The sequence below is a fragment of the Mesorhizobium sp. P2_E9 genome (assembly GCF_056403815.1).
The window spans coordinates 1-114,042 of the sequence record NZ_JBFUET010000002.1; the positions used below are offsets into that span (position 1 = coordinate 1).

General features: G+C 63.1%; 108 protein-coding genes and 1 pseudogene (1 of these 109 only partly in view). 69 read left to right on the forward strand and 40 right to left on the reverse strand.

From position 1 onward, the window contains the following. The 6 genes from AC1D05_RS03270 to AC1D05_RS03295 all read right to left on the reverse strand — a co-directional run. Positions 1–195: transposase (locus AC1D05_RS03270; RefSeq protein WP_477438159.1), on the reverse strand; the 195-nt coding region annotated here is incomplete at its 3' end. Between the two features lie 97 nt (positions 196–292). Then, positions 293–2,068, reverse strand: coding sequence for a tetratricopeptide repeat protein (locus AC1D05_RS03275; RefSeq protein WP_477438161.1), 1,776 nt, complete (start codon positions 2,066–2,068; stop codon positions 293–295). A 183-nt stretch (positions 2,069–2,251) separates the two neighbouring features. Beyond that, complete coding sequence (locus AC1D05_RS03280) at positions 2,252–2,689, reverse strand: DUF1284 domain-containing protein (protein ID WP_477438163.1); 438 nt, start codon at positions 2,687–2,689, stop codon at positions 2,252–2,254. Continuing rightward, complete coding sequence (locus AC1D05_RS03285; RefSeq protein WP_258584980.1) at positions 2,686–3,279, reverse strand: biotin transporter BioY; 594 nt, start codon at positions 3,277–3,279, stop codon at positions 2,686–2,688. The genes AC1D05_RS03280 and AC1D05_RS03285 overlap by 4 nt, the downstream gene beginning before the upstream one ends. Before the next feature lie 197 nt (positions 3,280–3,476). After that, complete coding sequence (locus AC1D05_RS03290; protein WP_477438165.1) at positions 3,477–4,145, reverse strand: GntR family transcriptional regulator; 669 nt, start codon at positions 4,143–4,145, stop codon at positions 3,477–3,479. Positions 4,146–4,230: 85 nt separating this feature from the next. Continuing rightward, on the reverse strand, positions 4,231–4,836 hold the full coding sequence (locus AC1D05_RS03295; RefSeq protein WP_477438167.1) for a TetR/AcrR family transcriptional regulator: 606 nt from the start codon (positions 4,834–4,836) through the stop codon (positions 4,231–4,233). Positions 4,837–4,936: 100 nt separating this feature from the next. On the opposite strand from AC1D05_RS03295, the gene AC1D05_RS03300 reads away from it, so the two are divergent. Then, positions 4,937–6,373: an MFS transporter gene (locus tag AC1D05_RS03300; RefSeq protein ID WP_477438169.1), complete on the forward strand. Its 1,437-nt coding sequence runs from the start codon at positions 4,937–4,939 to the stop codon at positions 6,371–6,373. A gap of 17 nt (positions 6,374–6,390) precedes the next feature. Here AC1D05_RS03300 and AC1D05_RS03305 read toward each other — a convergent pair whose 3' ends face one another. Next, a complete protein-coding gene (locus AC1D05_RS03305) occupies positions 6,391–7,407 on the reverse strand; it encodes a polyprenyl synthetase family protein (protein ID WP_019856937.1) in 1,017 nt (338 codons plus the stop codon). 202 nt (positions 7,408–7,609) lie between these two features. Here AC1D05_RS03305 and AC1D05_RS03310 point away from each other — a divergent pair, with 202 nt between their 5' ends. The 7 genes from AC1D05_RS03310 (at position 7,610) to AC1D05_RS03340 (ending at position 11,953) form a co-directional block, all read left to right on the forward strand. Then, positions 7,610–7,834: a putative signal transducing protein gene (locus AC1D05_RS03310; protein WP_027041409.1), complete on the forward strand. Its 225-nt coding sequence runs from the start codon at positions 7,610–7,612 to the stop codon at positions 7,832–7,834. Further along, entirely contained in the window at positions 7,834–8,634 is an 801-nt protein-coding gene (locus AC1D05_RS03315; protein ID WP_477438171.1) for a tRNA1(Val) (adenine(37)-N6)-methyltransferase, read from the forward strand. The genes AC1D05_RS03310 and AC1D05_RS03315 overlap by 1 nt, the downstream gene beginning before the upstream one ends. 79 nt (positions 8,635–8,713) lie before the next feature. Further along, the gene (locus tag AC1D05_RS03320) at positions 8,714–9,574 is read left to right on the forward strand and encodes a S49 family peptidase (RefSeq protein WP_477438173.1); all 861 of its coding nucleotides are present in this window, start codon (positions 8,714–8,716) and stop codon (positions 9,572–9,574) included. A gap of 140 nt (positions 9,575–9,714) precedes the next feature. Then, on the forward strand, positions 9,715–9,900 hold the full coding sequence (locus AC1D05_RS03325; protein WP_013896713.1) for a membrane protein: 186 nt from the start codon (positions 9,715–9,717) through the stop codon (positions 9,898–9,900). Positions 9,901–9,905: 5 nt separating this feature from the next. Then, positions 9,906–10,814 carry a 4-(cytidine 5'-diphospho)-2-C-methyl-D-erythritol kinase gene (locus AC1D05_RS03330; protein ID WP_477439091.1) on the forward strand — a complete coding sequence of 303 codons (909 nt, stop codon included), beginning with the start codon at positions 9,906–9,908 and terminating at the stop codon, positions 10,812–10,814. A gap of 1 nt (position 10,815) precedes the next feature. Further along, positions 10,816–11,370: a molybdenum cofactor biosynthesis protein B gene (gene moaB / locus AC1D05_RS03335; protein WP_477438175.1), complete on the forward strand. Its 555-nt coding sequence runs from the start codon at positions 10,816–10,818 to the stop codon at positions 11,368–11,370. Between the two features lie 142 nt (positions 11,371–11,512). Further along, positions 11,513–11,953 carry a GFA family protein gene (locus AC1D05_RS03340; protein WP_477438177.1) on the forward strand — a complete coding sequence of 147 codons (441 nt, stop codon included), beginning with the start codon at positions 11,513–11,515 and terminating at the stop codon, positions 11,951–11,953. 6 nt (positions 11,954–11,959) lie between these two features. Here AC1D05_RS03340 and AC1D05_RS03345 read toward each other — a convergent pair whose 3' ends face one another. Further along, positions 11,960–12,934 (reverse strand): hypothetical protein, encoded by a 975-nt coding sequence (locus AC1D05_RS03345; protein WP_477438178.1) that lies wholly within the window; start codon positions 12,932–12,934, stop codon positions 11,960–11,962. A 145-nt stretch (positions 12,935–13,079) separates the two neighbouring features. Then, on the reverse strand, positions 13,080–13,607 hold the full coding sequence (locus AC1D05_RS03350) for a glycosyltransferase (RefSeq protein ID WP_477438180.1): 528 nt from the start codon (positions 13,605–13,607) through the stop codon (positions 13,080–13,082). Between the two features lie 150 nt (positions 13,608–13,757). On the opposite strand from AC1D05_RS03350, the gene AC1D05_RS03355 reads away from it, so the two are divergent. Together AC1D05_RS03355 and AC1D05_RS03360 are read left to right on the forward strand one after the other, a co-directional pair. Continuing rightward, positions 13,758–14,912, forward strand: coding sequence for a PA0069 family radical SAM protein (locus AC1D05_RS03355; RefSeq protein WP_477439093.1), 1,155 nt, complete (start codon positions 13,758–13,760; stop codon positions 14,910–14,912). 146 nt (positions 14,913–15,058) lie between these two features. Beyond that, positions 15,059–15,754 carry a ribonuclease HII gene (locus AC1D05_RS03360; protein ID WP_477438182.1) on the forward strand — a complete coding sequence of 232 codons (696 nt, stop codon included), beginning with the start codon at positions 15,059–15,061 and terminating at the stop codon, positions 15,752–15,754. Between the two features lie 97 nt (positions 15,755–15,851). Here the strand turns inward: AC1D05_RS03360 and AC1D05_RS03365 are convergent, their stop codons facing one another. The 6 genes from AC1D05_RS03365 to AC1D05_RS03390 form a co-directional block, all read right to left on the reverse strand. Beyond that, positions 15,852–16,343, reverse strand: a complete 492-nt coding sequence (locus tag AC1D05_RS03365; RefSeq protein WP_477438184.1) for a F0F1 ATP synthase subunit B — start codon at positions 16,341–16,343, stop codon at positions 15,852–15,854. Positions 16,344–16,353: 10 nt separating this feature from the next. Further along, a complete protein-coding gene (locus AC1D05_RS03370) occupies positions 16,354–16,956 on the reverse strand; it encodes a F0F1 ATP synthase subunit B (protein ID WP_477438186.1) in 603 nt (200 codons plus the stop codon). A gap of 62 nt (positions 16,957–17,018) precedes the next feature. Continuing rightward, entirely contained in the window at positions 17,019–17,243 is a 225-nt protein-coding gene (locus AC1D05_RS03375) for a F0F1 ATP synthase subunit C (protein WP_013896722.1), read from the reverse strand. Positions 17,244–17,330: 87 nt separating this feature from the next. Next, positions 17,331–18,089, reverse strand: a complete 759-nt coding sequence (locus AC1D05_RS03380) for a F0F1 ATP synthase subunit A (protein ID WP_477438188.1) — start codon at positions 18,087–18,089, stop codon at positions 17,331–17,333. 56 nt (positions 18,090–18,145) lie between these two features. Beyond that, positions 18,146–18,553 (reverse strand): AtpZ/AtpI family protein, encoded by a 408-nt coding sequence (locus tag AC1D05_RS03385; protein WP_477219702.1) that lies wholly within the window; start codon positions 18,551–18,553, stop codon positions 18,146–18,148. A 255-nt stretch (positions 18,554–18,808) separates the two neighbouring features. Beyond that, positions 18,809–19,993: a cell wall hydrolase gene (locus AC1D05_RS03390; protein WP_477438190.1), complete on the reverse strand. Its 1,185-nt coding sequence runs from the start codon at positions 19,991–19,993 to the stop codon at positions 18,809–18,811. A 263-nt stretch (positions 19,994–20,256) separates the two neighbouring features. Here AC1D05_RS03390 and AC1D05_RS03395 point away from each other — a divergent pair, with 263 nt between their 5' ends. Continuing rightward, on the forward strand, positions 20,257–21,450 hold the full coding sequence (locus tag AC1D05_RS03395; protein ID WP_477438192.1) for an acyltransferase family protein: 1,194 nt from the start codon (positions 20,257–20,259) through the stop codon (positions 21,448–21,450). A gap of 5 nt (positions 21,451–21,455) precedes the next feature. On the opposite strand, the gene AC1D05_RS03400 is transcribed toward AC1D05_RS03395, so the two are convergent. Then, positions 21,456–22,763 (reverse strand): MFS transporter, encoded by a 1,308-nt coding sequence (locus AC1D05_RS03400; protein WP_477438194.1) that lies wholly within the window; start codon positions 22,761–22,763, stop codon positions 21,456–21,458. A gap of 120 nt (positions 22,764–22,883) precedes the next feature. Between AC1D05_RS03400 and AC1D05_RS03405 the strand changes: the two genes are divergently transcribed. Then, positions 22,884–23,804, forward strand: coding sequence for a LysR substrate-binding domain-containing protein (locus AC1D05_RS03405; protein WP_477438196.1), 921 nt, complete (start codon positions 22,884–22,886; stop codon positions 23,802–23,804). A 13-nt stretch (positions 23,805–23,817) separates the two neighbouring features. Here AC1D05_RS03405 and der read toward each other — a convergent pair whose 3' ends face one another. Continuing rightward, positions 23,818–25,257 (reverse strand): ribosome biogenesis GTPase Der, encoded by a 1,440-nt coding sequence (gene der, locus AC1D05_RS03410; RefSeq protein WP_477438198.1) that lies wholly within the window; start codon positions 25,255–25,257, stop codon positions 23,818–23,820. 63 nt (positions 25,258–25,320) lie between these two features. After that, positions 25,321–25,986: a tetratricopeptide repeat protein gene (locus AC1D05_RS03415; RefSeq protein WP_172231564.1), complete on the reverse strand. Its 666-nt coding sequence runs from the start codon at positions 25,984–25,986 to the stop codon at positions 25,321–25,323. A gap of 240 nt (positions 25,987–26,226) precedes the next feature. Here AC1D05_RS03415 and AC1D05_RS03420 point away from each other — a divergent pair, with 240 nt between their 5' ends. Continuing rightward, a complete protein-coding gene (locus AC1D05_RS03420; protein WP_477438200.1) occupies positions 26,227–27,234 on the forward strand; it encodes a polysaccharide deacetylase family protein in 1,008 nt (335 codons plus the stop codon). A gap of 35 nt (positions 27,235–27,269) precedes the next feature. On the opposite strand, the gene sbmA is transcribed toward AC1D05_RS03420, so the two are convergent. The 3 genes from sbmA to AC1D05_RS03435 all read right to left on the reverse strand — a co-directional run bounded on the left by sbmA (position 27,270) and on the right by AC1D05_RS03435 (position 30,155). After that, positions 27,270–28,529, reverse strand: coding sequence for a peptide antibiotic transporter SbmA (gene sbmA, locus AC1D05_RS03425; protein WP_477438202.1), 1,260 nt, complete (start codon positions 28,527–28,529; stop codon positions 27,270–27,272). Positions 28,530–28,643: 114 nt separating this feature from the next. Further along, a complete protein-coding gene (locus AC1D05_RS03430; RefSeq protein WP_477438204.1) occupies positions 28,644–29,801 on the reverse strand; it encodes a YbfB/YjiJ family MFS transporter in 1,158 nt (385 codons plus the stop codon). A 129-nt stretch (positions 29,802–29,930) separates the two neighbouring features. Continuing rightward, positions 29,931–30,155, reverse strand: a complete 225-nt coding sequence (locus AC1D05_RS03435; protein WP_477438206.1) for a hypothetical protein — start codon at positions 30,153–30,155, stop codon at positions 29,931–29,933. 96 nt (positions 30,156–30,251) lie between these two features. Here AC1D05_RS03435 and AC1D05_RS03440 point away from each other — a divergent pair, with 96 nt between their 5' ends. The 3 genes from AC1D05_RS03440 to AC1D05_RS03450 all read left to right on the forward strand — a co-directional run bounded on the left by AC1D05_RS03440 (position 30,252) and on the right by AC1D05_RS03450 (position 32,885). After that, a complete protein-coding gene (locus AC1D05_RS03440; protein ID WP_477438208.1) occupies positions 30,252–31,166 on the forward strand; it encodes a LysR substrate-binding domain-containing protein in 915 nt (304 codons plus the stop codon). Positions 31,167–31,248: 82 nt separating this feature from the next. Continuing rightward, a complete protein-coding gene (locus AC1D05_RS03445; protein ID WP_477438210.1) occupies positions 31,249–32,505 on the forward strand; it encodes an aminopeptidase in 1,257 nt (418 codons plus the stop codon). Positions 32,506–32,528: 23 nt separating this feature from the next. After that, the gene (locus tag AC1D05_RS03450) at positions 32,529–32,885 is read left to right on the forward strand and encodes a DUF488 domain-containing protein (protein ID WP_477438212.1); all 357 of its coding nucleotides are present in this window, start codon (positions 32,529–32,531) and stop codon (positions 32,883–32,885) included. Between the two features lie 100 nt (positions 32,886–32,985). Here AC1D05_RS03450 and AC1D05_RS03455 read toward each other — a convergent pair whose 3' ends face one another. Then, positions 32,986–33,333, reverse strand: coding sequence for an ArsC family reductase (locus tag AC1D05_RS03455; RefSeq protein WP_477438214.1), 348 nt, complete (start codon positions 33,331–33,333; stop codon positions 32,986–32,988). A gap of 166 nt (positions 33,334–33,499) precedes the next feature. Here AC1D05_RS03455 and AC1D05_RS03460 point away from each other — a divergent pair, with 166 nt between their 5' ends. Together AC1D05_RS03460 and AC1D05_RS03465 are read left to right on the forward strand one after the other, a co-directional pair. After that, positions 33,500–33,856: an ArsR/SmtB family transcription factor gene (locus AC1D05_RS03460; RefSeq protein WP_477438216.1), complete on the forward strand. Its 357-nt coding sequence runs from the start codon at positions 33,500–33,502 to the stop codon at positions 33,854–33,856. Then, positions 33,853–34,332, forward strand: coding sequence for an SRPBCC family protein (locus tag AC1D05_RS03465; protein WP_477438218.1), 480 nt, complete (start codon positions 33,853–33,855; stop codon positions 34,330–34,332). Before AC1D05_RS03460 ends, AC1D05_RS03465 begins: the two co-directional genes overlap by 4 nt. 95 nt (positions 34,333–34,427) lie before the next feature. Here AC1D05_RS03465 and AC1D05_RS03470 read toward each other — a convergent pair whose 3' ends face one another. From AC1D05_RS03470 to AC1D05_RS03505, 8 genes are all read right to left on the reverse strand, one after another. Further along, positions 34,428–34,781 carry a SnoaL-like domain-containing protein gene (locus AC1D05_RS03470; RefSeq protein ID WP_477438220.1) on the reverse strand — a complete coding sequence of 118 codons (354 nt, stop codon included), beginning with the start codon at positions 34,779–34,781 and terminating at the stop codon, positions 34,428–34,430. Positions 34,782–34,910: 129 nt separating this feature from the next. Continuing rightward, entirely contained in the window at positions 34,911–35,549 is a 639-nt protein-coding gene (locus AC1D05_RS03475) for a 2'-5' RNA ligase family protein (protein WP_477438222.1), read from the reverse strand. Between the two features lie 127 nt (positions 35,550–35,676). Further along, on the reverse strand, positions 35,677–36,762 hold the full coding sequence (locus tag AC1D05_RS03480) for an ABC transporter ATP-binding protein (protein WP_477438224.1): 1,086 nt from the start codon (positions 36,760–36,762) through the stop codon (positions 35,677–35,679). After that, positions 36,752–37,360, reverse strand: a complete 609-nt coding sequence (locus AC1D05_RS03485; RefSeq protein WP_477438226.1) for a cupin domain-containing protein — start codon at positions 37,358–37,360, stop codon at positions 36,752–36,754. The genes AC1D05_RS03480 and AC1D05_RS03485 overlap by 11 nt, the downstream gene beginning before the upstream one ends. A gap of 260 nt (positions 37,361–37,620) precedes the next feature. Continuing rightward, positions 37,621–38,688 carry an ABC transporter substrate-binding protein gene (locus AC1D05_RS03490; protein WP_477438228.1) on the reverse strand — a complete coding sequence of 356 codons (1,068 nt, stop codon included), beginning with the start codon at positions 38,686–38,688 and terminating at the stop codon, positions 37,621–37,623. Between the two features lie 25 nt (positions 38,689–38,713). Then, positions 38,714–39,535, reverse strand: coding sequence for an ABC transporter permease (locus tag AC1D05_RS03495; RefSeq protein ID WP_477438230.1), 822 nt, complete (start codon positions 39,533–39,535; stop codon positions 38,714–38,716). Further along, on the reverse strand, positions 39,532–40,419 hold the full coding sequence (locus tag AC1D05_RS03500; protein WP_477438232.1) for an ABC transporter permease: 888 nt from the start codon (positions 40,417–40,419) through the stop codon (positions 39,532–39,534). Before AC1D05_RS03500 ends, AC1D05_RS03495 begins: the two co-directional genes overlap by 4 nt. Positions 40,420–40,619: 200 nt before the next feature. Then, the gene (locus AC1D05_RS03505) at positions 40,620–41,525 is read right to left on the reverse strand and encodes an SMP-30/gluconolactonase/LRE family protein (protein WP_477438234.1); all 906 of its coding nucleotides are present in this window, start codon (positions 41,523–41,525) and stop codon (positions 40,620–40,622) included. Positions 41,526–41,631: 106 nt separating this feature from the next. On the opposite strand from AC1D05_RS03505, the gene AC1D05_RS03510 reads away from it, so the two are divergent. From AC1D05_RS03510 to AC1D05_RS03575, 14 genes are all read left to right on the forward strand, one after another. Then, positions 41,632–42,354: a FadR/GntR family transcriptional regulator gene (locus tag AC1D05_RS03510; RefSeq protein ID WP_477438236.1), complete on the forward strand. Its 723-nt coding sequence runs from the start codon at positions 41,632–41,634 to the stop codon at positions 42,352–42,354. Then, on the forward strand, positions 42,351–43,553 hold the full coding sequence (locus AC1D05_RS03515; RefSeq protein WP_477438238.1) for a mandelate racemase/muconate lactonizing enzyme family protein: 1,203 nt from the start codon (positions 42,351–42,353) through the stop codon (positions 43,551–43,553). Before AC1D05_RS03510 ends, AC1D05_RS03515 begins: the two co-directional genes overlap by 4 nt. Before the next feature lie 25 nt (positions 43,554–43,578). Continuing rightward, positions 43,579–44,556 (forward strand): substrate-binding domain-containing protein, encoded by a 978-nt coding sequence (locus tag AC1D05_RS03520; RefSeq protein WP_477438240.1) that lies wholly within the window; start codon positions 43,579–43,581, stop codon positions 44,554–44,556. Positions 44,557–44,632: 76 nt separating this feature from the next. Beyond that, positions 44,633–45,610 carry an ABC transporter permease gene (locus AC1D05_RS03525; protein WP_477438242.1) on the forward strand — a complete coding sequence of 326 codons (978 nt, stop codon included), beginning with the start codon at positions 44,633–44,635 and terminating at the stop codon, positions 45,608–45,610. A 3-nt stretch (positions 45,611–45,613) separates the two neighbouring features. Continuing rightward, positions 45,614–46,345, forward strand: coding sequence for an ATP-binding cassette domain-containing protein (locus AC1D05_RS03530; protein ID WP_477438244.1), 732 nt, complete (start codon positions 45,614–45,616; stop codon positions 46,343–46,345). A 15-nt stretch (positions 46,346–46,360) separates the two neighbouring features. Further along, positions 46,361–47,116: an SDR family oxidoreductase gene (locus AC1D05_RS03535; protein WP_477438246.1), complete on the forward strand. Its 756-nt coding sequence runs from the start codon at positions 46,361–46,363 to the stop codon at positions 47,114–47,116. Next, positions 47,103–48,002 (forward strand): aldose 1-epimerase, encoded by a 900-nt coding sequence (locus AC1D05_RS03540; protein ID WP_477438248.1) that lies wholly within the window; start codon positions 47,103–47,105, stop codon positions 48,000–48,002. Before AC1D05_RS03535 ends, AC1D05_RS03540 begins: the two co-directional genes overlap by 14 nt. 166 nt (positions 48,003–48,168) lie before the next feature. Beyond that, the gene (locus AC1D05_RS03545) at positions 48,169–49,326 is read left to right on the forward strand and encodes a fumarylacetoacetate hydrolase family protein (protein WP_477438250.1); all 1,158 of its coding nucleotides are present in this window, start codon (positions 48,169–48,171) and stop codon (positions 49,324–49,326) included. 103 nt (positions 49,327–49,429) lie between these two features. Then, positions 49,430–50,959 (forward strand): sugar ABC transporter ATP-binding protein, encoded by a 1,530-nt coding sequence (locus AC1D05_RS03550; RefSeq protein WP_477438252.1) that lies wholly within the window; start codon positions 49,430–49,432, stop codon positions 50,957–50,959. Then, positions 50,956–51,984 carry an ABC transporter permease gene (locus AC1D05_RS03555; protein ID WP_477438254.1) on the forward strand — a complete coding sequence of 343 codons (1,029 nt, stop codon included), beginning with the start codon at positions 50,956–50,958 and terminating at the stop codon, positions 51,982–51,984. The genes AC1D05_RS03550 and AC1D05_RS03555 overlap by 4 nt, the downstream gene beginning before the upstream one ends. 224 nt (positions 51,985–52,208) lie before the next feature. Then, a complete protein-coding gene (locus tag AC1D05_RS03560; protein ID WP_477438256.1) occupies positions 52,209–53,144 on the forward strand; it encodes a substrate-binding domain-containing protein in 936 nt (311 codons plus the stop codon). 118 nt (positions 53,145–53,262) lie between these two features. Further along, positions 53,263–54,249 carry an ABC transporter permease gene (locus AC1D05_RS03565; protein ID WP_477438258.1) on the forward strand — a complete coding sequence of 329 codons (987 nt, stop codon included), beginning with the start codon at positions 53,263–53,265 and terminating at the stop codon, positions 54,247–54,249. A gap of 3 nt (positions 54,250–54,252) precedes the next feature. Beyond that, positions 54,253–55,044, forward strand: coding sequence for an ATP-binding cassette domain-containing protein (locus AC1D05_RS03570; RefSeq protein ID WP_477438259.1), 792 nt, complete (start codon positions 54,253–54,255; stop codon positions 55,042–55,044). A 125-nt stretch (positions 55,045–55,169) separates the two neighbouring features. Then, positions 55,170–56,192, forward strand: a complete 1,023-nt coding sequence (locus tag AC1D05_RS03575) for a LacI family DNA-binding transcriptional regulator (RefSeq protein WP_477438261.1) — start codon at positions 55,170–55,172, stop codon at positions 56,190–56,192. A 334-nt stretch (positions 56,193–56,526) separates the two neighbouring features. Here the strand turns inward: AC1D05_RS03575 and AC1D05_RS03580 are convergent, their stop codons facing one another. Beyond that, entirely contained in the window at positions 56,527–57,117 is a 591-nt protein-coding gene (locus tag AC1D05_RS03580; protein ID WP_477438263.1) for a TetR/AcrR family transcriptional regulator, read from the reverse strand. A gap of 489 nt (positions 57,118–57,606) precedes the next feature. Here AC1D05_RS03580 and AC1D05_RS03585 point away from each other — a divergent pair, with 489 nt between their 5' ends. Further along, positions 57,607–60,786 carry an efflux RND transporter permease subunit gene (locus AC1D05_RS03585; protein WP_477438265.1) on the forward strand — a complete coding sequence of 1,060 codons (3,180 nt, stop codon included), beginning with the start codon at positions 57,607–57,609 and terminating at the stop codon, positions 60,784–60,786. A 15-nt stretch (positions 60,787–60,801) separates the two neighbouring features. Beyond that, positions 60,802–61,956 (forward strand): efflux RND transporter periplasmic adaptor subunit, encoded by a 1,155-nt coding sequence (locus tag AC1D05_RS03590; RefSeq protein WP_477438267.1) that lies wholly within the window; start codon positions 60,802–60,804, stop codon positions 61,954–61,956. Between the two features lie 64 nt (positions 61,957–62,020). On the opposite strand, the gene AC1D05_RS03595 is transcribed toward AC1D05_RS03590, so the two are convergent. Next, entirely contained in the window at positions 62,021–62,929 is a 909-nt protein-coding gene (locus AC1D05_RS03595; protein WP_477438269.1) for a LysR substrate-binding domain-containing protein, read from the reverse strand. A gap of 103 nt (positions 62,930–63,032) precedes the next feature. Here AC1D05_RS03595 and AC1D05_RS03600 point away from each other — a divergent pair, with 103 nt between their 5' ends. From AC1D05_RS03600 to AC1D05_RS03640, 9 genes are all read left to right on the forward strand, one after another. Beyond that, positions 63,033–63,821 (forward strand): HalD/BesD family halogenase, encoded by a 789-nt coding sequence (locus AC1D05_RS03600; RefSeq protein WP_477438271.1) that lies wholly within the window; start codon positions 63,033–63,035, stop codon positions 63,819–63,821. A 108-nt stretch (positions 63,822–63,929) separates the two neighbouring features. After that, on the forward strand, positions 63,930–64,622 hold the full coding sequence (locus AC1D05_RS03605) for a GntR family transcriptional regulator (RefSeq protein ID WP_477438273.1): 693 nt from the start codon (positions 63,930–63,932) through the stop codon (positions 64,620–64,622). Positions 64,623–64,658: 36 nt separating this feature from the next. Continuing rightward, positions 64,659–65,765: a mandelate racemase/muconate lactonizing enzyme family protein gene (locus AC1D05_RS03610; protein WP_477438275.1), complete on the forward strand. Its 1,107-nt coding sequence runs from the start codon at positions 64,659–64,661 to the stop codon at positions 65,763–65,765. A 1-nt stretch (position 65,766) separates the two neighbouring features. Beyond that, entirely contained in the window at positions 65,767–66,951 is a 1,185-nt protein-coding gene (locus AC1D05_RS03615; RefSeq protein WP_477438277.1) for a mandelate racemase/muconate lactonizing enzyme family protein, read from the forward strand. Between the two features lie 266 nt (positions 66,952–67,217). Then, the gene (locus AC1D05_RS03620) at positions 67,218–68,882 is read left to right on the forward strand and encodes an ABC transporter substrate-binding protein (protein WP_477438279.1); all 1,665 of its coding nucleotides are present in this window, start codon (positions 67,218–67,220) and stop codon (positions 68,880–68,882) included. Positions 68,883–69,024: 142 nt separating this feature from the next. Continuing rightward, on the forward strand, positions 69,025–71,385 hold the full coding sequence (locus tag AC1D05_RS03625; RefSeq protein ID WP_477438281.1) for a molybdopterin guanine dinucleotide-containing S/N-oxide reductase: 2,361 nt from the start codon (positions 69,025–69,027) through the stop codon (positions 71,383–71,385). A gap of 2 nt (positions 71,386–71,387) precedes the next feature. Beyond that, on the forward strand, positions 71,388–72,341 hold the full coding sequence (locus AC1D05_RS03630) for an ABC transporter permease (protein ID WP_477439095.1): 954 nt from the start codon (positions 71,388–71,390) through the stop codon (positions 72,339–72,341). Continuing rightward, entirely contained in the window at positions 72,338–73,216 is an 879-nt protein-coding gene (locus AC1D05_RS03635) for an ABC transporter permease (RefSeq protein ID WP_477438283.1), read from the forward strand. The genes AC1D05_RS03630 and AC1D05_RS03635 overlap by 4 nt, the downstream gene beginning before the upstream one ends. Further along, positions 73,209–75,266, forward strand: a complete 2,058-nt coding sequence (locus tag AC1D05_RS03640) for a dipeptide ABC transporter ATP-binding protein (protein ID WP_477438285.1) — start codon at positions 73,209–73,211, stop codon at positions 75,264–75,266. The genes AC1D05_RS03635 and AC1D05_RS03640 overlap by 8 nt, the downstream gene beginning before the upstream one ends. 111 nt (positions 75,267–75,377) lie before the next feature. Here AC1D05_RS03640 and AC1D05_RS03645 read toward each other — a convergent pair whose 3' ends face one another. Beyond that, a complete protein-coding gene (locus AC1D05_RS03645) occupies positions 75,378–76,289 on the reverse strand; it encodes a LysR family transcriptional regulator (protein ID WP_477438287.1) in 912 nt (303 codons plus the stop codon). Between the two features lie 115 nt (positions 76,290–76,404). On the opposite strand from AC1D05_RS03645, the pseudogene AC1D05_RS03650 reads away from it, so the two are divergent. The 9 genes and pseudogenes from AC1D05_RS03650 (at position 76,405) to AC1D05_RS03690 (ending at position 85,567) form a co-directional block, all read left to right on the forward strand. Then, positions 76,405–78,056: pseudogene (locus AC1D05_RS03650) on the forward strand (ABC transporter substrate-binding protein). Between the two features lie 247 nt (positions 78,057–78,303). Beyond that, on the forward strand, positions 78,304–79,101 hold the full coding sequence (locus tag AC1D05_RS03655; protein WP_477438289.1) for a DUF427 domain-containing protein: 798 nt from the start codon (positions 78,304–78,306) through the stop codon (positions 79,099–79,101). 97 nt (positions 79,102–79,198) lie between these two features. Then, positions 79,199–79,786 (forward strand): hypothetical protein, encoded by a 588-nt coding sequence (locus tag AC1D05_RS03660; protein ID WP_477438291.1) that lies wholly within the window; start codon positions 79,199–79,201, stop codon positions 79,784–79,786. Positions 79,787–79,845: 59 nt separating this feature from the next. After that, positions 79,846–80,610 (forward strand): SDR family oxidoreductase, encoded by a 765-nt coding sequence (locus AC1D05_RS03665; protein WP_477438293.1) that lies wholly within the window; start codon positions 79,846–79,848, stop codon positions 80,608–80,610. 238 nt (positions 80,611–80,848) lie between these two features. After that, on the forward strand, positions 80,849–81,025 hold the full coding sequence (locus AC1D05_RS03670) for a hypothetical protein (protein WP_477438295.1): 177 nt from the start codon (positions 80,849–80,851) through the stop codon (positions 81,023–81,025). A gap of 26 nt (positions 81,026–81,051) precedes the next feature. After that, positions 81,052–82,026, forward strand: a complete 975-nt coding sequence (locus AC1D05_RS03675; protein WP_477438297.1) for an ABC transporter substrate-binding protein — start codon at positions 81,052–81,054, stop codon at positions 82,024–82,026. 77 nt (positions 82,027–82,103) lie between these two features. Further along, positions 82,104–83,177 (forward strand): quaternary amine ABC transporter ATP-binding protein, encoded by a 1,074-nt coding sequence (locus AC1D05_RS03680; protein ID WP_477438299.1) that lies wholly within the window; start codon positions 82,104–82,106, stop codon positions 83,175–83,177. Then, positions 83,174–85,153, forward strand: coding sequence for an ABC transporter permease (locus AC1D05_RS03685; protein ID WP_477438301.1), 1,980 nt, complete (start codon positions 83,174–83,176; stop codon positions 85,151–85,153). The genes AC1D05_RS03680 and AC1D05_RS03685 overlap by 4 nt, the downstream gene beginning before the upstream one ends. A gap of 36 nt (positions 85,154–85,189) precedes the next feature. After that, a complete protein-coding gene (locus AC1D05_RS03690) occupies positions 85,190–85,567 on the forward strand; it encodes a GFA family protein (RefSeq protein WP_477438303.1) in 378 nt (125 codons plus the stop codon). Positions 85,568–85,595: 28 nt separating this feature from the next. On the opposite strand, the gene AC1D05_RS03695 is transcribed toward AC1D05_RS03690, so the two are convergent. Next, on the reverse strand, positions 85,596–86,954 hold the full coding sequence (locus tag AC1D05_RS03695) for an NAD(P)-binding domain-containing protein (RefSeq protein ID WP_477438305.1): 1,359 nt from the start codon (positions 86,952–86,954) through the stop codon (positions 85,596–85,598). A gap of 263 nt (positions 86,955–87,217) precedes the next feature. Between AC1D05_RS03695 and AC1D05_RS03700 the strand changes: the two genes are divergently transcribed. Continuing rightward, positions 87,218–87,931 carry a helix-turn-helix domain-containing protein gene (locus tag AC1D05_RS03700; protein ID WP_172231705.1) on the forward strand — a complete coding sequence of 238 codons (714 nt, stop codon included), beginning with the start codon at positions 87,218–87,220 and terminating at the stop codon, positions 87,929–87,931. Positions 87,932–88,144: 213 nt separating this feature from the next. On the opposite strand, the gene AC1D05_RS03705 is transcribed toward AC1D05_RS03700, so the two are convergent. Genes AC1D05_RS03705 through AC1D05_RS03720 form a run of 4 tightly spaced genes read right to left on the reverse strand, consistent with a single transcriptional unit; the run spans position 88,145 to position 91,928 of the window. Continuing rightward, positions 88,145–89,185 (reverse strand): heme-dependent oxidative N-demethylase family protein, encoded by a 1,041-nt coding sequence (locus tag AC1D05_RS03705; protein ID WP_477438307.1) that lies wholly within the window; start codon positions 89,183–89,185, stop codon positions 88,145–88,147. 9 nt (positions 89,186–89,194) lie between these two features. Then, the gene (locus AC1D05_RS03710) at positions 89,195–90,160 is read right to left on the reverse strand and encodes a PDR/VanB family oxidoreductase (protein WP_477438309.1); all 966 of its coding nucleotides are present in this window, start codon (positions 90,158–90,160) and stop codon (positions 89,195–89,197) included. Further along, positions 90,157–90,753 (reverse strand): dimethylamine monooxygenase subunit DmmA family protein, encoded by a 597-nt coding sequence (locus tag AC1D05_RS03715; protein ID WP_477438311.1) that lies wholly within the window; start codon positions 90,751–90,753, stop codon positions 90,157–90,159. The genes AC1D05_RS03710 and AC1D05_RS03715 overlap by 4 nt, the downstream gene beginning before the upstream one ends. A gap of 41 nt (positions 90,754–90,794) precedes the next feature. Further along, positions 90,795–91,928 carry an aminomethyl transferase family protein gene (locus tag AC1D05_RS03720; protein WP_477438313.1) on the reverse strand — a complete coding sequence of 378 codons (1,134 nt, stop codon included), beginning with the start codon at positions 91,926–91,928 and terminating at the stop codon, positions 90,795–90,797. A 287-nt stretch (positions 91,929–92,215) separates the two neighbouring features. Between AC1D05_RS03720 and AC1D05_RS03725 the strand changes: the two genes are divergently transcribed. The 16 genes from AC1D05_RS03725 (at position 92,216) to AC1D05_RS03800 (ending at position 109,754) form a co-directional block, all read left to right on the forward strand. Next, positions 92,216–92,503 carry a hypothetical protein gene (locus AC1D05_RS03725; protein ID WP_477438315.1) on the forward strand — a complete coding sequence of 96 codons (288 nt, stop codon included), beginning with the start codon at positions 92,216–92,218 and terminating at the stop codon, positions 92,501–92,503. A 12-nt stretch (positions 92,504–92,515) separates the two neighbouring features. After that, positions 92,516–92,893, forward strand: coding sequence for a hypothetical protein (locus AC1D05_RS03730; RefSeq protein ID WP_477438317.1), 378 nt, complete (start codon positions 92,516–92,518; stop codon positions 92,891–92,893). Positions 92,894–92,925: 32 nt separating this feature from the next. Continuing rightward, positions 92,926–93,087 carry a hypothetical protein gene (locus tag AC1D05_RS03735; RefSeq protein WP_095198794.1) on the forward strand — a complete coding sequence of 54 codons (162 nt, stop codon included), beginning with the start codon at positions 92,926–92,928 and terminating at the stop codon, positions 93,085–93,087. Between the two features lie 12 nt (positions 93,088–93,099). Further along, positions 93,100–94,506 (forward strand): APC family permease, encoded by a 1,407-nt coding sequence (locus AC1D05_RS03740; protein ID WP_477438319.1) that lies wholly within the window; start codon positions 93,100–93,102, stop codon positions 94,504–94,506. Positions 94,507–94,551: 45 nt separating this feature from the next. Beyond that, a complete protein-coding gene (locus tag AC1D05_RS03745; protein ID WP_477438321.1) occupies positions 94,552–95,241 on the forward strand; it encodes a hypothetical protein in 690 nt (229 codons plus the stop codon). Further along, positions 95,238–95,567 (forward strand): hypothetical protein, encoded by a 330-nt coding sequence (locus tag AC1D05_RS03750; protein WP_477438323.1) that lies wholly within the window; start codon positions 95,238–95,240, stop codon positions 95,565–95,567. Before AC1D05_RS03745 ends, AC1D05_RS03750 begins: the two co-directional genes overlap by 4 nt. A 103-nt stretch (positions 95,568–95,670) precedes the next feature. Next, positions 95,671–96,567: a class II glutamine amidotransferase gene (locus AC1D05_RS03755; RefSeq protein WP_477438325.1), complete on the forward strand. Its 897-nt coding sequence runs from the start codon at positions 95,671–95,673 to the stop codon at positions 96,565–96,567. A 4-nt stretch (positions 96,568–96,571) separates the two neighbouring features. Next, on the forward strand, positions 96,572–97,303 hold the full coding sequence (locus AC1D05_RS03760; RefSeq protein WP_477438327.1) for a GltB/FmdC/FwdC-like GXGXG domain-containing protein: 732 nt from the start codon (positions 96,572–96,574) through the stop codon (positions 97,301–97,303). A 6-nt stretch (positions 97,304–97,309) separates the two neighbouring features. Further along, positions 97,310–98,638, forward strand: a complete 1,329-nt coding sequence (locus AC1D05_RS03765) for an FMN-binding glutamate synthase family protein (RefSeq protein WP_027034102.1) — start codon at positions 97,310–97,312, stop codon at positions 98,636–98,638. Positions 98,639–98,672: 34 nt separating this feature from the next. Beyond that, the gene (glnT, locus tag AC1D05_RS03770; RefSeq protein WP_477438329.1) at positions 98,673–99,980 is read left to right on the forward strand and encodes a type III glutamate--ammonia ligase; all 1,308 of its coding nucleotides are present in this window, start codon (positions 98,673–98,675) and stop codon (positions 99,978–99,980) included. Between the two features lie 36 nt (positions 99,981–100,016). Next, the gene (locus AC1D05_RS03775; RefSeq protein WP_477438331.1) at positions 100,017–101,270 is read left to right on the forward strand and encodes a sarcosine oxidase subunit beta family protein; all 1,254 of its coding nucleotides are present in this window, start codon (positions 100,017–100,019) and stop codon (positions 101,268–101,270) included. A gap of 10 nt (positions 101,271–101,280) precedes the next feature. Beyond that, positions 101,281–101,556, forward strand: coding sequence for a sarcosine oxidase subunit delta (locus tag AC1D05_RS03780; RefSeq protein WP_477438333.1), 276 nt, complete (start codon positions 101,281–101,283; stop codon positions 101,554–101,556). After that, the gene (locus tag AC1D05_RS03785; protein WP_477438335.1) at positions 101,556–104,537 is read left to right on the forward strand and encodes a sarcosine oxidase subunit alpha; all 2,982 of its coding nucleotides are present in this window, start codon (positions 101,556–101,558) and stop codon (positions 104,535–104,537) included. Before AC1D05_RS03780 ends, AC1D05_RS03785 begins: the two co-directional genes overlap by 1 nt. Next, on the forward strand, positions 104,530–105,153 hold the full coding sequence (locus tag AC1D05_RS03790) for a sarcosine oxidase subunit gamma (protein WP_477438337.1): 624 nt from the start codon (positions 104,530–104,532) through the stop codon (positions 105,151–105,153). Before AC1D05_RS03785 ends, AC1D05_RS03790 begins: the two co-directional genes overlap by 8 nt. Positions 105,154–105,422: 269 nt before the next feature. After that, a complete protein-coding gene (locus tag AC1D05_RS03795) occupies positions 105,423–107,792 on the forward strand; it encodes a DUF1989 domain-containing protein (RefSeq protein WP_477438339.1) in 2,370 nt (789 codons plus the stop codon). Between the two features lie 252 nt (positions 107,793–108,044). Continuing rightward, on the forward strand, positions 108,045–109,754 hold the full coding sequence (locus AC1D05_RS03800) for an APC family permease (RefSeq protein ID WP_477438341.1): 1,710 nt from the start codon (positions 108,045–108,047) through the stop codon (positions 109,752–109,754). Between the two features lie 73 nt (positions 109,755–109,827). Here AC1D05_RS03800 and AC1D05_RS03805 read toward each other — a convergent pair whose 3' ends face one another. Together AC1D05_RS03805 and AC1D05_RS03810 are read right to left on the reverse strand one after the other, a co-directional pair. Next, positions 109,828–111,183 (reverse strand): LLM class flavin-dependent oxidoreductase, encoded by a 1,356-nt coding sequence (locus AC1D05_RS03805; RefSeq protein WP_477438343.1) that lies wholly within the window; start codon positions 111,181–111,183, stop codon positions 109,828–109,830. 190 nt (positions 111,184–111,373) lie between these two features. Beyond that, positions 111,374–114,042: the 3' portion of an efflux RND transporter permease subunit gene (locus tag AC1D05_RS03810; RefSeq protein ID WP_477438345.1), read on the reverse strand. 472 nt of this gene lie beyond the right edge of the window; only the last 2,669 of its 3,141 coding nucleotides appear in the window; the start codon falls outside the window, past its right edge; its stop codon occupies positions 111,374–111,376.

The following is a 114,042-nucleotide window of genomic DNA, read 5'->3' on the forward strand; positions in this document are numbered from 1 at the left end:
CAGAGCCTTGAACATCAAGGTCGGGTCGAGCGGCGGGCGGCCATTGTCGGGGCAATACAGCGGCGCGGTCAGATCGTGGATGAAGGAGAAATCGATCAAACGGTCGATCTTGCGCAACAGGTGATCAGCCGGAACCAACTGATCCAGCGTTACCATCTCGAGCGCGGTCTGTTCAGGGGCGGGTCGCTTCAACATGGCCCAGTGAATCAAAAACCCCCGGCAAATGCCAGGGGTTTGTCAGCAGTCTGACGGGGCTCCCAAAGAGCCCCGTTCGCATTTCAAAAAGCCGACTTCAGCCCTTCGGAGCAGGCACCGGCTCGGGCTTGACCTTGGGAGTTTCCTGCGCCGTGTTGGACTCGATCGGCGGCAGGCCCTTCATCAGCTTCTGCTGCAAGGTGGCCAGCACATCGGGATCCGGCTTCAGGTCGCGGGCCTGGTTCCACTGGAAGGTGGCTTCCAGCTTGCGGCCGACGCGCCAATAGGCGTCGCCGAGATGGTCGTTGAGAACCGGATCTTCCGGCTTGAGCGAGACGGCGCGTTCCATCTCGCGCACCGCGTCATCGAACCTGCCAAGGCGGAAATAGGCCCAACCCAGTGAATCGACGATGTAACCGTCGCTCGGCCTGAGATCGACGGCCTTCTGGATCATCGCCAGGCCTTCCTTCAGGTTCGTGTTCATGTCGACCCAGGAATAGCCGAGATAGTTCAGCACTTGCGGCTGGTCGGGCTGCAGCTCCAGCGCCCTGCGGAAATTCGGCTCGGCCTTCGGCCATTCCTTCAGCCGCTCATAGGCGATGCCGCGCTGGTAGAAGATGTTCCAGTTGGCCGCGGTCGGCGTCTTCAGCACCTCGACGGCCTTGTCGTAGAGATTGGCGGCCGAGCGGAAATCATCCTTCGAGGAATAGACCCCGCCGAGCGCCAGATAGGCACGCATGTCGTCCGGATGGGCCTCGACGAAGGCCTTCAGATGGGTGATCGCCTCGTCGTGGCGGTCGAGATCGGCAAGGTTGAGGCCAAGCTGCAGGTCCGAAAGCTCCTTCAGCGGCGAAGAATCAGGGATCCGCCGATAGAGCGCGATGGCGCCCTCGCCGTCCTTCAGCTGTTCGGCGACGGCGGCGAGCTGCACCAGAGCCGCGTCGCTGTCAGGCCGCAGGGCGAGCGCATATTGCAGGTAAAGGCGAACGAACGGCTCGCCGCCGCCACGGTTGAGCGCGGTGGCGAGATCGAGCAGGATTTCGGAAGCACCGTCGGCCGGGCCGGAAACGAAGGGCGCGATCTTGTCGCCCTTGGCGATCCTGTCGCGCAAAGCGACGATTTCCAGCTTGCCCGGCGAAAACGCCTCGGCCTGGTCGAGCACCGAGACCGCCTTGGCCTTGTCGCCCTTGCGGGCCAGGAACGAGGCATAGGCCTGCGCGTTGCGCATCCATGTCTCAGGCGCCGCACCGCCGGCAGTGGTGTCCTGCATCGTCGCGGCGTAGATCGCCTCGGCCTTTTCGGGCATGTTCGACGCATCCGCAATCAGCGCGCGGTGGAAGGATTTGAACAGGCCGAACCAGTCCGGCCCCTGCAGCTTGTCGATCGAAGCCATCGCATCGCTGGCCTGGCCGGAACCCTGTTCGGCCCAGCCGGACATGACGCCGGAGATCAGCCGGTCGAGATCGGATTCCAGCGACAGTTTGAGCCAGTATTGCGCCTTGGTGAAATCCTTCTTGTGAAAGGAATCGACCGCCAGCGCCAGGCGCGAGAAGCGCTCGACATCGGGCACTTCCTTGAGCTTGTCGGCATAGACGAGGGATTCATCGAAGCGGCCTTGCGCGATCAGCGACAGCATCAGGCTCTGCTGCAGGGCGGTGTCGCTCGGATTAAAGGCCAAAGCCTGCTTATAGTAAGCGATGGCGCTGTCGAGGTCATTGTCGCCTTCCGCGATCCGGGCAGCCAGATAGGCGCCCGAGAACGATGAGATCTTGACCGGTTCGGTGGATTGCTTGGCATAGGCCGGCAGAGCCGAAATCGCCATGCCCGTCACAATTGCCAGCCTTGTCAGCCAGCGCGCACGTCCTTGCTGCATCGTATCCCTTTCAGCCAGGCGCCATCTCCGCGTCAGCGGGATCGACGTAGACTCGATCTTTCCGGGCAAAGCATGGCCTTTTTGGGGTCGCGCTTCAATCCGCCTGAAATTCACAATCGGGTCAGCCGATTAACAAACCATGGCTGGAGGGGATTTTCGACTGAGGAAAAGCCGGCGTCAAGGTCAGCCGGGCACGACGGATCGCTGTATTTTCGTATCGGGAAAGCCGCCGGCCGCTATCGCGCTGCACAGTTCGTTCCATTCGCAGCCGTCGCAAGCCTTGCGTACGCCACGAACGGAAAACGCCAGCCGCATCCGCGCCAGGATTGCCGCATCGAGATCGAGGCGGACGCCGGCCTGGATCGACCGAGCCAGCAGATCCCCGACATCGCGTGCGGCAAGCCGGTCCCGTTCTATGACGCTCTCGTTGAGGCAATGCGGTTCCGGCTCGTCGAGCAACGGCGCGCAGACATTATCCGGGCCGGTGACGAGGAGGATGTCCTCGCCCCGACTCAGGCGCTCCGCGATCCCGTCATAGTTGGCGGTGAAGGCGGGGCTGTATCCCTTGCCCACATAGGTGAGCAGGCAAAGGAGGTGATGGGCGCGCAGCCTTATCGTCACGGATTGGCCGGCTTCGCCTTGCCGCCGCGAAGCGCCATCAATGTCGCCGCACCAAGCGCCGACTTCAGCAATCCGCCGACGATGAACGGCAGGAAGCCGAAGGTGATGGCCTTCTCAGTGCCGATCATGACGGCGAGCCATGCCGTGCCGAGCACCAGACAGGCAAGATTGCCGAGCAGCATGGCGGCGAAGGCAAGCAGCACCCTGTTGCCGTTCCAGCCGCGTTCGGCCAGCCAGCCAACCAGCGCGCCGGTGACCGGGAAGGCGAAGAGATAGCCGCCGGTTGGGCCGACGAAATGCGCTACGCCGGCAGCGCCGCCAGCCAGCACCGGAAAGCCGGCAGCACCCTCGACAAGCCACGCCGCGATGGTGACCGCGCCAAGCCGCCAGCCATAAAGCGCGCCAATCAACGTCACGGCGAAGGTCTGCATAGTCACGGGGACAGGCACCATCGGCACTTCGATGTAGGACGACAGCGCTAGGAACAGCGTGCCGAGCACGACGGCTCCAACCTGCCAGGCGAGCGAGCGATCCTGGAGCCGGAGCGGGCTGAAGGACGGCTTGCTGGATGTGAACGCGATGTCTGTCATGAGGTTTCCTTCGACTGATTTGAAATTATAGATAATTTCCGTTTTCGATCTATTATCGAATCCACATTTTCGCTGAGATAGCAAGCCTTCCCACGACAAAGACCGTCTGAGCTGCGTCGCGACGCGCTTCAGATCACTGTTTTATGCGTGTCGTGTTCCCAAAACTGGGGGGGGGGCCCACTTTTGGGCGATATGCATCAGCCCACGATCGCGAAGGCTTCGCGCGTCGCGCCAGACGCCGTCTTGACCGGCTTGCGGCCAATCCACTGGACATGCCGCCCCAGCGTCGCAGCGGCCGATTCGGTGTTTCCCTGCCGCAAGGCGGTCAGGATCGCACGATGGTCCTGGTCGGTGCGTGTCTCCCACTCCAAGCGCCATGCGGCGAAAAGGAAGCGGGCGCTGGCGGCATGCAGATCGTCGATGGTGGCGAGCAGGCGCGGCATGGCGCATGGCGCCAGGATCAGCCGATGAAAGACACGGTTGGCTTCCTCCCAGGATCTGACGTCACGGGATTTGTCGCCGGCCTTGGTCGCTTCCTCGGCGAGATCGAGAATGGCTGACGTCAGATGCGGCGCGGCGTGGCGCAGCGCCAGCACTTCAAGGGCGGCCCGCATCTCGGCGACTTCCTTGACCTCGCCGAGATCGAAGGCCGCGACGCGCACGCCGCGGCGGGGCTCGCTGACGGCCAGGCCTTGCGCCTCGAGGCGGCGGAAGGCCTCGCGCGCCGGAACATGGCTGGTGTGGAATTCCTCTGCGACATGATCCTGGCGCAGCCGGGCGCCAGGCTCGATCGCGCCCGAGATGATGCGGTCCGCCAGCACCTTGCTGATGCGCACCGCGATGGTGTCGTCCGTGCCCTTTGCCATGTTTTATAGATAATTTGCGGCAGGGCTGCTTGTCGAGACGGCGAGACCGGTATTCTCACAACTGGCTGGCGAACGGTGCCGAAATTCAGGGGCGCCCCGCCAGCCTTGCATCCAGCATCTGCATGGCGACCGTGATGAGATCGTGCAGGCGCCTGGTTGACACGCCGTCACGTGCCTGCACGGAAAGTCCGTGCATGAGCGTGGCGTAATAGTCGCCCAGCGCCACGGCATCCGTGTCCGGCTTCAGTTCGCCGTCCCGAACAGCCTCGTTCAGCCGCTCGACGATCGATACTGTGCGCGCCCGGCGGTGCTGTGCCAGCCATTCCTGGACGCGGTCATTTTCGACGGCGCAGTTGGTGGCGGCCGATACGACCATACAGCCCTGCGGCCGTCCCGGCTTGGTATAAGTTTCGACGGCCTCGCGCAGCATTCGCTCCATGGCGCGCCGGGCGGTCGGCTCTTCCGCCAGGGCTCGCGTGGCGAATCCGCCTTCATTGGCCTCATAGAGCCCGACCGCTTCCCGAAACAGATCTTCCTTCGAACCAAAGGCCGCATAGATGCGCGCCGAGGCGATGCCGAGCACCGAGACGAGATCGGCCATCGAGGTGCCTTCGTAACCGCGCGTCCAGAAGGCATCCTGTGCCTTCTCCAGCGCCTGATCGCGGTCGAACTCCCTTGGCCTGCCCGCCATCGCGAACTCCATTTTTTATCGATCAACAAATAATCCACTTGACTCCGGATTGCAAATTCTAATTCTTTGTCAATCGATAAAGAATCAATCGGAGACTGACATGAGTTCACTGGATCAAGGCGCGCCGCTGGATGTCGCGCCAACTCAAGCGGAGGCTGGCAGCAAACGCGGCGCCACGCTGGCGCTGCTGGCCTTCGCCCAACTCATCATCGCGCTCGACCTCAACATCGTGTTCGTGGCGCTGCCGGAGATCGGCTCCGGTCTCGGTTTTTCCGGCCAGACATTGCAATGGGTGGTGAGCGCCTACACGGTCTTCACCGGCGGCTTCCTGCTGTTTGGCGGCCGCGCCGCCGACCTCGTCGGCCAGCGCCGCATCTTCATCTTCGCGCTCTGGCTTTATGCGCTTTCATCGCTGCTTGGTGGCCTCGCCTGGTCGCCCGGGATCATCATCGCCGCGCGCGCCGTGCAAGGCATTGGTGCTGCCTTCCTGTTTCCGGCGACACTGTCGCTGATCAATCGCCTGTTCGCGGAGGGGCCGGAGCGCAACCGGGCACTCGCGGTCTGGGGCGGCGCCGGGGCAAGCGGCCTGACCCTCGGCTCGCTGGCGGGCGGGTTTTTGACCAGCGCTTTCGGCTGGCCGTCCGTCTTCTATGTCAATGTAGCGCTGGCCGGTGTCGCCATCGTTGCCGCCTTTGCCATCATCCCACGCGATCCGAAGCGGCACGAGCAGCGCAATTTCGACCTGCCCGGCGCGCTCACTGTCACAGCGGGCGCCACGCTGCTGGTCTTCACGCTGGTTCAGGGACCGGACTATGGCTGGACATCATCAACAATCCTCGCCACCGCCTTGCTGGCGGCATTCTTCCTGATCGTCTTCACCGTGATCGAGGCAAGGAGCGCCGACCCGCTGATGCCGCTGCGTCTGTTCCGCAACCGCAGCCTGGTCGCCGGCATGACGATCACCTTCCTCTACATGGGGACATTTGGAGCCCTGCCATATTTCCTGACCGTCCTGCTGCAGACCGTGCATGGCTTCACCGCGCTGGAGACCGGCCTCGCCTTCCTGGTGCCGTCGATCGCCATCGCCTCCGGCACTCAGCTCGGCGAACGGCTGGCGACACGTTTTTCGACACGCTCGACCCTGGTTGGCGGCATGATCATCGGGGCAATCGGCACAGGCTTGATGGTCCTTGGCGCGTCGGCCGAGAGCAGCTACGCCGCAATCGTTCCCGGCCTGATCATCTCCGGTGTCGGGCAAGGCATCGTCTGGACCGCGATGTGGATCGCGGCCGCTTCGGGCGTCGCGCATGACGAACAGGGCGTTGCCTCTGGCATGGCCTGCACAACGCTCAACATCGGTAACGCCATCGGCATGGCGACATTGATCGCGGTCGCCAACAGCCATATTGCGGCACTAACGGGCGATGCGCTGAAGAGCGCGATCTCCGACGGCATAGGGCTTGCCTTCTGGCTCGCGGCGGCAGGCATCCTGATCAGCCTGCTGGCCGCAATGGCCCTGCCGGCAAAAGCCAAATAGCTGGCGCTCCCCCCGGGTCAGTTCACCCGGCTGATGCAGAAATCGATGACGTCGATCAGCGCCGATTTCTGCGGCGTCTCTTCCAGCGGCGCCAGTGCGTCGCGGGCGATCTCGCCGAAATGGCGGGCGCGGCCGATCGTGTCGGCGATGGCGCCGTGGCGGGTCATCAGGCCGATCGCCTTTTCCAAGCCCGCATCATCGACGACATTGTCCTCGATGGCGCGCTTCCAGAAGGTGCGCTCGGCCTTGGTGCCGCGCCTGTAGGCGAGGATGACAGGCAAGGTCACCTTGCCCTCGCGGAAATCGTCGCCGACATTCTTGCCGAGGTCCTTGCTGGTACCGCCATAATCCAGCGCATCGTCGATGAGCTGGAAGGCAAGGCCGAGATTCATGCCGTAGGAGCGCAGCGCCGCGCGGTCATTGCGGGTCGCCTGGGCGATGACCGGGCCGACTTCAGCGGCAGCAGAAAACAGCGCGGCGGTCTTGGCCTTGATGACGGCGAAGTGCTCGTCCTCGGTGGTTTCGAGGTTCTTGGCGGCGGCAAGCTGCATGACCTCGCCCTCGGCGATGATCGAAGCGGCGCTGGACAGGATGTCGAGCGCTTCGAGCGAACCGACATCGACCATCATGCGGAAGGCCTGACCGAGTAGGAAGTCGCCGACCAGCACGCTTGCCTGGTTACCCCAGATCATGCGGGCGGTCTTCTTGCCGCGGCGCATGCCGCTCTCGTCGACGACATCGTCGTGGAGAAGCGTCGCTGTATGCATGAACTCGACGGAGGTGGCGAGCTTGACATGGCCTTCGCCGGCATAGCCGAACATCTGCGCGGCGGCGAGCGTCAGCATCGGCCTGAGCCGCTTGCCGCCGGACGAGATCAGATGGTTGGCGACCTCCGGGATCATCTCGACGTCGGAGCCGGCCTTGGACAGGATCAATTCGTTGACGCGACCCATATCGGCCGCCGTCAGATCGATGAGATCCTTGATGGAGGCGGGTTCCCGCTTCCCGTTTTCAATGTTGAGAACGACACCCACGACAATCACTCCCGTCTTGGTATAACGCGTGCGACGGCACCCTTAGTCCCGATACGGACTCTAGGGCGGCGGACACGGCCACGGCAAGTGGCGAATTGGCGCGGCGTTGGTGACAGCCTGTTAACCGAGCCGGAGGGAGCGAGGCGCTGCCCCGGAATCCCCGCCCGTTTACATCAATAGCGCAAACTGCGAGTTTCACACGATGATAGAACTTGTCCGCACCAACGATGCCGTGATCATCTCCTTTGTCGAATCGCTGATGCGCGACGCCGGCATCGCCTGCTTTGTCGCCGATCAGAATATGAGCATTCTCGAAGGGTCGATCGGTCTTTTGCAGAAGCGCGTCATGGTCGACGCTGACCAGGCCGATGCCGCGCGGCGTATCCTCAGGGATGCCGGCATCGCCAACGAAATCCGCACAAAATAATGTCGGCCGCGCCAGCCGCCCTCGCCTCGGACACACCGGCTCATACGGTCGATGCCTTCCATCGCGGCCGGTTCTGGCTCGTGCAGCCCAAGCATGGCGGCCATCGCGCCGGCATGGATGCGATGATGCTGGCGGCGTCCGTGCCTTCCGGCTTTGGCGGGCGCCTCGCCGATTTTGGCGCCGGAGCCGGCGCTGCCGGCCTGGCGGTGCTGTCGCGCTGTCCGGCTGCCCAGGCCGTGCTTGTGGAACGTGCGCCGGAAATGGCGGCCTTCGCATCGGCTACCCTTGCCCATCCCGGCAATGCCCATCTCAGCGATCGTGCCTCGGTGCTCGTCGCCGATGTCGCGGTGTCGGGCCAAGCCCGGGCTGCGGCCGGTCTCGCCGACAATGACTTCGACTACGTCATTATGAACCCACCCTTCAACGCTGCCCGGGACCGCGCCACGCCGGAGCGCCTGAGAAAGGAAGCCCATGTCATGGAGGACGGGCTGTTCGAAAGCTGGATCCGCAGTGCAGCGGCGGTGGTCAGGCCCCGCGGCGGGTTGGCCGTCATCGCACGGCCCGAACAGCTCGCCGCCATTCTCGACGCGATGTCAGGCCGTTTCGGAGATGCCGAGATGCTCGCCGTCCACCCTCGCCCTGACGCTGCGGCGATCCGCATCATCGTGCGGGCGGCACTCGGGGCGCGTGGAAAACTCGCCATCCGCCCGCCTCTGATGCTTCACGCGCGGTCGGGCAATGGCCCTGATGAACGCAGCGAAATGATCACCAACGGTCTCGCCTCGCTGTTTGGAGATTGAGCTATTCCTGGCCGCCGCATTGCCGTTGGCCGGGAAATCCCTACATGCCTGCAACCCATCGACCGGAGACCGCGCCCTCGTGAAACGCCTTTTCAACCGACTGCTGCCGAAATCCTGGCGCTCCACCGTCGTCGTCATTCCGGTCATCCGGCTGCACGGCACAATCATGTCGGGCGGCCAGTTCCGGCAGAATCTGTCGCTGGCCTCCACCGCCGGCCTGATCGAGAAGGCGTTTTCCTTCGACGCGCCGGCGGTCGCCGTCTCGATCAATTCGCCCGGCGGCTCGCCGGTGCAGTCGCGACTGATCTTCAAGCGCATCCGCGACCTGGCAATCGAAAAGAACAAGAAGGTGCTGGTCTTCGTCGAGGACGTCGCAGCCTCAGGCGGCTACATGATCGCGGTCGCCGGCGACGAGATTTTCGCCGATCCTTCGTCCATCGTCGGTTCCATTGGCGTTGTCTCGGCTTCGTTCGGCTTCCCGGAACTGATGAAGAAGATCGGGGTCGAGCGCCGTGTCCACACCGCCGGCCAGAACAAGGCTGTGCTCGATCCGTTCAAGCCCGAGAAGAAGGAGGACGTCGAGCGGCTGAAGGCTTTGCAACTCGAGGTGCACGACACCTTCATCGATCTCGTCAAGGAGCGGCGCGGCACGAAGCTGAAGGACGATCCGGACCTGTTCACCGGCCTGTTCTGGACCGGCAAAAAGGGTCTGGAGCTCGGCCTCGTCGATGCGCTCGGCGATATGCGCACGGTGCTGAAGACCCGGTTCGGGGCGAAAACCCAGCTGAGATTGGTCTCGGCGCCACGCGGTTTCCTCGGCCGCTTCGGCCTGTTCGGTTCCAGCAAGGGCTTTTCAGCGCCCGATATCGCGGCGGCTGCCGCCAGCGGCGTCATCGATGCGGCGGAAGAGCGCGCATTGTGGGCTCGCTTCGGGCTTTGAAAAACCGGCAAAACCGTCTAGCATGAGTGGTTGTAGTCCTATGCGTGCCGTTTTCCCAAAACCGAACACAGTTTTGGGCGACATGCATTAACCGACCCTACCGGCCGCCTTCGCCGGCCCAGCGTGGGAGGAGTTTTGGCATGCCGCAGATCATTTTCTTCACCGTCGTTGGCGTCGCCGCCTATTTCGGCTACCGCACCTTCGTGCGCGAAGCCGAGCGCGTGACGGCCAAGGTGCGGCGCACCGAAAAGCAGGCGGCCAACGGCGCGATGGGAACGCTGGTCAAGGATCCGAAGACCGGCGAATACCGGCTGGCCAAGGACTGAGCATCATTTCGCTTACATCAGTTGCGGCGGACACCGACGCCGGTGCGCGGACTTGGCACGCGCATGCCAAGATCAATCTGGCGCTCCATGTCACCGGCCGGCGGCCTGACGGCTATCACCTGATCGAAAGCCTGGCGGTGTTCACGCGTTTTGGCGACCGGGTCGAGATCGCTCTCGCCGACGACGATGAGTTTGCCGTGTCCGGCCGTTATGCGCCGGCGGTTCCCATAGACGCCAGCAATCTGGTGCTCAAGGCGCGCGATGCCTTGCGAAGGGAGGCCGGCCCTGAGCGAGCCCCGCCCGTCTTCATAAAACTCGAGAAAAACCTGCCGGTGGCCTCCGGCGTCGGCGGCGGGTCGAGCGATGCGGCGGCCGTGCTGCGCGGACTGGCGCAGACCTGGGGCCTGGACATGGACGATGCCGGGCTGGCGCGGATCGGTCTCTCGCTTGGCGCCGATGTGCCGATGTGCCTGGCGGCAAAGCCGCTGGTGGCGCGCGGTATTGGTGACGAATTGTCGATGGTGCCGGATTTTTCGGCGCTGGGACTGGTGCTGGTCAATCCCGGAACGCCGGTCTCGACGGCTGAAGTGTTCGCGGCACTTTCCCGTCGCGACAATGAGCCCCTGCCGCCGCTGCCGCGCCGCATCGATTTTCACAGCCTGCGCAACTGGCTGGAGATCACCCGCAACGATCTCGAATCGGCAGCCCTTGTGATGCAGCCGGCCATAGGCAGGGCGCTGTCATGGCTTGATAAGGCCGGATCGGGATTTTCACGCATGTCCGGATCGGGCGCGACATGTTTCGGCCTGTTCGAGACTGGCAATGTCGCCAAGCGCGCGGCAGCCGAGATCCGCGGTCGCCAGCCCGACTGGTTCGTCGCCGCGACGCGCAGCACGTCATCGGAGGCTGAGTGAAATGGCCAGACTTGACGAGAGCCGTTCGTTCATTCCGGTGCGCATCGCGGTGCTGACCGTATCCGACACGCGCAGCCTTGCCGATGACAAATCCGGCCAGACGCTGGCTGACCGCATCACCGAGGCCGGCCACATCCTGGCCGCCCGCGACATCGTCACCGATGACCGCGACAGGATCCGCGATACGGTGCTGGCGTGGTCGCGGGACAAAGATATCGATGTTGTCATCACCACCGGCGGCACCGGCTTCACCGGGCGTGACGTGACGCCGGAGGCGCTGGAGCCGATCTTCGAAAAGCGCATGGACGGCTTTTCGGAAGTGTTCCACCGCATCTCCTACGACAAGATCGGCACGTCGACGATCCAGAGCCGGGCGACCGGCGGCGTCGTCAACGCCACCTTCGTGTTCGTGCTGCCGGGCTCGCCCGGCGCCTGCAAGGACGCCTGGGACGGCATCCTCAAGGCGCAGCTCGATTACCGCCATATGCCCTGCAATTTCGTCGAGATCATGCCGCGCCTGGACGAGCATCTGCGGCGCGGAACGTCGAATCCGTAAGAGCCGAGGCAAAGCCCCGGTTTCATGCCGCGTTTGCCAGGTGGAACGGCACCGGCGCCTTCCAAACGCCATTCCAAACCGGATGCCGGAGCAAGTACCTTCTCGTGGAAGGGCAATAGCCGATCCCGACAAGGAAGATGCGATGACCGAGCATACCGGCGGATGCCATTGCGGCAACATACGCCTTCGATTTTCAACCGAGTTCGATCCCTCGCAAATCGAAATCCGTGCCTGCCAATGCGCGTTCTGTGTCAAACACGGCTCGCGCGCCGTCGCCGATCCGGACGGCAGGCTGATCATTTTGGTGAAGGACGCCGAGCGATTGCGGAAATACCGGTTCGGGCTGAGGACGGCCGACTATCTGATCTGCGGGGAATGCGGCGTCTATGTCGCTGCAATCGCCGGAGACGATGTAATCGCCGGAGAGGACGATGCGAGGGCAATCGTCACCATCAACGCGCTGGATGAGCAAAGGGCGTTCAAGCGTGAACCGATCCCTGTCGACTTCGACAGGGAAAGCAGAGAGCAACGCCAGGCCAGGCGCCGCCTTCGCTGGATGCCGGTCGAGATGCGTTTCGACTGATCTCGCTCAGCGGATGACCGGCTCGCCGTGAAAGCGCCGGCGCGAGGGGCGCGAAACACCGAAGCCGACTTCCATCATCAGCCGCGGCGTGCGCGCCGGCACGGTGCCCATGTGGAACCCGAACGGGTCCTCGACGAAGCCGAGGCCAGCCTCTCCAGTCAGCGTCACCGGGCTCTGCTCGCCATAGACGTCCAGCACCTCCTGGGCGGGATGACCGACCAGCAGGGTGAGCTGATGCTTTATGGCGCGCCTGTTATGGCTGCCCCTGACATAGACATGCGGACCTGTGTCGGCGTCGACAGGCTTGAGGTAGAAGAAGAACTTCAGCATGCGCCAGTCGTCGAGGTCGAAATGATACTTGCCGAGCGAGGCGAGGTTCTTGTCGGCGTCCGAGGCCTCGCCGGTCGGAAAGCTCCACCAGACGCGTGTCGTGATCAGTTTCGCCTGGCCGCCGAGGTAGTGCGCGGCGACGTCGAGAAGCAGCGGATCGCGCTGTATGGCGAGTGCCGCCGGACAGTCGAGGATGCGCTCGAAATAATGCCCGCTGAGCAGCGAGCGGCCCAGGCGTTTCTCGGCCTGCGCATGGTCGCCCGGCATGAACTCCAGACGGCGGTCGAAATTGCCGAAGCAAGGCGTACGTCCCGCGAAATCCGCGATCTCCTGATGAATTTCCGAAGGCAGGACCAGGCCTGAAAACAGGCCGTCGGAACGCAGCGCATCGACCACCGCCGCCCGCTCGACATCGGTAAACATCGTATCCCCGGCATCGGCGGCCAAACGGGCGCGTTTTGCACCGAGCCAGTGCATGCGGCGCCCAGGCATGGTGCGCGCCAGCATGAACATCGGCAGCCAGGCAGGGTTTTCGCGAAGGTCCGTGAGATAGGTCGGAATGCGCACGGCAATGCGCCGCAGCAGGCTGCCATTGCGCGCAATGGCCTCGAGACTGGCAGCACCGGATTTGTCAGGGGTTGAAAGGTTCATCGGGTCCTCTTCTATGAGCGTGACACCCGATGCCGCATCGGTGTTCACCACTCGCATGACCCAAACCCATTCACCCGCTTCAGAGGAAGGCTAACCCCACGTCAGATTTTGTGCAATGCACAATGGACAGAGCAGTTGCAAAAAATCACTTCGGTGCGCGGTGCTGCTGCTTCGGCGGCGCCACCCAGATCTCGGCGTCGAGCCTCTTTGTCGCCAGGCCACGCGCCAGCGCCTCGGCGCTGCCGGCGCTCTTCGACAAGGACGCGGCTTGCCGTTTGCTGATCACCAGCCCATCGGCGAGCGCACGATTTCCTGAAAAGACCCGAGCTAGGAACGGCGTGCGGCTGCCGCGCGCCCGAGAGAATCGCGCCGCCATGGTTTGCCTGCCCGTGTGGACGACGACCGCTTCAATCCAGCCTTCCACCAGCCGCGCGCCCGGCTCCAGCAGCAGCAGCCAGTCACCCTTGGCCTGCCTTATGCCGGCGGCGATACCGCCGCTTGCCACATAGTGGCAGCCGGCATGCTCGGCGACATGATGCGTCTGGTCGGTGGAACCGGCATCACAGACGACGACCTCGCGCACCACGCCCTCCACCGCGCCGCCAATCAGCGAGGCGAGCGTACGGGCGAGAGCCTCCTCGTCATTGCGTGTTTCGATGAGAACACTGAGCATGTTTAGCCGAATAGCGGAAAGCCGCGCACAGCGCCAGTTTTTGCGGCGCAGCATAAAAAGTTCTTGCTTTGTTCTCATCGGCAAAATAGGAATAATTTCATGAGCAGAGCGATTCGACACAACATGGACAGTCCCTGGGAGCGGGCCAAGATGGAACCGATCGTGCGCGCCGACATTGCAGCCTTCGGAGCAGGACGCGCCGAGATGGCCAATGCGATGATCGAGCAGAGTGGCATGCGCATCCGTCCGGACCGCAATCGCGGCCGGTCGGCGGGCATCAATCCGTCCGGCAGGTTCGAACCTGTCAGCCGGCATGTCTTCGACGACGGCTGGAGTTCGCTGGAAGAGCTGCCGCCGTTCAAGACCGAGGTGCAGGTGGAAAAGCCGCGCACCATCATCACCCGCAACGAATCGCCCGACATCTCCTTCGACCGGTCGATCAACCCCTATCGCGGCTGCGAACACGGCTGCGTCTATTGCTTCGCGCGGCCGACGCACGCCTTCATGGGCCTGTCGCCGGGCCTGGATTTCGAATCCAAGCTGTTCGCCAAGCCGGATGCGGCGCGGCTGCTCGACAAGGAGCTGTCGAAGGACGGCTACCAGCCGCGCACCATCGCCATCGGCACCAACACCGATCCCTACCAACCGATCGAGAAACAATACCGGATCATGCGCGAGATCCTCGAAGTGCTGGAAGCGCGTGGCCATCCGGTCGGCATCGTCACCAAGTCCGCCCTGGTGACGCGCGACATCGACATATTGTCGCGCATGGCCGAGCGTGGGCTGGCCAAGGTGGCGCTGTCGGTGACGACGATGGACCGCATGCTGGCGCGCACCATGGAGCCCCGTGCGTCGACACCGACCAAGCGGCTGGAGGCGATCCGGCAGCTCTCGGATGCCGGCATCCCGGCTTCGGTCATGGTGGCGCCGATCATCCCCGGCCTCACCGACCAGGAAATGGAACGGATCCTCGATTCGGCGCATGCGGCCGGCGCACGCGAGGCGGGTTATGTCGTGCTGCGCCTGCCTCTGGAGGTCAGCCCGATCTTCAAGGACTGGCTGCTGCGCCACTATCCCGACCGCTATCGCCACGTCATGTCGCTGATCCGCTCGATGCGCGACGGCAAGGATTACGATTCGGAATGGGGCAAGCGCATGAAGGGCGCCGGACCCTACGCCTGGCAGATCGGCCGGCGCTTCGAGATCACCGCCAAGCGGCTCGGCCTCAATGCCGAACGGCGCACGCTGCGCACCGACCAGTTCGTCGCGGCTGGAAAAGACCAGGAACAGCTGATGCTGCTCTGAAAATTCGCCGTGGCGGTTTGACCTGCCACGGCAAGAAATCCCGTCCGGCCTGCCCCGGCCTGCAGACGGTGCCCTCCCGGTCCGGCGCCCCACCCGACCCGGAGGGACTTGCGGAGAATCGGAGCCGATGCGAACCTCGCCGCAACATGGCTCGCGCGCGTTCCGATTCTCCGCTTCTCTTCGAAATCGTCGAGAAACCCGATTTCTCCTTCGAGACGAAGGCGATGGCCGACGGGCTGTGGCCGGTCGCTGGGATGGACGAGGCTGGCCGCGGCCCGCTGGCCGGGCCGGTGGTCGCCGCAGCTGTTGTGCTCGACCCCGCCAACATCCCCGAAGGCCTCGACGATTCCAAACGTCTCAGCCATTTGCAGCGCGAGGCGCTGTTCCTGCGCATTCTGGGCTCCGCACAGGCGGTTTCGATGGCCTCGATCAGCGCCGAGGGCATAGACGGCAGCAACATCCTGAAGGCGAGCCTCGAGGCGATGCGCCGCGCTTTGGTCGGACTGTCGGTTCGGCCGAAGCTCGCGCTTGCCGACGGACGCGACGTGCCGCCGGGACTGCCGTGCGACGGGCGCGCGCTGATCAAGGGCGACCAGCGCTCGCAGTCGATCGCTGCCGCCTCGATCGTCGCCAAGGTGATGCGCGACCGCATGATGTGCGGCTGCGGCAACCACCACGACCGCTACGGTTTCGAGGTCCATATGGGCTACGCCACGGCCCGCCACCGCACGGCGATCGAGGCGCATGGCCCGGTGGCACGACTGCACCGCGTATCGTTTGCGCCATTCAGGCTTGGCGGGGCTGAGGTGGTTGAGGAAGAGGGCTTGGCCGGGCTGGACTGAGCGCCATCGTTATCTCTCGGAGCTTGGCGGCTTCAGCGCCCCAACAAAAAAGCCGCCAGGTTGCCCGGGCGGCTTTTTGATTTTCAAATGTTGTAGCTCAGTTGAGCTTCGCCTTCACATCCGCGAGCGATGCCTTGAACAGGTCGGCTCCGGCCTTGACGTCGACCTTGGCGGCCAGCAATGCGCGGGCGGCCTCGACGGCGATGTCGACGGCGCTAGCACGGACTTCGGCGACCGCGTCACGCTCAGCCTGACCGATCTTCTGTTCGGCAAGCGCGGTGCGCCGGGCGACATAGTCCTCGGACTTCTTATGCGCATCGGCGGCGAGCATTTCGGCTTCGCGCTTGGCGGCCGCGACGATGTCGGCAGCCTCCTGCTCGGCTTCCTTGCGCTTCTTCTTGTACTGGCCGAGCAGTTGCCGGGCCTCGTCACGCAGCTTGCGGGCTTCTTCGAGCTCACTGCTGATCCTGGCGGCGCGGGCGTCGAGTGCCTTGGCGATCATGCCAGGCACCTTGATGTAGATGGCGACGCCCAGGAAGATGATCAGGGCAATCGTGGCCCAGAGCGTTGCGAGAGATGTGGCGTCCATAATGCGCTCCTCACCGGGCCACGGATTTGACCGCGGCCGCGATCTCGGCCTTGCTGGCCTTGCCGCCGCCGACCAATGCCTCGACGATTTCCGAAGCAGCGCCCTCGGCAATGCCACCGACTTCCTTCATGGCGTTGGCCTTGATGGAAGCAATGCGTGCCTCGGCCTCGCCAAGCTTCTCGTCGAGTGCGGCTTCGACCTTCTTGCGAGCGGTCTCAGCTTCCGTCTTGGCAGCATCGGCGGCCTGCTGGCCGATCGAATTAGCGTTCTTCTTGGCTTCCGCCAGTTCCTGCTCGTAAGCAGCAACGGCGGCGTCGGCCTCGCCCTTCAGCTTGCTCGCCTGATCGAGATCCTGGCTGATGCGATCGTTGCGGACATCGATGATGCCGCCAACGCGCGGCATCACGACCCGCTTCAGGAAGAGGTAGAACAGCCCGAAAGTGATCGCCAGCCACAGAAGCTGCGACGGATACGTCGCAGGATCGAATGGCGGAAACGTGCCGTGCGCCTCCGCAGGCACGCCGGTGGCGGAGTGCGTGTCGCCTCCGGTCGCGGCATGGCTGGTATCGGCGGCAGGCGCGGACTCTTGCGCGAAGGCAGATGTCACGAACATGGACTATCCCCAGATATCAGGCCCGCCGCTTGCGCGGCCGGCCTGTCCAATCTTCCCAAAGCTCAGCCGAACAGGGCCAGCAGCGCGATGAGAAGCGAGAAGATGCCCAGAGCTTCGGTCACGGCGAAGCCAAAGATCAGGCGGCCGAACTGGCCGTCAGCAGCCGACGGGTTGCGCAGCGCGCCCGAGAGGTAGCTGCCGAAGATGTTGCCCAGGCCAATGCCCGCGCCACCCATGCCCAGGCAAGCGATGCCGGCGCCGATGTACTTTGCTGCTTCTGCGTCCATTTGTTCAACTCCTTTGGATCTGAAAATTCCGTTGGTATTCCATCCGGCGCCAATGTTGGAAAACTCTTGGGCCGGAAACTCTTAGGCCTAGTGCCCGGGATGCAGGGCGTCGTTGAGATACATGCAGGTCAACACCGCGAAGACGTAGGCCTGCAGGAAGGCGACCAGCAATTCAAGCGCCGTCAGCGCCACCGCCATCGCCAGCGGCAGGATCGAGCCCGCGACACCGACCGCGCCGAGCGCGGAGAGGCTGACGACGAAGCCCGAGAACACCTTCAGCGTAATGTGGCCGGCAAGCATGTTGGCGAACAGACGAACCGAGAGGCTGACCGGGCGCGACACGAAGGAGATGACTTCGATCAGCACCACCAGCGGCAGCAGGAACACCGGCACGCCATGCGGCACGAACAGCTTCAGGAAACCGAGACCGTGCTTCATGAAGCCATAGACCACCACGGTTCCGATCACCAGGGCGGCGAGGCCGAAGGTGACGATGATGTGGCTGGTGATGGTGAAGAAATAGGGGAACAGGCCGAGCAGGTTGGCGACCAGCACGAACATGAACAGCGAGAACACGAACGGGAAGAACTTCATGCCCTGCGTGCCGGCGGCATCGCGCAACATGTTGCCGACGAATTCGTAGGCCATTTCGGAGATCGACTGCAGCCGGCCGGGAACCAGGCTGCGGCTCGACGTCGTCAGGAACAGGAACGCAGCCGCGACAACCACGGTCGCGACCATGAACAGTGCCGAATTTGTGAAGGACAGGTCGTAGCCGCCGATGTTAATCGGAACCAGCTTGATGATATGGAACTGGTGGATCGGATCGACCTTGTCAGCTGCCACGTTCTAACCCCGTCAATGCCGCGTACGGCCTAATTACCATTGCCGCGTAAGGGCGGCTATTTCCTGTCGTCCCGGCCAGAGCGCGATTTATCGCCCTGTCCGAATTCTGCCACAACGCCCGCTGAACGCATGACATTGAGCACGCCGGCGCCAAAACCAAGCAGCAGGAAAACGATCAGACCCCACGGCGATGTCCCCGCCATACGGTCGATGATCCAGCCGATGCCGGCGCCCACCACCACGCCAGCGATAAATTCACTGGAGAGTTTGACCGCCTGGCCATATCCGGCCGCACTGCCCGCTTTCGCGTCGTCTTTCCCCTCGAGCCGGTTCGGCAGCCTTGTCGCAAGCGATGCTTCAAGTTCACGCCGACGTCGCTCAAGATCGTCGTCGCGGATGCCGGTTTCATGCTGATTGCCGCGGCCGGTTTCTCCGGTTCCGTCTGGCCCATTCTTGTCGGCCATCGCAACCCCCCTGCCCGGTCAGACCGTCACCGTCCGTCCGCTTCTAAAGTCGCCGGCAACATAGTTAGAGGGGTTGCGCCCGTCAAGCCACGGGCGGAAGTTCATTGCCATGTATTTTAGGCAATAAAATCAATCAATTAGAGAGGTGCGACATCGTGCCCGTCGCGATGATGGGGATAGGTTGCGCGAATCCCCCTGGCAATGGCTCGCTGATCGAGCCTGTGGCTGATGGAAAAGACCAGCGGCCGACGAACCTCAGCTCCAGCCGCCGCCATAGGTGCGGTAGAAGATATGCAGACCGATCTTGGTCATCTTCTGCATGGTGCGCGCCCAGCCCGGATGAACATATTGGGCATAATAATGGGTCGACGATCCGACCTCCGGGATGAAGATCTTGCCGGCGGTGACGGCCATGGCAATGTCCTGCGCCGTTTTGTAGGCGACCGGGCTGTCGATGCGCTTCCTCCTGCCGTCGCAAGCGAAGGAGAACTGGCAACGGTTGAACCAGCTGTCGTTCTGGTAGACGACGCCGCAGATCGAATTGGGATAGGCGGGATTGCGGACGCGGTTGAGGATGACCTGGGCAACGGCAGCCTGACCGCGCACGGATTCGCTTCTCGCCTCGAAATAGATGCCGTTGGCCAGGCATTTTTGCTCGGGCTTGGAGAAGACGCTCTCCGGCAGCGGGTTCTGGATCCACGAATGGTCACCCTTGGCCATCGGCGGAATGAAGCGGCCGCTGTTGGGCTGCTCGTCCTGCAGCAGGGCTTCGAAGGGTGAGGCCTTGGCATAGTCCGGCTCGGATTGCGCATAGGCCGTCGCCAGAATATCGGGATGGTCGTTGTTGACCAGGGCGGCAAGCATGGCCGGCACGCCGGGATCCGGCTTCTTGTCCTCCCGCGCATGGAATGCGGCGGCGATCTGGATTTCCTTGCCTTTGATCTGAGGCTTGGCGAAGGCCATCTTCAGGTCGCCGTCCATAGTCGGCCGCATCAAGGAGGAGGTCCGCTGGAAGATCGAACCGGCGTTGAAGTTCTTCGGCGGTGCAACGGGAGACATCTGGACGATGCGGCCCTTCTTGTCGGCGCGCATCACGCGATCCTCGTCGGGCGAGCCGCTGACCTTGCCGCCCTTGCCGCGGAACGACACGTTGCCGACGCCCGCCAGGTGAATGCCCGATCCGGAGATCGAGCCGGTGACGTCGGAATCGACGAAGGGCATCTCGGCGGCATGGGTCGAGCCGGCGACGGATCTCTCGACATAGGAATTCCAGCGCGCGGTCGGCGATTCAAGGCCGGAAACGAGGCTGGTCATGTCCTGGTAGGCGGCGACGGTCGGGAAGCCGATCCAGATGCCGAGACCGATGATGAACGGAGATACGAAGCTGCGTTTCTTCTCACCGGCGGCGGCAACAAGCCGCTTCAACACACGTCGATGCACGGAACACTCTCCAGGAACGCTACTGACCCCACTGGAGAGCAAAATGATGCATTAACCTTGATGGGACGTTAACGGGATCGATCGGGTTTTCTCAGTCGGCTCAAGGTCGTGATTTCGAAGTCGGGCGGTTTTGCGGCGGGATGGCGACGGAACGCCCGCCAATCCGCGTTCCCGGAGGACTTAACCGGATATCCATATTCCAACCGTCACAATGGAGCTGTTCGAAACAGCGGCCGCGCAAGCCGAGCGACGAGGCAACGGTCGTGGACACTACAACCGCAAACGGCGTGAACTCGATAGAGCCACCCGGACGCCTCCAGCTTCATAATTTGACGGCCTTGCGGGCTTTTGCGGCCCTATCGATATTCATCCATCATCTACAGATGTTTGGAATCGATGCGTCGCAATACATCCGGAACATGCATCTGGAATGCGCCGTCTCGTTCTTCTTTGTCCTGTCGGGGTTCGTGTTATCATACAGTTTCGCAGGGCGTTTCCTTGACTGGCGCGATGTAAGACACTTTGTCTGCCAGAGATTTTTCAGGCTCTGGCCTGTCCACATGCTGTGTTCCTTTTTTGCCGTGGTGACGCTTCATGAACCGGCAGGCCTTCTCACCGCATATCTAACGACAACGCTCCAGAGCGCATGGATTCCGACCTACGGCACGGCCTACGCCTACAATGGCGTCTCATGGTCGATATCGGTCGAGTTATTCTTCTACCTTCTCCTGCCGTTCATTCTGATCCTGAGGCCAAACCAGGTCATGCTGGTGATTTGCGGCTGGACCCTTGCCGTCCTCGGCCTGCTTGCGTTCACGGCGGTGTTGCCCGGTCCTGTATTTCCGACTTCTTCCGAACGACCGTGGCTGGATTTCTACGTTACGGACGCATCGTTCGTTCAACTTTTTCCACCTCTGCGCATGGTGGAATTCCTGTCGGGGATAGCCGTCTATCAATTGTTCAGACTTCGGCGCATTCCCGTCGGCTGGCTGGCGTCCACTCAGATTGCGGCGATCGCCAGCCTGGTGCTTTATGCCGGGGTGCATGACGAGATCACGCAATTCTTCGCCAATCACGCATCGGTCATGGCGTCTGCAGCTTATCGCGAATATGGAATGTATCCGGTATTCGCTGCCATGGTCTATGTCTTTGCGCACCAATCCGGCGTTGCGACGCGCGTTCTATCTTGCCGCCCGTTGATTTTCTGCGGCGAGATCAGTTTCGCATTCTACATGATTCATCAAATCGTCATTTTCAACCTGGCCTACAATTACGAGATCGATAAGCACTACGGTCCAACAGCAGCCACAACTTTGGCAGCGATATTGAGCCTTGGCCTTTCGGTCATCCTCCATCGAACGGCGGAAAAACCCGCCATCGCCTGGGCCAAACGGCGGTTCCCGATGTCCAGGCACGCGCCTTCATCCCAGCATATGCCGCTGGCTGCCTTGGTTTGACTGTCTCAAGCTGATCGAGGTGCGGCCGGCCGCAGAAAGATCGGCCACGCGATCAGCGCGCAGATGGCGGCCGACAGCCAGACGCCGGACCAGGACCAGAGGTGCAGCAGCCCTGGAATGGCCACCGGCACCAGGAAGAAGCCGACGAAGACGAAGGTGTTGGCGAGACTGAGCGCGGTTCCGACATGGCCGGCGCCGGCAAGCGTGGCAAGCTCGGTATAGGCGACGCCATGCCAGGCGGAAACCGAGATGCCCGCGGCAATCAGCACCAAGGGAAGGACAGCGATCAGGAAGGACTGGCCGCCCGGCACCGTGGGGCTGGCCATGACCATCAGCCAGAGCACAGCGAAGGCCAGCCCGCTAAGCGCGCTGCATGAGCGCAGAAACTGGCGGCGGTTGCCGTGGCGGTCGGTAAAGCGGCCGCTCCAGACGCGCATGACCATGGCGCCGACCTGAACCGCGGCGAGGCTGGCGCTGATCGCTGCTGTCCCCAGCCCGGCGAAGTCGTGAAGGAACACCGACGCGAAGGTGAGCACCGCCACCTGCGGAAAGCAGAGCAGGCCGATGGCGGTCGCAATGCGCCAGACCTCGATGTTGCGCAGCGGCGCCGGTCCGGCCGCTGCCGACGAAACGACGTGACCTGCAGCTGGCGGCTCATGCAGCCAGCGCCAGGCAAACAGCGCGGATAGAGCGGAGGCGCCGGCCAAAAGCCCGAACACCGCGGAAAAGCCAAAAGCGAGCGCAAGCGACGGCAGGACAAGCGCGCCGAGGCCGCCGCCAAGCGGCACCGCCGTCTGCCTTATGCTCATGGCAAAGCCGCGCTCGTTTTCCCGGAACCAGCCCATGATGGCGCGACCGCTCGAGCCGTTGACGCTGCCGCCGAGCAGTCCCGTAACGAGCAGGCTTGCCGACAGCAGCATGACATCGGGGATGCCTGACCTTGTCGGCACGACGAGTATGGCCATCGCAAGGAGCCAGGCGGCCGTCGCGCCAAGCCCGATCAGAAGCACGCGGCGATCGCCCCAGCGATCGGTGAGCAGACCCCAGGGCAGCTCGCTGAGCGCAACGCCCAAGCCGAGAAGGCCGAGCGCCAGGCCAAGCTCGGCATTGCTTAAGTGATAGCCCTGACGAAGCACCACCGCCGTTGCCGGTATGCCGGAGAACGTGGCCGAGAAGCTGGCGTTCGCGGCGACACCGATGCCCAGGACTTTCCACCGATGGCCGGGACTGAATACCCTCTCGGCGGGACCGGCAGCCCTGTCTTTCAGGACTTGTGTTGACTGTTGGTCGGCGCAGTCGACTATGGCGGACATGGTTTCATTCCCGTGGTGGTCCAGTGGCCCAGACCTTGACGGCATCTCTCTATCGCCATAAATCCATCCTTAAAATCAGGAAGTTTTTGACTATCGATCCTGAAAAACAGGACAGTCTCTATGCAACGCGTGACATTCGACCTCGACGTTCTGCGCAGTTTCGTCACCGGCATGGAGCTTGGCAGCTTTGCCAAGGCCGCCGACCGGCTTGGCCGGTCGACCTCGGCGGTCAGCGCGCAATTGAAGAAACTGGAGGAACAAGCAGCGACGCCGATCTTTCGCAAGGCGGGCCGTGGCCTCGCCTTGACGGAGGCGGGTGAGACCATGCTCGGCTATGCACGCCGGCTGCTCGAGCTGAATGACGAGGCGGCGGCGGCCATCCATGATGTCGAGCTGGAAGGCTGGGTGCGGCTCGGCCTGCAGGAGGATTTCGGCGAGGCTGTATTGCCCGATGTTCTCGGCCGCTTCGCCCGCGCCCACCCGAAGGTCAAGATCGAGGCCAGGATAGCGCGCAGCCACGACCTTGCCGAAAGGGTAATGTCAGGCAGCCTCGACATCGCGCTCGCCTGGCATAGCGGCCAGACGCTGCCCTACAGCGAGCATGTCGCCGATGTTCCGATGCGCTGGATCGGCCCGGCCAAGCGCATCGAGACCAGCCTGCGCGACGGCGAACCGCTGCCGCTGGTGGCGCTCGAAGCGCCCTGTCTGTTGCGCACGGTGGCGACCGAAACGCTCGACCGCGCCGGGCTGCCCTGGCGCATGGCCTTTTCCAGCCCGAGCCTCGGCGGCATCTGGGCGGCAGTGGCTGCTGGGCTCGGGTTGACGATCCGCACCGACATAGGCCTGCCGGCCAGTGTCAGCGCGATGACGCCGGAGATTGCCGGGCTGCCGGCGCTGCCCAGTATGGCGCTCTTTCTGCATCGCCGGGATGCCGAACCCGAGCCGGTGGCGGCCCGCCTTGCCGACATCTTGCTGGAGGCGGCGCGGCAGGCCTTGCCGGACAATGCGCGGGCCAATGCCGGCTTGCGTGCCGTGGCCTGATCGGATGAGCGCCTCAGCCGCGTTTCTTGGCCCGGCCGGCGAATGGGTTGTCCGAAGTGCGCAGCGCGATGCGGATCGGCACGCCCGGAATGTCGAAGGCTTCGCGCAGGCTGTTCGAGAGATAGCGAACATAGGATTGCGGCATCGCGTCCGGCCGCGAGCACTGGACAACAAAACCCGGCGGGCGTGTCTTGGCCTGGGTGACATATTTGACCTTCAGCCGGCGCCCGGCAACGGCGGGCGGCGGATGATGCGCCAGTATGGCTTCGAGCCAGCGGTTGAGCTTCCCGGTCGAGACGCGGCTGTTCCAGACCTTGTGGGTCCTCAGAACCGCATCCATCAGCTTGTCGAGGCCGCGTCCGGTCTCGGCCGAGACCGGCACCGCCTGGATGCCGCGCACCTGCGGCAACAGCCGCTCGGTCTTCTCGCGCAGCTCCGCCAGCAGTTCCTGCGGATGATCGATCAGGTCCCATTTGTTGAAGGCGATCACTGGCGCCCTGCCCTCGCGGATGATCAGGTCGGCGATCTGCAAATCCTGCTTCTCGAACGGGATGGTGGCGTCGAGCACTATGACGACGATCTCGGCGAAACGGATGGCGCGCAAGCCATCCTGCACCGACATCACTTCCAGCTTCTCGTGGATCCTCGCCTTGCGGCGCATGCCGGCCGTGTCGAACAGCTTCAGCCGGCGGCCATGCCAGTCCCAGTCGACCGAGATCGAGTCGCGGGTGATGCCGGCTTCCGGTCCCGTCAGCAGCCGCTCCTCGCCGATCAGCGCGTTGATCAGCGTTGACTTCCCTGCATTCGGGCGGCCGACGACGGCGATGCGCATCGGCTTGGTGTCGTCGTAGGTATGCACATCCTCGGCGTCGGGGTCGGCAATGTCCTCGCCGATCAGCACCTCGGTGGTGGCGATCTCGTCGTCTTCACCCTCTTCCTCTTCACCGAAGGCGCGCGCCTCGCCGAGCGCGCCAATGACCGCATCGCGCAGATCGGGCATGCCCTGGCCATGTTCGGCCGAAACCGGGATCGGCTCGCCCAACCCGAGTTCCCAGGCCTCCAGCATGCCGCCCTGCGCGCCCTTGGCCTCGGCCTTGTTGGCGACCAGCACGACCGGCTTGCCGGATTTGCGCACGATTTCGGCGAAGGTCCTGTCGTCGGGCAGCAGGCCGGACTTGGCATCGATGGTGAAGAAGATCAGGTCGGCTTCGCGGATGGCGATCTCGGTCTGCGCGCGCATGCGGCCGGGCAAGGTCGAGGCACCGGCATCCTCGAAACCGGCGGTGTCGATGACATCGAAATGCAGGTCGTAGAGCTTGGCGGCATGGACGCGACGGTCGCGGGTGACACCCGGCGTGTCGTCGACAAGCGCCAGCTTCCTTCCCACCAGCCGATTGAAAAGGGTCGATTTGCCGACGTTAGGTCTGCCGATGATGGCGACTTTGAAGGTCATACAGTCCTACAATCATGCATGTCGTTGTCCCAAAACCGCTGCACACTTTTGGGCGACATGCATTTACGAGGCATTGCCCGAGCCGCGGATCAGCTCGGACATCAGCGTTGCCCGCTCGCGGGTGTTGCGGGGGGCGCCGTCATCGGCGGCGATCTGGTCGAACAGTTTCAGCGCATCCTGGGTCTTGCCTTCCTTCCAGGCGGCAAGGCCGAGCGCCTCGCGCGCCGTGTGGCGAAGCGTGTTGGTGTCCGACGTCAGCGCCTCGACGCGGCTGGAGACGTCGGCGAAAGAGCCGTGATCGACGAGCAGGAGGGCTGCCCGGAGCCGTGCCATGTCGCGAATGCCTTGGGGAATGGCGGTGTCGGCGGCGACGTCGTCGAAATCCTTGACGGCCGCGTCGGTGTCGCCCTTGCTCGCCTTGACGGTGGCGGCACGCATGCGGGCAAGCAGCGGATAGGCGCCGTAGCCATCCTTTTCCAACTGATCGAGCGCAGCCAGCGCATCGTCGTTCTTGCCGTCGTTGGCAAGCTTCAAGGCCTGCGAGAAAGCATCGCCAGAGCGGTTGGCGCGCGTCTCGTCCCAATAGCGGTAGCCGACGAAGGCGGCGGTGCCGAGCACCACGAGGATCGCAATGACAAGCAAGGCCGGGCCGAAACGGTCCCACAGCTTCTGCGCCTGCTCGCGACGCATCTCGTCGTTGACTTCACGGATAAAACTGTCGTCGGACATCAATCAAAACCACTTTTGCCCCGGGCCGGGGCGGTTCATGAGCCCGCGTTTTAGCGAAATTTTGTCGGCATGGAAGGGGTTCAAGCGGAAAATCGCCCAATCCCCAGGTGCAAACGGATGTTTGCCCCGGGGTCAAGCCGATGTTTGCCCCGGGGCAAACGGACGAAAGGGCCAACCGCACCCACGCCACATTTCGGGGATAGCCGGCTTGCTGACCGTCAGGAGCCTGTAAGTTTGCCGATGCCTTGTTTGTCTCGCGTTGCTGCGTTCTCGCTCGCCTCGCTGGCCACCGCCGGCGTGGCCCTGGCCGATCCGCCCGCGCCACCGATGCCGGCAAAGCCGAAACAGGTGGTCATCATCTCCTTCGACAGTGCGCGCGACATCTCGCAGTGGAAGCGCAGCCGTGCGCTGGCGCAGCGCACGGGCGCGCATTTCACCTATTTTCTGTCCTGCGTCTTCCTGCTGTCGCCGGAGACACGCACGGAATACACGGCGCCCGGCAAAACGGCGGGCAAATCGAACATCGGCTTTGCCGCCTCCAAACAGGAAGTGGCCGAGCGGCTGGAGCAGGTCGGTCTTGCCGCGCATGAGGGCCACGACATCGCCAGCCACGGCTGCGGCCATTTCGACGGCAAGGACTGGAGCAAGGCCGACTGGCTGAAGGAGTTCGCCTCCTTCGATCACATTTTTGAAAACGCCTACGCGATCAACGGCATTACGCCCGAGCCGCAGGGCTGGCGCGATTTCGCGCGGCATGCGGTGGTCGGGTTTCGCGCGCCCTATCTGTCGACAAGCAAAGCGCTCTATGAGGCGCTGCCGGCCGCGGGCTACCAGTTCGACGCCAGCGGTGTCTCGCAGGGCCCTGCCCAGCCGCCGACCGTCGGCAGCATCACCCGCTTTTCGCTGCCGCAGATCCCGGAAGGACCGAAATCCAGGCCGGTGATCGCCATGGATTACAATCTCTATGTCCGCCACTCCGGCGGCTTCGAACGCCCGAGCAAGGCGGGCGAGTTCGCCGACCGGACCTATCAGGCGTTTCGCGCCGCCTTCGACGCGCAGTATCAGGGCAAGCGCATCCCGCTGGAACTCGGCTTCCACTTCACGCTGATGAATGACGGCGCCTACTGGAACGCGCTGGAGCGCTTTGCCGGCGAGGTCTGCGTCAAGGCCGACGTCGAGTGCATCAGTTTTCGCGATTATGTTTCGCGGCAGGAAGCTGGCAGCAAACAGGCTACGGTTGGCGGCTGAGCCGCCAACCCGGTTCAATTTCCAAACTCAGCTTTTTAGGCCGGATCTTCGGCACCCTGCCTTGCCAGATAACGCTGATCGATATCGGGCAGCGGCTCGCCGAGCAGCGTCGCCTCGAAGGCGCGCAGGCGCTTATGGACCGACTGGAGTTCGACAATGGTCGACCAGGAGGTGAGCAGGAACTGCAGCGAACCCGTCACCTTGCCGAAGGCATTCGAGATCTGGTTCAGCGCGCCGAACGTTATCTTGTGCGCGACTAGCGATGGGCCAAGGATCAGCAGCGAGAAAATGTTGTCGGCCTGCAGGTAGGTGTACCGGACGACGTTGAAATAGATGTAGTGGAAATAGAGCCTGAAATAGTTGTGGCGGACATTGGCAAACAGCTCGGCCGTGGTGGCAGGTTGTGCGCGGTCCGCATGATCTTCGCCGTAAACCAGTTCCTTGCGGTAAGCGGCTTCGACGCGCTGGTTACGGAACTGCAGCCCCGGAAGTTTCAGGCCGGCAACCATGACCGAGATGGTTCCGAACAGGCACCAGGCAAGCGCTGCAATCACCAGAGGCTGCGGGACTGCGCCGATGATCGGCAGTTCGCTGATATGGGCCTGCAACTGGATCATGACCGGCAGGAAGGCGATCAGGGTCATGATCGACTGGACGAAGCTGGAGCCTAGATCCTCCATGATCTGCGAGAACCGCATCGTATCTTCCTGGATACGCTGCGAAGCGCCCTCGATATGCCGCAACCTGCCCCAGTTCTCGATGAAATAATTGTTCATCGCCGTGCGCCAACGGAAGATCCAGTGGCTGACGATGAAGGCATTGACCACCTGCACATTCATGCCAACCAGCGCGAGCCATGAGAAGTCAGCCAGTCCGGTGTAGAATTCGCCATTGGTCGATTTTCCGGTCCCCGACATCAGGCCTTGCACGTAGTCAAAGAACGGGCCGTACCAGGCGTTGACGGCAACGCTGACCTGCACATTGAAATAGATGAAAAACAGGATGACGGCCGTCATCAGGATCGACCAGCGCTGCCATGGGTGTGGAGAATACCAGCTCCAGAACGCGTAGAAGACGAGCACGCAAAACGCGAAATACAGATAAAACCAGAGGAACGGCTTCGATACGAGGATGGCGATGCCGATGATGGGCGGCGCGTCGGCAGCCGCCGGTGGCATCCCGAACACGGCGCCCAGTTGCTCCCCCCCGAAAAACCAAAACAGGATGCCGACAAGGCTCCAGATGGCGGCCGAAGAGAAAAAGAGCTTCGGCTGCGGGAAGAAGGATACGAACACTGTGGCGAATTCCTTGCTCGGTGGGCAAATCAGCTGACTTCGGCGGGCATAAAGTCACACATTAGGGGGAAAGAAAATGCCTGCACGATGCCCGGTGCAGAGCAAGACGACAAATCATGGCGATTTTGGCGCGGCCGACCATGTGATGACGCCGGAGACCACCAGCATGGCCGCCGCGACGATCGAAGCGAGGAAGAAATCGCCTGACATCTGCGCCAAAAGGCCGGCGGCGATCGGACCGATGATCTGGCCAAGGCCGAACGAGGCCGTCATCAACGCAAAGATGCGCCGGGGCGCCTTTGGCGCCTGCTGGCGGGCGGCCTGCAGGCCAAGCGCGGTGATGGCAATGAAGGTGCCGCCAAGCAGCAGACCGCCAAGCAGTGGCCCCGAATATCCGCCAAGCGCCACGCTGGCGGTGACGCCGATGACCTCGATGAAGCACGCCAACGCATAGGCGGCGTAGAGCCCGATCCGCCCGGCGATCTTCTGCCACAGGTACGTCGAAGGAAAACCCGCAAGGCCGGCGACCATCCACACCATGGCCTCGAAAACGCGGCTGCCGCCGCCTTGGCGGACGATGGCGACCAGGAACGTCGCCGTCACCACATAGCCAAAGCCGAACAGCCCGTAGGCGACGATGATCTTCATCAGCGGCCGGTCTTTCGGCAGCGCCGGCTCGCGGACGGCTTCACCATTGGCAAGCGGGCCTTCATTCGCCAGCAGCGCCACGGCCACGAAGCCACAGGCCGAAATTGCCGCCGACCACAACCAGCCCGCCGCCCAGCCGGCATGGTCGGTGACCAGCACCGCCATCATCGCCGCCGAGATGGCGATGCCGAGGCCGACACCGCCAAAATGCCAGGCCTGCAGGTCGCCACGACCGGCAGCATTGATATGGCTGAAAACGATGCTGGCCATGAACACCATGACGAAGGCGCTCGCCAGACCGGCCAGAAAGCGGATGAGGAGAAAGGCGACCATTGTGTCGGTCAGCCCCATCAGCGCGGCCAGGACGGTGCTGAAGCCAAGCCCAGTCAGCATCAGCAGACGCTCGCGGCCATGCGCCCAGCCGCCCGCCGCCACAAACGCGCCGACGAGGTAGCCGAGATAATTGGCAGACGCGATCCAGCCGGCATTGGCCGGCGACAGATGGAGTTCTTCCATCATGCCGGGCAGGATCGGCGTGTAGACGAAGCGGCCGATGCCCATGGCGACGGCCATCGCAATCATGCCGGCGACGGTGAAGCGCAACGCTGTTGAGGCCGATGTCATTGCAGCGCACAATAAATGCAGGGATCGCTGAAACAATCGCCTTTCGTTAGACCAGTGGGCCTACCCAGTGGGCCTACAGCGTGTCGCGCCAGCTCGAGTTTTCCTTAAGCCGGAGGGTGCGGGATCCGCTCAGCAGCGCCCACCGAAACCGGCTTGCCACGAAGTGGTCTCGTGCACCGTCCGGCGCGCCGTCAGCCTGAACGGCACGTCGCCAAGTTCGCGCCCCGACATGGTGTTCAGGACGGGATGCGAAAGCGGATCGGTGAGCCATGTCTGCGTATCGCTGTGCGAGCGCGGCTCATAGGGCGTGCCCCCAGCGAACAGAACCTTGAGCGATGACAGCATCCTTAACATTTCCGGCTCCATGGGTCTCTCTCCCATCAACAAAGTCTGCCGTTTCGGCGCGTCTTTCAATTGAGATTTCAGATGGAACAGTTTAGAAAATCTCAAATGGCCATGCTCAACCGCGTCCACCTCAACGGCCTTCGCGCCGTCGAAACCGTTGCCCGTCTCGGCTCGCTCGCGGCGGCCGCCGGCGAGCTCAACGTTTCCGTCAGTGCCGTCAGCCAGCAGATCAGCCGCACCGAAAAGCAGCTCGGCCAGGCGCTGTTCGAGCGCACGGCAAGCGGTCTCGTGCTGACCGAATTCGGCGCCGTCTTCGCGACCCGCCTCGGCACTGGGTTTCGTGAGCTTGCCCAGGCCGTGGCTTTGGCCGATGAGGCGACGCAATGCACGTTGGTGGTTTCGGTGGCACCGGCCTTCGCCTCGAAATGGCTGCTGCCCAGGCTGTCGCGTCACTTCGACCGCCATCCCAACGTGCTGCTGCGCATCGACGCTACGGTGAGGCTCACCAATCTCGACCGCTCCGACGTTGACATCGCCATCCGGCTTGGCGACGGCAAATGGCCGGAAGGGCGAGCGGAATTGCTCCTGGCGCAGGAAGTCTTTCCAGTCTGCTCGCCTGATATCGCCAGGAAACTGCAATCGATCGAGGACCTTGCCCAGACCTGCGCCATCACCGACGAGCGGGCGATGATCAACTGGGAAAGCTGGTTCACGGCAGCCGGTGTTCCACCCGTCACCTTTCAGAAAGGCGCGCGCTTCACCGATCCGATGCTGTGCCTGGAATCGGCCATTGCCGGCCATGGCGTGATGCTGGGCTGGCAATTGTTGGCGGCGGATGCGCTGGCCGACGGGCGTCTGGTGGCGCCGTTCGGAATCCGCGCCCAGAGCGGGCTCGGCTATTGGCTAGTGACATCGTCAGCCAAGGCGGAGAGCCGCAAGGTCCGGGACTTCAAGGCCTGGATCAAGGAAGAGATCGCGGCGACGATGGCGCAGTTCGGGTCACTCGAAAGCGCGGCCTGAACTGGCCTAGCGCAATCGCGGTGGAAAGGATGCCGGCTGCGGTCTATGTAAGACCAGATCAAACATCACGGCAGGCAGGATCATGACCACACATTCGCGCGGCGTTTCCGCAACGATCGACCCGGTGAAGCTCGACAGGCTGGCGGAAGTCGCCATCAAAGTCGGGCTGCAATTGCAGCCCGGACAGGATCTGGTGCTGACCTCGTCGATCGCGGCCCTGCCGCTGACCAGGCGCATCGTCGAGCACGCCTACAAGGCCGGCGCCGGTCTGGTGACGCCGATCTTCAACGATGACGAGATGACGCTGGCGCGCTACCGCTTCGGGGCGGACGCCGGTTTCGACCACGCCGCCGGCTGGCTCTATGAAGGCATGGCGAAGGCCTTTTCCAACAATGCGGCCAGGCTTGCCGTGCGCGGAGAGGATCCATCGCTGCTCTCGACGCAGGACCCGGCCAAAGTGGCGCGCGCCAACAAAGCCAATTCCATGGCCTACCAGCCGGCGCTGGAAAAGATCACCGGCTTCGATATCAACTGGAACATCGTCGCCTATCCGGACCTCGCCTGGGCCAAGCAGGTTTTCCCCGGCGATGCCGACGATGTCGCGGTGGTGAAGCTCGCCGATGCGATCTTTTCGGCATCGCGGGTCGACGTGGAAGACCCGATCGCAAACTGGACGGCGCACAATGCAGCGCTGCACGGCCGCACCGAATGGCTGAACGGCCACAATTTCCACGCCCTGCATTTCACCGGACCGGGCACCGACCTGACGGTCGGGCTGGCGGATGGCCATGAATGGATGGGCGGCGCCTCGACCGCCAAGAACGGCATCACCTGCAACCCGAACATCCCGACCGAAGAGGTGTTCACCACGCCGCACGCCAGGCGGGTCGAGGGCCATGTCTCCTCGACCAAGCCCCTGTCCTACCAGGGCACGCTGATCGACGACATCTCGGTGCGCTTCGAAGGTGGGCGAATCGTCGAGGCCAAGGCTTCGAAGGGCGAGGACGTGCTGAAGAAAGTGCTCGACACCGATGAGGGCTCGCGCCGTCTCGGCGAAGTGGCGCTGGTGCCGCATTCCTCGCCGATCTCGGCCAGTGGCCTGTTGTTCTTCAACACGCTGTTCGACGAAAACGCCGCCTGTCACATCGCGCTCGGCCAGTGCTATTCGAAATGCTTCGTCAATGGCGCTTCGCTCAGCCAGGACGAGATCGCGGCGCGCGGCGGCAACAAGAGCTTTATCCACATCGACTGGATGATCGGTTCGGACAAGATCGACATTGATGGCGTCCACAAGGACGGCCGCAAGGTGCCGGTGATGCGCAAGGGCGAGTGGGCCTGAGGGTCACCGCCTAGGGAGGTCGAATGGCCTTCGACCTGATGGTCAAGCGGATCTACGAGCCGCCCGCTGCCGATGACGGGCAGCGGGTGCTGGTCGATCGCATCTGGCCGCGCGGCGTCCGCAAGGAGCATGCCGCGCTGGCGCTGTGGCTGAAGGACATCGCGCCGAGCGATGGGCTGCGAAAGTGGTTCGGGCATGAGCCCGCGCGCTGGGCGGGGTTTCAGGCGCGGTACGGGACCGAATTGGATGGGAATGGTGAGGCAGTCGCGCAGCTGCGCGGCTTGCTGAACAAGGGCAAGGTGACGCTGCTCTACGGCGCGCATGATGAGGCGCACAACAATGCCGTGGCATTGGCGAGATATTTGCGCGGGAGGGATTGAAGGGTGCTTGCCTCCAGCAACGCTGGCGATTGGCGAAAGCCGCGGCGACGTCCGATCTCCCCCCTTGCGGGGGAGATCGGCAGCTTCAACGTCTCGCCAGCTACTTCACCGCCTGCTCATAAACATCCGGCTTGAACCCAACCAGAACCCTGTCACCGAGCTCCAACACCGGCCGCTTGACCATCGTCGGTTTGGCCAGCATCAGCGCCTTGGCCCTCTTTTCATCGAGGTCCTGCTTGTCTGCCTCCGCCAGTACGCGAAACGTCGTGCTGCCCTTGTTGAGCAGCTTTTCCCAGCCGACCTTGCCGACCCAGCCATCCAGCCGCTTCGCGTCCAGCCCCTCCGCACGAAAATCGTGAAACCGGTAGGGCACGTCATGGCTCTCCAGCCAGACGCGCGCCTTCTTGACCGTGTCGCAGGTGGTGATGCCGTAGATGGTAATCGTCAAAGCGCGGTTCCCTTGGGCTGACAGCCGAATCCGTCCCACAGCCTAAAACCGCCCTCCTCGCTTTGCCAGCGCCCAAGCCGCAACTCCAGAATTTTCGGGCTTGCCAATACTAAGGAATTATCCTAAGTATTTTCGAACCGCTTTTGACGGCGCCGCAGGATCAATCATGACAAGTCTCCAGACCGCCAATCCGAGCCTCCCGCCCATCGATGGCATCTTCCGCGCGCTTGCCGATCCGACACGACGCCGCGTCGTCGAGCGGCTGAACCGCGGCCCGGCCTCGGTCAGCGAACTGGCGCAGCCTTTCGAGATGGCGCTGCCTTCCTTCATCGAGCATCTCAAGGTGCTGGAGGGCTGCGGGCTGGTGCGCTCGGAAAAGAGCGGCCGCACCAGGACCTATCAACTGGCGCCCGAGCCGCTGCAGCTCGCCGAGAACTGGCTGGCCGAACAGCGCACGCTGTGGGAGCGCCGCCTCGACCAGTTCGACGCCTATGTGATGACCCTCAAGGAGCAGGAAAAATGAGCTATCCCTTCAAGCCGGATCCCAGGCTGGACCTCGTGCTGGAGCGCGTGCTCGACGCGCCGCGCGAACTGCTATGGCGGGCCATGACGACGCCGGAGCATGTCAGGCAATGGTTCACGCCGAAGCCATGGCTGATCACCGATTGCGAGATCGATCTGCGGCCAGGCGGGCTGTTCCGGACACGCATGCAGTCGCCCGACGGCAAGGAGGTCAGCGATCGCCATTGCTGCTATCTCGACATCGTGCCGAACGAGCGGCTGGTGTGGACGGATGCGCTGCTGCCGGGCTACCGGCCGTCGGGCGAGCCCTTTATCACCGCGATCATTTCCCTCCAGCCGGATGGCCTGGGCACGCGCTACACCGCCACCGCCATCCACCGCGACGAGGCGACCCGCAACAACCATGAAGAGATGGGTTTCTTCGATGGCTGGGGCACGGTGGCCGATCAACTTGCGGAGTATGTGAAGACGATTTGAGCGTCACACGGCGGTCAGGGGATTTCCCACGGGCCGCCGTGCTGGCTTTTCGACCGAAGAGAGCAGAACTCCGAGAAGGGGCGGATTTCCCGGACTCAGTAGTAAAAACGCTCTTCGGTGATCTTGCCGTTCTTGACCGTGTACAGGCCAACCTCATCCATGGTGACGCGCTCGCCGGTGGCCTTGGGCGTGATGTCGAAGGTGAAGCGCACCGCGAATTGGTCGCCGTTGACATAGGGTCCCTCGACCGAGCCGCCATGGACTTCGTGGTTCTCTTGCCACCATTGGCTTTTCTGCCTGAGTGCCTCCTTGCCGTGGCTGACGGCCATCGGCCCCTCCATGGCTTCGAAGCTGGCGATGTCGTCGGCATTGTACTTTTCGGCGGCACCGTTGTGGTCTCCCTGCTTAAGGAGCTCGGTGAAATCCTTGGCAATGTCCGCGATGGTCATTTGTGTTTCCTCCTGTTCAGACGCACTCGAAATAGGGAAGCGCTGGCCGGCCCGCCACCTTTGCCTGCACGACAGCTGACAAGCCGTGTCAGGACGATAGATATAGCGCGGCTGTGTGACGACGATTTCTCACATACCGGCCAGGGAATCGTCCTGGCCGGTCAATTGCCAACGCCCACGCTCCTTGTAAACACCCTTGCCGGTGAGACTGTGGATCAGCACAAAATCCCGGACCAACCAGCTGACTGGATCAATCGATCGTTCTCGGATTTTGGGAACACGCGCTTCATCGCGAAGCAGCGTGACATGCGGTTCGATGGACTTTGTGAGAAAGGATTTTAACGGGCTGTCTGAAATCAGAGCAGTGAGGTTGCGCCAGAATTCTTGCAGCGCCGGATTGCTGCCACTGCCACCCCGTAGAACAAGCGAACCACCGCCAAAAGCCGACAAGCGATCGAAGAAAACCTGGAAAGGTTTTGCAACGATCATCGAGCCTATACGACAGGCGGTTTCGACCAACTCCTGCGGCAACCCGTCATGGTCGCCGAGACCGACGAGCGAGATATGGATGTGGTCTTCCGGAACAAACCAGCCCTGCAGGCGTAGCTCCCGATCCAGGGCGACAGCCCTCCGCGCGAGAGCGCCGGCGACGGTACTCTCGGCAAGGATGCCGAAGAATATCCGGTCGTCGAAATGTCGATCGAACTCTTCCCATTGGAAAAAGGTCTGGCCGTTCTTGGCGGTCCCGAATGCAGGTTGCCCACCCATAACTGAACTCGTTCGGCAAATTGTATCCGGCCTAGGCGTTTAGAACAAAAAGGGAACAAATCAAGCGAAAATGGAACGAACGCCGGAGCTTCGCAGTTGCGCGACGACCTTGCGAAGATAGATGGCGCTAGCTTGGCAGCATAGGGCAGTTGGCGCCACGGCGCAGGCTGATATGCGCCACGTCGCCGACGCTGAATTGAAAACCCTCGGCCTGGCGCGGCGCATCGATGACAACAGGTGCGCCTTTCTCGAGTTCGGCATGCAAGCGCAGCGTGCGGCCGTGAAAGACAATGCTGTTGACGCGCGCCGGCGCGGTACCGGGCGTGGCCTCGGTCGCCGCCAGCAAGTCCTCTGGACGCACGCCGATGGTACGCATCTCGCCTTCGCCAGGTGACGGGCCGGTTTCAGAAACGGCCTCCAGCGGCAATGTACCGGCGGTGAAACGCAGGCGATCGCCATCGCGGCCGATAAAACGCGATTGCAGGAGATTCATGGTGCCGATGAAGCTCGCAACGAACTTCGTGGCGGGCCGGTCATAGAGCGTCGCCGGCGGCGCGATCTGCTCGATGCGGCCCTTGTTCATGACGACAATGCGGTCGGAGATCGACAGCGCTTCGGTCTGGTCGTGGGTGACCATGACGAAGGTGGTGCCGAGCCGCGACTGCAGCCGCTTCAATTCGACCTGCATCTGTTCGCGCAGATGCGCGTCGAGCGCCGACAGCGGTTCGTCGAGCAGCAGCACGCGCGGCTCGCAGACGATGGCGCGGGCGAGCGCGACGCGCTGGCGCTGGCCGCCCGACAGTTCCAAGACGCGGGCGCCAAGCTTGTCGGCGAGACCGACCATGTCGAGGGCTTCGCCGACGCGCTTTGCCTGCTCGGCACTGGTGAGTTTTCGCAGCGACAGGCCGAAGCCGACATTTTCGGCAACGTTCATGTGCGGAAACAGCGCGTAGTCCTGGAACACGGTGTTGACCGGCCGGTCGAAGGGCCGAAGGGCGGTGATGTCGCGACCGTCGAGCAAAACCCTGCCGCTCGACGGGCTTTCGAAGCCGGCGATGACGCGCAGGCTGGTGGTCTTGCCGCAGCCCGACGGCCCGAGCAGCGTGATGAACTCGCCGCTGATAATGTCGAGATCGACAGCGTCGAGCCCAACGATGCCGCCGGGAAAAATCTTCGAGACCGCCTGCAGCCGGACAAGTGGATCACGCGCCATCGCGAACCTCGGAGGGTCTCGTGGTGTTGACCCAGAGGATCTGGCACTGCTCGGCGCTCGGATTGCGGAAGGCGTGCAAAAGCGTGCTCTTGAAGGCAAAACTGTCGCCGGTCTTCAGCCCGTATTTTGTCGAATCCACCACCAGTTCGACCTCGCCCGAAAGCACGTAACCGAATTCATGGCCGGCATGGGCATAGGCTTCCGCCGTGCCGCCATTGGCTTCCACCGTCACCAGCATGCCGGTCAGCGTCGCGCCCGGCGGTGACAGCAGCGCCTTGGCGATGCCTTCGGATTTTACGGGAATGGCGCGCCGCTTGTCGGCGCGCACGCAATAGAGATCGTTGACGGCATCGTTGCCGTCGGCGATCAGCGCCGACGGCTCGATGTCCAGAGCGGCGGCGAGCGGCCAGATCACCTTGACGCGCAGCGAGGACATGCCGCGCTCGATCTGGCTCAACGCACCGATCGACACGCCGGCTTTTGCGGCCAGTTCGGCCAGCGACAGGCGCCGCTCCAGCCGCAGCGCCCGCACGCGCCGACCGACGCGAACATCGGCATCGTCCTTGGGTTTCTCGGCGGCTTCGTCAAGCATGTCCATTCGTAAGTCCTCGTAGTCTTCCCTTCTCCCCTTGTGGGGTGAGAAGCGGTTCGCGCAGCGAACGAAAAGCCAATTGCTTGGCTTTTCGAGCTTTGAACGCCCTGAGCCTGCGAAGGGCCGGCGTGGTAGTCGATCCACCCTGCCGGGTCCCCGCTGCTTCGCAGCGTCCCGGCGTTCGCCGGCCTTTCATCGTGCCACTGGCACGATGAATTCGCTTACGCGAACCGGCTGCTCACCCCACAAGGGGAGAAGGGGCAGCCTCACCCGCCCGCCTTCACTTTCTCGAACATCTTGGCCACATCGTCATTCTGCTTCATCGGTCCGGTGAAGATGGTGGTTTTCAGCATCACTTCCGGATCGGACGGCAGTTGCAGCTTCTCAAGTTCATCCTTCGCCACGCCGGCAAAGGCGGTCGAGAGCGAGCTGCCATAGCCGTAGGACTGGATCAGGAATTTGCCCGAATCGGCATCCAGCCGGCTGTTGATGAAGTCATAGGCAAGATCGACATTCTTGGCGTCCTTCAGCATGACGAAGCCGCAGGCCCAGGTCAGCATGCCTTCCTTCGGCTTCATGAACTCGACCGGCACGCCCTGCTTCTTCAGCGAGGTGGCCGACGCGTTCCAGGTCATGGCGGCGACCAGCTGGCCGCTGGCCAGCGCCTGCTCGACCGAGGTCATGTCGGTGGTGTAGCTCGACAGCAGCGGGCGTTGTTCGCGCAGCTTTGCCGCGACCTTGTCCATCTGCTCGGGTGTCATGTCGAACGGATTAACCCCGGCGAGCAGCGCGGCAACGATTGGCGTGTCATGCACGGCGTCGATGGTTGCCATGCGGCCGGCATATTGCTTGTCCCACAGCAGGTTCCAGCTCGCCTCGGGGTTCTTCACCAGGTCGGTGCGGTAGAGGATCGAGGTGTTGCCCCAGTCCCACGGCACCATCCAGACCTTGCCGTCGCCGGCCTGCAGATCAGGCAGGTTCTTGAACACCGGGAAGATCGAATCCCAGTTCTTGATGCGCTTGGTGTCGATCGGCTGCAGCAGGCCTTCCTTGTTCCAGCGCGCCACCTTGTCGTAGCAGGGATGGGCGATGTCGGGGCGGAAGCCGGCCTTGACCTTGGTGAAGGCATCGTCGTCGTCACCGAAGATCGAGGCCTCGACGCCATCGGGGTGGGCGGCGAGGAAGCTCTTGTTGAAATCGGGCAGTTCGTAGCCCGACCAGGTGAAGTATTGCAGCTTCTCGGCGGCCAGCGCCACGGTCGACGACAGTGCGAGCGCCAATGCGGCGAGGCCGGCACGGGCCTTGTGTCCGGTTATCGATTTCAGAAATGCCATTTTCGTTCTCCTCTCATTGTTGTGGTCAGGCTGTATTGCGGCGCGCCGCGCCAAGCCCGCGATGACGCAGGAGCTCAGCTGTACCGGCGATGAAGAAGGATACGGCCAGGATCACCGTCCCGAGCGCCATGACGGTCGGCAGCGATCGGGGAAAGCGCAGCTGGCTCCACATGTAGAGCGGCAGCGTCGGCTCGGTCCCAGCGAGGAAGAAGACGACGATGAATTCGTCGAACGAGATCAGGAACGCGAGCATGAAGGCCGAGAGCACGGCCGGCAGGCTGAGCGGCAGCATGACGCGCCGGAACGTCGTCCAGTCGGAGGCGCCGAGGTCGAGCGCCGCCTCGCGAACCGTCCTGGGGATGGCGGCGAAACGGCTGCGCATGATCACCACGGTGGTCGGCAGCGCCACCAGTATATGGCCGAGCACGATGGCGACACGCGATGGTCCGAGGCCGATGAGGTTGACCAGAATCAAAAGCGATATGCCGACAATGACGCCGGGAATAAGGATCGGCAGCCGGGCGATGGCGCTGATGGTCGCGGCCAATGGCGAGCGGCCATAGAGGTCCATATAGGACACGGTGATGCCGCACAGCGTGGCACCGGAGGCGGCGATGGCGGCGATGACGAGACTGTTGGCGAGCGCGCCCGACAGCGCCGGATTGCCGTAGAGCGTCTCGTACCATTGCAGCGTGAAGCCTTGCAGCGGAAACGCAGCCTGGATGGAATCGTTGAAGGAAAACAGCGGGATCAGCAGGACCGGCAGATAGAGAAACACCAGATAGGCAAGCACGTAGAGGCCGAGCCAGCGGCCATCGCGTTTCGTGCCGGTGCGTTCCGCTTTCATGTGCGGCTGCCAAATCTGCGGTCGGCGCCGCGCGCGACCAGGACCACGACGAGGATGACCAGCATGACGCAAACCGAAAGGGCGGCGCCGAACGGCCAGTCATTGGCCTTGCCGAATTGCGACTGGATCAGCGAGCCGATCATGGTGCTGGTCGGGCCGCCGACCATTGCCGGGGTGACATAGTCGCCGACCGTCGGCACGAAGACGACGAGGGCCGCCGCCAGCACGCCCGGCATGGAGTTCGGCAGCACAACGCGGCGGAACGCTGTGGACGGTCGCGCGCCGAGATCGGAGGCAGCCTCGAGCAGCGATTTCGGGATGGTGTCCAGCGCCACATAGATGGGCAGGATGGCGAACGGCGCGTAGGCATGCGCGAGCGTGACGACCACCGCCGCCGGCGTGTTCAAGAAGGCCAATGTCGGCTGGGACCAGATGCCGCTTTCGATCAGCGCCGAGTTCAAGACGCCGTTGTAGGCGAGCACGATTTTCCAGGCGAAGACGCGCAGGAGATAGCTGGTCCAGAACGGCAGCGTCACCAGGAACAACAGCAGGCTACGCCGCCGCCCGGCATGGAAGGCGAGATAGTAGGCGACGGGATAGGCGGTGACGACGGTCGCCAGCGTCACCAGGCCGGCAATGATCAGCGAGCGCAAAGTCACCGTCCAGTAGAGCGGATCGGTGACCACGGTGGCGAAGTTTTCGACGGTCAGCCCAACGCCGAGCAGCGAGCCGTCATTGCCGCGGAAGGCGAGGAACAGCACCAGGCCAAGTGCAAACAGGATGAGCAGGAAGGTGACCAGTGCGCCCGGCAGCAGCATGGCGAGCCGGAAACCCGACGAAGACCGGGCCTCGGGCACCTCTGCTGCAGCAACTAGGGTCGACATCGACCTGCTCACCGGGAATTTGAAATTGGCCAAGACTTTTTCATATTCATGAAACTGTCAAGCGGAATCCGGCTTTCATGAATTGTTGCCGTCAGCGCTCCGGCGACCGCCAGAACGCTTGTGGCTTTGCCCGGAATGGTCGAAAAAGCCGTAGCCGACCTGCTAAGCCTGCCGTTCTCAGCCGCGTCAGCTGGGTTATCTCATCCGAACCGTTTGGTCGGTGTGCCTCGAACGCCTGCGCGCACTGCGAACAGCCCGCCCTCCTGCGGGTTCGCCTGCAGATATCTCTTGCTCATGGTAAACCGCGCCGAAGTGACGAAAAGGATATCGAAATTCTCGCCACCGAAAGCACAGCTCGTCGGCCAGCTGCAGGGCAGTTCCACCACCTTGTCCAGAACTCCGTCAGGTGAAATACGGACCAGGCAGCCACCCCCTGCGACGCGACAATTCCAGACATAGCCCTCTGCATCCATGCACGACCCGTCCGGCAAACCGCGTGGAAAGCCCGAGAAGAAAAGACGCCTGCCGGTTATTCGCGATTGCACCCTGTCCCAGTGATAGCGGAAAATCCGGTTCTTGGTCGTGTCTGCCGTGATGAAGGCATCATCCGCCGTCCAGACCATCGTGTTGGTGATGCCGAAGCGATCGGCGCTGAGCGCCTCGACAATGCCGGCAGTGTCGACTCGATAGATCCGCCCCGCATCTCGCGAGATGTCGCGTGGAAGATCGTCGGCGCCGATGTTGTTTTCCATGGTGCCGACCCAGAATGAGCCGTCCGGGGCGACCACCCCCTCATTCAACCGTGTGTCAGGGCTGTCCGGTTCGATCGTCGCGAGCGTCCTGAAGGTTTCTCCGAAATCCCACAGTGCAACGTCCTTTCGCAGCCCGACGATCGCGCCACCATCCCTGCGCAGGCCAATCGAGGTTGCGAAGTCCGGTGTCTGCCAGCTCTCGTGATCGAGAGTGGCCGGATCGAGCCGGTGGATGCGTCGCCCGATGATATCCACCCAGGCCAGCATCTTCCTGCTCTCGTCCCAGACCAGGCTCTCACCGACAATATCCTGGGCATCAAACACGAAGCCCGGCTGTTTTTCTCCGCTATCCACCACCCTTTTCCCTTCCCGACTGTCGCGCTGTCAACCGCTATTGACAGACAAGATTTCACAAAGATATACACATTTCAAGAAAACATGTCATACAGGTTTGGGGTAAATGGTGAGCGATCGCAGCATGGGACCTGAGGAGACAAATCCCGGTTTGGTGAGTGCCGCCATTCAGGCCATCACCCAACACATCCGCGTTGAAGGCCTTGGCCCTGGCGACCTCTTGCCCAGTGAAGCCGACATGACCCGCAAGCTCAGCGTCTCGCGGACAGTGGTGCGGGAGGCGTTTCGATCACTGTCGGCGATGCGCCTGATCGACATGAGCGCCGGACGTCGCGCCAGCGTCGCCAAACTCGACATTGGCGCCATGTCGATGGTGATCGAGCATGGCGTCACCACCGAACAGATCACCATCCAGCAGGTCTATGATGTGCGCCGTACCATCGAAATGCGCACGGTGGCGCTCGCCGCACTCCGGCGGACCGACGTGGAGGCGGCTGAAATACAAGGATACGCCCGGCTGATGCGCGAGAACTACCGTGCGCCCGAGATCGTCATGGAGCACGACATCGCATTCCATGAAGCGATCGCACGAGCCTCTCACAACCCGGTGTTTTCGTTGATCATCACCGCCTTCAGCGGCGTCACGCGACGCACCTGGGTGATCGGCTGGCGCACACGCTCTTCCGAGGAAGCACAGATCAAGATGATCGAGGGTCACGGAGATATTGCTCAGGCGATCATCGCGGGGAACCCGCAACTCGCCGCCGAACATATGGCCGCGCATTTCGACAAAAGCGTCAAGGCACTGATCGACGCGGGGATCGCATGAAAATCCGGGCGCTTGAGACCATTCGCATCGAAGAGCGGCCCAACCTGCTCTGGATCGAGGTGCATACCGACGAGGGCATCACCGGCCTTGGCGAGACCTTTTTCCTGGCCCGCACGGTCGAAGAATATGTCCATGAATATGTCGCGCCCCGCGTCATCGGCCGCGATCCATTGCAGATCGATCTGCTTTCCGCGGACCTGGTTGGCTATCTGGGTTTCCGCTCGAGCGGGGTCGAAGTCCGCGGCAATTCCGCCTTCGACATCGCGCTCTGGGATATTTTCGGCAAGGCCATGAACCAGCCGATTGCGCAGCTCCTGGGAGGCTTTTCGCGGCAGTCGATCCGCACCTACAACACCTGCGCCGGTACCGAATACATCAAGGACGGCAAGGGGCAGACAACCGCAAATTATGGTCTCGGCACGAGGCAAGGCTACGACGACCTGAACGGATTTCTCCACCGCGCCGACGAATTGGCGGCGGAGCTGCTCGAGGACGGCACCACGGCCATGAAGATCTGGCCTTTCGACCATGCCGCCGAGAAAAGCCGGGGGCAAGACATTACCGCCACCGACCTCAAAGCCGCGCTGCAGCCCTTCGAGAAGATCCGCAAAGCTGTCGGCGACAAGATCGACATCATGGTCGAATTCCACTCCATGTGGCAGCTCCTGCCGGCGATCAAGATCGCCAAAGCGCTCGGACCCTATGGCACATACTGGCATGAGGATCCGATCCGGATGGACAGCCTCGCCGACCTCAAGCGCTATGAGGCCGCGAGCCCGGCGCCGATCTCGGCATCGGAAACCTTGGGCAGTCGCTGGGCATTCCGCGATCTTCTGGAGACTGGTGCCGCAGGCATCGTCATGCTGGACATTTCCTGGTGCGGCGGGCTTTCCGAAGCACGCAAGATCGCCGCGATGGCGGAGGCCTGGCACTTGCCGGTCGCCCCGCACGACTGCACCGGGCCGGTGGTGCTGGCGGCGTCCACGCATTTGTCCCTCAACGCGCCCAACGCGCTCGTACAGGAGAGTGTGCGGGCATTCTACCGGACCTGGTACCGCGACCTCGTGACCGCGCTACCGGAAGTCAAGGACGGCATGATCACCGTGCCGCCCGGCCCGGGCCTCGGGCTGGAACTCAATCCCGACCTCGGTCGGGCCTACACCGTCCATCGCCGTGTCTCCGACAAGACGGACATCTGAAACACACTCAACGGGAGGAATAGAAATGAAACGACTGACTGCAACGCTTTTGCTCGCGACGACGCTGCTCGCCGGGCCTTCCGTCGCCAGCGCCGACGGGCTCAACATCGTCTTTACGCACCATTCGTCGGCCTCGAACACGTTCTGGCAAGCGGTGAAGAAGGGCTTTGACGATGCCTGCGGCAAGGTCGAGGCCAAGTGCAACATGATCTTCACCCAGACCGAAGGTTCGGTCGAGCAGCAACTCGCCAACATGCGCGCCGCCCTTGCCGCCAAGCCGGATGCCCTGCTGACCTCGATCGTCGACAACAAGGCGTTCGACGACGTCATCAAGGAAGCGCGAGATGCCGGTGTGTTGGTGATTGCCGTCAACGTCGATGACACCGAAGGCGCCAAGGGCAATGCACGGCAGGCCTTCATAGGGCAAGGGTTCAAGCCGGCGGGCTATTCGCTGGGCAAGGCAATTTCCGAGAGCTTCCCGAAGGATGGGCCGATCAAGGTTCTGGTCGGCATTTCGGCGCCGGGCCAAAACTGGTCGGAAAGCCGCGGCGCGGGTGTGATGCAATTCCTGGAGGAGTACAAGGCGGCCCATCCCGATCGCCAGGTTTCCTGGGAGCGGATCGACAGCGGAACGGATCTCGCGGTCACGTCCGATCGTGTCGGCGCCTATCTCAACGCGCATCCTGACACCACCGCCTACTTCGACACCGGCTTCTGGTGCGCCGGCGTTGCGCGGTCGCTGCAGGATCGCGGCGTCGCGCCCGGCAAGGTCCTGCTTGGCGGCTTCGACCTGGTGCCGGAAGTTCTGCAACAAATGCAGAAGGGCTACGTCCAGGCCCTGGTCGACCAGCAGCCCTACATGCAGGGCTTCATGCCGGTGATGGAGGCCTATCTGAACAAGAAGGTCGGCCTGGCACCATCCGACATCGATACGGGCCAAGGGATCGTGCGCCCGGACCAGGCCGATGCGATCATGACACTTTCCGCGCAAGGCCTGCGCTAAGCCTACGCGCCATGTGTCCGCCCGGCGGCGTTTACATCGCCGGGCGGTCCCTTGCCTCGAATTCCTGGAGCCTGCCTTGAAACGCCTCTTCAAGACCTATCTGGAAAAGCCGGAACTGGCGGGACTGATCCTGCTGGCGCTTCTGGTGGTGATTTTCGAGATCCGCTCGGATGGCGTGTTCCTCAATCAGGACAACCTTCGTGGCATACTCGGCATTCTGCCTGAGACGGGCCTCGTCGCCATCGGCGTCACAATCCTGATGATCAGCGGCGAGTTCGACCTGTCGGTTGGATCGGTGTTCGCGCTGATGCCGATGTGCATGGCCGTCCTCATGGTCGAGGGGATCCCTTTCCCCCTTGCCTTGCTGGCCGGACTTGTCGTCTGCGCGGTGATTGGATTCATCAACGGCTATGTGACGATCTGGTTCGAGATCCCGAGCTTCATCACCACGCTCGGCATGCTTTTCATCGCCCGGTCACTGACGATCGTCGTCTCGGGCGGGTTTCCACCCTTGCTTCCTGTCGATCTACCGAACTGGCTGTTCACCTCGTTTGTCGGCCCCGGCCATATGTTCCGCATGTCGTTCGTGTGGTTTGTCGGAATTGCCGTGCTGACATCGCTGATGCTTTCCCGGACCAATTTCGGCAACTGGATAAAGGCCACCGGCGGCTTCCATCCCGCTGCCGCCTCGATGGGCATCCCGACCGCAAGGGTGAAACTCGCATGCTTCATGCTTTGCTCGATGCTGTCCGGTTTCGCCGGCATGTTGCAAGTGCTGAGGCTGGGCTCCCCTTTGCCTTCCATCGGCGAGGGTCTGGAACTCCAGGCGGTCGCCTCGGCGGTCATCGGCGGTGCTTCGCTCGCAGGCGGCATCGGTACGGTCGCTGGCGGCATCATCGGCACGATCCTCATCCGCATCATCGACAACGGGCTTGTGCTCTCCCACGTTGACGCGAACTGGTTCAAATTCGCGATCGGCTTCCTGACCATCTTCGCCGTCGTCGCCAATGCCTGGATGCGCAAGCGCGCCAAGGCGATCAAGATGGAGGGCTGAGGCATGGAAGACGCAATCATCTCCGTCCGCAATCTTCACAAATGGTATTCCGGCGTCCATGCGCTGAAGGGCGTGAGCCTCGATCTGAAGCGGGGCGAAGCGCTCGGGCTGGTCGGTGACAATGGTGCCGGCAAATCGACGCTCATCAACATCCTGTCCGGCGTCCATACCGCCGATGAGGGCGAGATCCTGGTCGACGGCAAACCTGTGCGCATCGCCAGGCCACGCGACGCGATGAACCTCGGGATCGAGACTATCTACCAGTACAATTCGATGGTTCCCACCATGTCGATCGCCAGGAACCTGTTTATCGGCCGCGAGCCGACGCGGTTTTCCGTATTCGGTGTCGGCATCCTTGATCAGAAGAAAATGGCTAGCGAAAGCATCAAGGCGATTGCCGATGTCGACCTGCACCTGCGCTCGCCCGACGCATTGGTCGGCGAACTGTCAGGCGGCCAGCGGCAGGGCGTCGCCATCGCGCGCGCCATGCATTTCAAGTCGAAGGTGATGATCCTCGACGAGCCGACCAATCACCTTTCGGTCAAGGAGACCAGCAAGGTTATCGGCTTTGTACGTGGACTGAAGGCACAAGGGGTTACCGGCATTTTCATCAGCCACAACATGCATCACGTTTTTGACTGCTGTGATCGCGTGGTCGCGATGGCGCGCGGCGAGGTCGTGCTCGACAAGCGCATCGAGGAAACCTCCATCGATGAAGTCCACGGCGTGCTTTAGAAGCGGGGAATAGCGATGACGAATCTTTCCGGCAAGGTTGTGCTCCTGACCGGTGGTCTGGGTTCGCTCGGCCGCGCCCAGGCTGCCGCACTTGCCCGCGCCGGCGCGCGCGTGCTCTTGCTTGACCGACCGGAGAATGCCGAAGGGCCCGGCATCGCGGCGGAATTGGCGGCGGCAAACAAGGGTGCGATCGTCTATGTCGGTTGCGACCTGAACCAGTTGGCCGAAGCCGAAACGACGATCAATGCGCTCGCCGACGAAGAAGGCGCGATCGACATCCTGATCAACAACGCAGCGCTTATCATCAACCGTCCGTTCGAGGAATTTTCGCTCGCAGAATACGAGGACCAGATTCGCGTGAACTCCTCAGCCGCCTTCGCCTTGGTGCGCGCCTGCGCTCCTGGCATGAAGAAGAAGGGCCACGGGAGGATAGTCAATTTCTGTTCAGTGACGCTGAATGGCCGCTGGGAGGGTTACGTGCCTTATGTAGCCTCGAAGGGTGCCATGCTTGGTCTCACCAAGTCGCTGGCGCGGGAATTGGGACCGCACGGCATCACCGTGAACGCGGTGTCGCCGGGCGCCGTCGTTTCCGAAGCAGAGCAGCGCGTTTTCGGAGAGCGGCTCAAGGAATACAATGATTGGATCCTGACCAACCAAAGCCTTAAGCGCCGTATCGAGCCGCGGCATGTCGCCGATCTCGTGCTGTTCCTTGTCTCCCCGGCCGCGGACATGATCAGCGGCCAGAACATCAGCGTCGATGGTGGCTGGTAGCGGTGGCCTTCCGTCGATGACAAACAGTGATGTGGCCGAACTTGTTGACGGGCGCGCAAGCCTGGTGGTGAGCCCTCGCGAGGGCGCCGCCATCCTGCGCTACGACGCGCTACGCCCGGGCCGGGCGCCGACGCCCCTCATCAAGCCATCGACGGGCCTGCTGACGTTCGGCGCTCAACTGCTGATTCCGTGGTCGAACCGTATTTCCGGCGGCGGCTTCGAGTTCGACGGGCGCTTCCATCCGCTCGAACCCAATGTCGAAGGCGAGTCGTTCCCGCTCCATGGCGACGGTTTTCAAAGGCCGTGGCGGCTGACACGACGAACCGGCACTGAAATGGAGCTGGTTCTGGAGAACGGGGCGATCGGACCCTATCGCTACCATGCAAGCATCCGCTACGCGCTGGAAGATGGCGCGCTGTCTGCCGTCCTGACCGTCGAGAACCGAGCCGCTATCCGCCTCCCCTACGGGCTCGGCTTCCATCCCTGGTTTCCGCGCCGCCCGCGCACTTTGCTCCAGGCATCGGCGCAAAGGGTCTGGCTGGAGGACGAACGCCATCTGCCGACGGGGGTTGTGCCGCTCGCCTCCCGCCCGGACTGGGATTTTTCGCTCGTTGCGCCGCTTCCTGACGCCTGGGTCAACAATGCCTTCGAAGGCTGGAATGGGCGCGCCTCGATCGTTCAGCCGGATGACGCCATCGTCGTCACGGTCGAGGCATCGCCATCGCTGAATGTCTTCGTTCTCTATTCGCCGGCACGAGACGCCGACTTCTTCTGCTTCGAACCCGTTTCACATCCAGTGGACGCCCACCACGGCAGCGGCCTTACCACACTGGAACAAGGCGGATCGACAAGCGGGCGTTTGCGTCTACGCTGGGATGAGCTGTAGCGTCGAATCGGGAGTGGCTTGTGGCGCAAGGAAATGGTGGCATAGGCCTTTTCCATTGAGCGTCTGTCGCTCCAGCACATGCCGCCTCAGAGCGAACCGACTTGAAGAGACCGTGCACACCTTACAACATTGAACCATCCTGCCTTCTGACAAGAGATAGAGAATAATGACGAACACGATGTTTCTGCCTGACGATGGTGTCTTTCTCGGCCGTGCTCGATCACGGGCCGCGCCCCATCCTTTGGTGGTCACGGTGCGCGACGGCACCGTCTTCGACATCACCTCGAGCGCGGCGCCGACCGTGCGTGATGTCTGCGAGATGGCCGATCCGGCAGGGCATGTGCGCTCGGCCACGGGCAAGCCGATCGGCTCGCTCGATGACATCGCGGCCAACAGTTTTCAGGCCAGGCGCGATCCGGCAAAGCCGTATCTGCTCTCCCCGGTCGACCTGCAGGCGGTCAAGGCATCAGGCGTGACCTTCGTCGTCAGCCTGCTCGAGCGGGTGATCGAGGAACAGGCGCGCGGCTCGGCGGAAAAGGCGGACGCCATCCGCGCCGATATTGCCGGGCTGATCGGCCACGACCTGTCGAAGCTCAAGCCCGGTTCGCCGGAAGCGATGGAGATCAAGGCCAAACTCATCGCCCGTGGCGCCTGGTCGCAATATCTGGAAGTGGGCATCGGTCCCGATGCCGAGATCTTCACCAAGTGCCAGCCGATGGCCTCGGTCGGCTTCGGCGCCGATGTCGGCCTTCACCCGGTGTCGACCTGGAACAATCCGGAGCCCGAAATCGCCCTGATCGCCGCCTCAAGCGGCAGGATCGTCGGCGCCACCATCGGCAACGACGTCAATCTGCGCGACGTCGAAGGGCGTTCGGCGCTGCTGCTCGGCAAGGCCAAGGACAACAATGCCTCCGCGTCGCTTGGCCCGTTCATCCGCCTGTTCGACGACACGTTCTCGATCGACGACGTGAAGCAGGCCGTCGTGCGCCTGAAGGTCGAGGGCGATGACGGGTTCTCGCTGGAGGGCGCAAGCTCGATGGCCGAGATCAGCCGTTCGCCGGAAGAGCTGGTTGCCGCCGCGATGGGGCCGCACCACCAATATCCGGACGGGCTGGCGCTCTATCTCGGCACCATGTTCGTGCCGTCTAAGGACCGCGGCGAAAAGGGCAAGGGTTTCACGCACAAGGTCGGCGACATCGTCACCATCTCGTCGGAAAAATTCGGTGCGCTGGTCAACCGCGTGCGGCTGTCGCCCGATTGCCCGCACTGGACCTACGGCGCCAGCCATCTCATGCGCGACCTGGCGAAGGCTGATCTTATCTAGAATCTGTCCGAAACGGCCGCAATCAACACAATTTTATGCGGAATCCCAGTGACGGCGGACGCAATCCGCTTCAAGATCGCGGTGCGGTCGGGGGGCCGTTCCGATGTCCGATTCGCCGATCCTGTTCGCGCGCACCATCGCCAAACGCTTTGGCGGCACGGTTGTGCTCGAAGACATGAACCTTATGGTCGAGCGCGGCTCGATCAACGCACTGGTCGGCGACAGCGGCGCCGGCAAATCGACGCTGACGAAAGTGCTGGCGGGCATTGTCCGGCCAGACCGTGGCGTCATCGAATTTGACGGCAAGCCTGCGACGATCGACAACCCCAATGCGGCGCGGAAGCTCGGCATTGGTGTGGTCCTGCAACAACCGGGGCTGTTTGCCGAGCGCCCGGTGTTGGCCAACCTGTTCGTCAACCGCGAACCGGTCCACAACGGGCTGATCTCGCGGCGCGAAATGGAGGCACGCAGCCGTGATCTGCTTCGCCAGCTTGGTCTCGATGTCGATGTCCATGCGCCGCTCGGCGATCTCCAGCCTGGCGAACGGCAGTTGGTCGCGATCGCCCGCGCGCTTCTGGAAAACCCGAGGCTGCTCATCCTTGACGACCCGAATTCGGCGCTCGACCTACGCCAGGGCGAGCGGCTGTTCGCGGTGCTGCGGGGGCTGAAAGCCAGGGGCATGAGCATGCTTTACGTGTCGAACCGGCTGGGGGACGCGCTTGCCATCGCCGACCAGCTGACGGTGATCCGCAACGGCCGCGACGTACTGTCAAAGGCGCGGCAGGAGCTGACGGCTTCCGAGGAAGCGATGATCGGCCAGTTGCGCCAATCGCTGTTCCCGCTGCCGCTCAGGGCCCTGCCGACACTCGCCGGCACGCTGAGGCCGCAGGTCACAATCGACGGGCTCAGCGGCGGCAGACTGAATGGGATCGGCTTCACGGCCCGCGCGGGCGAGATTGTCGGGCTTGCCGGCCCCGGAGCGCCGGACCTGCTTGCCCTTTTGTTCGGGCTGCGCAAACCGCGCCAGGGCAAGGTGCGTTTTCCCGATGGCGACGGCTTGCCGAAGACACAGACGGAAGCGGCGCGGCGCAACATCTGCATGATTTCGGGCGATCGCGGCAACGGGCTGATGCCCGACAAGTCGATCGCCTTCAACATGGCGAACGTCGTCGTCGGGGCACGCGACTGGGGGTCGCGCTGGTATTCGCCCCAAGCAGCGCTCGGCCGCGCCGCGCGGCAGATCGAGGCGCTGCGCATCAGGAGCACGCCTGAGATGCCGGCGGGCTCGCTTTCGGCCGGTGGCCAGCAGAAGGTGATCATCGCCAAATGGCTGGAAATCGGCCCGCAGATGGTGCTGCTCGACGAGCCGGCCCGCGGCATCGATATCGGCGGCAAGCAAGAGATCTACGCCTTGATCCGCCAAATGGCGGCCAGCGGCTGCATCGTGCTGCTGCATTCCAACGAACTGTCCGAACTGACCGGGCTCTGCGATCGCATCCTGGCATTGCACCAGGGCAGGCTGGCCGGCGAAATCGCCGGCGACGACATGGATGTGGGCGGGCTTCTGAAGCTGATCACGGCGGGCAAGCCTGCGGACGAAAACCGACAAACCAGCCGGGAGCGTGCAGCATGACCAGGACCGATACCGCGCCGCTGCTTGCCGGCTCCGCGAACCGTCGACCTGGACGCCGTATTCGGCTGCCGGCCGAGACCGGTGCTGTCGTTGCCCTCGCCGTGTTGGTCTCGATGCTGGGTTGGCTGAGCCCCGCTTTCCTCGAACCGGCCAATCTGCTGTCGCTGTTGGGCCAGGCCGCCCTGCCCGGCCTGCTGGCGATCGGCATGGTGTACGTGCTCGCCACGCGCGAAATCGACCTGTCGGCCGGTGCGGTGTTCCATCTCGCGGCGACCTCCACCGCCTTGCTGATGGTTGCCGGAGTGGACCCCTGGCTTGCCGCGCTGGCGGGTGTTGCAGTTGGCGCCGGCCTTGGCCTGATCAACGGCCTGCTGGTGATCGCGCTGCGCCTGCCGGCTCTGCTGGTGACGCTCGGCACATGGTGGATGATCCAGGGCCTGTCGCTGGTCGCCGGCAAGGGCCAGACAATCGCGCCGCCGGGCGCTGATGTTCTGGCCACGCTGTCGGGCAAGGCGTTCGTCATGGTGCCGGCGGCGGGCATCATCTTCATCATGCTGGCGCTGGCGATGCATGTCGTGCTTCACCGCACCCGCTTCGGCTACCGGGTCCAGGCCGTGGGCAGCAATCCGCGGGCTGCCGCCTATGCCGGCATTCCAACAGGCAAGGTCAGGGTGCTGACGCTGGTGCTGATGGGGGCAATGGCGGGGCTGGCCGGTGTGATCCATGTCGGCGCCCAGGGCGCCATTGCCCCCGGTGACGGCGGCACGTTCGCACTGCTGGCGATCGCGGCGGCCATCATTGGCGGCACATCGCTTTCAGGCGGCAACGGCAGCGTCATCGGTGCCGCGATCGGCATGCTGGTCCTGCAGACGATACTGAGCGCCATGACCTTGCTTGGCGTGGATGCCATCTGGGCCGCCTTCGCCACCGGTGCCCTGGTCGTGCTTGCCCTCGCGGTCGACCGGCTGGTCAGGCTGTGGCGCGATCTGCGCGCCGATCGCGCCCGGGACAATCCGCTCGGCTGAGCCTCGAGGCCAATCATCCGGCTGGCCGGAAAAATCACCCCAACTGATGCAATCTGATGGGTCTGCTGATGGCGCCGCCTCAGGCGCCAACTACATCTGCAGATGGAGGCTTGCCATCCGTCGAAAAGGGAATGCTCTGAGGCATCCGAGCGGCGCTGGCAAAAGACGCAATCCGGCCGATGCCGGAACACGGGACGGATCATCTTCAACCGGGAGGAAATCAAATGCTGACAAGACTAAGACTTGTGCTCTACGGCCTGCTGGTCGCGCTGACGCTCATTCCGGCAGCGGCGCAGGCCAAGACGTTCTACTGGATTTCACATGGCGGCCCGGCCGATCCGGTCTGGACCTACTTCCTGGCCGGCGTCAAGCAATGGGCCAAGGACACCGGCAACACCGTCAACACCTCGTTCCACAATGGCGACGTCGCCTCGCAGCAAGAAGCGGTTCGCGCCGCGCTCTCGGCCAAGGCCGACGGTATCGTCACCACCAGCCCCGATCCGGGCAGCCTTGTCGAGATCGTCAAGGAAGCCCGCGCCGCCAACATCCCGATCATCAACTTCAACACGCCCGACCCAAAAGCCAATTTCAACGCCTATGTCGGCGGCGACAACGTCACCTTCGGCAAGCATTGGGCGCAATATCTGGTCGACAAGGGCCTAGTGAAGAAGGGCGACTTCGTCTGGATGCCGGTCGAGGTCCCCGGCGCCACCTATGGCGTCCAGGAAGAGGAAGGCATCAAGAGCGTCTTCGGACCGCTCGGCATCACCTATGAAGTCACCGAAGCGACGCTCGACCAGGCCGAAGTCATCAACCGCATGGTCGACTACCTCACCGCCCACAAGGGCAAGGTCAACGCCATCATCGGCCTCGGCGACCTCGTCACCGGCTCGATCAAGCGGGTGTTCGACCAGGTTGGCGTCAAGCCGGGCGAAATCCCGGTCGTCGGCTGGGGCAATTCGCTCGACACCACCCAGGAAGTGCTGAACGGCTACGTCAATGCCGGCCAGTGGCAGGACCCGCAGGCGACCAGCTATGTCGCGCTGTCGCTCGCCAACATGGCCGCATCAGGCATTCCTCCGGGCTTCAACGTCATCACCGGCGCGCTCTATCAAAAGGACACCGCGCAGGTCTACGACAAGATCCTGTCCGGCAAGTAACACCCCAGACCCAGACAGTCGCGACCCTATCCACGGTCGCGACTGCCTTGTCCCTTCGCCGAGCCTCGCCGGATCCGACGCAGGTGTCAGCCATTTCCCACAATGTCGCGGGTTATCAGTGGAAAATCATTCGCTTGTCCAACGCCTGATCGCGCGGCCTGAATTCGGCCCCTTCGTGCTGCTCGTCGTCGAGATCGGCGTTTTCTGGGGCTTCAACCACGACTTCCTGTCGCCGCAGAACATCTCCAACACGCTGGCCTTCACTGTCGAGCTCGGCCTGATCGCGCTGGCGATGACCTTGCTGATGACGTCAGGCGAATTCGACCTTTCCGTCGGTTCCCTGTTCGGCTTTTCGCCGGTGCTGATGTGGACACTGTTCAATGCCGGCGTCACCTCGCTGGAGATGGGCTTCGTCGTCGCGCTGGTGGTTGCCGCCTTGATCGGCCTGGTCAATGGCTGGTTCGTCACGCAGCTCAAGATCCCGTCCTTCCTGGTGACGCTCGGCATGCTGCTGGTGGTGCGCGGCAGTGCCCTTTTCATCACCGACGGTTTTCCGCAGCGCACCTGGAGTGCCGAGGGCAGCTGGCTGGCGGAAGCGCTGGTCGGCGACTTCTTCATCGGGCCGTTCCGCATCTACATGTCGCTGTTCTGGTTCATCGCCGCGGCGATCGCGCTCGGTTATGTCTTGACACAGAGCCGGACCGGCAACTGGATCCAGGCGGCGGGCGGCAATCCCAACGCGGCGCGCGCCCGCGGCGTCAATGTCAACCGCGTCAAGATCGGCTTGTTCGTGCTGTCGTCGGTCATGGCCTCGCTGGCCGGCGTGATCTCCTCGCTGCGCACCTCCGCCGCCAACCCCAACAGCGGCACCGGCTACGAGCTCGAAGTCATCGCCATGGTGGTGATCGGCGGCACGGCGCTGACCGGCGGGCGCGGCACCATCATCGGCACCGTGCTCGGCATCCTGATCCTGCGCGTGATGCGCAACGGCATCGTGCTGATCGGCGTGCCGGGCCTCGCCTACAACATCTTCATCGGCGCGATCATCCTTGGCATGATGGCGCTCCACTCATGGCTGGAACGCCGGCATCAGGCAGGGACTTGAACCATGGCCGAGCCATTGATCCGCATGCAGAACATCCGCAAGTCCTATGGCCGCGTGCAGGCGCTGGAGGATGCCAATTTCCATGTCAATGAGCGCGAGATCGTCGGCCTGCTCGGCGACAACGGCGCCGGCAAGTCGACGCTGATCAAGGTCTTGTCGGGCGCCGTGCCGCTGACCAGCGGCGACATCTTCATCCGCGGCAAGAAGGTCAGCCTGCGCAGCACCAGCGACGCCATCGCCCATGGTATCGAGACGATCTACCAGGACTCGGCGCTGGTCACGCAACTCTCGATCGCGCGCAATCTTTTCCTCGGGCGCGAGCCGATCAAGCCGCCGCGTTTCCTCAACCGCATGGACCAGGAAACGATGAACACTGTCGCCCGCGACCTGCTCAAACAGGTCGGCATCTCGAAGAACATTCCGCCGACGACGCCGATCGGCTCGCTGTCCGGCGGCGAGCGCCAAGCGGTGGCGATCGCGCGCGCCATGCATTTCGACAGCGACCTAATCATCCTCGACGAGCCGACCAACAATCTCGGCGTCGCCGAAACACAAGGCGTGCTGAGCTTCGTGCGCAGCGCCCGCGATTCCGGCCATTCCTGCATCTTCATCGCGCACAACATCCACCATGTCTTTCAGGTGGTCGATCGCATCGTGGTCATGCGCCGGGGCAAGGTGGTCGCCGACGATATCGACCCGAAGAAGACAAATGTGACGGAAGTCGAACGGATCATCACCGGCATGTCGGACAAGGAAATCCGCGACGCCGTCGCCGACGGCAAGCCGTCGCACTGAGGACGGGCGGACGCCGTCTTGTCGCAGCAGCCGAACGCGTATCGTGGTGATGGGTGTCGATCACCCGCCCATCAGATCCCATCGCTTGTCTGGCGCGTCATCGCATCGGCGCATAGGGTTGCGGCATGAAGGCCACCGTCTCCGACATCGCCAGGAATTGCGGGCTCTCGACCGCGACGGTCGACAGGGTGCTCAACAACAGGCCCGGCGCCAGTGCGGCCAACCGGCAGCGCGTCATGGAGGCAGCCAAGCAGCTTGGCTATCTGCCGGTCGCCGACCAGGTGACGCTTCCCTCGAAGCCCGCCAACCTCGAATTCTTCCTGCCGATCGGCAGCAACGCCTTCATGCAGGATCTGGCAAGGCACATCGAGGACTATGCATCGCGCTTGCCGCTGGTCGCTTCCTGCCGGATCCACAACCTCGCCGGCATCTCGCCGAACGCGCTGCAGAGCGCCGTCGAAAACCTGTCGCTGAGGGCCAATGGCGTCGGGGTCATCGCCGTCGACCATCCCCGGACCCGCAACATCCTGCGCGACATTGTCGAGGCCGGCATCCGCCTGGTGACGCTGGTCTCCGACATTCCGGCCACTCCCCGCTCGGCCTATGTCGGCATAGACAATCGGGTGGCGGGCCGGACGGCCGCACTTTTGATGGGACGCTTCCTCGGTGGTCGCGAGGGCCACCTGGCGATGGTCGTGGGCTCACGCTCCTATCGCGGTCATGAGGAACGTGAAATGGGTTTTCGCTCAGTGCTTGGCGAAGAGTTTCCCAACCTGACCGTCAGCAGCGCCGTCGAGATCAACGACGAACCGGATGCCAGCTATGCCGAGACCATGAAGGCGCTGCACAACGAGCCGGAACTGCTCGGCATCTATTGCGTCGGCGCCGGACGCTCCGGCGTTGCGAAAGCCATCCGGGAAGCCAGGCCCAATCGCAAGCCGGTGTTCATCTGCCACGACCTGACGAGGGAGACGCGCGGTTACCTCGTCGACGATCTCGCCGACGTCGTCATCGACCAGAATGCCAGGCTGATCGCCGAACAGTCGGTCATCCGCCTGCTCGGCTCCATCGCCTCATCGGCGCCCTACCTGACGCGAAAATTCATCGAGCCGCGCCTGATCTTCAGGGAAAACGTGCCGGTGCAATGAGGCGGAATGGGCTAGGCAAAGCCGCTTTCCCGCATTTGTAGGATAATTGACACGGCAAATCTGCACAGCTGCTATGCACAATTCATTGTTGCCGAATCATTGGGCAACTCGTAGCTTCTGGTTGTCGGCCATCTACTCCTCCCAGATGCGATGCCGACGCTGAATGGGGTGCACCTCCTCCCGCGCCACATTCGAAATCGAGCCCGCTGCCACCTCCTCCCGGCAGCGGGCTTTTTTCGTTCAAACGGGAGAAATAGCCGTATTGCCGGCGCCAAAGCGCGCCACGCATCGCGCTTGACCGCACGATGGAATGGCGCGTCAGCAGTGGTTCAATTCAACCGGCGGCAGTGCCCCGGAAGGAAACGATCAGCCCTTCGGCCATGCGCACGAACTGCGTGCTAGGCCCTTCGGTGCCCACGGTCTGCACGCTGACGCGCGCGCCTTCAAGCAGTAGCGACAGCGTATCGGCGAGAAGCTCAGCCTGACCGATGCCCGCATCCCGGCACATCGTTACAAGGCGATCGCGCTGGGCCTCTTTGATCTCCTTGATGACGCGTCTGGCTGGATGGTCAGGCTCGGTCAGCTCAGCAGCGGCATTGGCCATGTCGCAGCCGCGGCCGTCAGCCGTCAGGCAATCAGCGGCCATGCGGATCCAGGCATGCAGTTGGGCGAGCTTGTCACCCGGAAACTCGGCCTCGAACGCTTCCCACATCGCGCCGGCCTTGGACGCCGTGGCGCGCAGACACTCGACGATCAGGTCGTCCTTGGATTCGAAGTGACGATAGAGCGTCATCTTGTTCGTGCCGGCAGCTTCGGTGATGGCATCGACGCCGACACCCTTGATGCCGTGCTTGTGGAACATGTCACGCGCTGTCTCCAGGATTCGATCCCGGGGACGTGAGCGCTCCACGACGCCGTCTGTCATCATGATCTCCTTTCGTTTCCTAAAAACCACGGCCACCTCTTGACTAGGGTGTTACCGGTCTGTAACTATGCAGATGTTACTTACTGGTAACACCTATGTCGCCTTCCGTCAATAACAAGGCCGTGAACTGGTCCTGTCAGATCGGAATGAGCGAAAAACTGCGGTTCATGCGGCTCCGGCCGGTGAAAAGATGAAAAACGGTTCGCGAGCATGGGCTGCGAATCGACAGACAGGGAGCCGGCCAATGCCACAGCGCCGCGATCTTACCATAGATGAGGCCGTCCGGGATCCGATGATCCGGCTGGTCATGAAAGCAGATGGGGTCGACCCCCGCGCCTTCGAGAAGATGCTTCGCTCGCTCGCCGATGGGCAACGTCGCGAGGTGCCGTTGCTGCGGTCACGGGAAGCCTCCCGTGACGGGCACGGCCAGTTGTCCAGGGTTGCCAGCGCCTTCGGGCGGGCAAGAGCAGCCGGCGAGGCATGTGTGTCGTGGTAAATTTTTTCATCCACCGTCCGATCTTCGCCTCGGCGATCGCCATCATCATGGTGCTCGCCGGGACGATTTGTTATTTCCTGCTGCCGGTCTCGCAGTTTCCCGACATCACGCCGCCCCAGGTCGTGGTCAGCGCCCACTATCCGGGCGCCAGCGCGCAGGTCGTGGCCGATACGGTGACGACGCCACTGGAGCAGCAGATCAACGGCGTGCAGGGCATGACCTACATGTCGTCGACGAGCTCCAATGACGGCTCCTCAACCATCACCATCACCTTCGATGTCGGCTATTCCCTGAGCACCGCTGCCGTCGACGTCCAGAATCGCGTCTCGCAGGCGGCCTCGTCGCTGCCGGCGATCGTCAACCAGGGCGGCGTGACGATCAAGAAGCAGAACCCGAACTTCGTCCTGATCGTCAACCTCACCTCGCCCGACAAGTCCATTGATCCGGTGGCGCTCTCGAACCTTGCCTATCTGCAGGTCGTCGATCCGCTGAAGCGGCTGCAAGGCGTCGGCGACGTGCAGATCTTCGGCGAACGGCGCTATTCGATGCGCATCTGGCTAGACCCGGACAAGCTCGCCAATCTCGGCATCACCGCCGTCGACGTCCAGAATGCCATCGCCGAACAGAACGTCCAGGTGGCCGCCGGCAAGATCGGCCAGTCGCCGGCTCCCGCCGGCACCGCCTTCGAAATGCAGGTCAACGCCGTTGGCCGCCTGAGCGACCCGAAGGAATTCGGTGACATCGTGGTGCGCGCCAACACCGACACCGGCTCGCTGGTGCGGCTGCGCGACGTCGCCCGCATCGAGCTCGGCGCCCTGCAGTATTCGTCGTCGGCCTTCTTCGGCAAGGACCCGACGGTGGTGCTCGCCGTCTACCAGATGCCCGGTTCCAACGCGCTCGACCTTCAACAGCGCGTCAAGGACAAGATGCAGGAGCTGTCGGCCCGTTTCCCGAAGGGCGTCTCCTATGCCATGCACTATGATACGACGCGCTTCGTCTCGGCATCGATGCATGACGTGCTGATCACGCTCGGCGAAGCCCTGGTACTCGTCGTCGCCGTGGTGTTCGTCTTCCTGCAGAGCTGGCGCACGACCATCATCCCGACCATCGCCATTCCGGTGTCGCTGGTGGCGACGCTCGTCGTCATGGAGATGATGGGCTTCTCGCTCAACATGCTTTCCCTGCTCGGCATGGTGCTGGCGATCGGCCTTGTCGTCGACGATGCCATCGTGGTGGTCGAGAACGTCGAACGACAGCTCGAGGCCGGGTTGAAACCGCTGGCGGCGACCAGGGCCGCCATGGCCGAAGTCACCGGCCCGATCATCGCCACCACCGCCGTGCTGATGGCGGTGTTCGTGCCGGTCGCCTTCATTCCCGGCGTTTCCGGCAAGCTCTACAACCAGTTCGCGCTGACGGTGGCGATTTCGGTCGGTATATCCGCCTTCAATTCGCTGACGCTCAGCCCCGCACTCAGCGCCGCCTTCCTGCGCCATCGCGGCGAGACGCAGTTCGTGCTGTTCCGCTGGTTCAATACAGGTTTCGACAAGCTGTCGCATGCCTACGCCCATGGCGTGCGCATTCTCATCCGCTTGCGCTGGATCATGCTCGGTCTGTTCGCGGCCGGGCTGGTTGCCACCTATTTCGTCTGGCAGAAGCTGCCCTCGACCTTCCTCCCGGTCGAGGACCAGGGTTATTTCTTCGTCGTCATCCAGTTGCCCGACGGTGCCTCGCTGGAGCGCACAGACGCGGTGGCGCAGAAGGCGCGCGACATCCTGCAGGCGACGCCCGGCGTCGACATTGTCGGCTCGATCAGCGGCCTGAACTTCCTGACCAGTGCCGCGCAGTCGAACTCGGCGGTCGAGTTTGCCATTTTGAAGCCCTGGGAGGAGCGTACTCCCGACCAGAGCGCATCGAAGCTGGTTGCCGACGTGCGCGGCAAGCTGTTGCAGATACCGGAAGCCTTCGCGTTGAGTTTCGATCCGCCTTCGATACCGGGTATCGGGACCACGGGCGGCTTCGAATTCGTCGTCGAGGATCTCACCGGTCGCGGCAGCACGGCCCTCAACGACGCGACGCAAGCCGTGATCGCCGAGGCGCGCAAGCAGCCGGAAATCAATCCGCAGCAGTTGTTCTCGCCGTTCTCGACCTCGACGCCGCAGTTCAACTACGACCTCGACCGCAGCAAGGCGAAGCTCCTTGGCCTCAATCTGCCCGATGTCTTCAACACGTTGCAGATCTATCTCGGCTCGCTCTACGTCAACGACTTCAACCTGTTCGGCCGCACTTTCCGGGTGACCATACAGGCCGACAAGGATGCACGTGCCGGCGCCGCCGACATCTCACGGCTCTATGTGCGCAATGCGTCTGGCGGCATGGTGCCGCTCAGCACACTGGGCAAACTGGTGCCCTTCGTCGGTCCGGAAACCGTGCCGCACTACAACAACAACGCCTCCGCCTCGATCAATGGTGGCGCCGCACCGGGCTTCTCCTCGGGCCAGGCCGTCGCTGCCATGGAACGGGCCGCAGCCACTGCCTTGCCCAGGGATTTCGGTTTCGAATGGACCGGCATCACCTTCCAGGAACTCAAGGCAGGATCGATCGCGTCCGTCGTCTTCGGTCTCGCCATCGTCTTCGTCTTCCTGATCCTGGCGGCGCAGTACGAGAGCTGGGCGATGCCGTTCATGGTGCTGCTGGCGGTGCCACTCGCACTGTTTGGCGCGTTCGCGGCTCTCTGGGTGCGCGGCATGCAGATCGACGTCTATTCGCAGATCGGCTTCGTCATGCTGATCGGCCTGGCTGCGAAGAACGCCATCCTGATCGTCGAGTTTGCAAGACGACGGCGCGAGGAAGGTCTCAGCATCGTCGAGGCGGCGATGGAAGCCGCGCGGCTGAGACTCCGGCCGATCCTGATGACGGCCTTCGCCTTCATCCTCGGCGTGCTGCCGCTGATGTTCGCGACGGGCGCCGGTGCGGCAAGCCGGCAGTCGATCGGCACCACCGTGTTCGGTGGCATGGTTGCCGCGACCATCCTGTCGCTGGTGTTCGTGCCGGTCTTCTACGCGGTTATCGAACAACTGCGGGAGCGCCGCGAAAGCGGCGAACCCGCCTCCTCCAAACATACTGAACCAACTGCCGAACCCGCCTTCCCTCCCCTGGCGGAAGCGGCTGAATAAGATTGGAGACTAATTATGCGTAAATGGAAAATCGCTTTAGGAACGGCTGTCGCGCTAGGCGCGATCTCGGTGGCCAGCGTCCACCTGCTTGACATGGGCAACCTCAGGCTCAGCGCCGGCACGGCTGGAGCGGCGACGCCGGCTCCAGCGGCATTCGTCATGCCTGTGCCGGTGGCAAGCGTCATCAAGAAGACGATCCCGATCTATCTCGACTATGCCGCCCGCATCGAGCCGATCCGCAGCGTCACGCTGCAAGCACGCGTGCCTGGCTATCTGCAGGAGCAGACGGCGCAAGACGGCGCCGATATCCGCCAGGGCGACCTTCTCTACAAGATCTCGCCTGACGACTTCCAGGCCGCGCTCGACCAGGCGAGAGCCCAGGTCCAGCGCGATACCGCGACGCTCGACTATGCGCGGTCCAATCTCGGCCGCGGCACCGAACTCGCCAAGAGCGGTTACCTGGACAAGGACAGCTTCGACCAGCGCACCAGCACCTTGCGTGAAGCGCAGGCGTCGCTGGCTCTCAACCAGGCGGCCGTGCGCACGGCCGAGCTCAATCTGAGCTATGCCGAGATCCATGCACCGTTCACCGGGCGCCTGGGCCGCAACCAGGCTTCGGTCGGAACGCTGGTCAGCGTCGCCGGCACGGTGCTCAACACGCTGGTGCAGCTCGACCCGATCTATGTCACCTTCAATCCGAGCGAGACGGATCTGACCGAGATCGAGCAGGCCCGCGCGGCCGGTCCGATCGAGGTCGAGGTCCTGCTTCCCGGTGAGACCGAGTCCAGCCAGAAGGGCGAACTCACCTTCATCGACAACACGGTTGACCACTCGACCGGCACCATCACGGCACGCGCCACCATCGGCAACGCCAAGTTCATGCTGATGCCTGGCCAGTATGTTCGCGTGCGGCTGCATATCAGGCAGCAGCCCGACGCGCTGATGGTGCCGCAGACGGCGCTGGGTTCGAGCCAGCTCGGCAAATATCTCTATGTCGTCGGCAAGGGCAACACGGTCGACCAGCGGCTGGTCTCGCTCGGCCCGACCAGCGGCGACCTGGTGGCCATCCTGAGCGGCGTCTCGGAAGGCGACCAGGTGATCACAGGCAATCTGCAGAAGATCGGGCCCGGAATGCCGATCTCGCCACTGCCACAGAAACCGGCTACCTGAACCCCCCGCAGGCCCGGTTTTTGCGCGGCGCCCCGGCCTTCCCACAGGTCGGGGCGCCATTTTTTCAAGTCGCGGGCGCCGTTTTCACGAGCAGGCCGACAAGAGCGGCGACATCGGCGCGGTCGGCCTTGGCCGGCGGCATGAAGGCGCAATAGGGATGGCCAAGGCGCACCGAGACCGATGACAGCGCTATCAAGCGGCCAGCCTCCAGGTCGGCCTGCGCCATCACCCGCTGGCCGAGCGCAATTCCCAAACCCAGCCTCGCTGAAGCGATCGCCAGACTGGACAGGCCAACACGGCGCCCATGCGACGGGTCTGGCGAGCGGCTGCCGCCGCATGCCGCGAACCAGTCCGCCCAGCTCGGGTGCGAGGCATAGTTCGGGCCCCAATTGGTGTGGATGAACAGACTCTCATGCAGATCTGTGAGACCCGGATCGCCATTGCCGTGCCGGTGCCAGAATCCCGGCGCGCAGACCGGCAGCACATCGTCGTGGACGAGACGAACCATGCGCAGGCCGGGATAGTGATAGTCGCCATAGGAGATGCGCAGGTCGACGTTTTGGCGCATCAGGTCGATCGGATCGTCTTCCGCGCGCACGTCGATCGCCATGTGCGGGAAGGCATCGAGAAGGGCGGCCAGCCTCGGCGCCAGCCACAGTTCCGCCAGCGAGAACGGAACGCTGACGACAAGGCGTGTCCTCAAGCCGCCTTCCAGCATGCGCTGTCCGATGGCGGCGATGTCGCCCAAAGCGCGCGCCGTCTGCGGATAGATGGCGTGGCCGGCGTCGGTCAGCGTGATGCGGTTGCCGGTGCGCACGAACAATTGCTTGCCGAACCAGGTTTCGAGATTGCGGATCTGCTGGCTGACCGCCGCCGAGGACACGCCAAGCTCGCTCGCGGCCAGGGTGAAGCTGCCGGCGCGGGCCGCGACTTCGAAGGCCTTGATCGCGTTCAGCGGCGGCAGCCGTTCCATGACAAGGCTCCATAAGTTTTTCTTGGTCAGTCGTAATAATTTTCCGCGTTGAGGGAAAGAAATTTTTGCCGTCTTCTGTGTCCAACCCCTTGGAGCACCCGACATGAAAGACATCCTCGATCTCGACCGCTATCCGCTCGACCGCGAAGGCAGCGCCGAATGGCATCGCCTCGTCGAGCAATCGATCGATGCCCTCAGGGCCGACGGCATGTTCAATCTCGAAGGCTTTCTGGGGCCCGGCGTCGCCGAACAGGCGGTGCGGGAAATCAAGCCGGTGATGGACACGCAGTCCCATGTCCACAAGCGCATGCACAACATCTACTTCAATCCCGATATCCCCGAACTCGCGCCCGAACATCCAGCGCTGCGCAAGGTCGAAACCATCAGCCACACGGTCTGCGCCGACCAGATTCCCGGCAGCACCGTGCTTGCCATCTATGAATATGAACCGCTGGTGCGGTTCCTGGCGGCGACGATGGGCAAGGAAAAACTGCATGTCATGCAGGATCCGCTGGCCCGTACCAATGTCATGGCCTATCGCGCCGGCGAGGCGTTGAACTGGCATTTCGACCGCTCGGAATTCACCACGACGCTGCTGCTGCAGCAGGCGGAGCGCGGCGGCGACCTCGAATACCGAACCGATCTCAGATCGGATGACAACCCGAATTATGAGGGCGTCGCGCGGCTGCTCGAAGGGCGTGATCCCGACGCAAAGATCCTGCGCATGAAGCCGGGCACACTCAATGTCTTTCGCGGCAAGAACACCGCGCACCGTGTCACCACGGTCGAAGGCGAGCGCGAACGCATGATTGCGGTGTTTTCCTATTATGAGAAGCCAGGCGTGATGTTCAGCGCCGAGGAGCGGGTCGGCTTCTACGGCCGTGCGGCCTGAGACCGTTTCTCGGAGCGCCAAATGCAAAATCAGAATCCGAAAATAGTCTCTTGTTAGATTGTCGACAATCTGATTGTCTTGCCTTCTGTTCTCGCTGGAGTGGGCCGGATGGTGAAGACGGATTTCAGCCCGATTGCCGACACGACGCGCCGCGCCGAAATCGTGGCGCTGCTGCGGCGCGCGATCCTGACCGGGCAACTGCAACCCGGCCAGAAGCTCAATGAGCTCCGGATTTCCGAACAGATGCGGGTCAGCCGCGCGCCCTTGCGCGAGGCAATGCGCGAGCTGGTGCAGGAAGGCATCATGACCAGCATTCCCTATGCCGGCACCTTCGTCATCGACGTCACCGCCAAGGACATCGACGATGCCTATTCGCTCAACCAGGTGCTGGACGAATTCGCCATCGAGTGCACCTGGCCGCTGCGCGACCAGCGCTTCTTCGACGAGCTTGACAGGCGCCACGAAGCGGTGAAGCAGGCGACCCGCAACCTCGACACCACAAAGCAGATCGAAACGGCGCTGCAACTGCACGGCCTGATCTACGAATGGGCCGACAACTCGGTGCTGCTGGAAACCTGGCAGCGGCTGACCAGCCGGCTGCAGATGTATTTCGCGCTGCACCAGCATGCGCGCAACGAGCCGGTGCCGGCCGAGGACGTCCATGAGACCTACGTGCAATTGATGAAGGGCACCGATATGCGCGCTGCCCAGCGCCATGCCCGCGAGCATATCCACCTCGATTTCGAACAGCTGCTTTCCTACGCACGCGGCCTCGAACTGCGCCCATCAAGGGGCGCCTGATCAATTCCCCAGACATTGCAGCCAACGGACAGACACGTGCGGATTGAAACCATCAAAGCCTACCATGTCGTGCAGCCCTTCGTGGACGGGCCCTACCACATGTCCAAGGGGCGCGAAGCCGACGCCTTCGACGCGGTGATCGTTGCCATCACCGCCGACAGCGGTCTGACCGGCTGGGGCGAGATGGCGCCGCTCGGCAATTTCTACTCGGCCGCCTTCCCGGCCGGCACGCGCGCCGGCGTGCCGGAAATCGCGCCGCACCTCATCGGCCACGATCCGCGTGGACTGGCCAGCATCGGCCGGCTGATGGACACGGTGTTCAAGGGTCATCCCTACATCAAGTCGGCGCTCGACATGGCGTGCTGGGATCTCGCCGCGCGCGCCGCGGACGTGCCGCTGGTGACGCTGCTCGGCGGCAAGGAGAGCGACACGGCCGAGCTCTACAAGGTCGTCACCCATGGCAGCGTCGACGCCATGGCCGCGCTGGCGAAGCGCATCGTCAAGGACGGCTTCCACCGGCTGCAGGTCAAGGTCGGCGGCAATGGCCATGACGACATCGAGCGCCTCACTGCGGTCGCCGCTTCGGTGCCGAAAGGCACCGTGATCTTCTGCGACGCCAATGCCGGCTGGACGCCCTATCAGGCGCGGCAGTTCGCCGATGCCACGCGCGGCATCGACTATACGTTCGAGCAGCCCTGCACGACGATCGACGAGAACATGTCGGTGCGCCGCATGCTCGACAAGCCGATGGTGCTCGACGAATCCGTCACCTCGCTCGAGGCAATGCTGGAAATCCATCGCCTGGGTGCGGCCGACGGATTGACGCTCAAGATTTCGCGGCTGGGCGGCATCACCAAGACCCGTCTGATCCGCGACGTCGCCGTCGACCTCGGTTTCATGATCACGGTCGAGGACACTGGCGGTGCCGAGATCGACACCGCTGCCATGGCGCATCTGTCGCTGTCGACGCCGGAGGAGCGCCGGCTGCATGCGATTGCCTTCCATGAATGGGTGACGGTGCGCACCGCCTCGAACAAGCCGCCGGTGACCGGCAGCCGCATGGGCATCCCGGACGGGCCGGGCCTCGGCATCGACGTCGTTCCCGACCTGCTCGGCAAGCCTTTCTTCGAGATTGGCGGCTGAGATGAAAATCCGCAGCATCAAGGCCACGCCGATCAATCTTCGCCTCGAGGCGCCCTATGGCTGGGTGTTTGGCGAGCTCGACGGGTTTTCGCAGACCATTGTCGAGGTCGAGACCGAGGATGGGCTGATCGGCCTCGGTGAGGCGCCGACGCCGGCGGCAGCCGCCATCATCAATGATGTTCTGGCCGAGCGCCTGGTCGGTCGCGATGCCTTCGATATCGCCGGCGCCGAGCATGTCTGCCTGCCATACTGGACCGGCGTGCAGTCGATCAATGACCGCACCCGCATCATGGCCTTCGGCGCCGTCGAAATGGCGCTGTGGGACCTGCGCGGCAAGGCGTGGAACCAGCCGCTCTACCAGCTGCTCGGTGGCGCCGTGCGCAAGGACATCCCGTTCACCGACTATTTCTCGCTGCGCGGCGATGGACCCAAGGTAAAGGGCGAGACGACGCCGGAAGAAGTCGCCGACTATTGCGTTGAACTGCACGAGACGCATGGCACGACCTTCTTCGAAGGCAAATTCTCGACGCAAGACCCGAAAATCTCGCTGAGAATGGTCGAATTGATCCGCGAAAAGCTCGGCGACGAGGCGATGATCCGCATCGATTCCAACCAGGCCTATTCGCTCAGCACCGCCCGGCGGCTGGCGCGACCGCTCGAGGAGTTAGGCGTGCGCAACTGGGAGGATCCAGTGGCGACGATCGAAGAGATGCGCCAGTTGCGGCAGCATTGCTCGATCCCGTTCTCGACCCACAACATCGACATTGCGCGCGCCATGGATCTCAAGGTTCCGGACGCCTTCGTCGGCAATCCGACAGCGCATGGCGGCATCGGCCGCATGCTGCGCTTCGTCGGCGCCTGCGAGCACGCCGGCGTCGATTTCTGGTGCTATAGCGGCGACAGCGGCATCGGCAGCGCGGCCTACCTGCATCTGTGCGCCGCACTCGGCTGGATCCGGGAGCCGAACCAGTCGCTGTTTCGCATGCAGCCCATGGACATCACCGAGGAAGGGCCGTTTTCGCCCAGGAATAATGTCGTGCGCGTTCCGGAAGGTGCCGGTCTCGGCATCACCTTGTCGCGGAAAAACCTCGCGGCCTGCCATCGCGATTTCGTCGAGAACGGCCCGTGCAACAAATACCACGACCCAGCGAAGCCCGGGACCTATCGCCGCTTGCCGCTGAATTAGGAGAACGAGAAGGGAAAGGAGACTTGTTCAAGAACAAGAGTCCGCCGCCGCGATTGGATCGCGACGACAGGACCTGACGGGTGGAAGCATTGCCTCAAGAAAATCTGACCCCTGCGCCGCAAGGATCGGATGGACCAGGCAAAACCGCATGCTACAGTCCCGGTCGAACTCACGTCGTTGATGGCCGGGGCAAGGAGAACTCCACGGAATTTCGTCAACCGGAAGTGCATTCTCAGCCATAAGAAATAGGGGAAAGGGTTAAACCCATGAGCAAGAACTATCGCATTCTCGACCTGATCCGGCGCAGCCGCTCGCCGCTCGAAAATCACCTGATCGACGGCCTCGTCGACGGCCGCGTCAGCCGCCGCGACTTCATCCGCCATGGCAGCCTGCTCGGCCTGTCGCTGCCGCTTTTGGGCGGCATCACCACCGCCGCCGGCCTCAGTGGCATGCCGTCGCTCGCCCGCGCCGCGGGCGCCGCCGGCGCCACTATCCGCGTTGCCAGCAGTGTGCCGGCCGCGGCGATCGACCCGGTCACCATTGCCGATGCCGGCGGCCTCGTCGTGCTGCAGCAGGTTGCCGAATTCCTTTGCGTCGACGGCCCAGATCTCGTGCTGAAGCCGGCTCTGGCCGAAAGCTGGAAGCCGAACGATAAAGGCACGGTGTGGACCTTCAAGCTGCGCAAGGGCGTGAAATTCCACTCGGGCGGCGAGATGAAGGCCGACGATGTCGTGGCCAGCATCGACCGCCTTGCCGACCCGGCAAACTCGTCCAACGCGCTGTCGGTGTTCACCGGCATCCTGCAGAAGGGCGCCACCAAGAAGGTCGACGACTATACGGTGGACTTCCATCTCGACGCGCCGAACGGCAACTTCCCCTACATGGTATCGTCGGACAACTACAACGCCGTCATCATCCCGGCGAGCTACAAGGGCGACTACGAGAACAGCTTCGACGGCACCGGCCCGTTCAAGATCGAGAAATACACAGCCAAGGTCGGCGCCTCCTTCGTCCGCAACGACGACTATTGGGGCGAGAAGGCCTTGCCCGATCGCGTCGAGTTCACCTTCTTCGCCGACGTGCAGCCGATGATCCTGGCGCTGCAGAGCGGACAGGTCGACATCATCAACCAGATGCCGGTGCTCGCCGGCGTTGCCCTGCTCAGCGATCCGAGCATCGACATCATCAGCCTGAAGTCGGTCGCGCACCAGCAACTGCATCTGCGCTGCGATTCCGATCCGTTCAAGGACCCGCGCGTGCGCCGCGCCATCGCGCTCAGCCTCGATCGCGACAAGCTGGTTGCCGGCCTGATGAAGGGCCGCGCTTCGCCTGGTAACGACAGCCCGTTCGCGCCTGCCTATCCGTCGACCGATACGAGCGTGCCGCAGCGCAAGCAGGACATCGCGCAGGCCAAGCAACTGATGGAAGCCGCGGGTGCGGGCAAAGGTTTCAAGGTGACGCTGACCACCGAGCGCTATCTGGAAATCCCCGAATACGCCCAGCTCATCCAGAACTGGGTCAAGGAGATCGGCATCGAGCTCGAGCTCAACATCCTCGACCAGGGTGCCTATTACGGAGACGCGGTGTTCGGCAAATCGAACTGGCTGGATTCGGTGATGGGCATCACCGACTATGGTCACCGCGGCGTGCCGAACGTGTTCCTTGCAGCACCCCTGAAGAGCGACGGCACCTGGAACGCCGCGCACTTCAAGAACAAGGACTACGACACGCTGGCAAACAGCTATATCGGCGCGCTCGATCTCGAGGCGCAGAAGGCTGACGCCGGCAAGATCCAGAAGCTGCTGCTCGAGGAAACGCCTGTCATCTTCGGCTATTTCTACGACTATTTGACGGCGACGGCGAAGGGCGTGGCCGGCGTGCAGCCGACTGCCATGTCGCAGCTGTTCCTCGAAAAGGCAACGAAGGCCTAAGCGGAGGCAAACAAAGCCCGTCCCGCAACCGCCAGCCCCCTTCCGGGGGCTGGTGCTTTCGCTGCCAGGTCGAGGCAAGGCGCTGCGCGCCGGCCTGACGCGGAACCTCGCGTTGCGGGACGATTGATCATTGATCCGTCCCATGGAGTCCGAGACCCTGCTCACCACCATGCATTGGGGGACCTACGAAGTCCGTGCCGAGAACGGCAGGCTCGTCGGCATCGAGCCGTGGAGCGGCGACCCCGATCCGTCGCCGATCGGCCAGTCCATGCTCGGCACGATACAGGGCGACCTGCGTGTCTCCCGTCCCGCCATCAGGCGCGGCTGGCTGGAGGGGGACAAGTCCGGCGCCAAGGGCGGGCGCGGCAGCGAGCCCTTTGTCGAAGTCTCCTGGGAAACGGCACTGGACATCGTGGCCGCAGAACTCGATCGTGTTCGCCTCGAGCATGGCAACAGCGCGATCTATGCGGGCTCCTATGGGTGGGCGAGCGCGGGGCGGTTCCACCATGCCCAGAGCCAGGTCCACCGCTTCCTCAACGCGATCGGCGGCTATACGAGTTCGGTGCTCAGTTATTCCTACGGCGCGGCCGAGATCATCCTGCCGCATGTGCTTGGCGGCACCGATGGCCTGACGGGCAATCATTCCACTTGGGACGGGATCGAACGGCATAGCGAACTGATCATCGCCTTTGGCGGCCTGCCCTGGCGCAACGCGCAGATACAGGGCGGCGGCGCGGCCCGTCACGAAGCGGCGGCGGCCTTGCGCAATGCCGTCGGCAACGGCGCCCGGCTGATCAACGTCTCGCCGGTGCGCGACGACGCGCCGCGTGGCGTCGAGACCGAATGGCTGCCGCTTAGGCCGAACAGCGACACCGCACTGATGCTGGCTCTATGCCATGTCCTCATCAGCGAGCACCGTCACGACGAGGCATTCCTGGCGCGGCACTGCACTGGCTTCGAGGCCGTGCGAGCCTATGTCCTGGGAGAAGCTGACGGCCAGCCGAAGAGCCCGGCATGGGCTGCCGCCCTGAGCGGCGTGACAGAGGACAGGATCGTCGCGCTGGCCAGGGAAATGGCCGCCAAGCGCACAATGTTGATGGTGAGCTGGTCTTTGCAGCGCGCCGACCATGGCGAACAGCCCTATTGGGCGGCGATTACACTTGCCGCGCTGCTCGGCCAAGTCGGATTGCCGGGCGGCGGCTTTGGCTTCGGCTATTCATCGACAAATGGCGCTGGAAGACCGGAGATGGGATTTCGGTGGCCGTCCGTGCCGCAAGGCAGGAACCAGGTGCCGGACTTCATCCCGGTCGCGCGGATGGCCGACATGCTGCTCAATCCCGGCGGTTCCTTCCAATTCAACGGCGCCACGATGTCCTATCCCGACATCAAGCTCGTCTACTGGGCCGGCGGCAATCCCTTCCATCATCACCAGGATCTGAACCGGCTGGTCGAGGCATGGCAACGTCCTGAAACCATCATTGTCCACGAGCCCTTCTGGACTGCGACGGCGCGCCATGCCGACATCGTGCTGCCAGTCACCACACCGCTGGAGCGAAACGATCTCGCCTTTTCGAACCGGGAAAACCTCGTGGTCGCCATGAAGCAAGCGATCGACCCCGTGGCGGAAGCCCGCGACGATTATCGGATCTTTGCCGATCTGTCGGCGCGGCTCGGCACCGGCGAGGCCTTCACCGAAGGGCGCGGAGCCGGCGAATGGATCCGGGTCCTTTACGAACAGGCCAGGGACAATGCGAACACGGCCGGGGTCGAGATGCCATCCTTCGACCGTTTCTGGCACGACGGCCACGCCGATCTTGCCCGACAGGTGACGTCGCAGACACTGCTTGGCTCCTTCCGGACCGATCCGGACCGGCACCGCCTGGCAACGCCATCGGGCCGCATAGAGCTGTTCTCGCCGACGATCGACTCCTTCGGCTATGACGACTGTCCAGGCCACGCCGTGTGGCTTGAGCCGCGGGAATGGCTGGGCAGTGAGCTTACCAGCCGGTTCCCGCTGCATCTTCTGTCACCGCAACCGGCGGACAAGCTGCACAGCCAATACGATCACGGCTCGGTCAGCCGGGCGGGCAAGGTGTCGGGCCGCGCGCCGCTGTGGATCAACCGGGCGGATGCCGCGGCACGCGGCATCGTGGACGGAGCGGTCGTGCGCGTTTCCAACGACCGCGGATCGTGCCTGGCGGGCGCCATGCTGACGGACGGCCTGATCCCTGGCGTTGTGCAATTGCCCACCGGTGCATGGTTCGACCCCTCCTCGCCAGGAGAGCCGCACAGTCTGGAAAAGCATGGCAATCCGAATGTGCTGACGCCTGACCGAGGTACGTCGCGCCTTGCCCAATCGCCGACCTGCAATTCGACGCTGGTCGAGGTGTCACGATTTGACGGAGTCGTTCCCCCGGTGACAGCATTCGATCCGCCTGCCACAGTGCGTTTAGCCGACGTGTCCGGCCTGGCCGGACCGCAGCCCCATCACAAGGAGGCTTAGCCATTCTCTCCTTCTTTGCCCGGCGTGTTTCCCTGTCGCTCGTGACGCTGTTCCTGCTCAGCATCATGGTGTTCCTGGGCGGCCAGGTGCTGCCCGGCAATGTCGGGCGCGCGATCTTGGGGCCGTTTGCCGACCAGCGCGCGGTCGACGCGCTCAATCACACGCTGGGCGTCGATCGCCCACTGCTGACCCAGTATGCGACATGGATCTGGAATTTTGTCCGCGGCGACATGGGCACGTCCTACATCTTCCGCTCGCCGGTGGCGCCATTTGTCATCGACGCTTTGGGCAATTCGATGAAGCTGGCCGCCGTCGCCTTCGTGCTGGTGGTGCCGATCGGTATTCTCGGCGGCGTCATTGCCGCGCTCAACCTCAACCGCCCGCTCGACCGCATCATCAGCCTGGGCGGCCTGTCGGTGACGGTGCTGCCGGAGTTCGTCACCGGCATCATCCTGATCCTGATCTTCGGTGTGTGGCTGCGCTGGCTGCCTATCTCGGCGGCATGGCCGAAGGATGCCGGCTTCTTCACCCAGCTCTATTACCTGATCCTGCCGTCGCTGCCGCTGTTCCTGGTGCTGTTCGGCTATATCGCTCGCATGGCGCGCTCCGGCATGATCGAGGCGCTCGATTCCGACTATACGCGAACGGCCGTGCTCAAAGGCCTCCCTTGGCGCACCGTGATCTGGCGCCATGTGCTGCGCAATGCGCTGCTGCCGACCATTACCGTCATCGCCACCCAGACCGGCTATCTCATCGGCGGCCTGGTGGTGATCGAGACGCTGTTTCGCTACCAGGGCATCGGTTCGCTGATCTTCACCGCCGCGCGCGGCAAGGATTTCCCGATGCTGGAATCGGGCATCCTCACCATCGGCATCGTCTATGCCGTGGCGACACTGATCGCCGACTTCCTCTATTCCGTGCTCAATCCGCGCATCCGGCTGGGGTCAGACCAATGAGCGCCGTCCAGACCACCTCTCAGCCACAAGACGACACGCGCCGGCGCAGCCCCATGGCGGAGGTCTTGTTCTCGCTGCTGCGCTCGCGAACCTTCCTCGTCGGTCTCTTCATCGTGCTGTTCTGGGTCGCCTGCGCGCTGTTCGGCGAACATTTTGCGCCCTACGACCCGCTTGCCGACGACATCATCAACGCGCTGGCGCCACCCTCGCGCGAACACTGGTTCGGCACCGACCAGATCGGCCGCGACGTCTTCTCACGCGTCATCGTCGGCTCGCGCGATATCCTCACCGTCGCCCCACTGGCGACCTTGCTGGCGACGGTTGCCGGCACCGCACTTGGCCTGCTCACCGGCTATTTCCGCGGCATCGTCGACGATGTCGTCAGCCGCATCCTCGAAGCCTTCATGGCGATCCCCGTGGTCATTGTCGCGCTGCTCGCCATCGTCGCGCTCGGCACCTCCAAGACCACCGTCATCGTCGTCATTGGCCTGAGCTTTGCGCCGATCATTGCGCGCACCGTGCGCTCCGCGGTGCTGGCCGAGCGCGAACTCGACTATGTCGCCGCCGCCCAGCTCCGGCATGAGAGTGCGCTGCATACGATGTTCGTCGAGATCCTGCCCAACGTCATCCCGCCGATCCTGGTCGAGACCACCGTGCGGCTGGGCTACGCCATCTTCGCGGTCGCCACGCTCTCCTTCATGGGTTTTGGCATCCAGCCGCCATCACCCGACTGGGGGCTGTCTATCTCCAGCAATTACGGCATGATCGGCGGCGGCTTCTGGTGGACGGTGCTGTTCGACGCACTCGCCATTGCCTCGCTGGTGATCGGCGTCAACCTGGCGGCCGATGGCGTCCATGGAGCGCTCAATGACTAACTCCGCCCCGACTAAGCCGGCAAAGGCCGAAAACGCCCTCGAACTGCACGATCTGTCGGTCGCCTACCGCGTGGCCGGGCGCAACCGCGCCGTGCTGCGCAATCTCAGCCTCAACATCAGGCAAGGCGAGGCCTATGGTCTGGTCGGCGAATCCGGCTGCGGCAAATCCACCGTGGCGCTCACCGTCGTGCGCTATCTGCCGAGGAACGGCTCGATATCGGGCGGCGCCATCTCGCTCGACGGCCAGGATGTGATGAAGCTCGATGCCGAGGCCTTGCGACGCGCACGAGCCGAAAGCGTCTCGATGGTCTATCAGGATCCCGGCAAGGCGCTGAACCCGTCGATCCGCATCGGCCGCCAGCTGACCGAGATCTTCGAGCTTGCCGGCGTCACGGGCAAGGCGGCTGAGGATCGCGCCATCGCCATGCTCAACCGCGTGCGCATCTCCGACCCGCCAAGCGTCATGCAGCGCTATCCGCACCAGTTGTCTGGTGGCATGCAGCAGCGCGTGGCGATCGCCATGGCGCTGGCCAACGATCCCTCGATGCTGATCCTCGACGAGCCGACCACCGGCCTCGATGCGACGGTGGAAGCCGAGGTGCTCGACCTCATCGCACAGCTCAGGCAAGAGCTCTCCGCCTCGATCCTGTTCATCAGCCACAACCTCGCCGTCGTCTCCAACATGTGCGACCGGGTCGGCGTGCTCTATGCCGGCATGCTGGTGGAAGAAGGACCGACGGACGTCGTCTTCAACGATCCGCGCCATCCTTACACCGTTGCGCTACTGCGCTGCCTGCCACGCGGCGGCCAGCGCAAGGACCAGGGCCGCCTCGACACCATTCCGGGCTTCCTGCCGGGCATTGGGGCTGACATCAAGGGCTGTGCCTTCGCCGACCGCTGCGCGCTCGCCGACGATCGCTGCCGCGCCGAATTGCCGCCGCTCTATGATCTGAGTGACGAGCGCGGAAAACGACTGTCGCGCTGCTTCCATCACGACAAGGCGCAGGCCCTGCCGCGCGCCACACCCAGCGATGTTGCGCCTGTACCAAAGCCGGAAGCGGCACCGGTGCTGCGTGTCGCCGGGCTGAACAAGACCTATGCCAGCCATGGCCATCCCTTGCGCGCCGTCAAGGATGTCTCGCTCGATCTGCGGCCCGGCGAAACACTGGGGCTGGTCGGCGAATCCGGTAGCGGCAAGACCACCTTCGCCAGGCTGCTGCTCGGCCTTGTGCCGCCCGATGACGGCGGCACCATCGAGCTCGAGGGCAAGGCGCTGGCGCCGAAGCTGGAGAACCGTGGCGACGATCAGGTCAAGGCGATGCAGATCGTCTTCCAGAACCCGGACTCCGCGCTCAATCGCTCGCATTCGATCCGCCACATCCTCGGCCGCGCCTTGAAGCGGCTGGCCGGCCTGTCCGGCAAGGCACAGGAGGCGCGTCTCGACGACCTCGTCCGCTCGGTGCGCCTCACCGACCGGCATCTGGCCGTCAAGCCGCGCCAGCTCTCAGGCGGGCTGAAGCAGCGCGTTGCCATTGCGCGTGCCTTCGCCGGCGATCCGCGCATCGTTGTCTGCGACGAGCCGACCTCGGCACTCGACGTCTCCGTGCAGGCGGCGATCCTCAACCTGCTCGCCGACCTGCAATCCAAGGAGGACGTCAGCTACATCTTCATCTCGCACGACCTTGGCGTGGTGCGTTACCTCTCCGACAAGATCGCCGTGCTCTATCTCGGCCGCATCATGGAGATCGGGCCATCGGAGGAAGTCTTCTCCGGGCCGCATCATCCCTATACCGAAGCGCTGCTGTCAGCCGTGCCAAAGCTCGACCAGACCGAGACGGCGCGCATTCGGCTCGACGGCGAGATCCCCAGCGCTACCAACCCGCCATCAGGCTGCGTCTTCCACACACGCTGCCCGCGCAAGATCGGCCCGATCTGCGAGCAGCAGGAGCCGCCGCTGGCAGAAGCACAGCCCGGCCATTCGATCCGCTGCCATATCCCCTATGCGGAACTGGCGAGGCTGCAGAAACCGGCCGTGATCGAGGCGGCATAGCAAAGGCATCGCTTGCCGGCTACCTCAGGTCGGCCATGCCTAGAGCAATTCCAGGAAAAGTGTGAACGGTTTTCCGTCCGGAATTGCGTTAAAACAATGACTTAGAGCAGTTCACCGTTTCCGTGAAACGGTGAACTGCTCTAAGGAACGGTCGCCTTCCGAAAAACCCTGATCGCTGGTCCAGTCCTTGGCCAGCAAGCGCAAGCCCGTCAGCGCGACGTCGAGGACATCAGACGAGACGGGGTTAGAGGGATAGGCGAGATAGATCGGCCGCTGGAACACCGGCGCATTGTCGATGCGCCTGATCTCGCCGCGCTCGATATGGCCGCTGACGGCGCTGAGCGGCAGATAGGCGGCGGCTTGCTGCGACAGCACATGCTGCAGCCCGATGAAGACCAGCCCGGCGGAAATGGCTGGCTTGACCATGCCGGCAAAGGCGCGGTCATGCTCGATGCGGAATTCGAGCCCCCAGTCCATCAGGATGTAGTTCTCGGTCCACGGCTTCGTCTGCGCCGCATGCTGGACCAGCACGACCTGATCGACGGCCAATGTCTCATAGACGATGCCGGGATGCGGGCGCGGCAGATAGAGAATGCAGATGTCGAGCAGGCCTTCGGCGACCTGGTCGATCGCCAGGTCCGGAAAACTGCCTTCGAGCCGCAGCGCCACGTTTGGCCGTCTGGCACGCATCCACTCGACCCATGGCGAGGTGATCAGGTCCCAGAGATAGGCTGGAGCGGTTAGCCGCAGCAGTGTTTCATAGCCATCGGGAACGGCGATATCCTGCCGCGATTGCTCCCAGGTGCGGGTGATGGAAGAGGCGTGCGGCAGGAACTGCCGGCCAGCCGGCGTCAGTGTAACGCCGTCGCGGTCGCGTACGAAAAGCCGGCGTCCCAACTGCTCCTCCAGCCCCCTGATCCGCGCACTGACGGTGGATTGCGCGAGATTGAGCCGGCTGGCCGCGACAGTGAAGCTGCCATGTTCGGCAACCTCCAGGAAGCTGCGCAGGTTTTCGGTATCCATGCTCACACCTTGCATCGAAAATTTCGATGACCCCTATCAAAAAATATCGCTTTCCGGCCGCGGTCAACAATGACCTAAATGGCCGATCCCCTAAGGGCAAGCGAGGAATGCAGCCATGCCAAGGCCTTTCATGACGATCGATGCTGCTCGCAAAAACCTGACGGCAATCGAAAATTCCGCTGTCGACGACTTGCTGGCCGGCCGGCTCGATCGTCGCGATTTCCTGCGCCATGGCAGCGTTCTCGGCCTTTCCCTGCCGTTCCTGGGTAGCCTTGTTACGGCTGCCGGCCTCGGCATGCAGAAGGCCCGCGCCGAAGGCAAACCAGGTGGCACGGTGCGCGCCGGCGTCGCCACGCCCGGCGGCGCCATCGATCCCGTCACCTACTATGACAGCGGCAGCTACCAGCTGGTTTTCCAGACGGCCGAATTTCTCTGCATCACGCAGCCGGACCTGACCTTGAAGCCGGTGCTGGCGGAAAGCTGGTCGCCGAACGCGGACGGCAGTGTCTGGACCTTCAAGCTGCGCAAGGGCGTGAAATTCCACAATGGCGAGGATTTTAAAGCCGACGACGTCGTCGCGACCTTCGATCGCCTCGCCGACCCCAACGGTGCCTCGAACGCGCTTTCGGTGTTCAAGGGCCTGCTGTCGAAGGGCGGCACGCAGAAGGTCGACGACCACACCGTCGCCTTCCATCTCGATGCACCGAACGGCAGCTTTCCCTATTCGGTGTCGATCGACAATTACAACGCCGTCATCCTGCCGGCGAGCTACAAGGGCGACTACGAAAAGACGTTTGAAGGCACCGGCCCGTTCCGGCTGGAGAGCTATACGCCGAAGGCGCGACCTTCGTGCGCAACCCCGACTATTGGGGCGAGAAGGCGCTGCCCGACCGGCTTGAGTTCAAATTCTACGGCGACGTGCAGCCGCGCATCCTGGCGCTGCAGGCCGGCGAGGTCGACATCCTCGACGCGGTGCCGCTCGATGTCAGCCAGGTCGTTCTGAACAGCCCCGACATCACCGTGCTGCGCGTCGCCTCGACCGCGCACCGCCAGTTGCACATGCGCTGCGACACCGGTCCGTTCACCGACAAACGGGTGCGCCAGGCGCTGGCGCTCAGCATCGATCGCTCCAAGCTGGTGGATGGCCTGTGCCGCGGCATGGCGGCGACCGGCAATGACAGCCCGTTTGCGCCGGCCTTCCCCGCCACCGACAAGTCTGTGCCGCAGCGCGTCCAGGACATCGCCAAGGCCAAGCAGCTTCTCGAGGCAGCCTGCCTCGCCAACGGCTTCGACATCACGCTGACGACGCTGCGCTATTCCGACATCCCGGGCTACGCGCAGCTGTTCCAGAATTTCGCCAAGGAGATCGGCGCCCGCATCTCGCTCAACATCGAGGACCAGGACAAATATTACGGCAAGGCGGTGTTCGGCCAGTCGGACTGGCTGGACAGCCCGTTGGGGATCACCGACTACGCCCATCGCAGCGTGCCCAATGTCTTCCTGAAAAGCCCGCTGGTCAGCGACGGCCCGTGGAACGCGGCGCATTTCAAGAGCCCTGCCTATGACGGCATGGTCACTTCCTATCTGAAGGCGCTCGACACCGGTGCGCAGCGCACGGCGGCCTCCGACATCCAGAAGCTGCTGCTCGACGAGACACCTGTCATTTTCAGCTACTTCCCGGATCTGCTGGTGCCGGTGCGCAAGAATGTCAGCGGCCTGCCGCCGATCGCCGCCGGTCTGCTGCTCGATCGTGTATCGCTGGGATAGAGGCTGGCTTGGACAATTCCGCTTTTCGGGCGGTGAGGCTATTCGCTGGCAGGGCTGCGACGTGCGATGGGGGGCCATCGTTCGAGCCGCTTGATGCAAGAGGAACCCGCCGCCCGGAAACCCTCTCCGGCCACACAATTCAATCCAGGTTCATCTCGCTGTGCGCCAACGCTCGATGACAAAAGAAAAGAAACGGGAGACTACCATTCGCAAGCCTCATTTGCGCGGTCGCGGACCGCATTTCCCCTTGCTTGACGCCATCGTGCAGTACGAGTTCGAGCCCGGCTACGTCGCCTTCACCATGCCGATGCAGAAGCGGCTGCGCGTGCAGGTGGGATCGATGATCGTCGCCGACACGACCAAGGCGCTGGTGCTCTACGAATCCGACCATCTGCCGGTCTACTACTTCCCGATGAGCGATGTGCGCGAAGAATTCCTGCTCCCGAGCACGACGATGACGGAGAGCCCGTTTAAGGGCGTCGCCACCCATTATTCGCTGAACACCGGCATCACGCTGGTCGAGGATGCCGCCTGGCGCTATGTCGATCCGGTCAACGGATCGCCTGACCTGTCGGGCTACATGTCCTTCTATTGGCCCAAGATGACGCATTGGTACGAAGAGGACGAAGAAATCTTCGTCCACGCCCGCGACCCGTTCCGCCGGGTCGACTGCCTGCCCTCCTCGCGGCGGGTCCAGGTCATCCTCGACGGCGAGCAGGTCGCCGATTCACGCCGTGGCGTGTTCCTGTTCGAGACCGGCCATCCGGTGCGCCACTATCTGCCGATCGCGGACACGCGGCTCGATATGTTCGCGCCCAGCCGCTACATTTCGCGCTGCCCCTATAAGGGCATCTCCAGCTACTATCACGTGACGACGCCCAAGAAGCGGCACGAGAACCTCGTCTGGTATTATCCAGAGCCGGTGCACGAGGCCGAGCGGATCAAGGGCATGGTCTGCTTCCACCACGAACTGGTCGAAAAGATTCTGGTCGACGGCGTCGAGATCCCGAAGGAATTCACGGCCGCGTCCAGCGGCTACTTCTGAGCTGCACTGGCTGACTGCGTTCGAAGTCATCCAGAGTTTCGAGTTTTCGTTCGCCCGGGCCGGTGCTAGGCTGAGATTTCGCGGCGGACGATTGCTCATGAGGACAGCATTTCATCATGCGGCCTTTTCCTGGCTGGTCGCCCTGGCCGCTTTGCCGGTGTCGGCATCTGCCGAAAACGGTCCGGCTTTCGAGCTCAAGCTGGATATCGACCAGGACGGCAAGATGGACAGGGCCGTGGTGATGCAGGAGCTCGGTGGGCCGGCCGATCTCTATATTTACCTGGCAGCCGGCGAGGAGAAGCTCGATCCCTCGCGCCGGCCCGATTTCGTCAGGAAAGGGCTGACCGAAGACCGGGTCATCGACCTTGAAAGCAAGGGCAAGGGATCGCTGGTGATAACGTCCTGCTTCGGCTGCGGCGCCAGCAAGTCGACGGAAGACACGCTGACAATCGTCTATCGCCGAGGCCAATTCCTGGTTGGTGGCTACAGCCGCAGTTGGGATTGGAACCAACAGACATCGGATGGCGTCAAGACGACGGTGGGTGGCTGCGACATCAACTATCTCACCGGCAAGGGCACTGTCTCCAAGGACCTTGAGGACGGCAAGCCGATCAAGGGCAGGTTCAAGCCGGTGCCACTCAAGGACTGGTCCACCGACAGACGCCCCAAGGCCTGCGAGTTCTAAAAAGGTTGATCGAAAGACGGAATAGGCAAATAACCTCCCTGAAACCGGGAGGGCTATCGATGGATCTTTTCAAGCTGGACGGCGATGTTGCGCTGGTCACCGGTGCCGGCAGCGGCATTGGCCAGGCAATCGCGATCGGGCTGGCTGAGGCAGGGGCCGACGTCGCCTGTTTCGGTCATGCATCGAAAGGTGGGCTGGAGGAGACCGCGCACCGGATCACGGCACTTGGCCGCAAGGCGCTGGTGCTGACCGGCACGGTGACATCCGAGAGCAATCTGGTGGCGGCGATCGACCGCGTCGAGAACGAGTTCGGTGCGCTGAGCGTAGCCGTCAACAATGCCGGCATCGCCGGTTCGGAACCGGCCGAAACGATGTCGCTGGAGACATGGCAGAGGGTACACGAGGTCAACGTCGCCGGCGTGTTCCTGTCCTGCCAGGCCGAGGCGCGCAAGATGCTGGCGCGTCGCAAGGGTTCGATCATCAACATCGCCTCGATGTCGGGGACCATCGTCAATCGCGGGCTGACGCAGGCGCACTACAACTCCTCGAAAGCCGCCGTCATCCACATGTCGAAGAGCCTTGCCATTGAGTGGGCCGACCGTGGCCTGCGCGTCAATGTCGTCAGCCCGGGCTACACGCTGACGCCGATGAACAAGCGGCCCGAGGTGGCGGAAGAGATCAAGATCTTCAAGCGCGACACGCCGATGGGACGCATGGCGGCGCCTGAGGAAATGGTCGGGCCGACGGTGTTCCTCGCCAGCCGCGCGTCGAGCTTCGTCACCGGCCTCGACCTGATCGTCGATGGCGGCTACGTCTGCTGGTAGGACCGCATCTGGCAGAACTTCGCCTGCAGTCTGAATTTGTGCATCCGCGAAGCGTTAGTCGTTGCGCGAGATGAACGTTGGTATATATAATTTCATCCTATGAAACGGCTTGGCGAGATGGGGCTTGCCAGGCCAACAGCCGAGATCATGGAACCTTGATGGCTCGCACCTTGCAGGGCGCCGCAAGACTGGCAATTGATCCGCGGATGATCGCTCTCGCAGCGATGCATCGGCAGCCATGACGCTGACCCTCCCGGCATACTCCATCATCACCGAAATTCAGCATCATTTCGCCTGCGCCGGCTTCAGCCGCGACGTGGCGGCAACGGCCTTGCGCAACGACCAGTCTTTCCACCACAATCAGGGAAAGATGCAAGACGGGCATAAAAAGACGCAAGAAGGGAACGAGCACTAACCGCCACAGCTTGAAGGAGAACAAGCATGTCATTTCGGAGCAGAATTTCGAAACTATCGATGGGCGCCGTCGCGCTCGCGACACTAAGCCTGCTGACACCTTCCGCCCAAGCCGCCGCACCGGAATCCAACGACCCGATCAAGATCGCGCTGTTCGACTGGACCAGCGTTAACCTCAACGCCAAGATCCTCGGCGGCATTCTGGAAAAGCTCGGCTACACCGTCGAATATCCTACCGCCGACTACCTCTCCAGCCTGACCACCGGCCTGACCAATGGCGACCTCGATGTCGGCCTGGAATTCTGGGACACGACCGCCGGCGAGGCCATGAAAGCATCCGACGCCACCGGCCAGACCGAACGGCTCGGCAAGCTCGGCCCGAAGGCCAAGGAAGAGTGGTGGTTTCCCGAATACATGAAGGAGAAATGCCCGACCTTGCCGGACTGGCATGCGCTGCTCGATCCAACATGCGCCGCCTCGTTCTCGACTGCGGAGACGGCACCGAGGGGGCGCTATCTCGGCGGCCCGGTGACCTGGGAAGGTTTTGACGATGAGCGCGTCGCGGCGCTGAAACTGCCCTTCACCGTGATCCATGCCGGTACCGATGCGGCGATGTTCGCCGAACTCGACTCGGCTTATCAGCGCAAGGCGCCGATCATGCTGTGGATCTATTCGCCGCATTGGGCGCCGGCCAAGTACAAGGGCGAGTGGGTGCAATTCCCGGAGTACACGCCCGAGTGCTACAATGACCCGAAATGGGGCGTGAATCCCGACGCCAAATACGATTGCGGCAAGCCGCATGGCGAGATTTGGAAATACTCCTGGTCCGGCATGAAGGACAAATGGCCGGTCGCCTACAAGGTGGCCAAGGCCTTCACGATCGATACCGACGAGCTCAACAAGATGAGCGGCGAGATCGATCTCGACGGCAAGAAGCCGGAAGATGTCGCCGCCGCCTGGATCGCCGCGCACGAAGCCGACTGGAAAGCCTGGGCGCAGTGATCGTTCCGACTGGAAACGCGAGACCCGGCCGTTGATCGGCCGGGCCTCAATTGTTGATGCTCCAGAAGGACGATTGGATGACGGACGGGACTGAACAAGGGGCGATGCAACCGGGCACGGGCGAACGCCCGGTAAAGCTTGCCTGCCGCAATGTCTGGAAGCTGTTCGGGGCGAACGCGGCCAGTTTCATCCGCGAGCGCGACGGCAAGGCCAGCATGGCCGATATTACTGCCGCCGGACTGGTCGGCGCGGTGCGCGCCGTCGATCTCGAAATCCGTCAGGGCGAGATCTTCATCATCATGGGCCTGTCGGGATCAGGCAAGTCGACGCTAGTGCGCTGCATGTCGAGGCTGGTCGAGCCGAGCCACGGCAAGGTCGAGTTCGAAGGCAAGGACCTGCTCAAGATATCCGACGCGGCACTGATCGAACTCCGGCGCCATCGCATGGGCATGGTGTTCCAGAATTTCGCGCTGTTGCCGCATCTCAACGTGCTCGACAACATCGCGTTTCCGCTCAGCATCCAGGGGCAGGACCGGGCGACACGCGAGGCGCGGGCGCGCGAGGTCATCGAGCTTGTCGGTCTGCGCGGCCGTGAGCATTTCTATCCGCGCGAGCTTTCCGGCGGCCAGCAGCAGCGTGTCGGCATCGCCCGTAGCCTCGCGACAAAACCGGAAATCTGGTTCCTCGACGAACCGTTCTCCGCACTCGATCCGCTGATCCGCCGTGAGATGCAGGACGAGCTGATGCGGCTGCAGACCATGCTGCACAAGACCATCGTCTTCATCACCCATGATTTCGACGAAGCCATCAGGCTCGCGGACCGCATCGCCATCATGAAGGACGGTGAGGTCATCCAGATCGGCACGCCGGAACAGCTGGTGGTCAATCCGGCGACCGACTATGTCGCCGAATTCACCCGCGACGTCGACCGCGCCAAGGTGATCTCAGCGCGCAGCCTGATGCGCGCCTGCGACGGCGCCGAGCATGGCGGCACCGTGGCGCCCGATGCCAAGATCGCCAGTTTCTCGGCCAGCATCGTTTCCGCCGGCAAGCCTTTCGCGGTGGTCAACGGCACCGGCAAGCCGATTGGCGAAGTCACGCCGCAAGCGGTCATCGACCTGCTGGCCGGCGTCGAGAGAGCTGGCGCATGACGGTAGCGGCAAGCGCCAGCGAGGCGAGGCCACCGCTTCAGCACTGGCACCTTGTCTGGGCACTCGCCCTTGCCGCCGTGCTAGTGATGTTCCTGCTGCAGGACAGTGTCCCTTGGGCCGTCGACTATCCGGCCAGTGCCGTCGTGCCGGTCGCCGACTGGGTCAGCGCGCTGATGCGTTGGATCAAGTCGAACCTGTCATGGCTGACCCGTTCGATCACCGCGGTGCTCGGCGTGCCGCTCGACTTCGCGCTCAATCTCTTGGCCAAGAACTTCAAGATCGGCCACGGCGTCGACACCGTGGTCCTGCCGCGCCTGTCCTGGGTCGGGGTGTGCGCTGCCGCCTTCCTCGCCGGCCATGCTGTCGGCGGCAGGAAACTCAGCCTGCTGGTCGGCGGCTGCTTCCTCTACATCGCGCTGTTCGGGCAATGGACCAGCGCCATGCTGACGCTGGCGCTGATCTCCATCGCCGTGCCGTTCTGCATCGTCACCGGACTGTTCGCCGGCATCTGGGCGTGGCGCAAGCCATGGGCGGAAAGGCTTGTTGTCTCCCCTGCCCTTGACCTGATGCAGACGATCCCGACCTTCGCCTACCTCATCCCGATGCTGCTGCTGTTCGGCAACAGCCCGGTCTCGGCGATGATCGCCACCGCCATCTTCGCCACGCCGCCGATGGTGCGGGCGACGATGCTTGGCCTCTCCCGCGTGCCGCTGGAGATCGGCGAATTCAGCGACATGGCCGGCTGCACGGCGCGGCAGAAACTGTGGCGGGTGCTGCTGCCCTCGGCGCGGCCGACGCTGATGGTCGGCGTCAACCAGGTCATCATGCTGGCGCTCAACATGGTGATCATCGCCTCGATGATCGGCGCCGGCGGCCTCGGCTACGACGTGCTTCTGGCGTTGCGCGCGCTGAAGGTCGGCGAAGCGATGGAGGCCGGTCTCGCCATTGTGGCGCTGGCGATAGCGCTCGACCGGCTGAGCCAAGCCATCGCGCACAAGCAGGCAAAGGGACATGTTCATCAGGAATCGACCCCGACTCTTTGGCGGCGCTACCCCAACCTGACGCTGGCTATCGCTATCCTTGCCGTTACCACGCTGCTTGGCCTGTTCGTGCCGGCTTTCGCGGCGGTGCCGAAGACGATCACCTTCACCACCGCGCCGCTGTGGAAGGCAGCGGTGAACTGGGTGACGATCAACTTCTTCGACATCATCGAAGCGTTCCGCGTGGCGCTGATCCTCAATGTGCTCAACCCGGTGCGTGCCTTCTGCGAAGGCTTTCCGTGGCTGGGCGCCGTGTTCCTCCTCGGCCTTACCGGCTATCAGCTCTCAGGCCTGCGCCTGGCGGCCCTGGTCGCCGCACTGACCACTTTCTGCGCCGTCACCGGCCTGTGGGAAAAGACCATGGCGACGGTCTATCTCTGCGGCATCTCGGCCTTCATCGCTTGCCTGATCGGCATCCCGATCGGTCTGATGGCCGCGCGCAGTGACCGCTTCGAAAAGATCGTCACCCCCATCATCGACACGCTGCAGGTGCTGCCGTCCTTCTGCTTCATCATCCCGGTGGTGATGCTGTTCCGCGTCGGCGACGTCACCGCCATGATCGCAACGATAGCCTTCGCCGTGGTGCCGGCGATCCGCTACACCAATCACGGCATCAGACAGGTGCCGCCGGCGTTGATCGAGGCGGCCAAGGTGTCGGGCTGCACGCCGCGCCAGACTTTCTTCCGGGTGCAATTGCCGCTGGCGCTTCCCGAAATCATGCTCGGCGTCAACCAGACCATCCTGATGGCGCTGGCGATGATCATCATCTGCGCCATGGTCGGCACGCGCGATCTCGGCCAGGAGGTGTTCATCGCGCTGTCCAAGGCCGATTCTGGCCGTGGCATTGTCGCCGGCCTGGCCATCGCCTTCATCGGCATCGTCGCCGACCGGCTGTTCAATGCCTGGACCGCGAAGGCACGGGCCAGGCTTGGGTAAACTCAACCGCCAATACCACCAAAAGGAGAGAAGAGAATGAGCAGCAGGGTGGCCAGCTGCACCTGCGGACAATTGCAGATACATTGCCCGCAAGAGCCGACCATGGTGTCGCTTTGCCATTGCCTCGACTGTCAGCGGCGGACCGGCAGCCCGTTTGGCATCGCGGCCTTCTTCGACGCCGCCGCGACCGATATCCGGGGCCCATCGAAGACATTCCAACGCGTTTCCGACAGCGGCTTCCCGATCAGCTTTCATTTCTGCGGAACGTGCGGGTCGACCGTGTTCTGGTATCCGTCACGAAAACCTGAGGCGGTCGCAGTGGCCGTCGGCTGTTTCGCCGATCCGTCCTTCCCGGCGCCGACAAAGTCAGTCTATGACAAGCGCCGCCACAGCTGGGTCGCGGTGCCGGCGTGACGGCAGGCTTGTCCTTGGCTTGTGGATGCTACTCCGCCGCGACGCCTTTCACCTCGAGATAGCTCTCCATGGAATCATCCAGCGCCTGCAGCCAAGGCGTATGATGCAGCGGCGCCATGGTGCCGGTCATCAGCGAGCGATAGGCGTGGTCGCGGAAGCTCATAATGTCTTCGGCCTTGTGGTGCTCCCACTCCATGAAGGTCTGGTTGACCGCCTCGACGTCGAAGCCGGGATAGTCGGTCTGGTCCATCAGTTCCTTGGTGTAGTCGCCCTGGAACCAGATCATCTGCTCGGCGTCTTCCAGCGTTTCCTCGCGCGCGCGCCACTTGGCGCCATGCGCGGCCATCGCCTCGGCCGAGGGCAGCTTGATGCGGCCCATGATGACGTCGCGGGCAAACCAGGCCTGCGCGTCGAACATGTTGAAGGTGTAGAACTGGTCCTGCATGCCGATATAAGAGAGCTTCGGGTTCTTCTCCCAGACGACGCCTTCATAGAGATCCAGCGGCCACATGCGGTTGGCGGTCTTGAGCTTGAGGTCGTCGGTGAGGAACGGGAAGGAATGGAGATAGCCGGTGCACAGGATGATGGCGTCGACATCTTTGGTGGTGCCGTCCTTGAAGTGCGCCGTCTTGCCGACGACCTTCTGCAGCAGCGGCACTTCCTTCCAATTCTCCGGCCATTTGAAGCCCATCGGCTTGGAGCGATAGCTGGAGGTGATGGATTTGGCGCCGTATTTGTAGCATTGCGAGCCAATGTCCTCGGCCGAATAGGAGCGGCCGATGATCAGTATATCCTTGCCCTTGAACTCCATCGCGTCGCGGAAATCATGGCTGTGCAGGATGCGGCCATTGAAGGTCGAGAAACCCTCGAAGTATGGCACGTTGGGCACAGAAAAATGCCCGGAGGCGACGACGACATTGTCGAACTCCTCGGAATAGGTGACATCGTTGGTGCGGTCATGCGCGGTGACGGTGAATTTCTTCGTTTGGTCCGAGAACGTCACCATGCGCACCGGGCTGTTGAAGCGCACCCATTTGCGCAGGCCCGACTTCTCGACGCGGCCCTTGATGTAATCCCACAGCACGGCGCGCGGCGGATAGGAGCCGATTGGCCGGCCGAAATGCTCCTCGAAAGTGTAATCGGCGAATTCCAGGCATTCCTTCGGTCCGTTCGACCAGAGGTAGCGGTACATCGAACCGTGCACCGGATCGCCATGCTCGTCGAGGCCGGTGCGCCAGGTGTAGTTCCACAGGCCGCCCCAGTCGGACTGCTTTTCAAAGCAGACGATTTCGGGGATGTCGGCGCCCTTGTCGGCAGCCGACTTGAAGGCCCTGAGCTGTGCCAGGCCGGACGGTCCGGCGCCGATGACGGCAACACGAGTTTTCATTTCCAGGGCCTCCTCTTTTTGATTTCCCCAGCGAAACAAATTTCACTGACAGTGACACTAATTGGCGCTTCGGTGCTGTCAACAGACATCTGCGGGAACGGCGTTTGCGCCGACAGGATTCCTGGCGAAAAACCTTCGCGGGCAGAAATCATGGGATCGGCCCCGTGCGACACAAGACGGCTTGCCGACACCGCCGCGCTGCTGTATCGCCACCTCTGATGTTCACCGTGAGTGAAATAAATCCGCGACGTCCGGGGGGCGACATGGCGAAAGACAGTTCCAAGGCCGGGCTTGCCGGTGCCAAGCCAAAGCCGTTGCCAAAGGTCTCGGCGGACGGCAAGACCATCCGCGCGCCGCTGACGCAGAACCCGCACGCCATTCGCGACACCCGCGAGAAAGTGCTGGAGGTGGCGATCGGCCGCGAGGTGCGCGCGTTCCGAAAGAAGCTCGGCATCACCGTCGCCGATCTGGCCGTCGCCACCGACATTTCGCTGGGCATGCTGTCGAAGATCGAGAACGGCATCACCTCGCCGTCGCTGACCACTCTGCAGGCACTGTCGCGGGCGCTCGGCGTTCCGGTCACCGCCTTCTTCCGCCGCTTCGAGGAGGAGCGCAGCGCCGTCTTCGTCAAGGCCGGTGAGGGACTCGATGTCGAGCGCCGCGGCACGCGCGCCGGCCACCAATACAATCTGCTCGGCCATATCGGCTCCAACACCAGCGGTGTCGTCGTCGAACCCTATCTGATCACGCTGACCGAGGATTCGGACGTGTTCCCGACCTTCCAGCATGAGGGCATGGAATTCCTCTACATGTTGGAGGGCGAGGTCGTTTACCGGCATGGCAGCAACCTCTACCCGATGAAGCCGGGCGACAGCCTGTTCTTCGACGCCGACGCGCCGCACGGACCGGAGCAACTGACGAAACTGCCGATGCGGTATTTGTCGATTATCTGCTATCCGCAAAACAGCGCGGGCTGAGATTGGCGATCTCCCCCCTAGTGGGGGAGATGTGCGGCAGGACAGAGGGGGGCGCTGTCCCTCCGACTTATCAATCTATCGTAGTCTAGCAGCGACCTCAGAGGTTAGTGTTCTTTGCCGCAGATAGGCAAGGTTTGCGTTCCTTCGCGCCCCCCTCTGCCCTGCCGGGCATCTCCCCCACGAGGGGGGAGATCGGCAGCTTCGAGGGCAGCTCTAGTCCGGCCCAAACCCCGGGCTTGTCGCACTCCCGTCATCCAGCGTCGACAGCCACTCCACCAGCGTCGGCCGATAACGGGTCAGGCCCTTGTAGTTGGCAAGTTCATCGGGCAGGTCACGGATGACGCGGTGCAGGCGGCGTGCCCATTTCGGCTGCGTCACAAGTTCGTCCATCTTGATCAGATAGCAGCGGATCGGGAAGACGATGCCGTTGGAGCGCGGCAGCCGCCAGAAACTTTGCAACTCGACGCGCAGATGTACCTTGTCGCCGACATTGTCCGGCGTCACCGTGGCGCGATCCGGACCCCATTTGTGGTAATTCTCCGGGCTGGTGTCGAGGCGCGGATTGATGGTCATCGTCCAGTTCAGGCGCCTCGCCGGCTTGCCTTGCTGGATGTTGGTGAGGAACTTCAGCGCCCTGGTGAAAATTCCCTTCTCATGCGCCAGCGGCACCGGCGCGTGCCACTCGAAGAAATTCATGCCGATGTCGAAATCGAGCGACCAGTCCGCTTGCGTGGTGACCATGCCGGCATCCATCCACAGATTGCCGTCGCGCTGGTCGAGGATGCAGAAATCGCCCTGGCTTTGGCGGGTGATGTATTCCATCGGCCCGTAAGGCAGGGTCGAGGTGTCGCCGAAGGTGAAGGTGTCGTCGATGCCGAGCGGCCGGTTGATCCACCGCCAGCGGTCGCCGTCGCGGGTCAGCGTGAAATGTTCGGGATAGCCGAGCGCCTGCTGTTCCATCAAAAGCTCGAGCAGGTCCCAGCCGGCCAGCGTCATGTGCGGCAGCGACTGGCAGCGCAGCGGGTCCTCGGCTAGCACCAGCGCCCGGTCCTGCATCTCGGCGACATAGTGTTCGTCGACGTCGATCAGGTTTTCCAGCACGCTGCCCTTCGGGCCAACCACATGCGGCTCGATGTTGACCGCATACATGTAGCTGTCTTCGTGGAACGGGAACGGGAACCGCCTGATATGCTCCGGGCTGTTCTTGAAGGTGAAATCGTCGCGGAACGTTTCCTTGCGAAAGGTGATGCCCAAGCTCGCCTCCTATCTTTCCAAGACCAACGACTTGCCCTCGAAGCGCGAGACGCACGGCATGATCTTGCAGCCGGAACGATGGTCTTCCTCGCTCAGCCAGTGGTCATTGTGGATGAACTTGCCATCGTAAGAGATGACATTGGTCTCGCACTGGCCGCAGACACCGCCGCGGCAGAGATAGGGCGGATCGACGCCGGCCGCCTCGATCGCTTCCAGCAGGCTCTGCTGCTCGTCAACGCGGATCGTCTTGCCGGTGACGGCAAGCGTCACGTCGAAAGGCAGGCCTGGCTGGGGTGCGGCGAAATGCTCGAAATGCACGGCCTCCGATGGCCAGCCCAAAGCGGCTGCGCGGTCGCGCACCCAGTTGATCATGCCGGCGGGACCGCAGACATAGAGATGTGTGCCGAGCGGCTGTGTCGACAGCAAGCGGTCGAGATCGATGCGCTCGTCCAGGTCGTCGTGATAAAGCCTGATGCGCCTGTTGTAGCGCTCCCGCAGCACGTCGGCATAGGTGCCTAGCGAGGCGGTGCGGCAGGTGTAATGCAGTTCGAAATTGCCGCCCTCGCCCGCCAATTGCGCGGTCTGCGCCATGAAGGGCGTGATGCCGATGCCGCCGGCGAGCATCAGATGCTTTTTCGCCCTGAGGTCGAGTGAGAACAAATTGACGGGATAGCTGATCACCATCTCCAGTCCCGGCTTGACGGACCGATGCATGAACAGCGAGCCGCCGCGTCCGACATCGTCGCGACGCACCGAGATCGTGTATTCGCGCGTGTCGAGCGGCGAGCCCATCAGCGAATAGGGATTGAGCCTTGTGCGGTCGCCATCGCGCATCTCGACCACGACATGGGCGCCGCCGGAAAAGGTCGGCAACAGATCGCCGTCGCGCCGGCGGAAATGGAAACGGGTGACCAGCTCGTTGACCGGAACGACGTCGCTGACCACGACATCGAGCTTGGTGGTGCCGGTGCTCATGGGAAGGCCTCCTCCATTGGAGGAATTTCCGAGCGATCCTCGGCATTGATGCAGACGCCCTGGAAAGCGGCGAGACGCCTGGAGTAGTGATCGCGCACCAGAAGCAGCAGGCCGCAATGCGCGCAGGTCGCCGGTTGCGTCGTGACGTTTTCGGTGATGCCCTTGCAGTGCACGCATTGCATGCGCCGTGCCAGCGAGCCGCGATGCTCGGTTTGCATCGAGGTGTGGTCGATGCCAGCTTCGAGCGCCACCTGCATCGCCTGGCCGATCAGCCCTTCGGTGCCGGCGAGGTAGAGGCGCAGGCCCATATGGGCGTTGCTCAGCGTCTGCTTCAGTCGCGGCAGCAGGCTGGCGAAGGACGGCGCCTGATGGAACTGGGCCGGCTTCAGCGCTTCGAGTGCTGCGACGTGTTTGCCGTCCGGATCCGGGATAAAGACGATTTCGGCGCCGTCGAAAAACCCGGCTGGCGCTCTTGCGGCCATGTCTAAAATAGCGAGCGCACCTTCGGCATCGGCGATGAAAAGATGGTGTTTGCCGGGCTGCGGAGAGAGCGTTCCGTAGACCGGCCGACTGATGATGCTTTTGGCTGCCATTTAAGTCTTCGTGCCTCGAACCCCTCGCTGTTGATGATGCCTCAACCCTTGGCCGTGCGCTTGGTCTTTTTGGGATCGTCGAACGGCAGTGGCTGCGCCGTCGCCTTGATCGATCCGCTCTTGTTGCGGATTTCGAGCTTGGTGTCCTTGACCGCGCAGTCGACATCAAGGCGGGCGATGCCCATCGATTTCTTGACCAGCGGCGAATACATGGCGCAGGTCACCACGCCGACCTTTTTGCCGTCGCGATAGACCGGTGCGCCTTCGTCGGCCGGCTCCTTGCCGTCCAACAACACACCATAGATCTTGAAGCGCTCCTTGCCCTTGAGGCGGTAGTGCTCCTCGGCCCCACGGAATCCGGTCTTGCCGGGGCTGACAGTGAAGTCGAGGCCGAGCTCCCACAGCGTGTCGCCGGGGCCTTCATTCTCGAACGGATATTTTTGCGAATTGTCGTAAGGGTAGAACAAGAGGTAGCTTTCGACGCGCAGCATGTCGAGCGTAGTGAAGCGGCAGGGAATGATGCCGGCGCTCTTGCCCTCGTCGAGAATCCTGTCCCAGATCGTGCCGGCATCCTGGCCACGGCAGAAGATCTCGTAGCCGCGCTCGCCGGTGTAGCCGGTGCGCGAGATCATCACCGGGAAGCCGAACAGCTGCGTCTGCATGTGATGGAAATAGTTGAGGTCGCGGATGCCCGGCACGTGCTTGGCGAGATAGTCGACCGCGGCCGGCCCTTGCAGTGACAGATCATGCAGATTGTCGTCGAAGCGCAACGACACATCGCGGCCGACGGAAGCGCGCTGCAACTCCTCATGGCCAGTGCCTGAGCCATGCACCACCATCCAGGCGTTCGGCCCGGTGCGGTAGAGGATGCAGTCGTCGGTGAATTTTCCCGCCTCGTTCAGCATGCAGGCATAGGCCGACTTGCCGGGGTAGATCTTTTCGACGTCGCGGGTGGTGGCGAGGTCGATGAGATGCGAAGCGTGCGGGCCGGTGATGTGGACCTTCTTGAGGCCCGACACATCCATCAGCCCGGCCTTGGTGCGGATGGCGGTGTACTCTTCGTCGGCGTCCTTGTGGTAGGTCCAGGCGGTGCCCATGCCGCTCCAGTCTTCGAGCTTCGAACCCAGCGCGCGATGGCGATCCGCCAGGGTCGAGAATCTCCAGGATGCCGTCATCCGATCGTCCTCCGTTTCAAAAATCCATTGTTCCCTGCTCCTTGGCTCGGAGGCCGGAGCTTTGGGATGAATATTGACCGCAAACGCGCGAGAGCCGCAATCCCCTGAAAGCAAATAATTTCATTGTCAGGCAAAATCGACCGCCCCGACCAAACGGTTAACTCAACGTAAATGGCGCTTGACAATCGCTCAATTCGGACAGAGTTTATGAAAAAAATTTCACTCTCTTGAAAGAGGGCGGCGCGCGGCGAATTCGGAACCGGGCGTCGGAAAAAGGGGAAAAACCGATGTCAGACCTGCAGCAGCGCATCGAAGCGCTGTACCGTTCCGATTTGCGTGGATCCGCGTTGCTGATCATCTGCCTGTGGGTGACGATCCTCTTCGTCCTCTTCATGACATGGCCGTACATTCCCGACAGCGGCATCAAGGCCGTCGTCGCGATCGCCGCCGCCGCCGTGCTGATCTTCAACACGGCCGCAATCCTGGCGATGGTCAAACACTACAAGGAAGACAAGGACTTCATCTACGGCCTCGATATCAAGAACGCCGACGCATCCCGCAACCGCAAGTCCTGAAGGGTACAAGAGATGTCGCGCTATACGCCGCCGGAGCAGAGCAAGGCCGGGCAAGTCTTCGATATCGCCGTCGTTGTGGTCGCCATTTTCGTGGCACTGTGGCTGCCGCTGAAACTGGGCCTGGCCGGAGCCGCCAAATCCATCGACGCGCTCGACGCCAAAACCTGGGAAGCGCTTGGTCAGAACCCGACCATGGCCGCGATCTGGGAGAAGCTCGGCTACACACCCGAGACCGCGCACGACGTCATCCAGAACCGATTCCACTATGTCATCGACTGGCCGACGCTGATCATCATGGCGGCGGTGCTGATCGGTTATTTCGTGTTCCTGTTCCGTGCATCCGACCGCGAATACCGCGACGTCATCAACGAAAAGTTCGACGACAAGTAAGAGTTCCGAAGACAAGCAATCGGGGACGCACCATGTGGATTTCACTCTCTTACGCATGCTGGGGCATCTCGGTCGTGCTCGCTTTGTGGATGCTCTACGACTGGTTCAAGGTCGATACGACCTATTCCGAGGACGTTCTGACCTCGTCACGCGAAGGCGAGCTTGAAGCCGTTTCCGAAAAACATCGGATCTGAGTGGGGACTGACATGACGGCAGCGATTGAAACGGCACAAACGACGACAATCCACGGCGACAGGGTCTCGCTGCTGCGGGTGCTCGGCCCCGCCCATGTCTGGGCGCTCGGGGTCGGCATCGTTCTGGTCGGTGAGTTCACCGGCTGGAATTTCTCCGCCGACAAGGGCGGCGCGCTGGCCGCGCTGATCGTCTGCTGGGTCGTCGGGTTGCTCTACACCTCGGTCGCCATGATCGATTCCGAGGTGACATCGACGGTCGCCGCCGCCGGCGGCCAGTACGCGCAGGCCAAGCACATTGTCGGGCCGCTGATGGCCTTCAACGTCGCGCTGTTCCTGGTGTTTGCCTACACGATGCTGGAAGTCTCGGACGCGATCCTGCTCGGCGACACCATCGTCGCCAAGGCCGGCGTCGAAGGGCTCACCCACAATTCCTTCATCGCCGCCACCATCGTGGTGCTGGCCTGGCTCAACTATCGCGGCGTCCTGATGACGCTCAACGTCAACTTCGTCATCACGGCCATCGCCTATATCTCGATCGTCATTCTGTTCTTCTCGGTCAGCCCGTGGACGCAAGGCGCAGTGCTGAAGCTCAACGAACTGGTGACGCCCGGCAATGCCTTGCCCTATGGCTGGATCGGCGTCATCGCCGCCTTCCAGTTCGGCATCTGGTATTATCTCGGCATCGAAGGCACCACGCAGGCCGCCGAGGAAGTGCGCTCGCCCGCGCGCTCGCTGCCCTACGGCACCATGGCCGGCATGATCACGCTTCTGATCGCCGCCGCCATGACCTGGTATGTCTGCGCCTCGCTGATGCCATGGGAGTATCTCGGCATCACCTATTATCCGCTGTGGGACGCCGGCAAGCTGACGGGCAGCCCGCTGCTGGAAAACCTGCTGTTCATCGCCACGCTGCTTGCCGCTTTGGCCTCGGCCAATGGCTGCATCAATGATGCGGCACGCGCCTGGTTCTCGCTCGGCCGCGACCGCTATCTGCCGAGCTGGTTCTCGGCGGTGCATCCCAAATACCGCACGCCCTACCGCTCGATCCTGTTCCTGCTGCCGATCGCGCTCGCCTTCGCCTTCATCGCCGACCTCAATCAGGCGATCACCTTCTCGATCCTGTCGGGCGTGCTGCAATACACCTTCATGAGCATCAACATCATGATGTTCCGCAAGAAGTGGCCGCTCGGCACGATCCGCCGTGGCTACACGCACCCCTTCCATCCGCTGCCGGCGATTGTGCTGTTCTGCCTGTGCGTGGTCACCTTCTTCGCCATCTTCCTCGGCTACGGCTCGCAGCTGATCGCCATGGTCGCCTTCTACTTCCTGATCTCGCTGTGGTTCCATTTCTACCGCTACCGCTATGTGCGCCGCGGCGACCAGTTCACCATGCCGTGGCCGAAACCGCAGGGCTATTGATGGGAGACGGCCCGTCCGGATGCCGGATGGGCCAGGCATGATAAAATGTCCGAGGTGACATCAGCACTGCTTGCCGGGGCCATTGTCCTGGCCCTCGCCCTTCACTTTGCGTGGCTGGCGCGGCGCAGCCGCAACAGGGTTTTGGCTGCGCTCGCCGCGGACGAGGCCGGCATCCGCACCGTCATTGCCGACGCAGCCAATGTTTCGGACGGCACCGCCGGGGTCATCACCTGGGAAGGATCGTGGAACGGCCAGCGCGTTCAACTGCGCACCGTCGTCGATACGCTGGCGACGCGAAAACTGCCGGCACGCTGGCTCAGCGTTTCGATCACCGAAAAGGTCGCCGTGCCAGCCACCTTCGACATGATGGTGCGGCCGGGCTCGCCGACGACTTTCTCCAATTTCGACCATCTCCAGCACACACTGCCCAAGGCTCCGGGATTTCCCGCGGAGGCGGTGCTGCGGACCGACCGCCGCGGCACGCGTTTCCCGCAAGGCATCATCGCCGACCATCTGGAGCCCTTTTCGGAAGGACGCGCCAAGGAATTGCTGATCACGCCAAACGGAGTGCGCATCGTCTGGCTGCTGGCCGAGGCAGAGCGGGCGCGCTACGGCGTTTTCCGGCAGGCCGCGTTCGGTGACGCGCAGATCGATCCGGCGCTGATCCAACGGTTGCTCATATCCCTCTCGGCGCTGCGCGACGCCATAAACAAAAGCGAACGGCAAGCCGCATGACCAGTTCAGACACCTCGCCGGCGGCAACAAACCCCTATCTCGTCCTGGGCGCCGCAATCGTGCTGCCGGCGAGCGGCCATGTCATTCTGGGCGTGCCTGTACGCGGGTTGCAGTTTCTTTTCTTCATGGTGATCCTGGCCTGGGTCACCGCCAAGATCGCGCCGCCCGACGCCAGCTTCATCGGCCGTCATGCCGGCGGCTTCCTGATCTATGCGCTGTCGGTCCTCGACGCCTACAAGCTCGCACGTATCCGCCATACCCTGTGGGTTCACAATGCCGCGCAGGGCAGCGATAATTCGCATGGCGGCATTGCGCCGCATACGTAACTAGAGGAAAATTTTTTTCATGTGATTGAATTCGTGCAACGCATTCGGTACATCATCTCTTAGCTACAAACGATCTCTTAGCTAGAAACGCCGGGAGGCTGACATGTGTGGAATTGTCGGACTGTTTTTGAAGGACAAGTCGCTGGAGCCGAAGCTCGGCGCGATGCTGTCGGAGATGCTGGTCTCGCTCAGCGATCGCGGCCCGGACAGCGCAGGCATCGCCATCTATGGCGCCCCCTCCAAGAATGAGGCCAAGATCACCATCCAGTCGGCCAAGCCGGAGCGTGATTTCCGCGGTCTCGAAGCGGAGCTGACCAAGGCGATCGGCGTGCCGGTGAGCATCGCCGTGAAATCGACCCATGCCGTCGTCAGGACAACGCCGGGCAAGATCGACGAGGCCCGCGAGGCCATCCAGACGCTGCGTCCCGACATCCGCATCATGGGTGCCGGCGACGTCGTCGAGATCTACAAGGAAGTCGGCCTGCCCGAGGCGGTCGTCGATCGCTTCGACGTCCGCAAGATGACCGGCACGCATGGCATCGGCCACACCCGCATGGCGACGGAATCGGCGGTGACGACGATGGGCGCGCATCCCTTCTCCACCGGCGCCGACCAGTGCCTGGTGCACAATGGCTCGCTCTCCAACCACAACAATGTCCGTCGCGAGCTGATCCGCGAGGGCATGAAATTCGAGACCGAGAACGACACTGAAGTGGCGGCTGCCTACCTCTCCTCGCAGATGGCGCATGGCAAGAATCTCGGCGAGGCGCTGGAAGGCACGCTCTCCGACCTCGACGGCTTCTTCACCTTCGTCGTCGGCACCAAGAACGGTTTTGGCGTCGTGCGCGACCCGATCGCCTGCAAGCCCGCCGTGATGGCCGAGACCGACCAGTATGTCGCCTTCGGCTCGGAATATCGCGCGTTGACCAAACTGCCCGGCATAGACAATGCGAGGGTCTGGGAACCGGAACCCGCAACCGTCTATTTCTGGGAGCATTGAGTTCATGCCGGCAACCAAACTTTCAAAGGCGGCGGCGAGCGACCACGCCTCTCGGGTGTTCGATCTCGATGTGTCGTCGCTGCGCGAGCTCAACCAGGCGCTGCACAATCTGACGCCCGGTTCCAACGAAACGGCGTGGGAAGTACTGCACCCGAAGGGCAGCCATTCCGTCGCCGTCGGCGTCGACCAGCCCGTCAGCATCGATGTGCGTGGCAGCGTCGGCTATTACTGCGGCGGCATGAATTCCGGCAGCACCATCACCGTGCACGGTTCGGCCGGCCCCGGCGTCGGCGAGAACATGATGTCGGGCTCGATCACGATCAAAGGCGACGCCAGCCAGTATGCCGGCGCCACCGGCAAGGGCGGCCTGCTGGTCATCGAGGGCAATGCCTCGTCGCGCTGCGGCATCTCGATGAAAGGCATCGACATCGTCGTGCACGGCAATATCGGCCACATGTCGGCCTTCATGGCGCAGTCCGGCAATCTGGTGGTGCTGGGCGATGCCGGCGATGCGCTGGGCGATTCCATCTACGAGGCGCGGCTGTTTGTGCGCGGCAAGGTCGACAGCCTCGGCGCCGACTGCATCGCCAAGGAGATGCGGCCCGAGCATCTGGAATTGCTGCAGGGTCTGCTCGACCGTGCCGGCGTCACTGGCGTCAAGCCGTCGGAGTTCCAACGCTACGGCTCGGCGCGCACGCTTTACAATTTCAATATCGACAACGCCGACGCGTATTGAGGCAGCATGACCTATCGCAACCCGCCGACGACGCCGCGCAAATCCGCGACCTTCGACGACTACACGCTTTCCGAAATCCGCCGCGCCGCCGCGACCGGCATCTATGATATCAGGGGCGCCGGCGCCAAGCGCAAGCTGCCGCATTTCGACGACCTGCTGTTCCTCGGCGCCTCGATCTCGCGCTATCCGCTCGAAGGCTACCGCGAGCGCTGCGACACCAGCGTGGTGCTGGGTTCGCGCCATGCCAAGAAGCCGATCGAGCTGAAAATCCCGATCACCATTGCCGGCATGAGCTTCGGCTCGCTGTCCGGTCCCGCCAAGGAAGCGCTCGGGCGCGGCGCGACGCTGTCGGGCACTTCGACCACGACGGGCGATGGCGGCATGACCGAGGAAGAGCGCGGCCATTCCAAGCAACTGGTCTATCAATATTTGCCCTCGCGCTATGGCATGAATTTGCGCGATTTGCGTCGCGCCGATGCGATCGAAGTCGTTGTCGGCCAGGGCGCCAAGCCGGGCGGCGGCGGCATGCTGCTCGGCCAGAAAATCTCCGATCGCGTCGCCGAGATGCGCACGCTGCCGAAAGGCATCGACCAGCGCTCGGCCTCGCGTCACCCCGACTGGACCGGCCCGGACGATCTCGAGATCAAGATCCTCGAACTGCGTGAAATCACCGACTGGGAAAAGCCGATCTACGTCAAGGTCGGCGGCGCCCGCCCCTATTATGATACCGCCCTGGCGGTGAAGGCCGGCGCCGATGTCGTCGTCGTCGACGGCATGCAGGGCGGCACAGCGGCGACGCAGGAAGTGTTCATCGAAAATGTCGGCCAGCCGACACTTGCCTGCATCAGGCCAGCCGTGCAGGCGCTGCAGGATCTCGGCATGCACCGCAAGGTGCAGCTGATCATTTCGGGCGGCATCCGCAATGGCGCCGATGTCGCCAAAGCGCTGGCGCTTGGTGTCGACGCGGTGTCGATCGGCACCGCGGCTCTGGTCGCGCTCGGCGACAACGATCCCCGCTGGGAGGCGGAGTACAACGAGCTCGGCACGACGGCCGGGGCCTATGACGACTGGCACGAGGGCCGCGACCCCGCCGGCATCACCACCCAGGACCCGGAGCTGATGAAGCGGGTCGACCCGGTGGCCGCCGGTCGCCGGCTGGCGAACTACCTCAAGGTGATGACGCTGGAGGCTCAAACCATTGCCCGCGCCTGCGGCAAGAACAGCCTGCACAATCTCGAGCCCGAAGATCTCGTCGCGCTCACCATCGAAGCCGCCGCCATGGCCGGCGTGCCGTTGGCCGGCACCAACTGGATACCGGGGAAAAACGGCTTCTAAAAACAGCATCCAAAGACATAAGCGAGGAATTATAATGGGGAACGATCTCGCCGCATTCGCCAAACAGAACGGCGTCAAATATTTCATGATTTCCTACACCGACCTGTTCGGTGGCCAGCGCGCCAAGCTGGTGCCGGCGCAGGCGATCGCCGATATGCAGAAGGATGGCGCCGGCTTTGCCGGTTTCGCCACCTGGCTGGATCTCACGCCGGCGCATCCCGACATGCTGGCGGTGCCGGATCCAGACTCGGTCATCCAGTTGCCATGGAAAAAGGAGGTGGCCTGGGTCGCCGCCAACTGCATCATGGACGACAAGGAGGTCGACCAGACGCCGCGCAACACGCTGAGGCGGCTGATTGCGGAGGCCGCCGGCGACGGCATGCATGTCAAGACCGGCGTCGAGGCCGAGTTCTTCCTGATCTCGCCGGACGGCAGCGTTATATCAGACCAGTACGACACGGCCTCGAAGCCCTGCTACGATCAGCAAGCGGTGATGCGCCGCTACGATGTCATCGCCGAGATCTGCGACCATATGCTGGCGCTGGGATGGAGCCCCTACCAGAACGACCACGAGGATGCCAACGGCCAGTTCGAGATGAACTGGGCCTTCGACGACGCGCTGGCGACCGCCGACAAGCACTCCTTCTTCAAATTCATGGTCAGGTCGGTCGCCGAAAAGCACGGCCTGCGCGCCACCTTCATGCCCAAGCCCTTCCAGGGCCTGACCGGCAATGGCTGCCACGCCCATATCTCGGTGTGGGACAAGGCAGGCAAGACCAACGTCTTTGCCGACAATGCGATGGAACTCGGCCTTTCGGCCAAGGGCAAGAATTTCCTCGGCGGCATCATGAAGCACGCCTCGGCCTTGGCCGCCATCACCAACCCGACGGTCAATTCCTACAAGCGCATCAACGCGCCGCGCACCATCTCGGGCGCGACCTGGGCGCCGAACACGGTGACCTGGACCGGCAACAACCGCACCCATATGGTGCGCGTGCCAGGCCCAGGCCGCTTCGAGCTGCGGCTGCCCGACGGTGCCGCCAACCCTTACCTGCTGCAGGCAGTCATCATTGCCGCCGGTCTCGACGGCATCCGCTCCAAGGCCGATCCCGGCAAGCGCTACGACATCGACATGTACCAGCATGGGCACACGGTGAAGGGCGCGCCAAAACTGCCGCTCAACCTGCTCGACGCGCTGCGCGAGTTCGACAAGGACAAATCGCTCAAGGCGGCGCTGGGTGAGGAATTCTCGTCGGCTTATCTAAAGCTGAAGCACCAGGAATGGAATTCCTATGCTTCGCACTTCACGCAATGGGAGCGCGACCACACGCTGGATATCTGATGTCCGGTTTGGGGCGAGCGACCTCGGAATGAACGTATGAAATACTCGATCTTCTCGCTCGCCCGTGCCGCCTTGTCCGGCCACAAGAACTGGCAGCGCACCTGGCGCGACGCCACGCCGAAGGATCGCTACGACGTGGTGATCATCGGCGGTGGCGGCCATGGCCTGGCCACCGCCTGGTTCCTCGCCAGCGAATACGGCATCAAGAATGTCGCGGTGCTCGAGAAGGGCTGGATCGGTTCCGGCAATGCCGGCCGCAACACCACCATCATCCGCTCCAATTACGGCCTGCCCGGCAACACCGGCTTCTACGAATTGTCGATGAAGCTGTGGGAACGGATGGAGCAGGACCTCAACTACAATTCGATGGTCAGCCAGCGCGGCGTCATCAACCTCTACCATTCCGATGCGCAACGCGACGCCTATGCGCGGCGCGGCAACACCATGCGCATCAACGGCATCGACGCCGAACTGCTCGACCTCGCCGCGGTCAAGAAGATGATACCGTTCCTGAACTACGACAATGCGCGTTTCCCCGTGCAAGGCGGATTGCTGCAGCGGCGCGGCGGCACGGCGCGGCACGACGCCGTGGTCTGGGGCTATGCGCATGCGGCGAGCGGGCTCGGCGTCGACATCATCCAGAATTGCGAGGTCACCGGCTTTGTCAGGGACGCCAATGGCAAGGTGACTGGTGTCGAGACGTCGCGTGGCAAGATCGGCGCCGGCAAGGTCGGCATGGCCGTCGCCGGCTCATCGTCGCGCGTCGCTGATATGGCGGGCTTGCGCCTGCCGATCGAAAGCCATGTGCTGCAGGCCTTCGTTTCCGAGGCGATCAAGCCGCTGATCCCCGGAGTCATGACCTTCGGCGCCGGCCATTTCTATGTCAGCCAGTCCGACAAGGGCGGCCTTGTCTTCGGCGGTGACATTGACGGCTACAATTCCTACGCCCAGCGCGGCAACATGCCCGTGATGGAGGATGTCTGCGAGGGCGGCATGGCGCTGATGCCGATGATCGGCCGCGTGCGGCTCTTGCGCCAGTGGGGCGGCATCATGGACATGTCTATGGACGGCTCGCCGATCATCGACAAGACGCCCGTCGACGGCCTCTATCTCAATGCCGGCTGGTGCTATGGCGGCTTCAAGGCGACGCCGGGTTCAGGCTTTGTCTTTGCCCATCTTCTGGCCCGCGACACACCGCACGAGGAGGCAGCGCGGTTCCGCCTCGACCGCTTCCGGACTGGTGCCATGATCGACGAAAAGGGCCAGGGCGCCCAACCGAACCTGCACTGAGGACGGTCACATGCGCATCACCTGTCCCTTCTGCGGCGAACGCGAACTCGGCGAGTTCACCTATCTCGGCGACGCCAAGCCGGTGCGGCCGGCAGCCGGCGCCTCGGAAGACGAGGTGTTCGACTATGTCTATCTGCGCGACAATGTCGCCGGCGTGATGAGCGAGAATTGGTACCATGGCGGCGGCTGCCGGGCCTGGCTGAAGGTCACCCGCAACTCGCTGACGCATGAGATTTCTTCGGTTGAGCCGGCTGTGGGCGCCGGCGCCGCGAAGGTTGGCGCGTGATGGCCGGCGCGCAGACAAACCGGCTGGACAGCGGCGGTCTCATCGACCGCTCGGCGCCGCTGAATTTCCGCTTCGACGGCAAGAGCTTTTCCGGCTTCCAGGGCGACACGCTGGCGTCGGCGCTCGTTGCCAATGGCGTCAAGCTGGTCGGCCGCTCGTTCAAGTATCACCGCCCGCGCGGCATCCTGACAGCAGGCTCGGAAGAACCCAACGCGCTGGTTGAGCTGCGCACCGGCGCCCGGCGCGAGCCGAACACCAAGGCGACGACCGCCGAGCTCTATGAAGGGCTGGAGGCCGCCAGCCAGAACCGTTGGCCGTCGCTGCGCCACGATGTGATGTCGGTCAACCAGCTGTTCGCGCCGATCTTCGTCGCCGGCTTCTACTACAAGACCTTCATGTGGCCGGCGAAATTCTGGGAAGCGATCTACGAGCCGGCGATCCGCCGCGCCGCCGGTCTCGGTCGGGCTTCAGGCGTCGCCGATCCCGACCACTACGACAAGGCGTGGGCGCATTGCGATGTGCTGATCGCCGGTTCCGGTGCGGCCGGTCTGGCAGCAGCATTGGCTGCCGGCCGCAGCGGCGCCCGCGTCATCCTATGCGAGGAAGATTTCACGCCTGGCGGGCGGCTGCTATCGGATGGCGGTACGATCGACGGCCTACCGGCAACCGATTGGCTGTCGCGGACACTGGCCGAGCTGGGTTCGATGCCCGATGTTCGCATCATGACCCGCACGACGCTGTTCGGTGTCTATGACGGTGGCACCTATGGTGCGCTGGAGCGGGTCAATGACCACCTGCCCTCTCCGCCCGAGCACCAGGTGCGCCAACGGCTGTGGCGGATCGTGGCCAAGCGCTGCGTCGTTGCCGCTGGCGCCATCGAACGTCCCATCGTCTTCGCCGGCAATGACACGCCCGGCGTGATGATGGCTTCCGCGATGCGGACCTATGTCGCGCGCTATGCCGCCGCTCCTGCAAAGCGGGTCGCGCTGTTCACCAACAATGAAGATGGCTGGCGCACGGTCGAGACGGCGCTTGGCGCGGGGCTGCAAATCGCGGCGGTGATCGACGCGCGGCCAGACGTTTCGTCGGCACATCGCTCGCTGGCCTCCAAGAATGGGTTCACGATACTCCACGGCTCCGTCAGCGGCGTCGACGGCGGCAAGGATGGCGTGCGGAAAATCGCGGTGTCGCTGACCGGCGGCGCGCGCGCCGAAGTCGAGGCCGACGGGCTTGCGGTTTCAGGTGGCTGGAATCCCGCGGTCGGGCTGACCTCCTATCATCGCGGCCGGCCGAAATGGCGCGACGATATCGCTGCCTTCGTGCCCGACGGCGCGCCTCCCGGCATGGTCGCCGCCGGTGCCGCCAACGGTGCCTTCGGCCTTGGCGCCTGCCTGGCTGAAGGGTTCGCCGCAGGTGCAGCGGCGGCACGTGATGCTGGGCGTGCCGGCAAGACCGGCTCAGCACCAGTCGCGGACGACGAGGCCTTTTCGTTGGCGCCGCTCTGGCACGTTGCCGGCAAGGGCAAGGCCTTTGTCGACTACCAGCACGATGTCACCGCCTCCGACATCGAACTTGCCCAACGCGAAGGTTTTGAATCGGTCGAGCATCTGAAGCGCTACACCACGCTCGGCATGGCGACCGACCAGGGCAAGACCTCGAACGTCGCCGGACTCGCGATCATGGCTGCTGTCAGCGGCCGGTCCATTCCCGAGACGGGCACGACGATCTACCGACCTCCTTACGTACCCGTCGCCATCGGCGCCTTCGCCGGCCACCATCGCGACGAGACTTTCCATGCGACGCGGCTGACGCCGTCGCATCACTGGGCCGCCGAACAGGGCGCGATCTTCGTCGACACTGGTCTGTGGAAGCGGGCGCAATGGTATCCGCGCGCCGACGAGAAGGACTGGCTGGTATCCGTCACCCGCGAGGTCAAGGCGGTGCGAAGCGGCGTTGGCTTCTGCGACGTCTCGACGCTCGGCAAGATCGACGTGCACGGTCCGGATGCTGGCGCCTTCCTCGACCGCGTCTATATCAACACCTTCTCCAATCTCGCCGTGGGAAAAGCCCGTTACGGGCTGATGCTGCGCGAGGACGGCATCGTCTATGATGACGGTACGACATCGCGGCTGGCCGAGGATCATTATTTCCTGACCACCACCACGGCCAAGGCCGGGCTGGTGATGCAGCATCTCGAATTCTGCCGGCAGGTGCTGTTCCCAGAACTCGACGTGCAGCTGACCTCCGTCTCCGACCAATGGGCGCAATTCTCGATCGCGGGACCGAAGACCCGCGACCTGCTCAAGGAGATCGTCGATTCTGCGGAAGACCTTTCCAACGAAGGTTTCCCATTCATGGGCGCGCGCGAAGTCGCTTTGCGCGGCGGCATCAAGGCGCGGCTGTTCCGCATCTCCTTCTCCGGCGAAATGGCGTTCGAGATTTCGGTGCCGGCGCGCTACGGCGAGGCGATGGCGCGCAATCTGATGCTTGCAGGAGAACCGCTCGGCGTGACGCCTTATGGCACCGAGGCGCTCGGCGTGATGCGCATCGAGAAGGGTCACATCGCCGGACCGGAACTGAGCGGCACAACGACGGCCGCCGACCTTGGTCTCGGCAAGATGATGTCGACCAAGAAAGACTATATCGGCCGCGTCATGGCCGGGCGCGAGGCGCTGGTGGCGCCGGATCGCCAGGTCGTGGTCGGCATCAAGCCGACCGACAAGGCACGCCGGCTGCGCTCCGGTGCGCACATCATCCCGAAAGGGCAGACACCTGGGCCACGCAACGACCAGGGTTACGTCACCTCGGTCTGCTTTTCGCCGACATCAGACCAATGGATCGGGCTGGCGCTTGTCGAGCGCGGCCGCGAACGCGTCGGCGAGATCGTCCATGCGCACGATCCGATCCGCGGCGAAGACTATGATGTCGAACTCTGCAATCCCGTCTTCTACGATCCGGATGGAGGGCGCCAGCGTGGCTGAGTTTTCCTGGGACGTCCGCAGCCCGCTAGAGCAGGCGCTTGTCGCCGGTGCGCATGGCGCGCGTGGTGACGCCGGCGTGACGCTGACCGAGATCCGCAATTTCGAGCTGGTGCAGGTGATGGCGCGGCGTGGCAAGGCGGCGGAGATGGCCAAGGCTGCGAAGAGCAGGTTCGGTGTTGCTGCTCCGGAAGCACCAAAGGCGGTTGGGGGTGCCCACGCCACGCTGATCTGGTCGGGACCGGACCAGTTTTTTGTGCTGTCGAAGGACGGCAAGCATGCAGCTGGGGCACTTACCCAAGCGTTTGCGGCCTCTGCTTCGCTGTCCGACCAATCACATGCGCGGGTGCTGATCAGCATCTCCGGCGCCAAGGCGCGGGCGATGTTGGCCAAGCTGTCGTCGATTGATCTGCACCCCGATGCGTTCGCGGTTGGTGCGGCGGCGGCAACCTCGATGGACCACACCAGCGTCACGCTCTGGCGTGGGAATGATCGAGATGGATTGGCCGTGTTCAACGTTCTGGTGTTCGCGACTTTCGCTGAAAGCCTGTGGCACACGATGCTCGACTCGGCTGCGGAGTATGGCGTGGCGATCAATCATTCCGAGGAACTGGCGTAGCGCTTGTGCGCGGCTCTTCCTTCTCCCCTTGCGGGAGAAGGTGGATCGGCGCGCAGCGACGAGACGGATGAGGGGTGTTCCAGCGAAGTGAGACGTTCGCTTTCCCTGGAGCACCCCTAATCCGTCGCCTTCGGTGACACCTTCTCCCACAGGGGGAGAAGGGGCAGCTTACATCACCTCCGCCTTGCCAAACTCAACCGCGCTGCTATTCTTGCTGCTAAAATAATTTCACACACAGGCAAACTTGTTTCTCGAACAGCAAGGCTGAGATGAGCCAATCGCCCTACCCCGCCGTCGCATCTGGACCGCCGCGCCCGAGCCTCATCCTGAGGCCCGGCCAGATCGCGCTGCCGCCGGGCATGGAGCGTTACACGATCCAGGGCAATGGTGCGGTGCTGATCGAGGTCGAGGCGGGCGATACGATCACGGTGCGCAATGTCGAGGGCGGCCAGGCGTGCGAGCTGCTGGCCTGGGACACCGCAGGCGCGACCGATCCCGGCATCTTCGGTGAAAAATCCAACAGCAATGCCGCCGGCATCAAGGCACTGCTTGCCGAGGGCGACGACAGTATCGGCGCGTTGCGGCGCGGCATTGCGCGCCGGCAGGTGCAGCTCGACCAGGCCAAGGCGGTGCGCGTGTTCGGCGCCACCACGCCTGCCGGTACGGAACAGGCTTTCACGGCCACGCGCGACGGCTCGATGGTCATCGCCGCGCCCGGCGGGCCGATGCTGGTCGATGGCCACGACACGGCAACGCCGCTTACCGTCATCGTGCGGCGCGCCACAATCCGCCTGAAGGCAAAATCGCAGTTGGCCGAACCGCTCGCCGATCCGGTGCTCGACCTGCGCGTCCATTCGGCGACCGCCGAATCCTATTTCGTCAAGGCCGGCGACTATCTGCAGATCATCGATGTCGACGGGCGCCAGTGCACCGACTTCCAGTGCTTTTCGGCGCGCAAGCTGGACAGGGGCCTCGACCATCCGCTCGACGTGACGACGACACGCACGCTGATGGGCGCCAGCTATCCGATGCCCGGCCTGCATTCGAAATATTACGACCAGGACATGGAGCCGCTGGTCGAAGTCGTGCAGGACACATGCGGCCGGCACGACGCCTTCGCGCTGGCTTGTGCGGCCAAATATTACGACGACATCGGCTATCCCGGCCACACCAACTGCTCGGAGAATTTCAACGGCGCTCTGACCGGCAAGGGCGTCACGCCCCGCGCCGGCTGGATGGCGATCAACTTCTTCTTCAACACGGCGATCGACGCGCATGGTGTCATGGTGTCCGACGAGCCGTGGTCACGCGCCGGCGACTATGTCCTCCTGCGCGCACTGACCGACATCGTCTGCGTGTCCTCCGCCTGCCCCGACGACACGACGCCGGCCAATGGCTGGGATCTCACCGACATCCATGTGCGAACCTATTCCGGCCAGCACAAATTCTCGCGAGCGATCGCCAGACGCATGACGCCCGATTCGGAACCGAAAATGACCCGCGAGACCGCCTTTCATTCGAGCTTCGCCAAGCACACCCGCAACTTTTCGGAGTACAAGGGCTATTGGCTGGCCAATTCCTTCGCCAAAGAAGGCCTCATCGCCGAATACTGGGCCTGCCGGCAGGATGCCGTGATCATGGACCTGTCACCGCTGCGTAAGTTCGAAGTGACCGGCCCGGACTCCGAAGCGCTGCTGCAATACACGCTGACCCGCGATGTCAAGAAACTCGGCGTCGGCCAGGTCGTCTATTCCGCCATGTGTTACGAGCATGGCGGCATGATCGACGACGGCACGCTGCTGCGGCTCGGCAAGGACAATTTTCGCTGGGTCGGCGGCGACGATCTGTCCGGCGAGTGGCTGCGCGAGACCGCCAAAAAGCTCGGGCTCAATGTGCTGGTGCGCTCATCGACCGACCAGATGCACAATGTCGCCGTGCAGGGTCCGAAGAGCCGCGACATCCTCAGGGAAGTGATCTGGACGTCGCCATTGCAGCCGTCGATCGATGAGCTCGAATGGTTCCGCTTCGCCGTCGCGCGCATCGGCGGCGGCAATGGCATTCCGGTCGTCGTCTCGCGCACCGGCTATACCGGCGAGCTTGGCTACGAGATCTGGTGCCATCCGCGCGACGCCGAAAAAGTGTTCGACGCCATCTGGGAGGCCGGCCAGCCGCATGGGCTGAAGCCGATGGGCCTGCAGGCTCTCGACATGGTGCGCATCGAGGCCGGACTGATCTTTGCCGGTTACGAATTTTCCGACCAGACCGACCCGTTCGAGGCCGGCATCGGCTTCACCGTGCCGCTGAAGAGCAAGACCGACGATTTCATCGGCCGCGAGGCGCTGATCCGGCGCAAGGAGAACCCGCAGAACAGACTGGTCGGGCTCGACATCGACAGCAATGTCGCGGTCGGCCATGGCGACTGCGTCCATGTCGGCCGCGCCCAGATCGGCGTTGTCACCTCGGGCATGCGTTCGCCGGTACTGAACAAGAACATCGCGCTGGCAAGGCTCGACGTCACCCACGCGGCTATCGGCACGGAGGTCGAGATCGGCAAGCTCGACGGCCATGCCAAACGGCTGCCGGCGCGAGTCGTCGCCTTCGCCCATTACGATCCGCAGAAGACCAGACCGCGCTCCTGAGCGCCGCCTTCGGACAGGCAAACCGGCCTGTCGGTCATCCCTCCGGCCGCATTGGCGGCCGCGCGCGCAAGCGTGATGTGCACGGTTTCACAAAACGCTTGACGTGAAAGCGCGCTGGATCAATCTTCACTCTTAAGAAAAAAATGCGACTGAGTGGAAACACCGGAGTCGTGCGGTCATGTGCCGGGGAGCAAGCTTCGCAAAGCCGAGGCATCGCCGGCGGGGAACACTGGAAAAGGGGAAGTCACTGACATGAGCACTATAAGCACGGCCCTTGAGCAGCCTGCCGAAAGCAAGCTGCTCAGGCATATCGACTGGCGCGGCGCCTTCTGGGTGGCAAGCGGCGTTCCGGCGCTGGTCCTGTTTTCGATCGGCGGCATCGCTGGCACGACGGGGACGCTGGCCTTCCTGATCTGGACGGTGTCCATGATCATGGGCTTCCTGCAATCCTTCACTTATGCCGAGATCGCCGGCCTGTTCCCGAACAAGTCGGGCGGCGCCTCGATCTATGGCGCCACCGCCTGGCTGCGCTATTCCAAATTCATCGCACCGCTGTCGGTGTGGTGCAACTGGTTCGCCTGGTCGCCGGTGCTGTCGCTCGGCTGCTCGATCGCCGCCGCCTATATCCTCAACGCGCTGGCGCCGGTGCCGCTGTTCACCGAGACCTCGGCCGAAGTCGTCGCCTATATCGCGGCGCACGCCGGAACGGCGCCTGCCGACGCCATCACGGCGGTGACTGCAGCCGCGACCCCGGCGATCCGCAACTGGACGCTGTACAGCCACACGCTGGGTCCGGTCTCCTTCACCTTCAATGCGACCTTCTTCATCGGCGCGGTGCTGATGCTGATCATCTTCTCGATCCAGCATCGCGGTATCCTCGGCACCGCCAATGTGCAGAAGTACATCGGCCTGCTGGTCATCATCCCGATGCTGATCGTCGGCGTCGTGCCGATCGTCACCGGTCAGATCAACTGGGCCAATTTCTCGCCGCTGGTGCCGCTGGCCGCCGCCTATGCGCCCGAGCCGGGCGCCTGGAACATCGCCGGCTGGACGCTGGTGCTCGGCGGCATGTTCATCGCCGCCTGGTCGACCTACGGCTTTGAAACCGCCGTCTGCTACACATCCGAGTTCAAGAACCCCGGCACCGACACCTTCAAGGCCATCTTCTATTCCGGCCTGCTTTGCATGCTGCTGTTCATCCTGGTGCCCTTCACCTTTCAGGGCGTGCTAGGCCTGAACGGCATGCTGGCGACACCGATCGTCGACGGCTCCGGCGTTGCAGACGCTCTGGCCGGCATGGTCGGTGGGGGCGCGCTGATCCACAGCCTGCTGGTGATGCTGATGATCCTGGCGCTGGTGCTCTGCATCATGACGGCGATGGCAGGCTCCTCGCGCACGCTCTATCAGGGTTCCGTGGATGGCTGGCTGCCGCGCTATCTCAGCCACGTCAACGAGCATGGCGCGCCGACGCGGGCGATGTGGACCGATCTCGTCTTCAACCTGATCGTGCTGGCGATCGCCTCGGCCGACGCGACGAGCTTCTTCTTCATCCTCGCCGTGTCGAACTGCGGCTACATCATCTTCAACTTCCTCAACCTCAATGCCGGCTGGATCCATCGCATCGACAACGGCCATATCGCGCGGCCCTGGAAGGCGCCGAGCTGGTTGTTGGGGATCGGGGCGATCTTCGCCTATGTCAATGCGATCTTCATGGGCGCCGGCGCCAAGGTGTGGAACCCGATGGCGCTGTGGGCCGGGCTGATCACCGCGGCGCTGATCATCCCGGTGTTCTGCTTCCGCCACTACATCCAGGACAAGGGCAAATTCCCCGACCACATGCTGGCCGATCTCGGCATGACGGGCGCCGACCTCGCGGTCAAGAAAGCGGGAATGCTGCCCTATCTGACGCTGATCGCCGGTGTTGTGGTGATGCTGCTCGCCAACTGGTACTTCGTCATCTGACGCAGCGACTTAAACATGATCGGGCGCGCTTCGGCGCGCCCGATGTTTTTCGGCCACCGGCCGGAGCCTTACGTCAACCAGCCTTGCGGACAGCCGCTTTCAGGTCTTCGAAGAACCGGTTGGGCGGCCGCTTCAGGCCGAGATTCTCACGCAGCGTCGATCCCTCATACTCGCGCCTGAAGAGCTCTCGCCGCTGCAGTTCGGGCACCACCTTCTCGGCAAAATCGTCGAGCCCGGCGGGCAGATAGGGAAACATGATGTTGAAACCATCGGACCCCTCAGTGACCAGCCACTCCTCCATCTCGTCGGCTATGGTTTGCGGCGTGCCGACGAAAGCGAGGCCGGAATAGCCGCTCAGCCTCTGGGCAAGCTGGCGCACGGTCAGGTTTTCGTTCCGGGCCAGCTCAATGACCCGCTCGCGGCTGCTCTTCGAGGCATTGGTCTCCGGTATCTCCGGCAGGGTGGCGTCGGGATCAAAGGCCGACGCGTCATGTCCAAGCGCGATCGACAACGAGGCAATGCCGCTCTCGTAATAGACCAGGCTGTCGAGCTTCGCCCGCTTGGCCCGCGCTTCGTCGACGCTGTCGCCGACGATGACGAAGGCACCAGGCAGGATCTTGATATCGTCGCGCGAGCGGCCGAGTTTTTGGGCCCGGCCCTTGACGTCGGCAAAGAAGCGTTGGCCGGCGGCAAGATCGCCATGGGCGGCGAAAATCACCTCGGCCGTCTCGGCGGCCAGTTGGCGCCCCGCCTCCGAGGCACCAGCCTGGACGATAACCGGCCAGCCCTGCACGGGGCGCGCGATGTTGAGCGGGCCGCGCACGGAGAGGTGCTCGCCCTTGTGGTCCAGCACATGCAGTTTGGCCGGATCGAAATAGAGCCCGCTTTCGGCGTCGCGGATGAACGCATCGTCGGCAAAACTGTCCCACAGTCCGGTGACGACATCGTAGAACTCCCGCGCCATGTGATAGCGCTCGTCATGCTCGACATGTTCGTCGAGGCCGAAGTTCAGTGCGGCATCAGGATTGGACGTGGTGACGATGTTCCAGCCGGCTCGCCCACCGCTGATATGATCCAGCGACGCGAAACGGCGGGCGATGTGATAGGGCGCGTCGAAGGTCGTCGACGCTGTGGCGACCAGCCCGATATGGTCGGTAACGGCGGCAAGCGCCGACAGCAGCGTGAACGGCTCGAACGAGGTCACCGTGTGGCTGCGCCGCAGCGCCTCGATCGGCATGTTGAGCACGGCCAGATGATCGGCCATGAAGAAGGCGTCGAACTTCGCCGCCTCCAGTGTCTGCGCGAAGCGCTTCAGATGCGCGAAGTTGAAGTTGGCGTCGGGATAGGCGCCGGGATAGCGCCAGGCGCCGGTGTGCAGGCTGACCGGGCGCATGAAGGCGCCGAGCCGCAATTGCCGTTTTTCTGCCATGGGAAGACACCCTGATGAGGACGAGCGTTGCCGCTCCATATAGCGCAGGATGGGACCGCTTTGCGGTCCTGGGAAGGAATTCTGTTTTGCAGAATCCGCTCCGGAGAGCATTTTCATCGGCGTGACGGACCAGCCGTCATACGGCATCATCCGCCATCGCGCCGACGGCGGATGATGCGATAGAACCGCTCTATTCCGCGGCCAGGGCCAGTTGCGGCCGCTCGGCGGGCAGCTCCGGCTCGGGCGCCTGCTCACTATTCATTACCTTCTTCGGCTCGCGGCCGAAGAACAGGGCGTAGCCTGCCGGCAGCACCAGAATGGTCAGCACGGTGGCGACCATGATGCCGCCCATCATGGCGTAGGCGAGCGGCCCCCAGAACACGGCGCGCGAGATCGGGATCAGCGCCAGCACCGCCGTCATCGCCGTCAGCACGATCGGCCGGAAACGCCGGACAGCCGAGCCGATGATCGCTTCGGAGCGTTCCATGCCTCTGGCGATGTCCTGATCGATCTGATCGACCAGGATGATCGAGTTGCGCATGATGATGCCGAGCAGCGCGATGACGCCGAGGATGGCGACGAAGCCGAACGGCGCGCCACTGATCAGCAATGCCGCGGCAGCGCCGATAATGCCGAGCGGACCGGTGGCCAGCACAAGCATCGCCTTGCCGAAGTTCTGCAGCTGGATCATCAAGAGCACGACGATGATGGCCAGCATGATCGGCGCCTTGGCGGCGATGGAAGCCTGGCTTTCGGCCGAGTCCTCGGCACCGCCCTGGATCTCGATCTTGTAGCCGGGCGCCAGGCCGTCGCGCAGGCCCTGCATGTCCTTGTACATCTTGGTGACGACGTCGTTGGACTGCATGCCATCAGGCAGCGTGGCGCGCACGCTGATGGTCGGCAGGCGGTCACGGCGCCACTCGATACCTTGATCGAGCACGGGAACCACCTCGGCCACCTGCGACAGCGGCACGAAGCCGCCGAAATCGGTCGGGATATAGACCGAGTCGACCGAGGACAGCAGGCTGCGGCTGGCATCCGGCTCGCGAGCGACGATGGAGACCGTCTCCTCGCCGTCGCGGAAGTTGTCGAGCGGCGCGCCGGACATCGATGCCTGCAGCATCTGGCGGATGCGCTGTGAGGTGACGCCGAGCGCACGGGCACGATCCTGGTCGATTACCAGTTTCATTGCCGGCACGGGTTCGAGCCAATCGTCGTGGACCGCGCCCAGCAGCGGATCCTCACGGAACTTAGCCTTCACCTGGTCGGCGATGCGGCGCACTTCCTGGCGATCCGGGCCCATGACGCGCATCTGCACCGGCCAGCCGGTCGGCGGGCCGAGGAACAGGCGGTCGACCTTGCCACGGATCGACGGGAAGTCTTCGGCCAGAACGGTGCGCAGCTTGACGATCAGCCGCTCGCGCGCCGGCTCGTCATTGGCCATCACCAGCATCTGGGCGAAGTTCGGGTTGGCGAGCTGCTGGTCGAGTGGCAGGAAGAAACGGGGCGCGCCTTCGCCGATATAGGTGGCGATGAAGCGCTTGTCCTTGTCGTCCATCATCTTGGTTTCAAGCGCCTTGGCCTGCGTCTCGACCTCCTTAATGCTGGTGCCTTCTGGCAGCCAGAGATCGACGAGGATTTCCGGCCGTGACGATTGCGGGAAGAAGTTCTGCGGGATGAACTGGAACGCCCACAGGCTGGTCCCGAAGGTCACCAGCGTCATCACCAGAACGATGATGCGATGGCGCACCGCCCAGCCGACCGTGGCGCGAAGCCGGCGGTAGAAGCGCGTGTCGAAGGCATCATGATGGCTGCCGGCATGCTTGCGCTGCTTGAGGATCATGTAGCCGAGCCACGGCGTGAAATAGACCGCGACGAACCATGACACGATCAGCGCGATGCCGACGACATAAAACAGCGTGCGCACATATTCGCCGGCCGTCGAGGCGGCAAAGCCAACCGGGATAAAGCCAGCGGTGGTGATCAGCGTGCCGGTCAGCATCGGGAAGGCAGTTGAGGAATAGGCGAAGCTCGCGGCCTCGATCTTGACCAGCCCCTCCTCCAGCTTGCGCTCCATCATCTCGACGACGATCATGGCGTCGTCGACGAGCAGGCCGAGCGCGATGATCAGGGCGCCCAGCGAAATGCGCTGCAGGTCGATGCCGAGCTCGTACATGATGGCGAAGGTGGCTGCCAGAACCAGCGGAATGGCGATGGCGATGACCAGGCCTGAACGCCAGCCGATCGACAGGAACGAGACGACGAGCACGATCAGCAGCGCTTCGCCGAGCGCATGCATGAATTCGGCCACCGCATCCGTGACGACGCCCGGCTGGTCGGAAATCTGATCGACCGACACACCATAAGGCAGCGCCTCCTCGAAGCGCTTGTAGGTCGCTTCGACGTCGTTGCCGACATCGGTAACCTTGAAGCCCTTGGCCATGACGACGCCGAGTTGCACACTGTCATGACCGTTGAAACGGTATTTGCGCTGGAAGGGATCTTCGAGCCCTGATGTCACCGTGGCGATGTCGCCGAGCCGGGTGACCTGGCCACCGGCGCGCAGGCGCAATTCCCTGATGTCGGCTGCCTTGGTGACGTCACCTTCGACGGAGATGCGCACCGAATTCACACCAGTGTCGACGGACCCGGCCGGATCGACATTGTTCTGGCCCTTGATCGCGTTCTGCAGGTCGGTCAGCGTCAGGCCGCGCTCGGCGAGCGCCTTGGACGAAACGTCGATGTAGAGTTTTTCCGGCTGGTCGCCGATGATGACCGCCTTCTCGACGCCGGGCGTCGTCAACAGCATGTCACGCGCCTGGATGGCGAATTTCTTCAGCTCGGGATAGGAGAAACCGT

Coding starts and splice junctions, on each gene's coding strand:
- AC1D05_RS03275 (WP_477438161.1), bottom strand. CDS start 2,068: ATGCAGCAAGGACGTGCGCGCTGGCTGACAAGGCTGGCAATTGTGACG.
- AC1D05_RS03285 (WP_258584980.1), bottom strand. CDS start 3,279: ATGACAGACATCGCGTTCACATCCAGCAAGCCGTCCTTCAGCCCGCTC.
- AC1D05_RS03290 (WP_477438165.1), bottom strand. CDS start 4,145: ATGGCAAAGGGCACGGACGACACCATCGCGGTGCGCATCAGCAAGGTG.
- AC1D05_RS03295 (WP_477438167.1), bottom strand. CDS start 4,836: ATGGCGGGCAGGCCAAGGGAGTTCGACCGCGATCAGGCGCTGGAGAAG.
- AC1D05_RS03300 (WP_477438169.1), top strand. CDS start 4,937: ATGAGTTCACTGGATCAAGGCGCGCCGCTGGATGTCGCGCCAACTCAA.
- AC1D05_RS03310 (WP_027041409.1), top strand. CDS start 7,610: ATGATAGAACTTGTCCGCACCAACGATGCCGTGATCATCTCCTTTGTC.
- AC1D05_RS03315 (WP_477438171.1), top strand. CDS start 7,834: ATGTCGGCCGCGCCAGCCGCCCTCGCCTCGGACACACCGGCTCATACG.
- AC1D05_RS03325 (WP_013896713.1), top strand. CDS start 9,715: ATGCCGCAGATCATTTTCTTCACCGTCGTTGGCGTCGCCGCCTATTTC.
- moaB (WP_477438175.1), top strand. CDS start 10,816: ATGGCCAGACTTGACGAGAGCCGTTCGTTCATTCCGGTGCGCATCGCG.
- AC1D05_RS03340 (WP_477438177.1), top strand. CDS start 11,513: ATGACCGAGCATACCGGCGGATGCCATTGCGGCAACATACGCCTTCGA.
- AC1D05_RS03345 (WP_477438178.1), bottom strand. CDS start 12,934: ATGAACCTTTCAACCCCTGACAAATCCGGTGCTGCCAGTCTCGAGGCC.
- AC1D05_RS03350 (WP_477438180.1), bottom strand. CDS start 13,607: ATGCTCAGTGTTCTCATCGAAACACGCAATGACGAGGAGGCTCTCGCC.
- AC1D05_RS03355 (WP_477439093.1), top strand. CDS start 13,758: ATGGAACCGATCGTGCGCGCCGACATTGCAGCCTTCGGAGCAGGACGC.
- AC1D05_RS03360 (WP_477438182.1), top strand. CDS start 15,059: ATGGCTCGCGCGCGTTCCGATTCTCCGCTTCTCTTCGAAATCGTCGAG.
- AC1D05_RS03365 (WP_477438184.1), bottom strand. CDS start 16,343: ATGGACGCCACATCTCTCGCAACGCTCTGGGCCACGATTGCCCTGATC.
- AC1D05_RS03370 (WP_477438186.1), bottom strand. CDS start 16,956: ATGTTCGTGACATCTGCCTTCGCGCAAGAGTCCGCGCCTGCCGCCGAT.
- AC1D05_RS03375 (WP_013896722.1), bottom strand. CDS start 17,243: ATGGACGCAGAAGCAGCAAAGTACATCGGCGCCGGCATCGCTTGCCTG.
- AC1D05_RS03385 (WP_477219702.1), bottom strand. CDS start 18,553: ATGGCCGACAAGAATGGGCCAGACGGAACCGGAGAAACCGGCCGCGGC.
- AC1D05_RS03400 (WP_477438194.1), bottom strand. CDS start 22,763: ATGTCCGCCATAGTCGACTGCGCCGACCAACAGTCAACACAAGTCCTG.
- AC1D05_RS03405 (WP_477438196.1), top strand. CDS start 22,884: ATGCAACGCGTGACATTCGACCTCGACGTTCTGCGCAGTTTCGTCACC.
- der (WP_477438198.1), bottom strand. CDS start 25,257: ATGACCTTCAAAGTCGCCATCATCGGCAGACCTAACGTCGGCAAATCG.
- AC1D05_RS03415 (WP_172231564.1), bottom strand. CDS start 25,986: ATGTCCGACGACAGTTTTATCCGTGAAGTCAACGACGAGATGCGTCGC.
- AC1D05_RS03420 (WP_477438200.1), top strand. CDS start 26,227: ATGCCTTGTTTGTCTCGCGTTGCTGCGTTCTCGCTCGCCTCGCTGGCC.
- AC1D05_RS03430 (WP_477438204.1), bottom strand. CDS start 29,801: ATGACATCGGCCTCAACAGCGTTGCGCTTCACCGTCGCCGGCATGATT.
- AC1D05_RS03435 (WP_477438206.1), bottom strand. CDS start 30,155: ATGTTAAGGATGCTGTCATCGCTCAAGGTTCTGTTCGCTGGGGGCACG.
- AC1D05_RS03440 (WP_477438208.1), top strand. CDS start 30,252: ATGGCCATGCTCAACCGCGTCCACCTCAACGGCCTTCGCGCCGTCGAA.
- AC1D05_RS03445 (WP_477438210.1), top strand. CDS start 31,249: ATGACCACACATTCGCGCGGCGTTTCCGCAACGATCGACCCGGTGAAG.
- AC1D05_RS03450 (WP_477438212.1), top strand. CDS start 32,529: ATGGCCTTCGACCTGATGGTCAAGCGGATCTACGAGCCGCCCGCTGCC.
- AC1D05_RS03460 (WP_477438216.1), top strand. CDS start 33,500: ATGACAAGTCTCCAGACCGCCAATCCGAGCCTCCCGCCCATCGATGGC.
- AC1D05_RS03465 (WP_477438218.1), top strand. CDS start 33,853: ATGAGCTATCCCTTCAAGCCGGATCCCAGGCTGGACCTCGTGCTGGAG.
- AC1D05_RS03470 (WP_477438220.1), bottom strand. CDS start 34,781: ATGACCATCGCGGACATTGCCAAGGATTTCACCGAGCTCCTTAAGCAG.
- AC1D05_RS03475 (WP_477438222.1), bottom strand. CDS start 35,549: ATGGGTGGGCAACCTGCATTCGGGACCGCCAAGAACGGCCAGACCTTT.
- AC1D05_RS03480 (WP_477438224.1), bottom strand. CDS start 36,762: ATGGCGCGTGATCCACTTGTCCGGCTGCAGGCGGTCTCGAAGATTTTT.
- AC1D05_RS03485 (WP_477438226.1), bottom strand. CDS start 37,360: ATGGACATGCTTGACGAAGCCGCCGAGAAACCCAAGGACGATGCCGAT.
- AC1D05_RS03490 (WP_477438228.1), bottom strand. CDS start 38,688: ATGGCATTTCTGAAATCGATAACCGGACACAAGGCCCGTGCCGGCCTC.
- AC1D05_RS03495 (WP_477438230.1), bottom strand. CDS start 39,535: ATGAAAGCGGAACGCACCGGCACGAAACGCGATGGCCGCTGGCTCGGC.
- AC1D05_RS03500 (WP_477438232.1), bottom strand. CDS start 40,419: ATGTCGACCCTAGTTGCTGCAGCAGAGGTGCCCGAGGCCCGGTCTTCG.
- AC1D05_RS03510 (WP_477438236.1), top strand. CDS start 41,632: ATGGTGAGCGATCGCAGCATGGGACCTGAGGAGACAAATCCCGGTTTG.
- AC1D05_RS03515 (WP_477438238.1), top strand. CDS start 42,351: ATGAAAATCCGGGCGCTTGAGACCATTCGCATCGAAGAGCGGCCCAAC.
- AC1D05_RS03520 (WP_477438240.1), top strand. CDS start 43,579: ATGAAACGACTGACTGCAACGCTTTTGCTCGCGACGACGCTGCTCGCC.
- AC1D05_RS03530 (WP_477438244.1), top strand. CDS start 45,614: ATGGAAGACGCAATCATCTCCGTCCGCAATCTTCACAAATGGTATTCC.
- AC1D05_RS03535 (WP_477438246.1), top strand. CDS start 46,361: ATGACGAATCTTTCCGGCAAGGTTGTGCTCCTGACCGGTGGTCTGGGT.
- AC1D05_RS03540 (WP_477438248.1), top strand. CDS start 47,103: ATGGTGGCTGGTAGCGGTGGCCTTCCGTCGATGACAAACAGTGATGTG.
- AC1D05_RS03545 (WP_477438250.1), top strand. CDS start 48,169: ATGACGAACACGATGTTTCTGCCTGACGATGGTGTCTTTCTCGGCCGT.
- AC1D05_RS03550 (WP_477438252.1), top strand. CDS start 49,430: ATGTCCGATTCGCCGATCCTGTTCGCGCGCACCATCGCCAAACGCTTT.
- AC1D05_RS03555 (WP_477438254.1), top strand. CDS start 50,956: ATGACCAGGACCGATACCGCGCCGCTGCTTGCCGGCTCCGCGAACCGT.
- AC1D05_RS03560 (WP_477438256.1), top strand. CDS start 52,209: ATGCTGACAAGACTAAGACTTGTGCTCTACGGCCTGCTGGTCGCGCTG.
- AC1D05_RS03570 (WP_477438259.1), top strand. CDS start 54,253: ATGGCCGAGCCATTGATCCGCATGCAGAACATCCGCAAGTCCTATGGC.
- AC1D05_RS03575 (WP_477438261.1), top strand. CDS start 55,170: ATGAAGGCCACCGTCTCCGACATCGCCAGGAATTGCGGGCTCTCGACC.
- AC1D05_RS03580 (WP_477438263.1), bottom strand. CDS start 57,117: ATGACAGACGGCGTCGTGGAGCGCTCACGTCCCCGGGATCGAATCCTG.
- AC1D05_RS03590 (WP_477438267.1), top strand. CDS start 60,802: ATGCGTAAATGGAAAATCGCTTTAGGAACGGCTGTCGCGCTAGGCGCG.
- AC1D05_RS03595 (WP_477438269.1), bottom strand. CDS start 62,929: ATGGAACGGCTGCCGCCGCTGAACGCGATCAAGGCCTTCGAAGTCGCG.
- AC1D05_RS03600 (WP_477438271.1), top strand. CDS start 63,033: ATGAAAGACATCCTCGATCTCGACCGCTATCCGCTCGACCGCGAAGGC.
- AC1D05_RS03605 (WP_477438273.1), top strand. CDS start 63,930: ATGGTGAAGACGGATTTCAGCCCGATTGCCGACACGACGCGCCGCGCC.
- AC1D05_RS03615 (WP_477438277.1), top strand. CDS start 65,767: ATGAAAATCCGCAGCATCAAGGCCACGCCGATCAATCTTCGCCTCGAG.
- AC1D05_RS03620 (WP_477438279.1), top strand. CDS start 67,218: ATGAGCAAGAACTATCGCATTCTCGACCTGATCCGGCGCAGCCGCTCG.
- AC1D05_RS03625 (WP_477438281.1), top strand. CDS start 69,025: ATGGAGTCCGAGACCCTGCTCACCACCATGCATTGGGGGACCTACGAA.
- AC1D05_RS03635 (WP_477438283.1), top strand. CDS start 72,338: ATGAGCGCCGTCCAGACCACCTCTCAGCCACAAGACGACACGCGCCGG.
- AC1D05_RS03640 (WP_477438285.1), top strand. CDS start 73,209: ATGACTAACTCCGCCCCGACTAAGCCGGCAAAGGCCGAAAACGCCCTC.
- AC1D05_RS03645 (WP_477438287.1), bottom strand. CDS start 76,289: ATGGATACCGAAAACCTGCGCAGCTTCCTGGAGGTTGCCGAACATGGC.
- AC1D05_RS03660 (WP_477438291.1), top strand. CDS start 79,199: ATGAGGACAGCATTTCATCATGCGGCCTTTTCCTGGCTGGTCGCCCTG.
- AC1D05_RS03665 (WP_477438293.1), top strand. CDS start 79,846: ATGGATCTTTTCAAGCTGGACGGCGATGTTGCGCTGGTCACCGGTGCC.
- AC1D05_RS03670 (WP_477438295.1), top strand. CDS start 80,849: ATGACGCTGACCCTCCCGGCATACTCCATCATCACCGAAATTCAGCAT.
- AC1D05_RS03675 (WP_477438297.1), top strand. CDS start 81,052: ATGTCATTTCGGAGCAGAATTTCGAAACTATCGATGGGCGCCGTCGCG.
- AC1D05_RS03680 (WP_477438299.1), top strand. CDS start 82,104: ATGACGGACGGGACTGAACAAGGGGCGATGCAACCGGGCACGGGCGAA.
- AC1D05_RS03685 (WP_477438301.1), top strand. CDS start 83,174: ATGACGGTAGCGGCAAGCGCCAGCGAGGCGAGGCCACCGCTTCAGCAC.
- AC1D05_RS03690 (WP_477438303.1), top strand. CDS start 85,190: ATGAGCAGCAGGGTGGCCAGCTGCACCTGCGGACAATTGCAGATACAT.
- AC1D05_RS03695 (WP_477438305.1), bottom strand. CDS start 86,954: ATGAAAACTCGTGTTGCCGTCATCGGCGCCGGACCGTCCGGCCTGGCA.
- AC1D05_RS03700 (WP_172231705.1), top strand. CDS start 87,218: ATGGCGAAAGACAGTTCCAAGGCCGGGCTTGCCGGTGCCAAGCCAAAG.
- AC1D05_RS03710 (WP_477438309.1), bottom strand. CDS start 90,160: ATGAGCACCGGCACCACCAAGCTCGATGTCGTGGTCAGCGACGTCGTT.
- AC1D05_RS03715 (WP_477438311.1), bottom strand. CDS start 90,753: ATGGCAGCCAAAAGCATCATCAGTCGGCCGGTCTACGGAACGCTCTCT.
- AC1D05_RS03720 (WP_477438313.1), bottom strand. CDS start 91,928: ATGACGGCATCCTGGAGATTCTCGACCCTGGCGGATCGCCATCGCGCG.
- AC1D05_RS03725 (WP_477438315.1), top strand. CDS start 92,216: ATGTCAGACCTGCAGCAGCGCATCGAAGCGCTGTACCGTTCCGATTTG.
- AC1D05_RS03730 (WP_477438317.1), top strand. CDS start 92,516: ATGTCGCGCTATACGCCGCCGGAGCAGAGCAAGGCCGGGCAAGTCTTC.
- AC1D05_RS03735 (WP_095198794.1), top strand. CDS start 92,926: ATGTGGATTTCACTCTCTTACGCATGCTGGGGCATCTCGGTCGTGCTC.
- AC1D05_RS03740 (WP_477438319.1), top strand. CDS start 93,100: ATGACGGCAGCGATTGAAACGGCACAAACGACGACAATCCACGGCGAC.
- AC1D05_RS03745 (WP_477438321.1), top strand. CDS start 94,552: ATGTCCGAGGTGACATCAGCACTGCTTGCCGGGGCCATTGTCCTGGCC.
- AC1D05_RS03750 (WP_477438323.1), top strand. CDS start 95,238: ATGACCAGTTCAGACACCTCGCCGGCGGCAACAAACCCCTATCTCGTC.
- AC1D05_RS03755 (WP_477438325.1), top strand. CDS start 95,671: ATGTGTGGAATTGTCGGACTGTTTTTGAAGGACAAGTCGCTGGAGCCG.
- AC1D05_RS03760 (WP_477438327.1), top strand. CDS start 96,572: ATGCCGGCAACCAAACTTTCAAAGGCGGCGGCGAGCGACCACGCCTCT.
- AC1D05_RS03765 (WP_027034102.1), top strand. CDS start 97,310: ATGACCTATCGCAACCCGCCGACGACGCCGCGCAAATCCGCGACCTTC.
- glnT (WP_477438329.1), top strand. CDS start 98,673: ATGGGGAACGATCTCGCCGCATTCGCCAAACAGAACGGCGTCAAATAT.
- AC1D05_RS03775 (WP_477438331.1), top strand. CDS start 100,017: ATGAAATACTCGATCTTCTCGCTCGCCCGTGCCGCCTTGTCCGGCCAC.
- AC1D05_RS03780 (WP_477438333.1), top strand. CDS start 101,281: ATGCGCATCACCTGTCCCTTCTGCGGCGAACGCGAACTCGGCGAGTTC.
- AC1D05_RS03785 (WP_477438335.1), top strand. CDS start 101,556: ATGGCCGGCGCGCAGACAAACCGGCTGGACAGCGGCGGTCTCATCGAC.
- AC1D05_RS03795 (WP_477438339.1), top strand. CDS start 105,423: ATGAGCCAATCGCCCTACCCCGCCGTCGCATCTGGACCGCCGCGCCCG.
- AC1D05_RS03800 (WP_477438341.1), top strand. CDS start 108,045: ATGAGCACTATAAGCACGGCCCTTGAGCAGCCTGCCGAAAGCAAGCTG.
- AC1D05_RS03805 (WP_477438343.1), bottom strand. CDS start 111,183: ATGGCAGAAAAACGGCAATTGCGGCTCGGCGCCTTCATGCGCCCGGTC.